This window comes from Dactylosporangium sp. NPDC000521, assembly GCF_042898305.1.
GTDB lineage: Bacteria > Actinomycetota > Actinomycetes > Mycobacteriales > Micromonosporaceae > Dactylosporangium.
The window spans coordinates 450092-560657 of record NZ_JBIAYW010000004.1; the positions used below are offsets into that span (position 1 = coordinate 450092).

Annotated in this window: 115 protein-coding genes and 4 pseudogenes (2 of these 119 cut by a window edge); 51 read left to right on the forward strand and 68 right to left on the reverse strand. The window is 73.0% G+C overall.

The genetic code is table 11. The annotated features are described in order from the left end of the window. Positions 1-663, forward strand: partial view of a glycoside hydrolase family 38 C-terminal domain-containing protein gene (locus ACFY3L_RS16230; RefSeq protein ID WP_389323586.1) — the 3' end only. 3726 nt of this gene lie to the left of the window's left edge; 663 of the gene's 4389 nt are visible here — the last part of the coding sequence; its start codon lies off the left edge, out of view; it ends in the stop codon at positions 661-663. Further along, positions 660-1220 carry a hypothetical protein gene (locus tag ACFY3L_RS16235; protein WP_389323589.1) on the forward strand — a complete coding sequence of 187 codons (561 nt, stop codon included), beginning with the start codon at positions 660-662 and terminating at the stop codon, positions 1218-1220. The genes ACFY3L_RS16230 and ACFY3L_RS16235 overlap by 4 nt, the downstream gene beginning before the upstream one ends. 16 nt (positions 1221-1236) lie before the next feature. Here ACFY3L_RS16235 and ACFY3L_RS16240 read toward each other — a convergent pair whose 3' ends face one another. Next, a complete protein-coding gene (locus ACFY3L_RS16240; RefSeq protein WP_389323592.1) occupies positions 1237-3579 on the reverse strand; it encodes a pyruvate dehydrogenase in 2343 nt (780 codons plus the stop codon). Positions 3580-3715: 136 nt separating this feature from the next. On the opposite strand from ACFY3L_RS16240, the gene ACFY3L_RS16245 reads away from it, so the two are divergent. Beyond that, positions 3716-4438, forward strand: a complete 723-nt coding sequence (locus ACFY3L_RS16245) for a GntR family transcriptional regulator (RefSeq protein WP_389323595.1) — start codon at positions 3716-3718, stop codon at positions 4436-4438. Positions 4439-4573: 135 nt separating this feature from the next. Here the strand turns inward: ACFY3L_RS16245 and ACFY3L_RS16250 are convergent, their stop codons facing one another. From ACFY3L_RS16250 to ACFY3L_RS16265, 4 genes are all read right to left on the reverse strand, one after another. Beyond that, positions 4574-4711, reverse strand: a complete 138-nt coding sequence (locus tag ACFY3L_RS16250; RefSeq protein ID WP_389323598.1) for a hypothetical protein — start codon at positions 4709-4711, stop codon at positions 4574-4576. A gap of 184 nt (positions 4712-4895) precedes the next feature. Next, positions 4896-5327: a hypothetical protein gene (locus ACFY3L_RS16255; protein ID WP_389323601.1), complete on the reverse strand. Its 432-nt coding sequence runs from the start codon at positions 5325-5327 to the stop codon at positions 4896-4898. Continuing rightward, positions 5324-6169, reverse strand: a complete 846-nt coding sequence (locus tag ACFY3L_RS16260) for a fumarylacetoacetate hydrolase family protein (protein WP_389323604.1) — start codon at positions 6167-6169, stop codon at positions 5324-5326. The genes ACFY3L_RS16255 and ACFY3L_RS16260 overlap by 4 nt, the downstream gene beginning before the upstream one ends. Beyond that, positions 6169-6657, reverse strand: coding sequence for a nuclear transport factor 2 family protein (locus ACFY3L_RS16265; protein WP_354892142.1), 489 nt, complete (start codon positions 6655-6657; stop codon positions 6169-6171). The genes ACFY3L_RS16260 and ACFY3L_RS16265 overlap by 1 nt, the downstream gene beginning before the upstream one ends. Positions 6658-6910: 253 nt before the next feature. Between ACFY3L_RS16265 and ACFY3L_RS16270 the strand changes: the two genes are divergently transcribed. From ACFY3L_RS16270 to ACFY3L_RS16295, 6 genes are all read left to right on the forward strand, one after another. Then, complete coding sequence (locus tag ACFY3L_RS16270; protein WP_389323607.1) at positions 6911-7111, forward strand: hypothetical protein; 201 nt, start codon at positions 6911-6913, stop codon at positions 7109-7111. Further along, positions 7111-7248 (forward strand): hypothetical protein, encoded by a 138-nt coding sequence (locus ACFY3L_RS16275; RefSeq protein ID WP_389323610.1) that lies wholly within the window; start codon positions 7111-7113, stop codon positions 7246-7248. Before ACFY3L_RS16270 ends, ACFY3L_RS16275 begins: the two co-directional genes overlap by 1 nt. Positions 7249-7330: 82 nt before the next feature. Further along, positions 7331-8929, forward strand: coding sequence for an FAD-dependent monooxygenase (locus ACFY3L_RS16280; RefSeq protein WP_389323613.1), 1599 nt, complete (start codon positions 7331-7333; stop codon positions 8927-8929). Then, positions 8926-9819, forward strand: a complete 894-nt coding sequence (locus ACFY3L_RS16285; protein ID WP_389323616.1) for an alpha/beta hydrolase — start codon at positions 8926-8928, stop codon at positions 9817-9819. Before ACFY3L_RS16280 ends, ACFY3L_RS16285 begins: the two co-directional genes overlap by 4 nt. After that, on the forward strand, positions 9816-10928 hold the full coding sequence (locus ACFY3L_RS16290; protein WP_389323619.1) for an amidohydrolase family protein: 1113 nt from the start codon (positions 9816-9818) through the stop codon (positions 10926-10928). Before ACFY3L_RS16285 ends, ACFY3L_RS16290 begins: the two co-directional genes overlap by 4 nt. 167 nt (positions 10929-11095) lie before the next feature. Then, a complete protein-coding gene (locus ACFY3L_RS16295) occupies positions 11096-11584 on the forward strand; it encodes an SDR family NAD(P)-dependent oxidoreductase (RefSeq protein ID WP_389323622.1) in 489 nt (162 codons plus the stop codon). Positions 11585-11602: 18 nt separating this feature from the next. Here ACFY3L_RS16295 and ACFY3L_RS16300 read toward each other — a convergent pair whose 3' ends face one another. After that, on the reverse strand, positions 11603-11878 hold the full coding sequence (locus ACFY3L_RS16300; protein WP_389323625.1) for a hypothetical protein: 276 nt from the start codon (positions 11876-11878) through the stop codon (positions 11603-11605). A gap of 174 nt (positions 11879-12052) precedes the next feature. Between ACFY3L_RS16300 and ACFY3L_RS16305 the strand changes: the two genes are divergently transcribed. Both ACFY3L_RS16305 and ACFY3L_RS16310 read left to right on the forward strand, forming a co-directional pair. Beyond that, positions 12053-14113: a PQQ-dependent sugar dehydrogenase gene (locus ACFY3L_RS16305; RefSeq protein ID WP_389323628.1), complete on the forward strand. Its 2061-nt coding sequence runs from the start codon at positions 12053-12055 to the stop codon at positions 14111-14113. 252 nt (positions 14114-14365) lie between these two features. Beyond that, positions 14366-15217: a carbohydrate-binding protein gene (locus tag ACFY3L_RS16310; RefSeq protein ID WP_389323631.1), complete on the forward strand. Its 852-nt coding sequence runs from the start codon at positions 14366-14368 to the stop codon at positions 15215-15217. Positions 15218-15225: 8 nt separating this feature from the next. Here ACFY3L_RS16310 and ACFY3L_RS16315 read toward each other — a convergent pair whose 3' ends face one another. Continuing rightward, entirely contained in the window at positions 15226-15780 is a 555-nt protein-coding gene (locus ACFY3L_RS16315; RefSeq protein WP_389323634.1) for a class I SAM-dependent methyltransferase, read from the reverse strand. Positions 15781-15824: 44 nt separating this feature from the next. On the opposite strand from ACFY3L_RS16315, the gene ACFY3L_RS16320 reads away from it, so the two are divergent. Then, positions 15825-16670 (forward strand): helix-turn-helix domain-containing protein, encoded by an 846-nt coding sequence (locus tag ACFY3L_RS16320; protein WP_389323636.1) that lies wholly within the window; start codon positions 15825-15827, stop codon positions 16668-16670. A gap of 8 nt (positions 16671-16678) precedes the next feature. Here the strand turns inward: ACFY3L_RS16320 and ACFY3L_RS16325 are convergent, their stop codons facing one another. The 5 genes from ACFY3L_RS16325 to ACFY3L_RS16345 form a co-directional block, all read right to left on the reverse strand. Beyond that, a complete protein-coding gene (locus tag ACFY3L_RS16325) occupies positions 16679-17257 on the reverse strand; it encodes a DUF4142 domain-containing protein (RefSeq protein WP_389323639.1) in 579 nt (192 codons plus the stop codon). 84 nt (positions 17258-17341) lie between these two features. Continuing rightward, a complete protein-coding gene (locus ACFY3L_RS16330; RefSeq protein ID WP_389323642.1) occupies positions 17342-18223 on the reverse strand; it encodes a DUF6292 family protein in 882 nt (293 codons plus the stop codon). Positions 18224-18234: 11 nt separating this feature from the next. Then, a complete protein-coding gene (locus ACFY3L_RS16335) occupies positions 18235-18840 on the reverse strand; it encodes an SMI1/KNR4 family protein (protein WP_389323645.1) in 606 nt (201 codons plus the stop codon). 351 nt (positions 18841-19191) lie between these two features. Beyond that, positions 19192-19842: a response regulator gene (locus tag ACFY3L_RS16340; RefSeq protein ID WP_389323648.1), complete on the reverse strand. Its 651-nt coding sequence runs from the start codon at positions 19840-19842 to the stop codon at positions 19192-19194. Further along, positions 19839-21065: a sensor histidine kinase gene (locus ACFY3L_RS16345; protein ID WP_389323651.1), complete on the reverse strand. Its 1227-nt coding sequence runs from the start codon at positions 21063-21065 to the stop codon at positions 19839-19841. Before ACFY3L_RS16345 ends, ACFY3L_RS16340 begins: the two co-directional genes overlap by 4 nt. Positions 21066-21174: 109 nt before the next feature. Between ACFY3L_RS16345 and ACFY3L_RS16350 the strand changes: the two are divergent. The 3 genes and pseudogenes from ACFY3L_RS16350 to ACFY3L_RS16360 form a co-directional block, all read left to right on the forward strand. Continuing rightward, a pseudogene (locus ACFY3L_RS16350) lies at positions 21175-21861 on the forward strand (ABC transporter ATP-binding protein); the annotation flags it as partial. A 479-nt stretch (positions 21862-22340) separates the two neighbouring features. Next, the gene (locus tag ACFY3L_RS16355; RefSeq protein ID WP_389323653.1) at positions 22341-23312 is read left to right on the forward strand and encodes an ABC transporter permease subunit; all 972 of its coding nucleotides are present in this window, start codon (positions 22341-22343) and stop codon (positions 23310-23312) included. 20 nt (positions 23313-23332) lie between these two features. Then, positions 23333-24112, forward strand: coding sequence for an arylamine N-acetyltransferase (locus ACFY3L_RS16360; protein ID WP_389323656.1), 780 nt, complete (start codon positions 23333-23335; stop codon positions 24110-24112). Positions 24113-24504: 392 nt separating this feature from the next. Here ACFY3L_RS16360 and ACFY3L_RS16365 read toward each other — a convergent pair whose 3' ends face one another. Beyond that, the gene (locus tag ACFY3L_RS16365; protein WP_389323659.1) at positions 24505-25620 is read right to left on the reverse strand and encodes an epoxide hydrolase family protein; all 1116 of its coding nucleotides are present in this window, start codon (positions 25618-25620) and stop codon (positions 24505-24507) included. Positions 25621-25858: 238 nt separating this feature from the next. On the opposite strand from ACFY3L_RS16365, the gene ACFY3L_RS16370 reads away from it, so the two are divergent. From ACFY3L_RS16370 to ACFY3L_RS16380, 3 genes are read left to right on the forward strand one after another with little or no spacing between them, the layout of a single operon-like run. Continuing rightward, complete coding sequence (locus tag ACFY3L_RS16370) at positions 25859-26578, forward strand: ArsR/SmtB family transcription factor (protein ID WP_389323662.1); 720 nt, start codon at positions 25859-25861, stop codon at positions 26576-26578. After that, positions 26556-27863, forward strand: coding sequence for an MFS transporter (locus ACFY3L_RS16375; protein WP_389323665.1), 1308 nt, complete (start codon positions 26556-26558; stop codon positions 27861-27863). The genes ACFY3L_RS16370 and ACFY3L_RS16375 overlap by 23 nt, the downstream gene beginning before the upstream one ends. Positions 27864-27904: 41 nt before the next feature. Beyond that, positions 27905-29401, forward strand: coding sequence for an alkaline phosphatase family protein (locus ACFY3L_RS16380; protein WP_389323668.1), 1497 nt, complete (start codon positions 27905-27907; stop codon positions 29399-29401). 124 nt (positions 29402-29525) lie between these two features. Here ACFY3L_RS16380 and ACFY3L_RS16385 read toward each other — a convergent pair whose 3' ends face one another. The 4 genes from ACFY3L_RS16385 to ACFY3L_RS16400 all read right to left on the reverse strand — a co-directional run bounded on the left by ACFY3L_RS16385 (position 29526) and on the right by ACFY3L_RS16400 (position 32600). Next, entirely contained in the window at positions 29526-30254 is a 729-nt protein-coding gene (locus tag ACFY3L_RS16385; protein ID WP_389323671.1) for a hypothetical protein, read from the reverse strand. A gap of 1 nt (position 30255) precedes the next feature. Then, positions 30256-31044: a hypothetical protein gene (locus tag ACFY3L_RS16390; protein WP_389323674.1), complete on the reverse strand. Its 789-nt coding sequence runs from the start codon at positions 31042-31044 to the stop codon at positions 30256-30258. Further along, positions 31041-31877 carry a siderophore-interacting protein gene (locus ACFY3L_RS16395; RefSeq protein ID WP_389323677.1) on the reverse strand — a complete coding sequence of 279 codons (837 nt, stop codon included), beginning with the start codon at positions 31875-31877 and terminating at the stop codon, positions 31041-31043. Before ACFY3L_RS16395 ends, ACFY3L_RS16390 begins: the two co-directional genes overlap by 4 nt. A gap of 78 nt (positions 31878-31955) precedes the next feature. Further along, the gene (locus ACFY3L_RS16400; RefSeq protein WP_389323680.1) at positions 31956-32600 is read right to left on the reverse strand and encodes an aspartate/glutamate racemase family protein; all 645 of its coding nucleotides are present in this window, start codon (positions 32598-32600) and stop codon (positions 31956-31958) included. Positions 32601-32656: 56 nt separating this feature from the next. Here ACFY3L_RS16400 and ACFY3L_RS16405 point away from each other — a divergent pair, with 56 nt between their 5' ends. From ACFY3L_RS16405 to ACFY3L_RS16415, 3 genes are all read left to right on the forward strand, one after another. After that, positions 32657-32875: a hypothetical protein gene (locus tag ACFY3L_RS16405; protein WP_389323683.1), complete on the forward strand. Its 219-nt coding sequence runs from the start codon at positions 32657-32659 to the stop codon at positions 32873-32875. 135 nt (positions 32876-33010) lie between these two features. Continuing rightward, a complete protein-coding gene (locus ACFY3L_RS16410) occupies positions 33011-33988 on the forward strand; it encodes a hypothetical protein (protein WP_389323687.1) in 978 nt (325 codons plus the stop codon). Continuing rightward, positions 33985-34776, forward strand: coding sequence for an inositol monophosphatase family protein (locus ACFY3L_RS16415; protein ID WP_389323690.1), 792 nt, complete (start codon positions 33985-33987; stop codon positions 34774-34776). The genes ACFY3L_RS16410 and ACFY3L_RS16415 overlap by 4 nt, the downstream gene beginning before the upstream one ends. On the opposite strand, the gene ACFY3L_RS16420 is transcribed toward ACFY3L_RS16415, so the two are convergent. Then, the gene (locus ACFY3L_RS16420; protein WP_389323692.1) at positions 34751-36928 is read right to left on the reverse strand and encodes an MMPL family transporter; all 2178 of its coding nucleotides are present in this window, start codon (positions 36926-36928) and stop codon (positions 34751-34753) included. The two genes, ACFY3L_RS16415 and ACFY3L_RS16420, sit on opposite strands and share 26 nt — an antisense overlap. Positions 36929-37071: 143 nt before the next feature. Here ACFY3L_RS16420 and ACFY3L_RS16425 point away from each other — a divergent pair, with 143 nt between their 5' ends. Next, positions 37072-38265 (forward strand): sensor histidine kinase, encoded by a 1194-nt coding sequence (locus tag ACFY3L_RS16425; RefSeq protein ID WP_389323695.1) that lies wholly within the window; start codon positions 37072-37074, stop codon positions 38263-38265. After that, positions 38262-38954, forward strand: a complete 693-nt coding sequence (locus tag ACFY3L_RS16430; RefSeq protein WP_389323698.1) for a response regulator — start codon at positions 38262-38264, stop codon at positions 38952-38954. Before ACFY3L_RS16425 ends, ACFY3L_RS16430 begins: the two co-directional genes overlap by 4 nt. 14 nt (positions 38955-38968) lie before the next feature. On the opposite strand, the gene ACFY3L_RS16435 is transcribed toward ACFY3L_RS16430, so the two are convergent. Genes ACFY3L_RS16435 through ACFY3L_RS16445 form a run of 3 tightly spaced genes read right to left on the reverse strand, consistent with a single transcriptional unit; the run spans position 38969 to position 41132 of the window. Beyond that, positions 38969-39817, reverse strand: coding sequence for a hypothetical protein (locus tag ACFY3L_RS16435; protein WP_389323701.1), 849 nt, complete (start codon positions 39815-39817; stop codon positions 38969-38971). Further along, positions 39814-40242 (reverse strand): nucleoside deaminase, encoded by a 429-nt coding sequence (locus tag ACFY3L_RS16440; RefSeq protein ID WP_389323704.1) that lies wholly within the window; start codon positions 40240-40242, stop codon positions 39814-39816. The genes ACFY3L_RS16435 and ACFY3L_RS16440 overlap by 4 nt, the downstream gene beginning before the upstream one ends. Further along, positions 40239-41132 carry a PhzF family phenazine biosynthesis protein gene (locus ACFY3L_RS16445; RefSeq protein WP_389323707.1) on the reverse strand — a complete coding sequence of 298 codons (894 nt, stop codon included), beginning with the start codon at positions 41130-41132 and terminating at the stop codon, positions 40239-40241. The genes ACFY3L_RS16440 and ACFY3L_RS16445 overlap by 4 nt, the downstream gene beginning before the upstream one ends. A 93-nt stretch (positions 41133-41225) precedes the next feature. On the opposite strand from ACFY3L_RS16445, the gene ACFY3L_RS16450 reads away from it, so the two are divergent. Continuing rightward, positions 41226-41672 carry an Lrp/AsnC family transcriptional regulator gene (locus ACFY3L_RS16450; RefSeq protein ID WP_389323710.1) on the forward strand — a complete coding sequence of 149 codons (447 nt, stop codon included), beginning with the start codon at positions 41226-41228 and terminating at the stop codon, positions 41670-41672. A gap of 17 nt (positions 41673-41689) precedes the next feature. Here the strand turns inward: ACFY3L_RS16450 and ACFY3L_RS16455 are convergent, their stop codons facing one another. Continuing rightward, positions 41690-42052 (reverse strand): DUF2203 domain-containing protein, encoded by a 363-nt coding sequence (locus ACFY3L_RS16455; protein WP_389323713.1) that lies wholly within the window; start codon positions 42050-42052, stop codon positions 41690-41692. Between the two features lie 211 nt (positions 42053-42263). Here ACFY3L_RS16455 and ACFY3L_RS16460 point away from each other — a divergent pair, with 211 nt between their 5' ends. Together ACFY3L_RS16460 and ACFY3L_RS16465 are read left to right on the forward strand one after the other, a co-directional pair. Then, entirely contained in the window at positions 42264-42572 is a 309-nt protein-coding gene (locus ACFY3L_RS16460; protein ID WP_389323716.1) for a DUF4287 domain-containing protein, read from the forward strand. Between the two features lie 221 nt (positions 42573-42793). Next, a complete protein-coding gene (locus ACFY3L_RS16465; RefSeq protein ID WP_389323719.1) occupies positions 42794-45190 on the forward strand; it encodes a penicillin acylase family protein in 2397 nt (798 codons plus the stop codon). Here ACFY3L_RS16465 and ACFY3L_RS16470 read toward each other — a convergent pair. After that, complete coding sequence (locus ACFY3L_RS16470) at positions 45171-45812, reverse strand: hypothetical protein (protein WP_389323722.1); 642 nt, start codon at positions 45810-45812, stop codon at positions 45171-45173. The two genes, ACFY3L_RS16465 and ACFY3L_RS16470, sit on opposite strands and share 20 nt — an antisense overlap. Before the next feature lie 164 nt (positions 45813-45976). Here ACFY3L_RS16470 and ACFY3L_RS16475 point away from each other — a divergent pair, with 164 nt between their 5' ends. Next, entirely contained in the window at positions 45977-46492 is a 516-nt protein-coding gene (locus tag ACFY3L_RS16475; RefSeq protein ID WP_389323725.1) for a universal stress protein, read from the forward strand. 84 nt (positions 46493-46576) lie between these two features. Here the strand turns inward: ACFY3L_RS16475 and ACFY3L_RS16480 are convergent, their stop codons facing one another. From ACFY3L_RS16480 to mddA, 3 genes are read right to left on the reverse strand one after another with little or no spacing between them, the layout of a single operon-like run. Then, a complete protein-coding gene (locus tag ACFY3L_RS16480) occupies positions 46577-46915 on the reverse strand; it encodes an Imm51 family immunity protein (protein WP_389323728.1) in 339 nt (112 codons plus the stop codon). A 31-nt stretch (positions 46916-46946) separates the two neighbouring features. Further along, a complete protein-coding gene (locus tag ACFY3L_RS16485) occupies positions 46947-49136 on the reverse strand; it encodes an alpha/beta fold hydrolase (protein ID WP_389323731.1) in 2190 nt (729 codons plus the stop codon). A gap of 16 nt (positions 49137-49152) precedes the next feature. Next, a complete protein-coding gene (gene mddA, locus ACFY3L_RS16490; RefSeq protein ID WP_389323734.1) occupies positions 49153-49884 on the reverse strand; it encodes a methanethiol S-methyltransferase in 732 nt (243 codons plus the stop codon). A 93-nt stretch (positions 49885-49977) separates the two neighbouring features. Here mddA and ACFY3L_RS16495 point away from each other — a divergent pair, with 93 nt between their 5' ends. Then, the gene (locus ACFY3L_RS16495) at positions 49978-50556 is read left to right on the forward strand and encodes a TetR/AcrR family transcriptional regulator (protein ID WP_389323737.1); all 579 of its coding nucleotides are present in this window, start codon (positions 49978-49980) and stop codon (positions 50554-50556) included. Between the two features lie 6 nt (positions 50557-50562). On the opposite strand, the gene ACFY3L_RS16500 is transcribed toward ACFY3L_RS16495, so the two are convergent. Then, complete coding sequence (locus ACFY3L_RS16500) at positions 50563-51519, reverse strand: pentapeptide repeat-containing protein (RefSeq protein WP_389323740.1); 957 nt, start codon at positions 51517-51519, stop codon at positions 50563-50565. A 106-nt stretch (positions 51520-51625) separates the two neighbouring features. Between ACFY3L_RS16500 and ACFY3L_RS16505 the strand changes: the two genes are divergently transcribed. Then, positions 51626-52297 carry a GNAT family N-acetyltransferase gene (locus ACFY3L_RS16505; RefSeq protein WP_389323743.1) on the forward strand — a complete coding sequence of 224 codons (672 nt, stop codon included), beginning with the start codon at positions 51626-51628 and terminating at the stop codon, positions 52295-52297. Here ACFY3L_RS16505 and ACFY3L_RS16510 read toward each other — a convergent pair. Both ACFY3L_RS16510 and ACFY3L_RS16515 read right to left on the reverse strand, forming a co-directional pair. Further along, the gene (locus ACFY3L_RS16510) at positions 52292-53338 is read right to left on the reverse strand and encodes an aldo/keto reductase (protein WP_389323746.1); all 1047 of its coding nucleotides are present in this window, start codon (positions 53336-53338) and stop codon (positions 52292-52294) included. The genes ACFY3L_RS16505 and ACFY3L_RS16510 overlap by 6 nt on opposite strands. A gap of 8 nt (positions 53339-53346) precedes the next feature. Next, positions 53347-54558 carry a D-alanyl-D-alanine carboxypeptidase family protein gene (locus ACFY3L_RS16515; RefSeq protein ID WP_389323749.1) on the reverse strand — a complete coding sequence of 404 codons (1212 nt, stop codon included), beginning with the start codon at positions 54556-54558 and terminating at the stop codon, positions 53347-53349. Between the two features lie 339 nt (positions 54559-54897). Here ACFY3L_RS16515 and ACFY3L_RS16520 point away from each other — a divergent pair. Next, positions 54898-55212: pseudogene (locus tag ACFY3L_RS16520) on the forward strand (NUDIX hydrolase); the annotation flags it as partial. Positions 55213-55293: 81 nt separating this feature from the next. Here ACFY3L_RS16520 and ACFY3L_RS16525 read toward each other — a convergent pair. Beyond that, positions 55294-55767: a molybdenum cofactor biosysynthesis protein gene (locus ACFY3L_RS16525; protein WP_389323752.1), complete on the reverse strand. Its 474-nt coding sequence runs from the start codon at positions 55765-55767 to the stop codon at positions 55294-55296. A 134-nt stretch (positions 55768-55901) separates the two neighbouring features. Between ACFY3L_RS16525 and ACFY3L_RS16530 the strand changes: the two genes are divergently transcribed. Beyond that, positions 55902-56159 (forward strand): PspC domain-containing protein, encoded by a 258-nt coding sequence (locus ACFY3L_RS16530; protein WP_389323755.1) that lies wholly within the window; start codon positions 55902-55904, stop codon positions 56157-56159. A gap of 11 nt (positions 56160-56170) precedes the next feature. Further along, the gene (locus ACFY3L_RS16535; RefSeq protein WP_389323758.1) at positions 56171-56800 is read left to right on the forward strand and encodes a hypothetical protein; all 630 of its coding nucleotides are present in this window, start codon (positions 56171-56173) and stop codon (positions 56798-56800) included. Positions 56801-56832: 32 nt separating this feature from the next. Here ACFY3L_RS16535 and ACFY3L_RS16540 read toward each other — a convergent pair whose 3' ends face one another. Continuing rightward, a complete protein-coding gene (locus ACFY3L_RS16540; RefSeq protein ID WP_389323761.1) occupies positions 56833-57075 on the reverse strand; it encodes a hypothetical protein in 243 nt (80 codons plus the stop codon). A gap of 62 nt (positions 57076-57137) precedes the next feature. Here ACFY3L_RS16540 and ACFY3L_RS16545 point away from each other — a divergent pair, with 62 nt between their 5' ends. After that, the gene (locus ACFY3L_RS16545; protein ID WP_389323764.1) at positions 57138-57902 is read left to right on the forward strand and encodes a helix-turn-helix domain-containing protein; all 765 of its coding nucleotides are present in this window, start codon (positions 57138-57140) and stop codon (positions 57900-57902) included. Positions 57903-57915: 13 nt separating this feature from the next. Here ACFY3L_RS16545 and ACFY3L_RS16550 read toward each other — a convergent pair whose 3' ends face one another. From ACFY3L_RS16550 to ACFY3L_RS16560, 3 genes are all read right to left on the reverse strand, one after another. Then, positions 57916-58650, reverse strand: coding sequence for a class I SAM-dependent methyltransferase (locus ACFY3L_RS16550; protein WP_389323767.1), 735 nt, complete (start codon positions 58648-58650; stop codon positions 57916-57918). 84 nt (positions 58651-58734) lie between these two features. Continuing rightward, complete coding sequence (locus tag ACFY3L_RS16555; protein ID WP_389323771.1) at positions 58735-59349, reverse strand: dihydrofolate reductase family protein; 615 nt, start codon at positions 59347-59349, stop codon at positions 58735-58737. A 144-nt stretch (positions 59350-59493) separates the two neighbouring features. Beyond that, complete coding sequence (locus ACFY3L_RS16560) at positions 59494-59919, reverse strand: hypothetical protein (RefSeq protein WP_389323774.1); 426 nt, start codon at positions 59917-59919, stop codon at positions 59494-59496. A gap of 10 nt (positions 59920-59929) precedes the next feature. Between ACFY3L_RS16560 and ACFY3L_RS16565 the strand changes: the two genes are divergently transcribed. Beyond that, positions 59930-60091 (forward strand): hypothetical protein, encoded by a 162-nt coding sequence (locus tag ACFY3L_RS16565; protein WP_389323777.1) that lies wholly within the window; start codon positions 59930-59932, stop codon positions 60089-60091. 32 nt (positions 60092-60123) lie between these two features. Here the strand turns inward: ACFY3L_RS16565 and ACFY3L_RS16570 are convergent, their stop codons facing one another. Both ACFY3L_RS16570 and ACFY3L_RS16575 read right to left on the reverse strand, forming a co-directional pair. Next, a complete protein-coding gene (locus ACFY3L_RS16570; protein ID WP_389323781.1) occupies positions 60124-61206 on the reverse strand; it encodes an NAD-dependent epimerase/dehydratase family protein in 1083 nt (360 codons plus the stop codon). Positions 61207-61283: 77 nt separating this feature from the next. After that, positions 61284-62132: a Rieske 2Fe-2S domain-containing protein gene (locus tag ACFY3L_RS16575; RefSeq protein ID WP_389323784.1), complete on the reverse strand. Its 849-nt coding sequence runs from the start codon at positions 62130-62132 to the stop codon at positions 61284-61286. Between the two features lie 59 nt (positions 62133-62191). Between ACFY3L_RS16575 and ACFY3L_RS16580 the strand changes: the two genes are divergently transcribed. Next, positions 62192-62584 (forward strand): MFS transporter, encoded by a 393-nt coding sequence (locus tag ACFY3L_RS16580; protein ID WP_389323787.1) that lies wholly within the window; start codon positions 62192-62194, stop codon positions 62582-62584. 59 nt (positions 62585-62643) lie between these two features. Here the strand turns inward: ACFY3L_RS16580 and ACFY3L_RS16585 are convergent, their stop codons facing one another. The 9 genes and pseudogenes from ACFY3L_RS16585 to ACFY3L_RS16625 all read right to left on the reverse strand — a co-directional run bounded on the left by ACFY3L_RS16585 (position 62644) and on the right by ACFY3L_RS16625 (position 69625). Next, the gene (locus tag ACFY3L_RS16585; protein ID WP_389323790.1) at positions 62644-63144 is read right to left on the reverse strand and encodes a hemerythrin domain-containing protein; all 501 of its coding nucleotides are present in this window, start codon (positions 63142-63144) and stop codon (positions 62644-62646) included. Positions 63145-63188: 44 nt separating this feature from the next. After that, positions 63189-63461 (reverse strand): hypothetical protein, encoded by a 273-nt coding sequence (locus ACFY3L_RS16590; protein WP_389323792.1) that lies wholly within the window; start codon positions 63459-63461, stop codon positions 63189-63191. After that, complete coding sequence (locus ACFY3L_RS16595) at positions 63458-63787, reverse strand: DUF1622 domain-containing protein (protein WP_389324582.1); 330 nt, start codon at positions 63785-63787, stop codon at positions 63458-63460. Before ACFY3L_RS16595 ends, ACFY3L_RS16590 begins: the two co-directional genes overlap by 4 nt. Positions 63788-64035: 248 nt before the next feature. Then, positions 64036-64416 (reverse strand): annotated as a pseudogene (gene lexA / locus ACFY3L_RS16600) (transcriptional repressor LexA); the annotation flags it as partial. 801 nt (positions 64417-65217) lie between these two features. Continuing rightward, positions 65218-65406: pseudogene (locus tag ACFY3L_RS16605) on the reverse strand (helix-turn-helix domain-containing protein); the annotation flags it as partial. Between the two features lie 45 nt (positions 65407-65451). Further along, on the reverse strand, positions 65452-66210 hold the full coding sequence (locus ACFY3L_RS16610; RefSeq protein WP_389323794.1) for a thioesterase family protein: 759 nt from the start codon (positions 66208-66210) through the stop codon (positions 65452-65454). A gap of 69 nt (positions 66211-66279) precedes the next feature. Continuing rightward, on the reverse strand, positions 66280-68436 hold the full coding sequence (locus ACFY3L_RS16615) for an FtsX-like permease family protein (RefSeq protein ID WP_389323797.1): 2157 nt from the start codon (positions 68434-68436) through the stop codon (positions 66280-66282). Continuing rightward, entirely contained in the window at positions 68433-69104 is a 672-nt protein-coding gene (locus ACFY3L_RS16620; RefSeq protein WP_389323800.1) for an ABC transporter ATP-binding protein, read from the reverse strand. Before ACFY3L_RS16620 ends, ACFY3L_RS16615 begins: the two co-directional genes overlap by 4 nt. Further along, a complete protein-coding gene (locus tag ACFY3L_RS16625) occupies positions 69101-69625 on the reverse strand; it encodes a PadR family transcriptional regulator (RefSeq protein WP_389323803.1) in 525 nt (174 codons plus the stop codon). The genes ACFY3L_RS16620 and ACFY3L_RS16625 overlap by 4 nt, the downstream gene beginning before the upstream one ends. A gap of 150 nt (positions 69626-69775) precedes the next feature. Between ACFY3L_RS16625 and ACFY3L_RS16630 the strand changes: the two genes are divergently transcribed. After that, positions 69776-70519, forward strand: a complete 744-nt coding sequence (locus tag ACFY3L_RS16630; protein ID WP_389323807.1) for a methyltransferase domain-containing protein — start codon at positions 69776-69778, stop codon at positions 70517-70519. 43 nt (positions 70520-70562) lie between these two features. Continuing rightward, positions 70563-72764 (forward strand): ATP-dependent RecD-like DNA helicase, encoded by a 2202-nt coding sequence (locus ACFY3L_RS16635; RefSeq protein ID WP_389323810.1) that lies wholly within the window; start codon positions 70563-70565, stop codon positions 72762-72764. On the opposite strand, the gene ACFY3L_RS16640 is transcribed toward ACFY3L_RS16635, so the two are convergent. From ACFY3L_RS16640 to ACFY3L_RS16655, 4 genes are all read right to left on the reverse strand, one after another. Continuing rightward, positions 72754-73551: a DUF4184 family protein gene (locus ACFY3L_RS16640; RefSeq protein ID WP_389323813.1), complete on the reverse strand. Its 798-nt coding sequence runs from the start codon at positions 73549-73551 to the stop codon at positions 72754-72756. The genes ACFY3L_RS16635 and ACFY3L_RS16640 overlap by 11 nt on opposite strands. A 30-nt stretch (positions 73552-73581) precedes the next feature. Further along, complete coding sequence (locus ACFY3L_RS16645) at positions 73582-74817, reverse strand: glycoside hydrolase family 3 N-terminal domain-containing protein (RefSeq protein WP_389323816.1); 1236 nt, start codon at positions 74815-74817, stop codon at positions 73582-73584. A gap of 268 nt (positions 74818-75085) precedes the next feature. Continuing rightward, the gene (locus ACFY3L_RS16650; protein WP_389323819.1) at positions 75086-75610 is read right to left on the reverse strand and encodes a hypothetical protein; all 525 of its coding nucleotides are present in this window, start codon (positions 75608-75610) and stop codon (positions 75086-75088) included. A gap of 49 nt (positions 75611-75659) precedes the next feature. Further along, complete coding sequence (locus ACFY3L_RS16655; RefSeq protein ID WP_389323822.1) at positions 75660-76049, reverse strand: BlaI/MecI/CopY family transcriptional regulator; 390 nt, start codon at positions 76047-76049, stop codon at positions 75660-75662. Positions 76050-76138: 89 nt separating this feature from the next. Between ACFY3L_RS16655 and ACFY3L_RS16660 the strand changes: the two genes are divergently transcribed. The 8 genes from ACFY3L_RS16660 (at position 76139) to ACFY3L_RS16695 (ending at position 83035) form a co-directional block, all read left to right on the forward strand. Next, positions 76139-77053, forward strand: a complete 915-nt coding sequence (locus tag ACFY3L_RS16660; protein WP_389323825.1) for a M56 family metallopeptidase — start codon at positions 76139-76141, stop codon at positions 77051-77053. A gap of 22 nt (positions 77054-77075) precedes the next feature. Next, positions 77076-77303 carry a hypothetical protein gene (locus ACFY3L_RS16665; protein WP_389323828.1) on the forward strand — a complete coding sequence of 76 codons (228 nt, stop codon included), beginning with the start codon at positions 77076-77078 and terminating at the stop codon, positions 77301-77303. 40 nt (positions 77304-77343) lie between these two features. Further along, on the forward strand, positions 77344-77835 hold the full coding sequence (locus tag ACFY3L_RS16670) for a sigma-70 family RNA polymerase sigma factor (protein ID WP_389323831.1): 492 nt from the start codon (positions 77344-77346) through the stop codon (positions 77833-77835). After that, on the forward strand, positions 77832-78548 hold the full coding sequence (locus ACFY3L_RS16675; protein ID WP_389323834.1) for a hypothetical protein: 717 nt from the start codon (positions 77832-77834) through the stop codon (positions 78546-78548). The genes ACFY3L_RS16670 and ACFY3L_RS16675 overlap by 4 nt, the downstream gene beginning before the upstream one ends. A gap of 118 nt (positions 78549-78666) precedes the next feature. Next, a complete protein-coding gene (locus tag ACFY3L_RS16680) occupies positions 78667-79362 on the forward strand; it encodes a FadR/GntR family transcriptional regulator (RefSeq protein WP_389323837.1) in 696 nt (231 codons plus the stop codon). Beyond that, entirely contained in the window at positions 79359-80546 is a 1188-nt protein-coding gene (locus tag ACFY3L_RS16685) for an MFS transporter (protein ID WP_389323840.1), read from the forward strand. The genes ACFY3L_RS16680 and ACFY3L_RS16685 overlap by 4 nt, the downstream gene beginning before the upstream one ends. Positions 80547-80669: 123 nt before the next feature. Next, positions 80670-81428, forward strand: a complete 759-nt coding sequence (locus ACFY3L_RS16690; RefSeq protein WP_389323843.1) for a DUF4253 domain-containing protein — start codon at positions 80670-80672, stop codon at positions 81426-81428. Between the two features lie 113 nt (positions 81429-81541). Beyond that, a complete protein-coding gene (locus tag ACFY3L_RS16695; RefSeq protein ID WP_389323846.1) occupies positions 81542-83035 on the forward strand; it encodes an alkaline phosphatase PhoX in 1494 nt (497 codons plus the stop codon). Positions 83036-83133: 98 nt separating this feature from the next. On the opposite strand, the gene pip is transcribed toward ACFY3L_RS16695, so the two are convergent. After that, positions 83134-84093: a prolyl aminopeptidase gene (gene pip, locus ACFY3L_RS16700; RefSeq protein ID WP_389323849.1), complete on the reverse strand. Its 960-nt coding sequence runs from the start codon at positions 84091-84093 to the stop codon at positions 83134-83136. Positions 84094-84130: 37 nt separating this feature from the next. On the opposite strand from pip, the gene ACFY3L_RS16705 reads away from it, so the two are divergent. Next, complete coding sequence (locus ACFY3L_RS16705) at positions 84131-84595, forward strand: MarR family winged helix-turn-helix transcriptional regulator (RefSeq protein WP_389323852.1); 465 nt, start codon at positions 84131-84133, stop codon at positions 84593-84595. Positions 84596-84655: 60 nt separating this feature from the next. Here the strand turns inward: ACFY3L_RS16705 and ACFY3L_RS16710 are convergent, their stop codons facing one another. From ACFY3L_RS16710 to ACFY3L_RS16720, 3 genes are all read right to left on the reverse strand, one after another. Continuing rightward, positions 84656-85120: a hypothetical protein gene (locus ACFY3L_RS16710; protein WP_389323855.1), complete on the reverse strand. Its 465-nt coding sequence runs from the start codon at positions 85118-85120 to the stop codon at positions 84656-84658. 17 nt (positions 85121-85137) lie between these two features. After that, positions 85138-87441 (reverse strand): MMPL family transporter, encoded by a 2304-nt coding sequence (locus ACFY3L_RS16715; protein ID WP_389323858.1) that lies wholly within the window; start codon positions 87439-87441, stop codon positions 85138-85140. Between the two features lie 169 nt (positions 87442-87610). After that, a complete protein-coding gene (locus ACFY3L_RS16720) occupies positions 87611-87964 on the reverse strand; it encodes a DUF3618 domain-containing protein (protein WP_389323861.1) in 354 nt (117 codons plus the stop codon). A gap of 135 nt (positions 87965-88099) precedes the next feature. On the opposite strand from ACFY3L_RS16720, the gene ACFY3L_RS16725 reads away from it, so the two are divergent. Next, positions 88100-89134 (forward strand): YihY/virulence factor BrkB family protein, encoded by a 1035-nt coding sequence (locus ACFY3L_RS16725; RefSeq protein ID WP_389323864.1) that lies wholly within the window; start codon positions 88100-88102, stop codon positions 89132-89134. Between the two features lie 48 nt (positions 89135-89182). Here the strand turns inward: ACFY3L_RS16725 and ACFY3L_RS16730 are convergent, their stop codons facing one another. Together ACFY3L_RS16730 and ACFY3L_RS16735 are read right to left on the reverse strand one after the other, a co-directional pair. Then, positions 89183-89509, reverse strand: a complete 327-nt coding sequence (locus tag ACFY3L_RS16730) for a hypothetical protein (RefSeq protein WP_389323867.1) — start codon at positions 89507-89509, stop codon at positions 89183-89185. Beyond that, a complete protein-coding gene (locus ACFY3L_RS16735) occupies positions 89494-90294 on the reverse strand; it encodes an endonuclease/exonuclease/phosphatase family protein (RefSeq protein ID WP_389323870.1) in 801 nt (266 codons plus the stop codon). The genes ACFY3L_RS16730 and ACFY3L_RS16735 overlap by 16 nt, the downstream gene beginning before the upstream one ends. 117 nt (positions 90295-90411) lie before the next feature. Here ACFY3L_RS16735 and ACFY3L_RS16740 point away from each other — a divergent pair, with 117 nt between their 5' ends. The 4 genes from ACFY3L_RS16740 (at position 90412) to ACFY3L_RS16755 (ending at position 95140) form a co-directional block, all read left to right on the forward strand. Continuing rightward, on the forward strand, positions 90412-91518 hold the full coding sequence (locus ACFY3L_RS16740) for an endonuclease/exonuclease/phosphatase family protein (protein WP_389323872.1): 1107 nt from the start codon (positions 90412-90414) through the stop codon (positions 91516-91518). A 165-nt stretch (positions 91519-91683) separates the two neighbouring features. After that, on the forward strand, positions 91684-92640 hold the full coding sequence (locus ACFY3L_RS16745) for a hypothetical protein (protein ID WP_389323874.1): 957 nt from the start codon (positions 91684-91686) through the stop codon (positions 92638-92640). Continuing rightward, complete coding sequence (locus ACFY3L_RS16750; RefSeq protein WP_389323876.1) at positions 92637-93131, forward strand: hypothetical protein; 495 nt, start codon at positions 92637-92639, stop codon at positions 93129-93131. The genes ACFY3L_RS16745 and ACFY3L_RS16750 overlap by 4 nt, the downstream gene beginning before the upstream one ends. Beyond that, the gene (locus ACFY3L_RS16755; RefSeq protein ID WP_389323879.1) at positions 93128-95140 is read left to right on the forward strand and encodes a DNA recombination protein RecN; all 2013 of its coding nucleotides are present in this window, start codon (positions 93128-93130) and stop codon (positions 95138-95140) included. Before ACFY3L_RS16750 ends, ACFY3L_RS16755 begins: the two co-directional genes overlap by 4 nt. Here the strand turns inward: ACFY3L_RS16755 and helR are convergent. The 13 genes from helR to ACFY3L_RS16820 all read right to left on the reverse strand — a co-directional run. Continuing rightward, the gene (gene helR, locus ACFY3L_RS16760) at positions 95110-97251 is read right to left on the reverse strand and encodes an RNA polymerase recycling motor ATPase HelR (RefSeq protein ID WP_389323882.1); all 2142 of its coding nucleotides are present in this window, start codon (positions 97249-97251) and stop codon (positions 95110-95112) included. The two genes, ACFY3L_RS16755 and helR, sit on opposite strands and share 31 nt — an antisense overlap. Before the next feature lie 208 nt (positions 97252-97459). Then, on the reverse strand, positions 97460-98353 hold the full coding sequence (locus ACFY3L_RS16765; RefSeq protein ID WP_389323885.1) for an IclR family transcriptional regulator: 894 nt from the start codon (positions 98351-98353) through the stop codon (positions 97460-97462). Between the two features lie 42 nt (positions 98354-98395). Beyond that, entirely contained in the window at positions 98396-99361 is a 966-nt protein-coding gene (locus ACFY3L_RS16770) for a Gfo/Idh/MocA family protein (RefSeq protein ID WP_389323888.1), read from the reverse strand. Further along, entirely contained in the window at positions 99358-100266 is a 909-nt protein-coding gene (locus ACFY3L_RS16775) for an NAD(P)-dependent oxidoreductase (protein ID WP_389323891.1), read from the reverse strand. Before ACFY3L_RS16775 ends, ACFY3L_RS16770 begins: the two co-directional genes overlap by 4 nt. 2 nt (positions 100267-100268) lie before the next feature. Then, entirely contained in the window at positions 100269-101708 is a 1440-nt protein-coding gene (locus tag ACFY3L_RS16780; protein ID WP_389323893.1) for an amidohydrolase family protein, read from the reverse strand. Between the two features lie 75 nt (positions 101709-101783). Beyond that, positions 101784-103874, reverse strand: coding sequence for a dipeptide ABC transporter ATP-binding protein (locus tag ACFY3L_RS16785; protein WP_389323896.1), 2091 nt, complete (start codon positions 103872-103874; stop codon positions 101784-101786). Beyond that, on the reverse strand, positions 103871-104839 hold the full coding sequence (locus ACFY3L_RS16790) for an ABC transporter permease (RefSeq protein ID WP_389323904.1): 969 nt from the start codon (positions 104837-104839) through the stop codon (positions 103871-103873). The genes ACFY3L_RS16785 and ACFY3L_RS16790 overlap by 4 nt, the downstream gene beginning before the upstream one ends. A gap of 2 nt (positions 104840-104841) precedes the next feature. Beyond that, on the reverse strand, positions 104842-105876 hold the full coding sequence (locus ACFY3L_RS16795; protein WP_389323907.1) for an ABC transporter permease: 1035 nt from the start codon (positions 105874-105876) through the stop codon (positions 104842-104844). 19 nt (positions 105877-105895) lie between these two features. Then, complete coding sequence (locus ACFY3L_RS16800) at positions 105896-106639, reverse strand: alpha/beta fold hydrolase (protein ID WP_389323910.1); 744 nt, start codon at positions 106637-106639, stop codon at positions 105896-105898. 59 nt (positions 106640-106698) lie between these two features. Continuing rightward, positions 106699-107400 (reverse strand): alpha/beta fold hydrolase, encoded by a 702-nt coding sequence (locus tag ACFY3L_RS16805; protein WP_389323912.1) that lies wholly within the window; start codon positions 107398-107400, stop codon positions 106699-106701. 17 nt (positions 107401-107417) lie between these two features. Further along, on the reverse strand, positions 107418-107987 hold the full coding sequence (locus ACFY3L_RS16810; RefSeq protein ID WP_389323915.1) for a carboxymuconolactone decarboxylase family protein: 570 nt from the start codon (positions 107985-107987) through the stop codon (positions 107418-107420). Next, positions 107984-109663 (reverse strand): ABC transporter substrate-binding protein, encoded by a 1680-nt coding sequence (locus ACFY3L_RS16815; RefSeq protein WP_389323918.1) that lies wholly within the window; start codon positions 109661-109663, stop codon positions 107984-107986. The genes ACFY3L_RS16810 and ACFY3L_RS16815 overlap by 4 nt, the downstream gene beginning before the upstream one ends. Positions 109664-109928: 265 nt before the next feature. Next, positions 109929-110566 carry the 3' portion of an aspartate/glutamate racemase family protein gene (locus ACFY3L_RS16820; RefSeq protein WP_389323921.1) on the reverse strand. It continues 43 nt past the right edge of the window, so the window shows 638 of its 681 coding nt (coding positions 44-681); the start codon falls outside the window, past its right edge; it ends in the stop codon at positions 109929-109931.

A 110566-nucleotide genomic window follows, 5' to 3' on the forward strand; every position in this document is an offset into this window, starting at 1 on the left:
TACTGGCTGCACAACACCGGCCCGGCCCCGACCGGAAACCTGCCGGTGACGGTCCACCTCGACCCGCCCGTCGCCACCGTCGACGGCCCGGTGACCGTGACGGTGACCGTGGCGTCGGACCTGACCCGCGACCACGCCACCGGCGCCGTCACGCTCGACGTGTCTGAGGGCTTCGTGGCGGAGCCGGCCGGGTTCGCGTTCGACCTGCCGCCGGGCGACTTCGTCCGGCATCAGGTCGAAATCCATCCTCCGTCGGATATTCAGCGCGGGGTGTACTGGCTGTGCGCCCGCACCGGCACAGGCGTCGAGGACTACGCGCGACTGCTCGCCGGCGGCGACGGCCCGGAAACCGTGACGGCCACCTGGAGCGACCCCGGCCCGTTGCTTCTCCGCCCCGGCCAGTCCCGCCGGCTGGAGCTCTCGCTCGAGACGGACGCCGCCGGACCGATCGTCGTCGACGTGCAGCTCATCAGCCCGTGGCACACCTGGGACGTGTTCCCGGCACCCTCGCACCGGGTGCGCCTGAGCGGCCGGACGACGCTGCGGATCCCGGTCACGGTCCCCTATGGGCACGGGCCCGGCCGGTGGTGGGCGCTGTGCAGGGTCGCGCACGCGGGCGAACTGCACTACACGGCGCCGGTCACCGTCGAGGTGCTGCCGTGACCGCCGTCGCCTGGGTGGCCGGCACACCGCTCGACGTCGCCGTGGTGGACGCGCGGCTCGCGGCCATGCGCCGGGGGCCGTACGCGGCGCGGCTCCCCGACCCCGCTTCCGCCGAGGGCCGCAATCTCCGCCGCTGGCTGGTGCAGGTGCTCGTGGTGGAGGCGGTCGTCGCGCACGAGGCTCACGCGCTCGGACTGTCGGGTGCTGAAGGCGACCCGCCCCGGCAGGTGACGCTCGCGGAGGCGCTGCGGTCCGGCGGGGTGACCGCGGCGGTCGTCGCGGCCCATCCCCTCGCGCGGTCGCTCCGGGCGGTCGTGGCGCCGCCGGTGCCCGCCACCGAGGCGGACACGGCGGCGTACTACGACCGCAACCGGGACCTCTTTCCGTTGGATTTCGCGGTGGTGCGTGACGCGCTCGCCGCCCGGCTCGGTGCGGAGGACGCCGAGCGGCGCTTCGCGCGGTGGCTCGACGAGCGTTGCGCCGCGCTGGTGCGGCTGGCGCCCGGTTACGAACACCCCGGCGACCCCCGCCACCCGGATGCCGTGCACCGCCACTGACCGCTCAGGCGGCTTCTTACCCGGCCAGGTCCAGCGCGGCCCGGACGACGGAGTCGGTGTCGATGCCGTGGTAGCGGTAGACGTCCTCAAGGCCGCCGGCCTGGCCGAACCGGGACACCCCCAGCGACAGCGTCCGCACCCGGTTGATGGTGGCCAGGAACGCGAGCGTGTGCGGGTGCCCGTCGAGGAGCGTCACCATCGGCGCGGCCCGGTGCGCGGGGAACACCTGGTCGAGGATCCACGACGGCGCGTCGCCCTGCCCGCGGCGCGCCTGCACCGCCTCGAACAGGCGGCCGGGGCTGGTCACGCAGATCACCTCGGCGTCGACCCCGAGGTCCGCGAGCCGGTCCGCGGCCGCCAGGGTCTCGGTGATCATCGCGCCCATGCCGGCGAGCGTGACCGCCGGGGTCTCCCCCGTCGCGGCGCGCAGGGTGTACGCCCCAGCCAGGACCTGCCGGCGACGCCGCTCCCGGGCGGCCGGGTCGGCGGGGACCGCGGCCAGGGCCTGGTTGACCGGGCGGGTCGACAGCCGCAGGTAGGAGGAGCTGCCGTCGGGCCGGCCGAGGCGGGAGATCGCGTCGAACAGCGTCCACTCGACCTCGATCGCGAACGCCGGCTCGAAGCTGACGCAGCCGGGCTGCTCCAGGCCGATCGACGGCGTCTTGATCGACTGATGGGCGCCGCCCTCCGCCGCGAGGCTCACCCCGGACGGGGTGCCGACGAGGATCGACTGGCCACCGGCGTAGATGCCGTAGGACCAGGGTTCGAGGGCCCGCTCGACGAACGGGTCGTACAGCACCCCGATCGGGAACAGGGGCTGACCCCAGCGGCTCCAGGTGGCGCCGAGCTCGCCGATGAGCCCGACGAGGTTGACCTCGGCGATGCCCAGCTCCATGTGCTGGCCGGTGGGGCGCTCCCGCCAGTGCATCGTGGTCTCGCTGTCGTCGGCGAACCAGTTGTGCCGCTCCGTCGGCGACCACACGCCGACCTTGTTGAGCCAGCCGGCGAGGTTGGTGCTGGAGCTGACGTCGGGGCTGACGGTGACCACCCGGCGGGCCGCCTCGGGCGCCTCGCGGGTCAGGTCGAGCAGCGCCCGGCCGAGCGCGGCCTGGGTGGTGGACGTGCCGGACGGCGTCCTGCCGATGTCGGTGGGGATGGCCGGCGGTGCCACGGCGGCCGGGGTCTCGCGCCGCAGCCGGTCCGCCGTGGCGCGGCACAGCCTGCCCGCGGCGGAGTCGGCGGCGAACCGCGCCCACGGCCGGCCGGCGTCCATGCCCAGGCCGGCGGCGAGCTGCTCGTACTGCTCGACGGTCAGCAGCGACGAGTGGTTCTGCGGGTGGCCCTGGGTGGGCAGGCCGTAGCCCTTGATGGTGTAGGCGATGACGACCGACGGCCGGGCGTCGTCGATCTGCGCGAAGGCGGCGCGCAGCGCGTCGAGGTCGTGGCCGCCGAGGTTGCGGATCGCCTTCGTCAGGGTGTCGTCGTCGAGGCCCTCAATGAGCGCGGCGATCGCGCCGCCGCCGGCGTCCGTGCCGGGGAGGCGGACCCGCAGCTCGTCGGCGCCGCAGCGCAGCAGCCGCTGGTACTCCGGGTTGGGCATGTCGATGATCCGGCGCTTGAGCTCCGCGCCGCCCTGCCGGGCGAACAGCTCCTCGAGCAGCCGGCCGAACTTCACCGTGATGACCTGCCAGCCGGCGGCGGCGAACATCTGCTCCAGCCGGCCGGCGGCGATGTGCGGCACGACCCGGTCCAGGGACTGCCGGTTGAGGTCGACGATCCAGACGACCTCGCCGAGCTCGGCGACGGACGCGTCGAGCATCGCCTCCCACACGGCGCCCTCGTCGAGCTCGGCGTCGCCGACGAGTGAGTACTGCCGGCCGCCGCCGGTCCCCGCGGCGGTCCGCTCGTTGACGAACCTCCTGGCGATCGCGCCCCAGATCGGTGCGGTCGCGCCGATGCCGACCGAGCCGGTCGAGTAGTCGACGGGGTCGGGGTCCTTCGCGCGGCTCGGGTAGGACTGCAGCCCGCCGAACTCCCGCAGCCGTGGCAGGTAGGACTCGTCCAGCTCGCCGAGCAGGTAGTTGACGGCGTGCAGGACCGGCGACGCGTGCGGCTTGACCGACACCCGGTCCCCCGGCCGCAGCTGCTCGAACCACAGCGACGTCATGATCGACACCATCGACGCGCACGACGCCTGGTGCCCGCCGACCTTGAGCCCACTCGGATTGGGCCGGACCCGGTTGGCATGGTGGATCATGGCCGTGGACAACCACAGCACCCGGTCCTGGACCTGCTGCAGGGCATCGGGCTCGGCCTGATCCGTCACGGGCACCACCGGCGTGTCGAGGATGCTGGTCATGATGCCACAGTAGGAGGGAATATATGATAGACGCAAGAGCACGCCGTGGCCTGCCGCCACCGGCGTCCAGCTTCCCTGCGTGGCAGGGCGATGCAGGCGACACACCGAAATCCCGAGGATGCGCTACCGTATATTCGTGGTGTCTGAGGCGTCGCTCGAGAAGTCAGCCGTCGGCCGGGTCGGACTGCGGTCCGTCGCCGGGCCAAACTCCGCCGTGGACCGGGTGACCGCCGAGATCAGGCGCGGCGTCCTCAACGGCACGCTGAAAGCCGGCTCGAGCTTCTCGATCGCCGACCTGAGCGCGCAGCTCGGGGTGAGCCACATCCCCGTCCGCGAGGCCCTCCGGCGCCTGGAGACCCAGGGGCTCATCACCCTGCGCCCCGGCCGCAGCGCGATCGTCAACCCGCTCGACCGCGACGAGCTCCGCTCGATCTACCGGCTGCGCAAGCTCATCGAGTGCGACCTGGCCGCCCGCGCCTGCATCGGCCTGACCCCCGCCGACCTGGACGAGGCCGAGCGCCTGCTCAAGGCCTTCACCCACTACGAGCTCGACGCCGACGAGTCCTGGGAGATCCACAAGCAGTTCCACCTGGCCCTGCTCCGCCCCGCCCTCACCGAGTGGGATCTCCGCCTGCTGGAGCAGCTGTGGCACGCCTGCGACCGCTACACCCGCGTCGTCTACGAGACGTATCAGATCGACCGCGAGGAGCGCCGCCGCCGCGAGATCGCCCACCGCCTCCTGATCGACGCCGCCCGCACCGGCTCCCCGGCCGAGCTGAAGCTGGCCGTCAACGAGCACCTCGCCGAGCACGAGCTCGCCTGCCTCGAGTGGATGGCCGCCCTGCCCCCGTCGCCCTGACGCCCCACCGGTCAGCGCACCACCTGCGGCCGGCCGGGGTCGGTGAGGTCCGTGCCCTCGGCCCGGAGCATCCGCTCCAGCGCCTCCCACCCGCCCCGCCCGGCAGCCCGAGATGCCGCCGCGACAGGCCCGCGGTCACCAGCGTCGTGACCCAACCGGACGGCGCATCGGAAAGAACGCCACCAGCACACCCTCCGGCGTCGTCGCATCGCCCAGGTGCCCACCGGACATGACTCCGAGAAACGACTCCAGGTGCTCGATGAGATCAGCCACCCGACGATCGTCTCCGCCGCCGGCGATGGCGCGGCGACCGGGATGGAGGCCGGCCGGGCGTCGCTGCGGCGCGCGGGGCCGGCGGACCGGGGTGCGCCATGCCGCCGCGGTACTGCCGTGCGTGGAGGCCGGCCGGGGCGTCGCTGCGGCGCGCGTGGCGTCCCGGCCGGCGGTCTTCGAGGTGCTAGCGGGCCGCGTGGCGGGCGTAGGCCTGGGCCACGGCGGGGACGAGGGACAGGGCGGCCGGACGGTCCAGCTTGTCGGTGCGCTGCTGCATGATGGCTCCCAGGCGGCGCTCCGGGGGGACGTCGTCGCCGCGGGCGGCGACGAGCGTGTGGAAGTGCGGGTTCGCCTCGCCGAAGGTGAGCAGGTAGGTGGCCGGCGCGCCGGTCACCTCGCTGACGGCGTCGGAGAGGTCGCGGGCGCGGCGGCCGTACGTGGACAGCTCCGCGGCGCTCAGGCCGCCGATCCGCAGGGCGTGCCGGCGGACGCGCAGCACGAACCAGCCGGGGACGTCGAAGCCGGCGAGCACCTCGCACGCCCAGAGGTCGTCGCGGAAGACTACCGCGGCGTCCTCGAGGGCCTCCATCTCGCAGGGCGTGCAGCCGGTGGTCATGCGCCGCTTCCGGTGACCCGGGTGACGAGCGAGCCGAGGCCCTCGATGGTGCTGACGAGCTCGTCGCCGGGGCGCAGGTAGACGGCCGGGTCACGGCCGAAGCCGACGCCGCCCGGGGTGCCGGTGAAGATGAGGTCGCCGGGGCGCAGCGGCAGGTGCGACGACAGGAACGCCACCAGCGCGGGCACGGTGAAGATGAGGTGCCTGGTGCGCGAGTGCTGGACCTCGTCGCCGTTGAGGCGGCAGCCGATCTCCAGGTCGTCGGGGTCGCCGAGCTCGCCGGGGGTCACCAGCCACGGGCCGATGGGCCCGAAGCCGGGCAGCGACTTGCCCAGGCCGAACTGCGGCGGCGTGCCGCCGGCGAACTGCAGCGTCCGGTCGCTGAGGTCCTGCCCGATGGTCAGCCCGGCGATGTACGACCAGGCGTCCGCCTCGGTGACGTGCCGGGCGTGCCGGCCGATCACCACGACCAGCTCCACCTCCCAGTCGACGGTGTCCGACGGCAGGTCGACGTCGCCGGGGCCGGTGACGCAGGAGCTGAACTTGGGGAAGACCATCGGCTGCGAGGGCAGCACCATGCCGGACTCGCCGGCGTGGTCGGCGTAGTTGAGCCCGACGCCGAACACCTGCGACGGCCGCGGCACCGGCGGGCCCGCGTCCGGCGGGGGCGGCACCGGGGTGCCGGCCGGTGGGCGGGTGTCGGCCCAGGCCAGGAACTCGCCCCAGTGCTCGAGGACGTCGTGCGGGTCGGGGCCGAACCGGCCGCCGCTGGCGGACGCGACGTCGACGAGGTCGGCGCCCTCCTGGCTGACGAGGCGGCCGGCGACGCTGGCGAGCCGCATCAGTCGAACACCGTGACGACGGCGTCGGCGTGGATGTCGTCGTTGACGCGGTCGGTGTCGTCCGCGCGGCGCCAGATCTCGTAGCCGTTCTCGCGGCAGATCTTGCCGTCGCGCATCTGGAACGCGTGGATCAGGCGCATGCTGCAGCGGGTCCCGGGCGGGAACGGGCAGTTGCGGAAGCCCTCCTGCGTGATCGTCAGCTCGAAGATGCTGTCGTCGAAGACCCACTCCTCCGTCGCGAAACGGTGCAGGTTGGTGATCTTGTGGACGTGCATCGCCGCGAAGATCTGCAGGTACTCGGCCTTGACCGTCTCCTTGTCCCGGTGGACGAGGCCGCGGGCGGGGACCTCCCAGACGATGTCGTCGGTGTAGACCGCGATCGCCTGGTCGATGCTCTCCGGGTTCTCGTTGTGGAAGTGCTCGTCAACGGTCGCGTTGTTCAACGCGATGATCGCTTCCCGCTTCTCGGCCTCGGTCTGGGCAGACATGGGTGACTCCGTTTCTTGCCTGGGGTGTCGTGCGAGCGCCCCATCAACGGCGGGCGCTAGAATATATTTTCTAGCCTGACATGCTGCCGGAGCGAGCACAAGACCCTCCGGAGCGCGCCCGAACGGCGGAAGCTGCAGCACTGGCCACGCAATGCAAGGAACTCCGCCTAGGCTGGTTGTGCGAGAACGGATCGTGTGCGAACGTCTGGGGTCAAACGTATATCCTAGCGCCGCCACAGGATGGAGTTGCCCCATGTCTGTAGAGATGGACGCCGGGTCCCCGGAGCACACGCCCGAGATGATTCGTGAGGCGATCATCGCCAGGAACAACGCGACGGTGGACCAGCACTTCCACAACGAGAACCCCGAGGGCATCGACCTCGCCATCGCGGTCTACCCCGACCGGGTCAACGACGACATCCACGCCGACGCCGTCGTCACGGTGTTCGACTGATGGCCGTCCTGCTCATCGGCGCGACCGGCAACGTCGGTCCGCACGTCGTCAGGGCGCTCGGCCGCGCGCCCCGCACCGTGGAGGACCACCTCCACTACCTCCAGGAACTGGCCGTGTCGACCGCGACCGCCGCATGAGCGGGCAGCGGAGCGGCTCGGCCCGCTCATCGGCAGCACAGATCGGCTCAGGCCGGCGCCGGAGCGCAGCGGAGGTGACGGCATGAGCGCGGACCTGAGGACCAGCGTGCTGGTCGTCGGCGGCGGGCCGGTCGGGCTGGCCACGGCGATGGAGCTGGACCACCACGGCGTCTCGTCGGTCGTCGTCGAGCCGCGGGAGCACGTCTCCTACCTGCGCCCCCGCGCGAAGACGACGTCGGCCCGCACGATGGAGCTGTTCCGCCGGTGGGGCCTCGCCGACACCGTCCGGCAGCGCGCCCCGCTGCACATCGACTGGTCGAAGGACATCGTCTTCTGCATGTCGGTCACCGGCCGCGAGGTGACCCGGCTGACCGGCACGCTCGGGCTGGCCCTCGCCGGCACCGACGTCGCCGCCGAGCCGGGCCAGCAGGTTGCCCAGCCGATCGTCGAGCAGGCGATGCGCGACGCCCTCGGCCGCCCGGAGAGCCACGCGACGCTCCTGCTGGGCCGGCGGGCCGTCGCGTTCGACGAGCGCGGCAGCACGGTGGTGGTGACGCTCGAGGACGCGGACGGCGCCACGTCGACCGTCGAGGCGGACTACGTCGTCGGTGCCGACGGGCCGCGCAGCGCCGTCCGCACCGCGATGGGCGCGGTGTACGAGGGGTCCAGCCTCCCCCGTTCGAACATCAGCATCACGTTCGAGTGCGCCGAGCTCGGCGACCTGATCCCGCACGGCGACGCCGTCCAGTACTGGGTCGTCGACCCCTCCTGCCCGGGCCTCGTCGGCCGCCTCGACCTCAACGGCACGTGGTGGGCGATCAGCACGTACCGTGCCGACGAGGAGGACGACGAGGACGAGGTCGACGCCACCGCGCGCGTGCACCGGATGCTCGGCCGGGAGCTGCCGATCAAGGTGATCGCGACCGACCCGTGGTGGGCGCGGACGCTGATCGCCGACCGGTTCCGCCGCGGGCGGCTGTTCATCGCCGGCGACGCCGCCCACCAGAACCCGCCGTGGGGCGGCCACGGGTACAACACCGGTATCGGCGACGCGGTCAACCTCGGCTGGAAGCTCGCCGCCGTCGTCAACGGGTGGGCGCCGGAGTCCCTCCTGGACAGCTACGAGGCCGAGCGCCGCCCGGTCGCGCAGCGGTTCGTCGCGGCCGCCGCGGAGAACGGCAAGAGCGGACCGGCGGTCCTCGCCGCCGCGGCCGGCCTCACCGGCGATGGCGCCACCGAGGAGGCCGCCGCGGTCATCCAGGCGGCGAAGCGCACCGAGTTCCACAGCGACGGCCTGGTGTTCGGCATCGGCTACACCGGGTACGCCGACGTGCAGACCACCAACGGATCCGACTACATGCCGGTGGCCGCCCCCGGCAACCGGCTCCCCCACACCTGGCTGCCCAACGGGCAGTCCCTGTTCGACCGGCTCGGGCCCGAGCTCACCATCATCGGCCCGGCCTGGCACGCCGCCGCGTTCATTCGCCACGCCGAGCGGCACGGCATCCCCCTGGCCGTGCTCGACGACCCCTCGCTCGGACTGGACGCGTTCTTCAGCGGACGCCTCGTGCTGGTGCGCCCCGACCAGCACATCGCATGGATCGGCCGTCCGGTCCCGGACGCCGAGGCCGAGCGGATCGTCGACGAGGCGATCCGCGGAGAATGGAGACAGCAGCCATGACACCCACCGCCGTTCCCGTCACCCACACCAGCGCCGACGGCCTGACGATCACGGGCCGCCGCAACACCCCGCAGACGCCAGCCGCGGCCGCGCGGGTGCCGCTCGTCATCGCGATCCACGGCGGCACGTACACCTCCGAGTACTTCGACATCCCCGGCTACTCGCTGCTGGAGCGGGCCGCCGCGCTCGGCGTCCCGGTCATCGCCCTCGACCGCCCGGGCTACCTCGGCAGCACCCACGTGGAGCCCGGCGAGTCGATCATCCTCGCCAACGCGAAGGCCCTCGACCGGGTCATCGGCGAGCTGTGGCAGCAGCACGGCGAGGGCCACGCCGGCGTGTTCGTCATCGGCCACTCCATCGGCGGCGCCGTCACCACCGCCATCGCCGCCGGGCAGCCGAGCTGGCCGCTGCTCGGCATCGCGGTCTCCGGCTGCCTGCTGCAGGTGCCCGACGGCCCGCGGATGGCGTTCGACGCGCTGCCCGACATCCTGATGATCGACCTGCCCGGCCCGATGAAGGACAGCGTCATGTTCGGCCCGGCCTGGACGCACGACACGACGATGCCCGAGCTGAGCCACAGCTCCGACACGTCCGTGCCGCGGGCCGAGCTGATCGACATCAACAACGGCTGGATCTCCCGGGTGCGCGAGGTCAACGCCCAGGTCACCGTGCCCGTGCACGCCCGGCAGGGCGAGTTCGACGCGCTGTGGATCACCGACGCCGCCCAGGCCGCCGACTACGCCGCGTCGTTCACGTCGGCGCCGGTCGTCGACGGACGCCTCGTGCTCAACGCCGGGCACTGCGTCGACTTCCACCACGCCGGCGCAGCCCTGCAGCTGAGCCAGCTCGCGTTCGCCCTGGAGGTCAGCGTGGCGAAGGATCCCAGTTGAGCACTGCGTTGCTGAACGCCCGGGTGTTCGACGGGTCGCGCCTGCGGGACCCCACCACGGTCGTGATCGAGGACGGTCTCATCGCACCATCGGAAACGGCGGCCACGGAGACGATCGACGCCCGGGGAGCCGCGCTGCTGCCCGGGCTCATCGACACGCACGTCCACGTCACCGAGGTCGCGCATCTGGAGGCGGCGGCCCGGTGGGGCGTCACCACAATGCTCGACATGGGGTGCTGGGACGCGGACGTCCCCGGCAAGCTCAAGGGCCTGCCGGGGCTGCCCGACGTCCGCATCGCCGGCAACCTGGCCAACGCGCCCGGCTCGCACTTCGTCAAGCACATGGGGTTCGGGCCGTCCAGCACCGTGGCCGGGCCGCAGGACGCGACCCGGTTCGTCGCGGACCGGGTCGCCGAGGGCGCCGACTACATCAAGATCGCCGTCGAGGACCCGAAGATTCCCGGCACGAAGGCGCTGAGCCCCGAGACCGTCGCTGCGGTCGTCGGGGCCGCCCACAGCGCCGGCCTGCTGACCATCGCGCACGTGGTCAGCGCCGACACGCTCACCGTCGCCGTCCAGGCCGGCGCCGACATCGTCACCCACACGGCGCTGACCAGCGAGCTGGACGCCGCGTTCGAGGCGCTGCTCCACCAGCGCCCGGTCGTCATCGTGCCGACGCTGACCATGATGGACGGCGTCGTGCGCACCATCGGCGGCAAGCTGATCATGCGGGTGCTGGGCACCCTGATGCCGGGGATGCGGATGCGGTACGAGCACGCCACCGCGACCGTGTCGACGTTCCGCAAGGCGGGTATGACGGTGCTCGCCGGCACCGACAGCAACGACAACGTCAAGACGCCCTGCCAGGTGCCCTACGGCGAGTCGATCCACGAGGAGCTGCGGCGGCTCGTGGGCGCCGGGCTCACCCCGGCCGAGGCGCTGCGCGGCGCCACGTCGGCCGCCGCGGACACCTTCGGCCTGGCCGACCGTGGCGTGATCGCCCCTGGCCGGCGCGCCGACCTGCTCCTCGTCGGCGGCGACCCCACCGCCGACATCACCGCGACCAGCGACATCCGCGGCGTCTGGATCGGCGGCACGCGGGTCCGCTGACCTCTCCCTCCGGAAGGGCAACGACATGCTCGTGGACGCCGCCGCCAACCCGGGCCTGCGGTGGGTGCGGCTCGACGTGTCGGACCCGGCGTCGATCGCCGTCGTCGGGCCGCAGCTGATCGCCACGTATCCGGGCCTCAACGTGGTGGTCAAGCAACGCCGGCATCATGTTCGGCGACGACCCGGCCGAGCCGATCGACGACGCCGCGCTGACCGCGATCGTCGCCACGAACCTGCTCGGCCCGATCCGGCTCAACTCGGCGTTCATCACCCACCTGCGGTCGCTGCCGTCGGCGACGATCGTCAACGTCAGCTCGATGCTCGGCTACGCGCCGCTGGCGTCCTCGACGCTGTACTCGGCGACGAAGGCGGCCCTGCACTCCTGCACGCTGTCGCTGCGGTACCGCCTGCGGGACACCTCGGTGCCGGTGCTGGAGATCGCGCCGCCCTACCCGCAGACCGACCTCATACAGGTGAACCTGACCGACCCCCGGGCGGTGCCGCTGCGGGACTACTTGGACGAGACCATGGCGGTCCTCGCCACCGACGAGGTCGAGATCCTCGTGCGGCGGGCCGCGGAGCGCCGCGACGCGCAGCGCCCCGACGAGGTCGGGTACACCCAGCGGTTCAACGACATGATGCGCGGCGCCCGGTAGACCGGTGCCCGGTTTCGATCAGAACGGGGCGGGGCCGGTGCCGGTCAGCGACATCAGCACCTGGGTCGCCAGGAGGCGCCGCACGCCGGTGACGGCGACCGTGCCGACCTGATCGTACGGCAGTTCGATCTGCCCACCGGTCGCCTCGCGCACCTCCGCGCTCGTCTCGTTGGGGCGGAACGTGCCGCTCCAGCTGCCGGGCGCGCCGCGGTTGTTGGTGTTCAGCGACGCCATGCCGGTGACCCGTGCCCCGGTGGTGAGGATCAGCGTCGCGGGTCCCGAGTAGGTGGTCATGAGGTCGACGGTATCGGCCGGCGGCCTTCCGGGTCTATGGAAGGCCCACTTGAGGGGTGCCTGAAATACGCCTTAATTGCGGCTCCGAGCCATCCTGACAACGTTGCCACATGCATATTTTTGGTCTTCGATCGGAGTTGTGGCACTTTGCACTGATCAATGCATGGAGGCATGATGCGCATCCCGAAACGGCTACTGGCGGCGGGGTTCGCCGCCGCAGGCGTGGTCACCGTCGTCACCGTCGCGGTCCGGGCACCGGCCGAGGCCGCGACCGGCTCGACCGTCGTCAGCGCCGCCTCCGGCCGCTGCCTCGACGTCGTCGGCCAGTCACAGGCGGACAAGGCCCTCGTCAACATCTACGACTGCAACGGCCAGGCGAACCAGGCGTGGACCTTCACCGCCGCCGGGGAGCTCCGGGTGTACGACTCCCCCAAGTGCCTGGACGTCGCCGGGCACGACACCACCGCCCCGGCGACCGCGCAGATCTACACCTGCAACGGCGGTGCCAACCAGAAGTGGCGGATCAACACCAACGGCACCATCACCGGCGTCGAGTCGGGCCTGTGCCTCGACGTGACCGGCGCCGCCACCGCCAACAGCACCCCGGTCGCCCTGTGGACCTGCAACGGGCAGAGCAACCAGCGGTGGACGACCACGGCCGGCGACACTCAGCCGCCGACGGTGCCCGGCAACCCCCGGGTCAGCAACCTCGTCTGCGACGCCGTCACCTTCTCCTGGAACGCTTCCACCGACAACGTGGGCGTCGCGTTCTACGACGTCTTCCACGACGGCCAGCTGATGAAGTCCGTGACCACGCTGTCCACCGACCTCACCGTCGTCCCCGGGGTCACCTGGGGGCTGTACGTCAACGCCCGCGACGCCGCCGGCAACGTCTCGCAGGCCAGCACGACGGTGCCGATCACGCCACCGCAGTGCCAGGCCGACACCACGCCGCCGACCGCACCGACCGGGCTCACCGGATCCGCCTCCGGCACGACCGTGACCCTGCGGTGGACCGCCGCCACCGACAACATCCAGGTCCGCGCGTACGACATCTACCGCGACAATGCGAAGGTCGGCACGATCACGGGGACCGGCACCACCACCCCCGCGACCACGTTCGTCGACAGCGCCCTGGCCGCCGACCGGGCCTACGCCTACCAGGTCGTCGCCCGCGACGCGCAGGGCAACGTGTCGCCGCGCAGCAACACCGCCACCGTCACCACCGGCGCCGCGTGCGGCAGCTCGGTCTGCGCCGTCACGCAGATCGGCACCGACACCGACATCCCGTGGGGCCTGGCCACCCTCCCGGACGGCACGATCCTCTACACCCGGCGCGACGCGCACGACATCGTCCGCCTCAACCCCGCCACCGGCGCGAAGAGCAGCATCGGCACGGTGCCGAACGTGCAGAACACCGACGGCGAGGGCGGCCTGCTCGGCCTGGCCGTCTCGGCGAACTACGCGACCGACCACTGGCTGTACATCATGCACACCTCGCCGTCGGACAACCGGATCGTGCGGATCAGGTACGAGAACGGCGCGCTGAACACCGGCAGCGAGCAGATCCTGCTCAGCGGCATCCTGCGCAACAAGTTCCACGACGGCGGCCGGCTGCGGTTCGGCCCCGACGGCAAGCTCTACGCCAGCACCGGCGACGCGCAGAACGGCGACAACGCGCAGAACCTCAACAGTCTCAACGGCAAGGTGCTGCGGCTCAACCCGGACGGCACCGTGCCGTCGGACAACCCGTTCGGCAACTACGTCTGGAGCTACGGGCACCGCAACCCCCAGGGGCTCGCGTTCGACTCGCAGGGCCGGCTGTGGGAGCAGGAGTTCGGCAACGCGATCATGGACGAGACCAACCTCATCCAGAAGGGCGGCAACTACGGCTGGCCGGCGTGCGAGGGCACCTCCGGCACGTGCGGCACCGCCGGATACATCGCGCCGAAGCGCACGTACCCGACGGCGGACGGCTCCTGCTCAGGCATCGCGATCGTCCGTGACGTGCTGTACATCGCCTGCGAGCGCGGCACCCGCATGTACCGGGCGGTCATCAGCGGCACCTCGCTGACGAACGTGCAGGCGTACTTCAACGGCACGTACGGCCGGCTCCGCACCGTCGAACCGGCGCCGGACGGCGGGCTGTGGCTGACCACCAGCACCACCGGCGACAAGGACAGCATCCCGAACAACAGCAACGAGAAGCTCTTCCACGTCACGCTCGGCGCCTGAGCCTTCGAACGGAACGGCCCGCCCTCTTCGGGCGGGCCGTTTCCCTTGGTATGTCAGCGGGCTGACCACATCTGCGCGGCCGTGCCGTTGTACTCCCACAGCCGCTGTTCGGCAAAATCTGTACAGAACCTGCGCCGCTGCAAATGCACCATGACCGCGGCGTTACGTCCATCGACCGATGCCGATTGCCTTGCCTAGTGTCGCGGTCGGGCCCGTTACGAGCGGGTCGACCAGCGAACCGAGGAGCCGGCAATGACAGGCCAGCACGACGACCCCGCCCTGGACGAGAACCGTCCGGGCGGACCCGCCATGACCCGCAAGCAGTTGCTGCGCGCCGCGCTCGTCGCCGCGCCGGTGCCGATCCTGCTCGCGGGGGTGCCGGCGCTCGCCCGGGACACCGACCCGGCGAGCCTGGCGCCGACGCCGATGTGCGACGACGGCGACGACGAGACGCCACCGCAGATGGAAGGCCCCTACTTCAAGCCCAACTCACCGCAGCGCACCGCGATCGCGACCGGCCTGCCCGGCACCCGGCTCACGGTGTCCGGCTACGTCTTCGGTACGTCGTGCAACCCCGTCGCCAACGCGCTGCTGGATTTCTGGCAGGCCGACAACGCCGGGGCGTACGACAACGCGGGGTACCGGCTGCGCGGGCACCAGTACACCAACGGGCAGGGGGCGTTCAGCCTCACCACGATCGTGCCGGGGCTCTACCCGGGGCGGACGCGGCACCTCCACGTGAAGGTGCAGGCGCCCGGCCAGCCGATCCTCACCACGCAGCTGTACTTCCCCGGCGAGCCGCGCAACTCGACCGACACCCTCTACGACCCGCGGCTGCTGATGACCGTCCGCTCCGTCAGCGGCGGACGGGAGGCGACGTTCGACTTCGTGCTCGACGTGCCGGGCGTGCCGCCGACCTCCCCTCCGACCACACCTCCGTCGACCCCGCCGTCGACCCCCGGTGGCACGTGGGCCGCCGGTCAGGCGTACGCCGCCGGTGCCCAGGTCACCTACGCCGGAGTGGCGTACCGCTGCCTGCAGGCGCACACCGCGCAGCCCGGCTGGGAGCCGCCGAACGTGCCCGCCCTGTGGCAACGCCTCTGACTGTTGGATTACCGGGGCTTCGCGGCACGGAACCGTAGGGAGGGGCCGCCGGTGCTGACCGCCGGGTCGGGGAATCCGGCCCGGCGCAGCCTTTCCGGGAGGTCCGCGGGGTCGACGGGCACCATGACGTCGCCGACGTGCAGCAGCCGGAAGCGGCGGCTCACGAGGCTGTCGCTGCCCGCGAACACGCCGCCGGCAGCCAGCACCCGGCACGCCTCGGCGAACAGCTGGTCCTGCAGTTCGCGCGACGGCACGTGGTGCAGCATCGTGAAGCACACCACGGCGTCGAAGCTGCCGTCCGGGAACGGCAGGTCCGTCCCGTCGCCCTGCACGACGTTCTCGAACGTCGCCCTCAGCCGCGCCACGTGCTCCGGGTCGATCTCCACCGCGGTCAGGTCGGCGCAGGCACGCGCCAGGACACGGGTCGTCGCGCCGAACCCGGGCCCGATCTCCAGCACCCGGCCGTGCAGCGGGACACCGTTGAGCGCCCACGGCAGCAGCCGGCGCTCGACGGTCCTGCCCCAGCGGGCGGAGCGGCACAGAACATTGTGGATGCCGTTCATGGTTGCGACGGTACGGTGACCGTCCGCCGCTACACTGCCAACCAATGTCGAGTTCCAGCCATCCGGTGATCGTCGCGCGGGACTTCCAGCTCGCGGCGCGCACCCGGTTCCCCAAGCATCGCCACGCCACGCACCAGCTGGTCTGGGCGGCGAAGGGCGTCGTCAGCATCACCGCGCCCGGCGGGGTCTGGGTGCTGCCGGCGACGCGGGCGCTGTGGATCCCGGCGGGGACTCCGCACGCCCTGGAGGGTGGGCCGGCGGTGGCACGGGCCGTCTATGTCGACCGGGCCCCGCGCGGCTTCCGCACCCCGACCGTCGTCGTGGTCACCCCGCTGCTGCGCGAGCTGGCCGCCCACCTCGCGGCGTTCCCGGCTCACCCTGGCTCCTCCGAGGCCGCGCACACCTCTGACGCGCGGCCCTCTGAAGCCGCGCTGTCCTCTGAAGCCGCACGGTCCTCTGAGGTCGCACGGTCCTCTGAGGTCGCGTGTTTCTCTGACGCCGCCCGGCGGCGGGCCGAGGCCGTGCTGCTGGATCTCCTGCAACCGGCCGGTGTCGCGACGATCGACGTGCCGATGCCCGCCGACCCGCGGGCGCTGCTGGTCGCCGAGGCGGTCGTCGCCCGCCCTTCCGACGGGCGCGACCTCGACGGCTGGGCCCGGCACGCGGGCGCGAGCGCCCGGACCCTGGCGCGACTGTTCACCGACGGCACGGGGATGAGCTTCGGCCGCTGGCGCACCAACGTCCGGCTCCGCGCGGCGCTGTCCCTCCTCGCCACCGGCACGCCGGTCGCGGTGGTGGCCCGCCGGGTCGGTTACCGCTCGCCGAGCGCGTTCATCGCCGCGTTCCGGCAGGCGTTCGGCGTCTCCCCGGGCGCGTACTTCAGCCCTTGATCCTGGCCTCAGTCACCGGGGACCGGGACGGGCGTCGGCAGCGGCACGGGCGCCGTGCACCGGACGTCGGCGAGCGTGTCGCCGATCATCGCCTGATGCTCGCGCAGCAGCGGCAGCGCCTTCCGCGCGAACGTCCTCAGCTTCGCGTTGCGCCCGTGGTCCGCCTCCTTCTCGAACACCCCGATCGCCGCCACATGGTCGAAGAACTCGACCGGCGCGTACGAGCAGTCGAACACCGGCCCGGTCGTGGTCCCGAACAGCGTCAGGATCGCGTCCTGCTCCTCGCTCGGCGCGTCCGGCACGTCCAGGCCCAGATCCTTCCCCAGCGCGCTCAGCTCCGCGCCGGCCTTCGTATGGTCCACGACCATCCGGTTGCCGAAGTCGCGCACCCCCTTGTCGTGCGCCTGCTGCGCGGCCATCCGCCCGGCGGCGACCTCGAACGCGCCCCCGTGCCCGGCCGCCGCGACGAACGCCCGGTCCTGCGCGGAAACCCCTCCACCGGCGGCGAGCGCCGGGTCCGCGGCCCCGGTGGCGGCGAGAGCGACGGCAGCGGGCAGGGCACAGAGCCGGATGAGTGCGGCACGCATGGCATTGACCTCCAATGTTGGCGTCGTTGTCTCATGTACCGTTTCCCGCCACCGACACCAGTAACGCCTAGTACGGTTGCAACTTCATTCCGTGACCGCCACGTGTCGCCAGACGGCGTCCCAGCTGATCGGGTAGTCGTACCCCGCGAGCCGCACCCAGTACAGGTCCTCGTCGCCGGCCCGCTGCGGCAGCACCGCCACCACGGTCCGCCGCTCGCCCGGCAGGTCCGGGAGGTGAATCTCGTCGCCGACGTGTGGGAGGGGCGGCGGCTCGTACCAGAGCAACCGCCGCCCGAAGTGCTCCTGCCGCCACCCCGGATCGGTGCGGCACACCGTCGGCGCCCCGTCGGCGTCTGCCGATACCGGATACGCGCCGAGCCCTTCGAGTAGCTGCCATCCGTGGTACCGCCACGCCTTCCGCCCCGGCACCGCCAGGTCCCCGTCGAGGTGCCGGACGATCCGGTCGGCCACGCCGTCCGGCTCGGGCAGCACCCCGTCGTACCAGTGCCAGCACCGCTGCGCCGCTTGCCGACCCTCCGGGGTTTCCTCCGAAAGCCGGTCGATCACCGTCGACCAGCCGCGCCCACTGCTCCACTCGACGGCGAACCCGCGCGCCGCCGGGTGCGCTCCGACCGCCCTGGCCAGATCGATCACCAGCCGCCCGCACAGGTCGAGCGGCGGCCGGTCCAGCTCCCGGCACAGCACCCCCACGCCTCGCTCCGCCAGCGCCCGCTCGACGGCGAGGAGGTACCCGAGCTGCGGATACCGCCCCGCGAGCAGGACCGGATCGGTGCCGTCCGCACCCTCCCGCAGCGCCATGATGCCGGCGGTCGCCTCCAGCAATTGGCGGACGTCCCCACCCCAGCCCGCCGCGAGCGTACGGGCGGCGAGCTCCAGCTCGAACCCCGCGACCTCCCGCACGCCGGACAGCACGATGAGCACCTCGGCCCGCCGCACCGTCGACACGGCAGCAGATCCTACCGACGCCTCAGTCGCCGTAGCCGGCCGAGCAGTCCCGGCCCCGCCGACCGCCTCGCGGCGGCTTTCCTTCTGCCAGACGACAGATTCACGCGCGGTCCGACCCAGTCCTGGAACATGACCGGCGCGCCGACCACATCGCATGAGCATGGATGGCTGGACATGTTGCACGACGGCAGCCACGTGTACTCGTTCTGGCGTCCTTGGCGCGACCAGTCGTTTTTCCACACGGTCCCGACATGCTCGCCGGTGACCACCATGATGGTGCAGAACGTGCAGCCGTGCTCAGCGATGATCAACGCACCGTCGACCAGGCACTCATCTTCGTCCTCATGCTGGTCGTACATGCTTGCGCAGATCCCGTCGACCATCGTGAACGGTCGACGCACGTGCTCGAACGAAGCCGTCGTGTCCGGCCGGTTGACGCCCGGCAGGCGCGACGGCCGTAGCAAGCCACCCCATCCCGACTCGAGCTCCGCACCGAAGGCGAGCATGAACGCGCGGTATTCGCCCGGGAGCGCCACCCCCAGCCTCGCCTCCACCGCATCGAGGTCCTCGACGGTGACCGGACCTGACTCCGAGCCGCATCCAGCGTCGAAATCCATGTCGGCCAGTATGGCCCGCAGCGCCACCCACTTCCGACGCCCGACTGACCGCCCGCCCGGGACCACCCGCCCGGAACTGCCCGCCGCTCGGGACTGCCCGCCGCCCGCGACCACCCGCCCGGAACTGCCCGCCGCTCGGGACTGCCCGCCGCCCGCGACTGCCCGACGCCCGCGACTGCCCGCCGCTCGGGACTGCCCACCGCCCGCGACTGCCCGACGCCCGCGACTGCCCGCCGCTCGGGACTGCCCACCGCCCGCGACTGCCCACCGCCCGCGACTGCCCGACGCCCGCGACTGCCCGACGCCCGCCACTACCCGCCCGGGGCCACCGCGCCCGTCAACCACTGTGTCTCACTCGGGACCGGCGACGACACCGTGCTCCCATGCCCAAGCAGCGATCTCGACCCGGTTGCGCAGCCCGAGCTTGGTCTGGATGCCTGCGACGTGGCTCTTGACGGTGCTCAGCGAGATGAACAGCTCACTGGCGACCTCCAGGTTCGTGCGCCCCCGAGCGATCGAGCGCGCCACATCTGTCTCCCGCTCCGTCAACGGCTTCGCAGTGCTCTTCGCCACCGGCACCGTCATCCGCCGCAGCAGCCGCACCGTCACCGACGGCGAGATGAGCGCATCCCCGGCATGCGCGGCCCGAACCGCCTCAACCAGCAGCACCGGCCCTGCGTCCTTCAGCAGAAACCCGGCAGCGCCACCTCGCAACGCCCCGTAGACGTACTCGTCGATGTCAAACGTCGTCACCACGATGACCCGCAGCGGATCCGCGACACCCGGCCCAGCAAGCGCCCTCGTCACCTCAACCCCATCGGCCCCGGGCATCCGAACGTCCACAAGACACACGTCAGGCCGCAACCGCCGAGCGGTCTCAATGGCGGTGAGCCCGTCGGCGACCTCCGCAATGACGGCCATGTCCGGCTGGTCCTCAAGGATCATCCGCAGGCCGCTACGGATCAACGCCTGGTCGTCGGCGATCATCACTCGAATCGTCATCGTGAACCTGGCAACGACCCGGACGACGGCGACTCCAGCTGCGGAGCGGACGACACATTGCTCGTGTCGATCGACGTGGCCGCCTTCGTGCTGTGCTGCGGTGCCGTGGCATGCCCGGGCAACGGTAGGCTGCCCTGCACCTGCCACCCTCCGCCCGGAGCAGGACCCGCGGAGAGTGTGCCACCGAGGGCCTCGACCCGCTCACGCATGCCCACGATGCCGTATCCACTGTGGACCGGCGGCGGAGCGCTCTCGCCGTCGTCGGCGACGCGGACCATCACCGTCCCGTCCGACTCGGACAGCGCGACGGTGACCGAGCGCGCGTGGGCGGCATGACGGGCCACGTTGGTCAGCGACTCCTGCACGACCCTGTGGACCGCACCGGCCACCTCCACCGGCCACCGGTCCTCGTCCGCCGGGAGCTCCAGGTGAACCGGTGGACCGGTCCGCTCGAACCTCCAGACGAGGTCCGCGATCCGCTCCTGCCCCGCCGACACGTCCCAGCCGCTCGCACCGTCGCCCGCGTCGTCGCGGAGCACCCCGACCACCCGGCGGACGGCGGCGAGCGCCTCCGCGCCGGCGGCCTCGATGTCGGCGAACGTCTTTCCCGCCTTCACCGGGTCCCGCCGGGCCACCAACTGTGCCGCCTGCGCCTGGACGACGATGCCCGTGACGTAGTGGGCGACGACGTCGTGCAGCTCCCGGGCGATGCTGAGCCGTTCGTCGCGACGGACCTCCTCCACGGCCGCGAGCCTGCGCGCGTCGAGCAGACGCAGCCCGACCCCGGCGACCAGGCCGGCTGCCCACGCGAGCGCGCCGAACATGGTCACTGCGAACGCGCCGGACTCACCCGGATGCGTGAACGCGCCAACGGTGATGACGGCGAGACTCGACGCGGCGATCCAGGCGGCCACCCGCAACGGCTCGACACGCGCCACGGAGCCCAGCAGCACCGCGAGCGCGAGGGACACAGCGGGCCCTGGCTCAGCGGGCAGACCCGCGATCGGCGCGGCGCACACGGCCACGACTGCCACCGTCAAGCCGGCCACCGCGGCCCGCAACCTGCCACGGTGCCGCAGCAGCGCAGCGACCCCAACCAGCGTGCCGGCAAGCGCGCCTGGCAGGAAGTATGCGCCGCCCCAACTGGCCGCGATGGCGACCGCCGTGCCGGCCACCACAGTGGCGAGCGCGGCGGCGAGACCGATGTTCCCCGCGAACTTCACGGCACCAGCCTAGGAGTGTCACGGGCGGGCCGTACCGGTCAAAAGTAGGGTTCTGCAGACCCGTCCTTGGACTGATGTGCCTCGGCTGCGGCGTGACGACGATTGGCGCATGTTCACTTCAGCACCACCGCCGGCCCTGGAGGCCGAGGGCCTCACGAGACGCTACGGGCGACGGACCGCCCTCGCCGACTGCACGCTGCGGGTGCCGCCCGGGCGGATCGTCGGGCTCGTCGGGCCCAACGGCGCCGGCAAGTCGACGCTGCTGCAGCTCGCCTGCGGGCTGATCGCGCCCACGTCGGGGACCGTCCAGGTGCTCGGAGCTCGGCCTGGGACGCGGCTGGACCGGGTCGGGTTCGTCGCCCAGGACACACCTGTCTATGCGACCTTGACCGTCGCCGAGCACCTGCGGCTCGGGGCGCGCCTCAACCCGGGATGGGACGCGGCGTTCGCGCAGCGGCGGGTGGCGGCGCTCGGCCTCGACCCGAAGCAGCGCGCCGGTCGGCTCTCCGGCGGGCAGCGGGCCCAGTTGGCGTTGACCGTCGCGGCCGCGAAGCGACCTGATCTGCTCATCCTCGACGAGCCCGTCGCGGCGCTCGACCCGCTTGCGAGGGAGGGGTTCCTGCGCACGCTGATCGAGTCGGTGACGGAGCTCGGTGCGACCGCGATGTTGTCGTCACACCTGCTGTCGGACGTCGAGCGGGTCTGCGACCACCTGATCATCCTCGCGGGCGGCCGGGTGCGGCTCGCGGGCGACGTCACCGCGCTCCTGGACGCTCACCACCGGGTGCCGTTCCCGCCGCCGGGCGCTGACGTGGTGCATGGCGCGGTCGTGCGTGGACCGCTGCCGGCAGGCGACGGCTTCCACGGCGCGCGAGCAGGAAGAGCGGCGGGAGCGGAAGGCACGGCGAGAGCTGCGGGCGCGGAAGGAGCGGAAGGCACGGCGGGAGCCGCTGGAGCAGCGGGAGCGGAAGGACCTGCGGGAGCGGAACGAGCCGCGGGAGCGGAGCGGGCGGCGGGAACAGCGGGAGCGGAAGGAGCTGCACTCGCGGACCGAGCGGCGAGAGCGGACCGAGCGACGGGAGCGGAACGGGCGGCGGGAGCGGAACGGGCGGCGGGAGCGGAACGGGCGGCGGGAGCGGAACGGGCGGCGGGAGCGGAACGGGCGGTGGGTGCGGAACGGGCGGCGGGAGCGGAGCGGGCGACGCGGGCCGGTTCGGATGCGGGACCCGTGCGGCTGGAGGAGCTCGTTCTCGCCTATCTGCAGGGCGGTGCGCGATGACGTGGCTCGCGTGGCGGCAGCTTCGTGCGCAGCTGCTGGTGACCGGCGGCGCGGTCGCGGTGCTCGCCGTGTACCTGATCATGCTCGGAGTGCAGATCCGCGACGGGCACCACGACGCCGTCGCGGCGTGCGGGGATATGTGTGGGTCGGCGCTGCGGGAGTTTCAGTCGCGGTTCGAGGGGCGGTTGCAACTTCTGGACGCGTTGCTGGTCGTGACGCCTGCGCTGCTCGGCATGTTCTGGGGTGCCCCGCTCGTCGCCCGGGAGTTGGAGTCGGGCACACACCGGCTCGTCTGGAATCAGAGTGTGACCCGCCGCCGTTGGCTGCTCGTGCGCCTGGCCGTGGTGTGTGCCGCCGCGGCGGCAGTGACCGGGGTGTTCAGCCTCCTGTTGACGTGGGCAGCGAGCCCCTACGACGCGGTCGCCGCCGATCGGTTCGACGCCGTCCTGTTCGGCACTCGCAACCTGGTGCCGGTCGCGTACACCTGCTGCGGCGTCGTGCTGGGTGCGCTGTGCGGGCTGTTACTGCGGCGCACGGTGCCCGCGATGGCGTTGACGGCGCTGCTGTTCGCGGCGGTGCAGATCGCGATGCCGATCGTGGCACGGCCACACCTCGCGGCGCCGGTGCACGGGTCGCAGGTCATGTCCGCGGAGGTCATCCGGAACCTGAGCTTCCTCGGCCAGGACGCGGACGTCGAAGGGCTCAGCGCGCCGAACACCTGGATCGTCTCGAACAGCCGGCTGCTGACCGCGGACGGCAAGGTGGTCGGGCTCGATCGGTACAACGGCTGCTTGTCGGGGCAGTTCGACGTCATGGCGCAGTGCCTCGCCGCGCTGGACCTGCACGTCGAGGTCGCCTATCACCCTGGTGAACGCTACTGGCGCTTCCAGTGGCTGGAGTCGCTGCTGTACGTGACGGCGGCCCTCCTGCTCGCTGCGCTCGCGCTGTGGCGGATCAGGGTCGCGTGAGAGAGACGTAGGCTGGCGCGATGGACTCGTACCTCGAGAGGATCGGCGTGACACGGCCCGCCGTCGCCGACCTGGCCGCGCTGCGGGTGCTGCAACGGGCGCACCTGATGGCGGTGCCGTTCGAGAACCTGAGCGTCCACCTCGGAGAGGAGATCGTGCTGGACTCCGCGGCGCTCGTCGCGAAGGTCGTCGACCGGCGGCGCGGCGGGTTCTGCTACGAGCTCAACGGTGCGTTCGCGGCGTTGCTGGCTTGGCTCGGGTACGAGGTGACGTTGCATTCGTGCCGGGTGTGGACGGGTGAGCGGTTCGGGGTGCCGTTGGATCACATGGCGCTGCGGGTCCAGCTGGACGCGCCGTATCTGGTGGATGTGGGGTTCGGCAGGTTCGCCCAGCACCCGTTGCGGATGGACGTCATCGATCCGCAGCTCGACCCGGCGGGTGTCTTCGAGGTGCTGCCCGAAGGGGCCGACCTGGCGGTCCGCGGTGACGGAGGATGGGAGTACCTGCTGGATCAGCGGCCGTTCGAGCTGGGCGATTTCACGCCCCTGAGCTGGTGGCACCGGACGTCGCCGGCATCCCACTTCACGCAGAAGCTGACCTGCTCGATCGTGACGGACACCGGCCGGGTCACGCTCAGTGGGCGCACCCTGATCACCACGGCCGACCCTGCTGGCGGGAGCGGTGGCAGTGGTGGGCGGACGGAGCGCGTGCTGGAGGACGACGCCGAGGTGCTGGCTGTGTACCGCGACATGTTCGGCATCACGCTGGACACCGTGCCGGTGGTCAACGTGCGCGGCTGAGGTGGCCGAGCAGGCTCAGCACCGCGCCCGTCGCGAGCGTGCGTGGCCGCCGAACCGGTGCATCCGGCGCAGCCGCGGCAGACACACGCAATGACGTCCCCGGGGGTTCACCTGGATCCACCTCGGCAAGCAGGCGCCGGCCAGGCTCCACTGTGTCGTCCCCCGCGAATGGGCGTGCATTGGCAGGTGTCTACGCTGCCCCGGTCCCGCGATAAGACGCCTGAATTGGCTACCCGCTGCGGTGGCGGCAATTCGACGGCGGGACTGGGGCAGCAGGACCGGGGCGCACGGCAGCCGAGGTAGCGGCGGCGGCCGGCTCAGCAGCGACCCGAGCAGCAGCGACCCGAGCAGCAGCGACCCGAGGAGCAATCACCCGAGCAGCAGCGACCGGGTCAGCGCACGGTGCGGAAGAAGGTGCGGACCTCGTCGACGAACAGGTCGGGGACCTCGAGGGCGGCGAAGTGGCCGCCGCGGTCGTACTCGGCCCAGTGGGTGACGTTGTTCAGCTGCGACGCGAACCGGCGGATCGCGATGTCCTCGGCGAAGTTCGCCACGCCGGTCGGCACCGTGGAGGGGGTCGGCCAAGTGTGGGTGTGCATCGACTCGTAGTACATCTGCGCAGACGACGCACCGGTGTTGGTGAGCCAGTAGAGGGTCGCGTGGGTCAGCACGTGGTCAGGGTCGATGGAGCCGGCCGGGTGGGCCCAGTCGTGGAACTTCTCGCCGATCCAGGCGAGCTGCCCGACGGGCGAGTCGGCGAGGCCGAAGCCGAGCGTGTGCGGCTTGCTGGCCTGGATCTGGAAGTAGCCGCTTCCGGAGTCGTGGAAGCGCTGCATCCGGTCGAAGCGCGCCTGCTCGGCGTCGGTGAGCACGGTGCCCTCGGGCAGGCCGCCGAACGGGATGAAGCCGGCCGTCGCAGCGTTGACGTGCACGCCGACGACGTGCTCGGGGGCGACGCGGCCCAGGTCGGGGGCGATGAACGCGCCGAAGTCGCCGCCCTGGGCGCCGTAGCGGTCGTAGCCGAGCCGGGCCATCAGCTGCGCGTACGCGGTGGCGATCCGCCGGGCGTCCCAGCCCGCGCCGGCCGGCCCGGTGAAGCCGAAGTTGGGGTGCGACGGGATCACCAGGTGGAACGCGTCGGCCGGATCGGCGGGCTTGGTCAGCGGCTCGATGACCTGCAGAAACTCGGCGAAGGAGCCGGGCCAGCCGTGTGCGAGCAGCACCGGCAGCGCGCCGTCGTGCGGGGACCTGACGTGCAGGAAGTGGATGTCCTGGCCGTCGATGCGGGTGGTGTACTGCGGGTGCCGGTTGATCTGCTCTTCGACCGCGCGCCAGTCGAACTTCGTCCACCGGTCCACGAGCTCCCGCAGGTGCTCGACCGGCGCACCCCGCTCCCAGCCCACCCCCGGCACCTGTGCCGGCCAGCGGACCCCGGTGAGCCGGCGGCGCAGGTCGTCCAGGTCGGCCTGGTCGACGTGAACCCGGAACGGGGTGATCTCGTTGCCCATCGCACGCACTCCTCGGTCGTCAGCTTCGGGCGTCCCTGGCCCGCCGCAGCCCAGTCTGCTCGGGGATGCGGACAGCCCCCGTCCTGATCTACCGGCGAAGGGCGAAGTCCGTCATTGAGCGAAGGCGACGGCTACCCATCGGGCGGCCGAGATCGACTGGATCTGAGGTCTGAAAGAATCTTTCACATCGCATCGATCTGTGGCACTCTGAAAGCTACTTTCAGAGTTGGAGGACGCGGTGGGTAGAGAAGCGCGGCGGACGCTCAGCGAGCCGGAGGAGCTGCGGACCCTGGCCCACCCGGTCCGCTACGAGCTGCTGAACCATCTCATCGCCGCCGGCCCGGCGACGGCGTCGCAGTGCGCGCGGGCAGTCGGCGACACGCCGTCCAACTGCAGCTACCACCTGCGCGCCCTCGCCAAGGCCGGGCTCGTCGCGCCGGACGACACGAGCGAGCGGGACGGGCGTGAGCGGCCCTGGCGCGCCCTCGTCACCGGCTTCTCCGTGCCGCCCGACCCCGACCCCGACTCCCCGGAAGGCCGGCAGGCGGCCACGATCGCCGCCCTCGCCGTCCAGCGCGACCAGCGCCTCGTCCGCGCCTGGATGGCCCGCCGCGACAACGCCCCGCAACGGTGGCGCGACGCCGACCACTACGGGCTCTACACGCTGCGGCTCACCGCGGACGAGCTGCGGACCCTCGGCGACCAGATCGACGCGCTGATCCGCCCGTACATCGCCGCGACCCGCGACGACGCCCCGGACGGCGCACAGCTGGCCCACCTCGGCTTCCACGGCTTCCCGCTCACACGCGAAGACCTCACACGCGAAGACCTCACGAGCGAAGACCTCACGAGCGAAGACCCCACGCGCGACAACCCCACGAGCGACAACCCCACGAGCGAGGACCTCACACGCGACGACGACGAGGAGGCGCCCGATGCGCCCGCTGCGACACCGTGACTTCCGGCGGCTCTGGCTCGCCGGCCTCATCTCCGAATCCGGCGACTGGCTGCTGCTGGTCGCGCTGCCGATCCTGGTGTATCAGCTGACCGGGTCACCGTTGCAGACGTCGTACGCGTTCCTGATCGAGCTGGCGCCTGCCGTGCTGCTCGGCCCGCTCGCCGGGCACCTCGCCGACCGGTGGGACCGCCGACGGTTGCTGGTCACGGTCGTGGCGGTCCAGGCGGCCGCGCTGCTGCCGCTGCTGCTCGTGCGGGACCGGGGCGACCTGCCGATCCTCTACGCGGTCATCGCGGTGGAGGCGGCGGCGCTCGCGGTGTTCGGCCCGGCCCGCAACGCCCTGCTGCCGACCCTGATCCCCGCCGAGGAACTGGTGCCGGCCAACGCGCTGCTCGGCTTCGGCCAGAACGCGGGCCGGCTCGTGGGCGGACCGGTCGGCGGGCTGCTCCTGGCGGCCAGCGGGCTGCCGGTCATCGTGGCGGTCGACCTGGTGACGTTCCTGGCGGCTGGTGTACTGATCGCCGGCGTGATGGCGGGGCCGCGCGCGGTCACCGATCCGGAGGCGCCGGCCGGCGGCGGGCTCGGCGGGCGCAGGGTCCGGATCGCGCTGGGCATCGCCGCGCTGGGCGGCGCCGCGCAGGGCATCTTCGTCGTGCTGTTCGTGGTGTGGGTCGCCCGCGCGCTCGGCGGCGGCGCGGCCGAGACCGGGCTGCTGCGCGGGGTCCAGGCGATCGGCGCGGTCGCCCTGGGCCTGCTGCTGGCCACGGCCCGGCGCACCCCGCCGCCCGGCACCCTGGTCGCCGCCGGCGCCGGCGCGTTCGGGCTGCTGTCCCTGCTCGTGTGGAACGGGCCTGACGTCACGACGGCGCTGCCGGTGTACGTCGTGCTGTTCATCCTGATCGGCGCGCCCGGCGTGGTGATGGTCACCGGGCTGGTGAGCCTGCTGCAGCAGGAGACCGCCGACGGCGCCCGCGGCAGGGTGTTCGGGGTGTTCGGCGCGGTCTTCGAGGGCAGCAGCGGCGCCGGCATGCTCGCCGCGGGGCTGCTCGCCGACCGTCTCGGCGTCGTGGCGCTGCTGAACGTCCAGGCCCTGCTCTACCTCGGTGCCGCAGCGGCGGCCGGCGTGATGCTGCGGCGCGTGGGGCCGGTGCCGCGCAGAGCACCGGCGGCCCCGACCGCGGCCGCCGGCATGGCGGCCGCTCGTACATCAGAGGAAAACGCGACATGGTCCGGACCTGTTGTCCGGGATCCCGCCTGGCGTGGGGACACCGTTCATTCTGATTGACTTCGATGCGTTGCGACGCGACCCCGACTCGGAGGTTTTCGATGCCACGATCGATCCTGGCCGGCGCCCTCGCCACCGGCCTGGCGCTCACCGGCGCCGCGCTCGTCACCACCGCAGCGCCCGCGCAGGCCGCCGCGCCCGTCAAGAAGCTGCTGGTGGTCGGCATGGACGGGCTCAACTGGGCGGCCGTGGTGGCCGCGAACGCACCCAACCTCGACGCCCTCGCCGCCGGCGGCACCCTCGGCGAGAGCCTGGTGTACTGCCCGGGCGTCGCGGCCTCCTCCAGCGGGCCCGGCTGGTCGACGATCGCGACCGGCGTGTTCCCCGACAAGCACGGCGTGAAGGACAACACGTTCGCCGGCAAGCAGTACGGGACCTACCCCGACTTCCTCACCCGCCTGGAGAGCGCCGACCCGGCCTACCGCACCTACTCGGCGGTCGACTGGGCCGTGCTGCACACGCAGGGCACGTTCGGTGCCGCGATCGACACCCGCGTCACGTTCGACGGCGACGCCGAGGGCTACGTCAGTGCCGACGCGAAGATCACCGCCGACGCGGTCAACCGGCTGCGCAACGACAACCCCGACGCGTCCTTCGTCTACCTGGGCAACACCGACGTCGTCGCGCACGCCAGCGGCACCGGCACGGCGTACCGGACCGCGATCGAGAAGCAGGACCAGCAGCTCGGCCAGCTGCTCGCGGCGATCGCGGCGCGCCCCACGTACAGCGGCGAGGACTGGCTGGTCGTCGTCACCACCGACCACGGCCACGCGAACCCCGGCGGCGGCCACGGCGGCTGCGGCATCGACGAGCGCCGCACGTTCGTCCTCGCCAAGGGCACCGGCGTCGCGGCCGGCGCCCGGCCGGTCGACACCCGCCTCGCCGACGTCGCGGCCACCGCGCTCGGCCACTTCGGCGTGAGCGCCGCCCTGGACGGCAAGCCCGTCTCCGTCCGCTCCAGCGACGCGTTCGACACCCTCGCGCCGTCGCTGCGGACGCGGGTCGACGAGACCGGCATCCCGGCGACGCTCAAGGGCTGGACGCCCACCGCGCCCGCCGGCTGGTCCGTCGACCGCAGCCGCATGCCGTCCGGCGGGGTCACCGAGTGGCACGGCTGGAGCTTCACCACCGACGAGTTCTGGAGCCGGGCGCAGAGCGGCCAGGAGCGGGAGAACGCGCTGCGCACCCGCGGCGTCTTCGCCGTCGCCGACTCCGACGAGTTCGACGACAAGGCCGGCGGCACCAGCTTCGACTCGACGCTGCTGTCCCCGTCCTACACCGTGACCGCCGGCAGCACGGTCCGGCTCAACTACGTGACGCACTACCGGCAGGAGGGCGCGCAGAAGGCCGACGTCCTCGTGTCGTTCAACGGCGGCGCCGACGTGCTCGTCAAGCGCTACAGCGCCGACGCGCGGGCGAAGGTCGAGTCGCTGCCCGTGACGGTCCCGGCCGGCGCGACCCGGATGGTCGTCAAGTTCCGCTACTACGACGCCAGCAACAACTGGTACTGGGCGATCGACGACCTGCGGATCGCTTGACCCCTGCCCGCGGGGCCCTCGTGAGCACCGTGAGGGCCCCGCTCGCAGCGGGCAGGCTCACCGGTTGACGATCGGCGCTGCGTCAGACGATCGCGGAGCTGATCCTGGAGGGCGTTCAGGGCCTTCAGGGCGGCGCCTGCGGCTGCAGGCAGTGTGATCCCGGCGCAACGTGTCCGGAGCACAGGTAGCACCAGGTGGCGGGGACCGTCTCGTGGCCCATCGCCGCGTAGACGATGGGGTCGGCGTGGTGCGCCACGTGCAGCGTCCGGTGGAAGTGCCGGACCGTCCACGAGTCCCGCCCGTCGCCCCAGGCCAACAGCGTCGCCTCGACGGCGGTGTCGTCGTCGCGCCACCACAGGTCGGCCGGGCCGCTCGCCTCGGGCACCGCGGGCGGCAGCGGGCGCTCGTCCGCGACCGGTGCGACGAGTGGCGGCGTGCGGCAGATGTACGTGCGGTGCGGCCATTCCCGGACCTCGACCAGCAGCGCGTGCTTCTCGATGCGCTGCTCGACGGAGCGGTCGATGACGCGGATCGGCCACTCGCCCAGGTCCAGCGCGGTGCGGCCGTCGAGGAGCACGTCGACGCCCCACGTCCAGTCGCCGTCCACGATGCCGGTGAACGCGGGACCCAGCGGCGTGTCGTGGACGGCGACACCGCCGCCCAGGCCGTGATCCATCGGGTTGCCGACGATGACCGGGTACTGCAGGCCGCCGTACGTGGCCTCGAACCGCACGAGCGCCTCGACGGCGTCCCCGGGCAGGTCCCCGGCGGCGGCCCGGATCGCCGCTTCCGGCATCGGCGGGTGACGGGTGGCGTGCTCGGCCAGGAACCGCTGGGCGCGGGCGGACAGCATGTCAGCCCGGCGCCAGGGCGGGCTCGGCGCGGCGGGACAGCGCCCAGCGCCAGGCGAACTGCACCGCCGGCGTCGCGGCGAGCGCGACGGCGAACGTCACCGGGGTGCCGAGGTGCTCGACCAGGACGGCGACGAGCAGGCAGAAGACGGCGAAGCCGAGCAGCCCGCGCGGCACACCGCGCAGGGTCTGCACCGCGCCGTCGGTGCCCTGGTGGGCGAGGACGAAGGCGGCGACCACGCTCGTCGCGATCGGGAACGGGGCGAGGACGCCGGTGAACGACGGGCCGACCGTGTCGGCGGCGGTGGTGACGGTGACGACCAGGGCCGCGGTCGCGAGGGCCCGCCCCGGCAGGTCCCACCAGGGCCAGGCGGTCTCGCGCTGCCGGGATCGCGCCGGTACCACCGGGAAGACGCGGAGGGCGAGCCACGCTGCCGCCAGCACGATGGCGAACCCCGCGAACGGGGGGACGCTCAGCCGGGCGAGGGCCAGGTCCAGGGCGAGCGTCGCGAGCCACGCGACGGCGAGGGAGCCGACCCAGCCGGTCCGCCGCGAGCACCAGGCGAACACGACCGTGAAAGCGGCCAGGGACACCAGGCCGAGCAGCGCCGACGACGCGGCCCTGGCGCCGAACCGCGGGCCCTGCTCGAGGCAGGTGACGAGCAGGATCGGGCCGGCGACGACCGGCAGCGCGACGAGGGTGCCGGCGACGGCGGCGCCCCAGCGGCGGCCGGCGAGCGACGAGGCGAGGACGAGGAGCGGGGCGAGCAGCAGCTTCAGCAGCAGGGTCACTGCCGCCGGTCGCCTTCCTGCTCCGTCTCGACCTGCGTGTTCCAGTCGCGTTTGGACGCCTGCCAGCCGTCCTCGTCGTGGCCGAGGCGCCAGTACCCGGAGATCGACAGCCGCTCCATGGGCACCCGGCGATCCAGGCGCAGGTAGCGCCGGATCTCCTTGACGAAGCCGGCCTCGCCGTGGACGAACGCGTGGACGTCGTCGCCGCGCCACTCGACGCCGGTGACGGCCGCGACGAGTGCCGCACCGACGGGGCGGTCGCCGCGGCGCAGCCAGGTGACGCCGGGGATCTTCTGCTCCTCGCGGGCGTCGGCGACCTCGACGAACGCCTCCACGACGGCGCCCTCGGGAAGGCGCTCGACCGCCACGGCGATGGCCGGCAGGGCGCTCTCGTCACCGGCGAGGAGGTGCCAGCCGGCGGCTGGGTCGGGCGCGTACTTGCCGCCGGGGCCGCCGAAGGACAGCTCGTCGCCGGGGCGGGCGGCGATCGCCCACTGGGCGGCGAGACCGGTGTCGCCGTGGATGACGAAGTCCAGGGTCAGCTCGCGCGTCACCGGGTCCCAGTCACGCACCGTGTACGTGCGGGTGACGGGCCACTGCTCGCGGGGCAGCCGCTCGCGGATCGCGGCGAGGTCGAACGGGCTCGGGTAGACGACGCCCTCGGGCGGGAACATCAGCTTCACGTAGTGGTCGGTGTACTGTCCGGCGTCGAAGTTGCCGAGACCTTCGCCACCGAGCACCACGCGGTGCATGTTCGGGGTGAGCCGCTCGGTGCGGACCACTCGCCCCGTGTGTGCCTGAGGTGCCCGCCGGGCGGGTTGCTCTGCCGTCACCCGTCCACCGTATACGCCGGGCGGACCACCCCGCGGACCCCTGGCGGACCCCAGGCGGGCCTCTGGCGGCCCCGGGATTCAGCCGACGGGGCCGCGCTTGCCGACGGATCGCAGGGCTGCGGTGACGGCGGCGCGCGGGCTGCTGAGCACGGGCAGGTCCGGCAGGAGGTCTGCGGCCGGGGCCATGCTCGCCTGGGCGAGGACGACCACGTCGGCGGTCGCGGCGACGGCCCGGACGTGCTCGGCGACCCGCCGGACGTACGCGTCGAGTTCCCCCGACTCGAACAGCGCCCACGCGTCCAGGCACGGCGCCTCGACGATCTCGACGGTCGCGCCGGCCAGCGCCGCGCACTCGCGCAGCAGGCCGGCCGTGGGCGCGAGGGTCGAGGCGAGCGCGGCGACGACCGCGACCCGGCCTCCCCCGGCGACCGCCGCCTCGGCCATCGGCCGGTCGACCCGCAGCACCGGCACACCGGCGTCGACGGTCTCGGCGAGCCCGCTGAGCGTCGAGCAGGTGCAGACGACGACGTCCGCGCCGTCCGCGGCGAGGGCCCGCAGGCGCGCCGCGAGCCGCTCCTTCACGTCGGCGCCGGCCCGCGCGTCCTCCAGCAACGCCGCGTCCACGGCGTGCAGGTCCCCGGCATCTGGTGCGGCGTCGGCGAGGAGCGCGCGGAACGTCGCGACGTGGACGTCGGCGGTGTGCAGGAACCCGATGATCGGCACGCCCCCCAGCATTCCATGGTTGCTGTCAAGCTGTGTGCGGCGGAGTCGCCGGGGTCATGCCCGTCCCCGGCGGCTCCGCGCCCGGCGTTCCCCGCGGCCGGCGCACCGGGCGCGGCGGCCGCGACGACCCGCTCTACCCCGGCGTCCGTGCGCTGCACCGGCAGCTGCCGGAGGCGCCGGTCGCCGGCTCGTACACCGGCGGCAGGCACAACTTCGGGTACTGGAGCACGGTCGTCCCGGCCGCGTTCGCGTTCGTCGCGGGCACGCCCACCTGACGCCCGAGGTAGGGACAGCCCCACCACGGCGGCTGAGGGAGACGGTAAGCGGAAGAAGGGGGGCGGCGGGCATGTGCCGGGCCCGCCCGGATTGGGACCGTGGACGCATCATCAGCCCTCATCGTGGAGTCCACCATGACCGCTCCGCAGCCCGTCCGATGGCACCGCCCGCTGCTGTGGTTCGCGGCGGCGATGGGTGTCCTCACCCTCGCGTCCCTCGTCGGGATCTTCGTCGACGACCGGCTCGTCGTCGGCAGCCCCACCTGGCTCAAGCCGTTCAAGTTCGCCGTTTCCATGGGGGTGTACGCGGTGACCCTGGCGTGGCTGCTGCGGGCCACCCGGCGCGGCCGGCGCACCGGCTGGTGGGCGGGGACGGTCGTCGCCGTCGCCGCCACCGCCGAGATGGTCCTGATCGTGCTGCAAGGGGTCCGGGGCCGGCCCAGCCACTTCAACAACTCCACCCCGTTCGACGAGACCGTGTGGTCGCTCATGGGCAACCTGGTCATGGTGCTGTGGACGGCCAGCCTCGTCGTCGCGATCGTGGTCGCCTTCCAGCGCGGCGGCGACCCGGTGCTGAAGTCCGCGGCCCGGCTCGGCTTCGCGTTGTCGCTCGCCGGGATGCTGGTCGCGTTCCTCATGACCCAGCCGACCGCCGAGCAGGACGCGGCCCTGGACCGGGGCGAGACGGTCGGCATGATCGGCGCGCACAGCGTCGGCGTCGCCGACGGCGGCCCGGCGATGCCCGTCACCGGCTGGTCGACGACCGGCGGCGACCTGCGCGTCGCGCACTTCGTCGGCATCCACGCCCTGCAGGCCCTGCCGCTGCTGGCACTCCTGCTCGCCGCGGCCGCCCGGCGCCGGCCGTCCTCGGTGCTCGGCGAGCAGCGGGTCGCGCGGGGTCTCGTGCGGGCGGCGGCGCTCGGGTACGGCGGCCTCATCGCCCTGCTCACCTGGCAGGCCCTGCGCGGCCAGCCGCTGCTCGACCCGGACGGCAGGACGCTGCTCGCCGCCGGCGTCCTCGCGGTGACCGTCCTGTGCGCCGCCGGGATCGCCCTGCGCGGTCGCGGCAGGACGCCGATCATGGAGAAGGCCCCGGCTATCGTCGGAGCGTGACGACAGACGATCTCGAACTGGCCATCGCCGCCGCCGAAGCGGGCGCGGCGGTGGTCCGTTCGCGCTTCGGGACCCGCCTGGACCGGTTCGCGAAGGGCGGCGGCGACTTCGCCACCGAGGCCGACATCGAGGCGGAGCGGGCGATCCTGGCGGTGCTGCGGGCCGCCCGGCCCGGCGACGCCGTGCACGGCGAGGAGTCCGGCCACATCGGCGGCGGCGACCGCACGTGGCTCGTCGACCCGCTGTGCGGCACGCTCAACTACGCGGCCGGCGCGATGCTCGTGGCGGTCAACGTGGCGCTGCGCACGCCCGCGGGCACCGCCGTGGCCGTGTCCGTGGACCCGTTCGCCCGGGAGACCTTCTCGGCCTCCGCCGGTGTGGCCCGCGTGCGCGGCAACGGGGTGGAGGCGAAGCTCGTGCCGACGCCGCGGTCCGCGCTCGTGGACGTGAACCTCGACCCGCCGTTCCCGCACGGTCCCGCCTTCCACCCGGCGCGGCTCCTCGCGGACCCGGGGTTCGGCGAGCGGTTCCGGCCGCGGGTCGTGTCGAGCACCCTCGCGGTCGCGTGGGTCGCCGCGGGCCGGCGGGCGGCGTACGTGACCGACGGCGACCTGCGCGACAGCGTCCACTTCGCGGCCGGGATCGCGCTGTGCGAGGCCGCCGGCTGCGTGGTGACCGGGCTGCGGGGGCAGCCGCTGCACACCGGGGCCGGCGGCCTCGTCGCCGCCGCGGATCAGCCGACCCACGCGGCGCTGCTCGACCTCATCGAGCGGCAGTTCCAGCGCTGACGAGCTCCGGCTGGACCGCCGGGGGCTCCTCGCCCCGCAGCCGTGAGCCCTCGACGTCCACGTCCGGCAGCAGGCGGTCGAGCCAGCGCGGCAGCGCCCAGGCGCGGCGGCCGAGCAGCGTCATGACCGCCGGGACGATGGTCATCCGCACCACGAACGCGTCGAAGAGGATGGCCGCGGCGAGCGCGAACCCGATCGACTTGATCATGGCCTCGGGCGACAGGATGAAGCCCGAGAACACGCTGACCATGATGATCGCGGCGGCGGTGACGACCCGGGCGCCGTGGCTGAACCCGTTGACGACGGCGTCCTTGGGCGCGGCGCCGTGCACGTGCTCCTCCCGCATGCGGCTGACGAGGAACACCTCGTAGTCCATGGCGAGGCCGAACACGATGCCGATGAGGATGACGGGCAGCAGGCTGACGATCGGGCCGGTCTGCTCGACGCCGACGAGGTCGGCGAGCCAGCCCCACTGGAACACGGCGACGACCGCGCCGAACGTGGCGGCGACGCTCAGCAGGAACCCGCCGATCGCCTTCAGCGGCACGAGCACCGAGCGGAACAGCAGCAACAGCAGCAGGAACGCGAGCACCACGATCACCGCCAGGTAGGGCCCGAGCGCCGACCCCATCTTCGCCGAGATGTCGATGTTGACGGCGGTGGTGCCGGTGACGGCGAGCGCGGCACCACCGGACGGCGGCAGCGCCCGGATGGCGTGCACGAGGTCGGTGGTCTGCGCCGCGTCGGGCGCGGTCGCGGGGATCACCTGCAGGATCGCGGTGTCACCGGCCGGGTTGAGCGCCGGCGGGCTGACGGTGACGACGCCGGGCAGCTCCGCGATGCGCGCGGCGGCGGCCGTCGCGGCGGCCTGGGGGTCCGGGCTGGCGGCGGCGTCGACGACGACCAGCAGCGGGCCGTTGAAGCCGGGCCCGAAGCCCTCGGTGAGCAGGTCGTAGGCCTTGCGCTGGGTGGTGGCGGGGCCGGCCATGTTGTCGCCGGGCAGGCCGAGGCGCATGTCGAGGACCGGCACGGCGACGATCCCGAGGCCGAGGACCGCGGCGACGAGCGTCAGGACCGGCCTGCGGGTGACGAGCGCCGCCCAGCGGCGGCCCATGGTGCCCTTGCTGTGCCTGCTGGCGGCGACCCGGCCCTTGGCCACCCGGTCACCAGCGAAGCCGAGCAGCGCCGGCAGCAGGGTGAGGGCGATCAGGACCGCGACGATGACCGCACCGGACGCGGCGAGCCCCATCTGGGTCAGGACCGGGATGTTCACGACGGCGAGGGCGGCCAGGGCGATGACGACCGTCAGCCCGGCGAAGGTGACCGCGGACCCGGCGGTGCCCACGGCGCGCCCCGCCGCCTCGGCGGGCGACCGGCCGAGCGCGACCTCGTGGCGAAACCGCGAGACGATGAACAGCGCGTAGTCGATGGCGACCGCGATGCCGAGCATCAGCGCGAGGGTCGGTGTGGTGCTGCTGAGGTCCACGAAGCCGGTCACGATCTGGATGCCGGCCATCGCGGCGCCCACGCCGAGCAGCGCCGTCAGCAGCGGCAGGCCCGCCGCGACGAGCGACCCGAGGGTGACCAGCAGGACGAGCGCGGCGATGAGCAGGCCGATCACCTCGCCGATGCCCTGCTCCGCGGGCGCCTGCAGGGCGTCGCCGCCGATCTCGACGGTCAGGCCCGCGTCGCGTCCGGCGCGGGCCGCGTCCACCAGCGCCGCGCGGTCGGCGTCCGTCAGGCCGATCGGCTGCACGGTGTAGGTCACCTGCGCGTACGCGACGGTCCCGGCCTGGTTGACGGTCCCCCGCAGCGGGTCGGTGACGCCGGCGACCCGCCCGCCGGCCTTCAGCGCGGTGACGGTCCGCTCGACGGCGGCGGCGTTGCCGGGGTCGGTGAGCTTCTGGCCGGCCGGCGCGGCGAACACCACCCGCGCCTGCGCGCCGCCCGCGCCGGCCTGCGGGAAGCGCTGCGCGAGCAGGTCCTGCGCCTCCTGCGCCTGCGTGCCCGGGATCTCGAAGGTGCCGGCCGTCGGGCCCGACAGCGTCGCCGCGCCGGCGCCGAGGGCCGCGATCAGCGCCAGCCAGAGCACGAGGACGAGCTTCCGGCGGCGGAAGCTCAGCTTTCCGAGCCGGTACAGGTAGGTTGCCATGCCGTCCACGGTCCCGGCCGGCGGCCCGGAAGGCGTCGTCCGAGCGCAGACACCGCACTACTGCAGCCGTGGTACCCGCGCCGGTGGGGGCTACTGCGGCCGGACGACGCCGCGGCCGCGGAAGGCCGCGTACGGTGCAGGGCATGGACGGCAGCGACACCGCGCTCACCAGGGTGTGGAGATACGCGGCGGGCAGGCCCCTGCTGCTGGACATCCTGCTCGCCCTCGTGCTGGCGTTCGCGGTGCTGCGCGCGGCCGCCGCGGACCGGGCCGCCACGGGCGACGTGATCGTCGCGGGCGTGGCGTTCGTCGCGGTCCTCGTCCGCCGGCTGCGCCCCCTGGCGGCGCTCGGCATCGCCACGTCCGCCACCGTCGGCGCGATCCTGCAGGGCGTCAGCAACCCGGGGCTGATCGTGGCGCTCGGCGTCATCACGTACTCGATCGCGGCGCATACCGACCGGCGCAAGGGCTGGGTGTGCGCGCTCGCCGCGTCCGGGATCGTGTACCTGACGGGCCTCATCGTCGCCGCCGGCGACTGGTGGCGGGGCGAGACGCTCGGCATCTTCGCGTGGATCTTCATGGCGGCCGCGGTCGGCGACGCGGCGCGCACCCACCGCGCGTACGTCGCCGAGGTCGAGGAGCGCGCCCGCTGGGCGGAGCAGACCCGCGAGGACGAGGCCCGCCGCCGCGTCATGGACGAGCGGTTGCGGATCGCCAGGGAGCTGCACGACGTCGTCGCGCACCAGATCGCGGTCATCAGCGTGCAGGCGGGCGCCGCCGCGCACATCCTGGAGCGCCGGCCGGACCAGGTGGGCCCGGTCCTGAACCACATCCGTGAGGCGTCCGACACGGTCCTGAAGGAGATCCAGTCGGTGGTCGGGGTGCTGCGCGCCGACGAGCGCGAGGCCACCGAGCCGGCCCCGGAGCCGGCCCCCGGCCTCGCGCGCCTGCCGGAGCTGCTCGCCACGCTGGAGACGACCGGGTTCCCGGTGCGGCACCGGCAGGTCGGGCAGCCGCGGGAGCTGCCCGCGATGGTGGATCTCGCGGCGTACCGCATCGTGCAGGAGGCCCTGACCAACGCCCACCGCTACGGCGACGGCTCGGCGCGGCTGCTCGTGGAGTACACGCCCGGCGACGTGGTCCTCGAGGTCAGCAACCGGATGCGGACGGCCGCCCAGAAGGGCGCCGGCTACGGGCTGCTCGGCATGCGCGAGCGCGCCGCGGCCGCCGGCGGGAGCGTGACCGCGTGCCCGGTCGGCCCGGGCGGCGCGCAGGAGTTCCGCGTGCACGCGGTCCTGCCGGCGGAGCCTTCGGCGCACCCGGCGGAGCGGGCATGACCATCCGGGTGCTGCTCGCCGACGACCAGGCGCTGATCCGCGCCGGCTTCAAGATGATCATCGACTCGGAGCCCGGCTTCGAGGTCGTCGGGGAGGCGGCCGATGGGCGGGAGGCCGTGGACCTGGCCCGCACCGCCCGCGCCGACGTCGTCCTCATGGACATCCGCATGCCGCGCATGGACGGGCTCGAGGCGACCCGCCGCATCGGCGCCGACGACAACCTCGCCGGCGTGCGGATCCTGGTGCTCACCACGTTCGAGACCGACGACAACGTGGTGCTCGCGCTGCAGGCGGGCGCCAGCGGGTTCCTCGGCAAGGGCGTCGCCCCCGCCGACCTGCTGCACGCGATCCGGGTCGTGGCGGGCGGCGAGCAGCTGCTGTCGCCGCGGGCGACCCGCGGCCTGGTGAGCCGCTTCCTGACCAGCCTGCGGCCGGACGCCGACGGGGCGCCGCCGGCGTTGGATCTGCTCACCGACCGGGAACGCGAGGTCCTGGTCCTCGTCGCGCACGGCCTGTCCAACGACGACATCGCCGAGCGCCTCTTCGTGTCGCCGCTGACCGCCAAGACGCACGTCAACCGGGCGATGACGAAGCTGAACGTGCGGGACCGGGCGCAGCTGGTGGTCCTCGCGTACCAGAGCGGCCTGGTCCGGCAGGGCGACCCGCTGCCCGACCCCCTCAACCGCTGACGGCCGGGTCGGTGTCACCAGCCGATGCGGGCGAGGGCGAGGGCGACGAAGCCGCGCAGCGCCCGGTCGTCCCAGCCGGGCACGTCGGGCGGGAGCGGCCTGTCGGGGTCGGCGGCGACGGCGAGCATCGTCAGGGCGGGCTCCGGGGTGGCCTCGCGGTGCCGGTACGCGAGGGCGATCGCCGCCGTCAGTGCCACCTGCTCGTCCGGGTGGCCGAGCCGCTCCGTGAGGTGCCGGTCGACGGCCGGGTCGCCGACCGGCAGGTGGGCGAGGGTCAGGTTGGCCGCGGCGCTCGCTGTCGCCAGCAGTGCCGCCACCGCCGCCGGGGTGGGTGGGAACCACGCCAGGAGCGCGGCCGCCAGATCCGCGACCTCCGGGTCCGCGTCGCCTACCCAGCCGATGACGGTCCCGGCGTGGGCGGCGAGGGCGTCGTAGGCGTCCCGGGCCCAGCGGTCGGGTCCGGCGTCGTCGGGCTCGGGCTCGCCCGCCTCGTCGTCGCCGGCCAGCCACCGGTTCAGCGTCAGCAGCCGCTCGTCGGTGATCGCGTCCGCCGCCGGGTAGGCGGCGCGTGCGTCGAACGGCAGGGCGTCGTCGCGGTGGTCACCGATCGCCACCTTCCTGAGCATCCACAGCAGGTCGGGCCGGTCCGGGGTCGCCGGGTCGCCGGCGAGCGCGACCAGGAACGGCACGACGACGGCGCTGGCGTGCCATCGGGTCCCCTGGTGGTAGAGGTGCCCGGACAGCTCGGCGCGGGCGCGGGCCCGGGTCCGCGGGTCTGCGTCCGGCAACGCCTCCAGCAGGGCGGGGACGTGCTCGGAGGTGCCGTCGCAGCCGTACACCCGGTCCCACGCCACCCCCGTCATGCGGTGTAGTAGCCCTCGACGGCCGCCCGCGCCGCGTCGAGCAGGGCCGGCCCCTCCTGCGGGACCCGCGGGAGGCCACCGGTGGGCTTCAGCGCGTCGAGCTGCCCGGCGGACAGGGCGTAGACGACGCGGCCGAGGCCGGAGCGGTCGATGGCGCCGGTGCACATGCCACAGGGCTGGCAGCTGGTGTACATCGTGGTGGCGGCGGCCTCCGCGGGGGTCAGGTGGCGGGCGGCCCAGCGGGCCAGCTTCAGCTCCGGGTGCGCGCTGATGTCGTCGTCGGACAGGACCGTGTTGTGCTCCTCGGCGAGGACCCGGCCACCGGTGGCGACGAGCAGCGACCCGAACGGCGCCTCGCCCGCCGCGCGGGCCTCGACGGCGATCGCGATCGCCCGGCGCAGGAACCGCTCGTCGTCCGGTGTCACGACGCCTCCGGCAGGGTCATGGTGCCGCGGGCGACGACCAGGCCGGAGCCGCTGACCCGCACCCGCGGGCCGGCGACGGTCACGGTGATCCGGCTGGGCCGGCCCATCGAGTGCCCCTGCTCGACGACGACGGCGGCCTCGCCCGGCTCGCCGCGTTCACCCGCGGCCAGCAGGGCGGCGAGGGGGCCGGCGGCGGTGCCGGTCGCCGGATCCTCCGCGATGCCCATCGCCGGGTTGAAGAACCTCGCGTAGGCCGTGGCGTCCTTGTCGACGGTGTCGCCGGTGTACAGGTAGCAGCCCTCACCCCCGACCTGCCGCAGCGCGGCGGTGAGCCGGGCGGCGTCGGGCGCGGCGCGGTCCACGGCGGCGCGGTCACGGATCGGCACGAGCAGGTGCCCGGCGCCGGTGGAGACCACCTGGGCCGGCCGGTCGGCGACGAGGTCCTCCTCGCGCAGCCCGAGCGCGGCGGCCAATTCGGCCCGGTCGCTGACGACGGCGCCGAACACGGGCGGCGACTGCTCCATGGTCACCACCACCCGCCCGTCGTCGTTGCGCACGTGGACGGGCAGCACGTCCGCGCCGATCTCCTGCGTGAAGTCGCCACCGCCGTCCAGACCGCCCGACGCGGCGAGCCACAGCCATGCGCCGAGGGCGTTGTGGCCGGCGCCGTACACCTCCTCCCCCGTCGGCGTGAAGGACCGCAGCCGCCGCGTCGCCCCCGGCCGGGTGGGCCGCTGGACGAACGTGGTCTCCGACTGGTTGAACTCGCGGGCGATCGCCCGCATCTGCCGCTCGGTGAGGCCGTCGGCGTCGGTCACGAGGGTGAGCGGCGCGCCGGTGAGCGGGGCCGAGGCGAACACGTCGACGTAGACGAACGAGGTTTCAGGCACGACCTCGACGCTACGGCCCGCCCCGCCGCGGGTGGAGGCCGTTTGTGCGGCATCGCGGGCGGTTCGCCGCAGGATCTGCGGTAGCCTGCCGCGATGACCGCACCCGGGCTCGACGAGGTGGACCGGCAGCTGCTCGCGGCGGTGCAGCGGGACGCCCGCGCGTCGCTGACGGCTCTCGCCGCCGAGATCCACCTGGGCGTGTCCGCGACGAGGGCCCGCCTGCGCGGCCTGGAGGAGCGCGGCGTCATCACCGGCTACACGGCCAGGGTCGACCCGGGCGCGTGCGGCCTGCCGCTGCGCGCGGTCGTGCGCATGAAGGTCCACGGCGCCCTGTACGACAAGGTCGCCGCCGTCCTGGACCGCGAGCCGCAGATCGTGCGCTGCGTCCGCGTGACCGGCGAGGCGTGCTACGTCGCCGAGATCGTCGCCGCCGACATGCCGGACCTCGCCCGCATCACCTCGGAGCTCGCCCGCGTCGGCTCCATCACCACCGACCTGGTCTACGAGATCGTCGCCGACCGCGAGATCCCCGCCCGGTAGGGCCGTCGGGGGCGTCCTCAGGCGAGGGGGCGGCGGCCGGCGAACCCGAGGTCGGCGCGGTGATACCAGGCCAGCTCCCGGTCGCCCTCCAGCCAGCACAGCAGCACCGGCACGCCGTCGAGCTCGGCCGGGAAGTCGAGCAGCAGCGGCGCCACGCCCTTCAGGTGCACCCCGCTCTGCTGCACCTCGGTCACCAGCTCGTCGAACCTCGCGGACCTGGCCTTCCACTCCGGCAACCCGCCCAGCTCCGTCCCGAGCCCACCGGGCGCGAGCGCCGCCGCCAGCTCCGCCGCGTCCGCCCGCACGGCGACGAGCTCGTCGAGCAGCGGCCGGAGCCGGTCGAGCGCCGCCCGCGCCTCCGTCACTGTGTACAGACCCATGCGTCCAAGTCTGGCACCCCCATCCACCCGCTGGGGTGACCCAGGCTGCGTGGCGCTCACGTGGGGTCTGCGGCGGGCGACGGCCTTCTTCGCAAGGGAGCCCCGGTGAACCCGTTCATCGAGGCGGAGCAGGCCGGAAAAAGTTTGCGGGCGGATGTCGAAAGCACGAAGGGCCGTTCGACGCGTTGGTGGCGGCACGGTGAGCGTGCCGATGACGGAGGAGACCGGCATGTCGTTCCAGGCGTACCTCGACAACATCGAGACCAAGACCGGCAAGACCCCGCGGGAGCTGCTCGCACTGGCGGCCGAGCGGGGGCTCGACGCGCCCGGGGTCAAGGCCGGCGCGATCGTCGACTGGTTGAAGGAGGACTTCGACCTCGGGCGCGGGCACGCGATGGCGCTCGTCCACGTGATCAAGAACGGCCCGAAGATCCCCGGCAAGCACGTCGGCACGACCGGCACCCACCGCGACGACAGCGACACCCTGTGGCTGGACGGCACGGCCACCCGCCCAGCGTGAAGCGGCGGATCGGCGAATTCGATCAATTTCCGGGTTGATCATTGAATCTCGATTGATCCCGCATTGACGGTAGTACAAAGGTCACTGATTGCAATATGGTGACCTGACGCGTCACGCACCTCGTGACCGGGGAAAACGTCGCATTCGTCATTGAAACGCGTCTTCTTGCACATGGTGAAAAGCGCAGATTCGAACCGCCGTTGCGTCACATCGGAGGAGCCGTGCATCGCGCCCGTCGGATCGTCACGTTGTTATCGGCAGCAGGCCTGCTCGCGCCGGCGTTCGTCGGCGTGCCCGCCGGCGCGGCCGCCGCGGAGATCGTCACCTCCGGGGTCTACACCGCGGTGATCAGGCGCACGGGTTACGGCGTGCCGCACGTGCTGGCCACCAGCGTCGGCGGCGCCGCGTTCGGGCAGGGCTGGGCCTACGCCGAGGACCGGTTCTGCGACCTGGCCGACCAGGTCGTCAAGGTCCGCAGCGAGCGGTCGCGGTGGTTCGGCCCCGGACCCGACGGCGCCAACCTGGCGACCGACTTCGCGTACCAGTCGCTGGGCCTCGTCGACCGCGCCCGGGAGCAGCTCACCAGGCTGCAGCCCGAGGAGCGCGACGTGCTCAACGGTTACGTGCGCGGCTTCAACGCGTTCCTGGCCGCCACCGGCCCCGGCAGAGTGCCCGGCTGGTGCGCCGGCCAACCGTGGATCGCGCCGATCTCCGCGGTCGACGTCCTCGCGTACCAGCGCGACATCGCGCTCCTGGCCAGCGGCGGCGCGCTGCTCGCACCGATCGCCTCGGCCACCCCGCCGGGGAGCGTGGGCGCCGCGCTCGCGATCGCGCCGGAGGTCACCACCGACGGACTGGCCGCGCTGCGGCAGCAGAAGGCGCTGTCCAGCAACGGCTGGGCACTGGGCGCGGACAAGACCCAGACCGGGCGGGGCATGCTGGTCGGCAACCCGCACTTCCCGTGGGAAGGCGAGCTCAAGTTCTGGGAGTCGCAGCTCACCGTCCCCGGCAGCCTCAACGTGTACGGCGCGAGCCTCGGCGGCATCCCCGGGGTGCAGATCGGCTTCACCGACAAGGTCGCGTGGACGCACACGGTCGCGGACGGCTCGCGCTTCACCTTCTACTCCGTCGATCTCGTCCCCGGCTCGCCGACCACGTACCTCGTCGACGGGCGGCCCGAGGCGATGACGTCGAAGCAGGTGACGATCCGGGTCAACCAGGGCGGCGCGCTGCAGACCGTCACCCGCACCATGTGGTTCACCCGGTACGGGCCGGTGCTGGACCTGTCGGCGATCGACCCGGCGTTCGGGTGGACGGCGACGACGGCCTACACGTACCGCGACGCCAACATCGACAACGACCGGCTGCTGCGGGTGTGGATGAACATGGCCCGCGCCACCGACGTCGCGGGCCTGCGCGCGTCGATCGGCCGCGACCAGGGCATCCCGTGGGTGAACACGATCGCGACCGACTCGGCCGGCAACGCCTGGTACACCGACTCGTCGCCGACGCCGAACCTGTCCGCGGCGTCGCTGGGGGAGATGGCGAACCACCCGCTCGGCGCGCTGAACGGCAGCGACAGCGCCAACGCGTGGGTCGTGCAGCCGGGGGCGCGCTCGCCGGGGCTGATCCCCTTCGCCCAGCAGCCGCAGCTGCAGCGGCGCGACTACGTCTTCAACTCCAACGACAGCCACTGGGTGCCGAACCAGAACGCCTTCCTGACAGGCTTCTCGCCGCTGCAGGGCGCGGAGGGCACGCCGCTGTCGGCGCGGTCGCGGCAGAACCTGCGGCTCATCACCGGCACGGCCCGCTTCGACCTCGCCGGCCTCGGCACCGCCATCCTCTCCGGCGACTCGCTGACGGCCGCGGAGCTCGCCGGCTACACGGTGGCGGCCTGCCGCGCGCAGGGCACCCGGCCGGTGAACGTGGACGGCACCCCGGTCGACATCAGCGCCGGCTGCGCCGCGCTCGCCGCCTGGGACCGGCTGTTCGAGCTGCCGAGCCGCGGCGCGGTGCTGTGGCGGGAGACGATCGGCGCGGTCCTCGCCGAGCACCCCGACGCGCTCACGACCGCCGGTCCGCTGTTCGGCGTGGCGTTCAACCCCGCCGACCCCGGCCGCACCCCGCGCGGCGCACCGGCCGACCCGGCGCCGCTGCTGACCGGGCTCGCCCGCGCGATGCTGCGGATGCGCGCCCTCGGTCTGCCGCTGAACGTGCAGCTGCAGTCCGTCCAGTACACCGTGAAGGCGGGCCAGCGGATCCCGGTGCCCGGCTCGACGGAGAACGTCGGCATCGCGAACATGGCGCAGTACGAACCGTTCCCGGGCTCGTCCCGTGAGCCGTTCATGAACCCCGGCACGTTCGCCGACGGCAGTGACCTCACCGACCGCGGGTACGTCGTGAACTACGGCACCAGCTTCCTGCTGACGCTCGCGTACACGTCCTCGGGCCCGTCGGCGCGCTGCGTCCTCACCTACAGCGAGTCCACCGACCCGAACTCGCCGAACTACGCCGACCAGACGCAGCTGTTCCGCAACAAGCAGCTGCGCGACTGCCGCTACTCGGAGGCGTCGATCGCCGCCGACCCGAAGCTCTCCGTCAAGACAGTGCGGGGGTGAGCGCGGCGGCCCGGGCCGCCGCCGAGCGGCGCAGCCACGCGACCGCATCGGCGGCGGCCGGGTTCGCGCCGAACGCCGCGGCGAGGGCGACGTACTGCTCCGGCGGCAGCGGCACCCCGTCGCGGCTGGTGAGCGGGGCGGCGACGGTGTGCGTGCCGCCGCCGGGGCCGGGCCCGGTGACGGTCATCGCCGGCACCGGGTCACCCGCGCGCCACTCGCGGCCGCCGGCGAGCGCGTCGACGAGCGCCCGGTCGGCGGCCTCCAGCCGCACCGTCTGGGCGGCGGCCAGGTGCACCCGGCGGGTCCGCCGCCCCTCGCGCAGCGACAGCAGGTCGCCGCGCAGCGTCGCGGGCGGGGTGAGGATGCGGAACACGCCGATGCCGGTCGCCACCAGGCTGCTCGCCAGGCCCGCGGCCAGCAGCAGCAGGAAGGTCCGGTCCGCGCTGGCCTCGTCCTCGATCGTCGGGTAGAACACGGGGATCGCCGCGTACCCGGCGGCCGCCCCCACCAGCAGGCCGAGCAGCAGCTGCAGCCCGCCGACCGCGAGCCGCGCGCCGACCCGCCGGCCGAGGTGCCGCCGGAAGCCCGCCGACAACGGGATCCGTCGATGCTCCGAGTTCATCCGGCCATTTTGCCAGCCCGATCGGCGCCGGTGGTCCCACGTGATCGGGCGGGCCGCGCGGAGCGCCGTGGTGGCCGTGCGGCCTTCCGCGGACACCACCCCGGCCTCACCCTGCCGGCGGCGGATCCGTCGGTACGGTGGGAACGGTGACCACAGGAGCACCCGTGATCATCGGTTTCGACGGCTCTGAGGCCGCCCGGCGGGCGGTGCGTGACGCGGCGGCCCTGCTCGGCCCGCAGCCGGCGCTCGTCGTGACCGTCTGGGAGGCCGGGCGACGCTTCGAGCCGGCCACGCTGCCCGTGCCCGGCTTCGAGTTCCCACCGGCCGCCCTGGACCTGCGCAGCGCCGCCGAGCTGGACGAGGCCGCGTACGAGACGGCGAAACAGACCGCCCGGCACGGCGCGCACCTCGCCCGGGAGGCCGGCTTCACGGCCGTCACCGCGCTCGCCGTCGCCGACGACCTGACCGCCGCCGACACCCTGATGCGCGTGGCCCGGGAGCACGACAGCCCCGGCATCGTGGTCGGCGCGCACGGGCACCGCAAGCTCAGCGAGCTGCTGCTCGGCAGCACCTCCGACACCCTGGTCCACAAGTCGGACCGCCCGGTCATCGTGGTCCGCGCGGGCCGGGACCGGTCCGACACACCGGCGGCGGCCGGCGCGGATCCAGCGGCCCGGTGAATGTCGACGTCCCCTGCGAGCGACGGTTCTCAGCTCCGCTGTCCCCGGGACTTCGGCCATCACGAAGTCTGCTCGGACACGCGCTCAGTCGTCGAGGTCGACCCCCTTCGCCACGGCCAGGGCGACCGCCTTCCGGGCCTGGTCGGCGTCCGTGACGACGGGGGTCAGCAGCTTCGACAGGGCCTCGAGCGCGCCCCGGTCGGTCCCGTACGCGCAGAACATGCCGGCCTCCGGGTCGAACGAGAATCGCCCGCCCAGGTCCGGCGCCTCGACACCGACCAGCAGCCGGGCGACCGCCGCCCAGAAGTAGCCGTGGGGTTCGTGCCCCAGGGACTGGACGGCGGTGTCGACCGGGGTGCTCCCGGCGTTCAGCAGCAGCGAGTACTTGCCGGGCGACGTCTCGATCAAGCGCAGCGGATTCATCCGCACATCCTGGCAGGCCCCGCACGCCGGGTCAGAAGAGCTCGGCGAGCAGGGCCGCGGCACGGGCGGCGCCGTCGGCCGGCACGGGGCGGTAGGTGACCGGGCGGTCGATCTCCTCCGCGATCGCCGCCGCGAGCGAGTCCGGGGTGAGGGTGTCGTAGTCCATCCGCCGCCCGGCGTCGTGCCGGCGGAGCCGGTGCGTGACGTGGAACTGCTGCTCGAAGTGGTTGCGCAGCGGCACGTAGATGAACGGCCGCCCCGCCGCCGTCAGCTCCATACACGTCGTGAGCCCACCCTGCACCACCGCCAGGTCGCACGCGGCGAGGTGCCGGTCCAGCCCCGGCACGTACGGCAGGACCTCCAGGCCCGCCGGGGCCGCCACCGAGGCCGGGTCGATGCGAGGGCCCGCCACCAGGATCATCCGCAGGCCCGGCACCCGCCTGGCCGCCTCCGGGAACGCCGCGGCGACGAGCCGGAGCAGGTGCCCGCCGACCCCGGACCCGCCGACGGTGACCACGCAGACCCGCTCGCCGGGCCGGTATCCGAGCGACGCTCGCAACGCGTCCCGCGCCTCGCCGGTCACGGTGCTGGGCTCCGCGCCGGTGACAGGGCCGGTGACAGGGCCGGTGACAGGGCCGGTGATGTAGCCGGCGTAGTCATAGTGCTCGTCGGTCCAGTCGCGGATGCGGGGCAGCCCCGGTCCGAACGGCTCGTCGATGACGTCGTCGGGGTCGCCGACGAAGACGGACCGGTCGCGCAGGCGCGGGTAGCGGTCGATGTGACCGATCATCTCGGCGTTGTAGTCGGCCGCGACCAGCGCCTCGCGCTCGCCGCCGGACGGCATCGGCAGGAAGCCGACGAAGTCGGTGAGCCACGCGTACGCCGAACGCTTCAGCTCAGGGTTCTCGTGCAGGAAGTGGTCGACGTCCCACGCCTCGTCGCCGACGACGAGGTCGTAGCGCTCCGACTCCAGCAGGTCGTGGAACACCATGAAGTTGGCGACGAGAATCTCGTCCATCCTGCGCAGCGCCTGGAAGCAGTGCAGGTCGTGCTCGCCGGACTCGCTCTCCACGTGCGCGGACTCGTTGGCCAGGAACCGGCTCGCGGGGTGGACGCGCTCACCCGCGTCGGCGAGCATGCGGGTCACGGGGTCCTGGGTGAGCCAGTCGATCTGGACGCCGGGCCGCAGCTCGCGCAGCTTCGCGGCGATGGCGAGGTCGCGCCGGGCGTGGCCGAGCCCGATCGGCGAGGACAGGTACAGCACCCGGCGCGGCCGCGACTGCCAGCGGCTCCACCCGCGACGGGCCGGCTCCGGCGGGCGGAACCGCTCGGCGAACCCGCGCAGCAGCAGGTTGACCTGGACGGGGTCGCGGACGAGCGGAATGTGCCCGCCGCCCTCGATGACCACGAGCTCGCCGCCGGTGAGCTCGGCGAGCGCCTCGCCGCGGGCCGGCGGGGCGACGCGGTCGTCGCTGCCGTGCAGCACCAGCACCGGGCCGGTCAACCGGCCGCACCAGTCCTCGATCTCCTCGCGCCCGGGCCGGTCCGCCTGGCTCTCGACGTCGAGCACGGCCCCGGTGGTCTCCAGCGCCCAGGCGACGCCGTCCTCGACCGGCTTCGTGGAGTGCGGCTCGCTGAAGCACTGCCCCATGAAGAACCAGGCGAAGTCGTCGTGGTGCGACTGCCAGTACCGCCGGTTGTACTTGCGCCAGTGGCCCGCCGGGTCGGCGCCGAGCCGCGGCACCGCCGACGGCGGCAGGTCGGGCGCGGGCCGGTCGTCCAGCCCGCCGGAGGCCGCCCGCGCCTGCGCCGGCGGCGTGAGCGCGATCGAGGCGCCGATCGCGACCGTGCCGTGCACGCGCCCGGGATGCTCGGCGGCGAGCTCCAGCGCCCAGTTGACCGCGCGGGACAGGCCGACGACGACGGCCTTGCCGGTGCCGGTCGCGTCGAGCACGGCGAGCGCGTAGGCGACCTGCGCCGCCTGCCCGTACGCCTGCGGGGTCAGCGGCCGGTCGGACCGCCCGTTGCCCGGCCCGTCGTACGTGACGACGCGGAAGTGCCGGGCCAGATACGGCACCTGCAGCTTCCAGATCCGCTTGTGCACCAGCGTCCACGTCGGCAGCAGCAGGATCGTCGGGCCGCTGTCACCGTGCACCTCGAAGTGAACCTTGACGCCGTCGTGCTCGACGAACCCCTCGGCGTCAGCCTGTCGCGCGCGCATCGCCCGTGCCCTTCCCTCAGCGCGCCGGGCGGGGCACGAAGCGCGGCACCCGGCGCAGGTAGTCCTCGTAGGGTTCGCCGAGCTGGGCGCGCAGATCGTGCTCCTCCAGGCGGACACCCACCATGATGTAGCCGGTCGTCGCCAGGGCGAAGACCAGGCGCCCGACGCTCAGGTCCGGCGCCGCCCAGAACGCGATCAGGAAGCCGACCATGAGCGGGTGCCGGACGAGCCGGTAGATGAGGGGCTCGCGGAGGCCGGGCTCGGCGTAGTGGCGGTCGCGGGCGCGGGCCAGCACCTGGCGCAGGCCGAAGAGGTCGAAGTGGCCGACGGCGAACGTGCTGAACACCAGGATCGCCCAGCCGAGCGCGTAGACCGTCCACAGCATGCCGCGGGCCCAGGCCGGGCCGACGGACCAGACGGTGGCCGGCAGCGGCTGCCACTGCCAGAGCAGCAGGACCAGTGCCGCGGTCGAGGCGAGGACGAAGGTGCTGCGCTCGATCGCGGCCGGGACGAAGCGGGTCCACCAGCGCTTGAACCACGGGCGGGCCATGACGCTGTGCTGGACGGCGAACAGCGTCAGCAGGCCCGAGTCGACGAGCAGCGCCCGCCAGGCCGGGCCGGCGGTGCCGTCGTCGATGCCCTTGGGCACGCCGATGCCGGCGAGGAACCCGATCGTGTAGAGCAGGGCGGCGAGGAAGGCCAGGTAGGCCACCCCGCCGTAGGCGAGGACCGAAGTTTTGCGGATCATGATGCCACCTCTCTTGTTCGGTCGACCGACCGATACTGGGCAAGGTAGCATTCGGTCGACCGACCGAACAAGCACGCATCCATTGGAGACGGTTTGAACACGCAGGGCCGCATCATCGAAGCGGCGAGGACGTGCCTGCTCGCGGACGGATACGCCGCGCTGTCCACCCGCCGGGTCGCCGAGCAGGCCGGGGTGCCGCTGAGCCAGATCCACTACCACTTCGGCGGCAAACAGGGCGTCATCCTCGCCCTGCTCGACCACGAGAACCAGCAGCTCGTGCAGCGTCAGGTCCGCATGTACGGCGCTGAGACCCCCCTCTGGAAGCGCTACGAGCAGGCGTGCGACTTCCTCGACGACGACCTCGCCTCCGGCTACGTCCGGGTGCTGCAGGAGATGATGGCGGCCGGCTGGTCCGACCCCCAGGTGGCGGCCCGGGTGACGGCGATGCTCGAGGGCTGGTTCTCCGTGCTGGTGCGGGTGGCGACCGAGGCCGAGCAGCGGTTCGGGTCACTCGGGCCGATGCGCCCCGGCGACGTCGCGGGGCTCATCGGCCTGTCGTTCCTCGGCGGCGAGGCCGTCATCCTGCTGGGCAGCGAGGACTGGAGCGGGCGCGTCCGCGGCTGGCTCCGCAGCGTCGGCGACCTGATCCGCCACTTCGAGGAGCCGTTGTGAGGGGCGTCAGCGGGCCGTGCCGAAGTTGATGCTGAAGTTCGACGGGTCCGGGTCGGGGTTGAACCGGCCGAACCGAGCGGGACGGTAGCCGCGCACGGCGCCCGAGAGGTAGACGAGCAGGGCACCGACGAGCCACGGGTACAGGACGGAGACGAACATCAACGGCAGCACCATCCCGGCGGGAAGCCAGATCATCAGGCTGACCACCGTGTAGACGGCCAGTCGCGCCAGCCCCCGCTTCAGCGGCCGGTCGCCCGGCGTCAGCCCCCTGAGCACGTTGATCAGCGACTTCACCAGCAGCACCAGGCCGATCAGGATCGCCAGCAGGGCGACCTGCAAGGTGCGCGGGTCGAGGATGTCCACCTTCGCGTCCTCCGCGTCGGCCTGGATCGCCCCGGCGAAGAGCGTGCGGGCACCCCGCAGGTCCGCGCCGCTGAGGTCGGCCTGGGTGAGCGACGCACCCGTGAAGTCGGCGCCGCGCAGATCCGCGTCCGGCAGGTCGGCCTGGCTGAGTGACGCGCCGGTGAAGTCGGCGCCGCGCAGGTCCGCCTTCGGCAGGTCGGCCTGGCCGAGGTCGGCGTCGGCGAACGACGCGTCGCGGGCGTCGACGATGTCCAGGTGCGCCTGGGTGAGGTCGGCGTTGTCGAAGCGGGCGCCGCGCAGGTTGGCCCCGGTCAGCGTGGCCTGCACGAGGTCCGTGCCGCGGAACGAGGCGCCGTGGGCGTCGATGCGGGACAGGTCCTCCTGGCCGAGGTCGAGGCCGTCGAGGATGGCGCCGTGCAGGTCGGCGCAGGTGAGGTCGGGCAGGCCCTCGGTGGACGTGATGTGCTGCCCGGCGAGCTGCGCCCGGGTCTCGGGGCAGTCGGGGCCGCGGGTCGGCTCCGCGGCGGCGGGGGCGGCACCGACGAGCACAGCGATGATCAGCAGGGCGCCGGCGGCGCCGGCGAAGCGGATGGTCGGCACGCGCACAGCATCGAGCGTCATGCCTCCCGCCGCCCACGCTCCGTCCGGATCGCGACACGGTCATGCGCATCACGGCGCGGACGAACCCTGCGGGACACTGGTCCACATGGACGCGTTCGGACGGTATCTCGCCTCGCTGGTGGCCTCGTGGGAGGCGATGGCGGTCCCGCACGCCGACGCCGCGGTGGTGCGCGGCGACGGCTTCGTCGCGGCGCGCTTCCCGAGCCATCCCGTGCTGTGCAACGCGGTCCTGCTGGATCCGGCTGCGCTGCCGGCGGTCCGGGCCGTGTTCGACGGCGTGCCCCGTCCCGCGATCTGGTCCGCCGACGACCGCACGGCCGCCGCGCTCGCCGGGGCGGGCATGCGGCGCGACGAGACGACCGTGCCGATGCGATGTGACCTGAGCCGGCCCGTACCGCCGCCGGAATCCGGCACCGTGCTCGCCGACGCCTCGGTCGTCGCGGGGATCACCGGCACCGACGTGTCGCTGCTGCGTGGCGTGCCGGGGCTGCGGGCGTTCGCGTCGTCGGGCCACGAGTCGTGCCTGGTGGTCATCGCCGCCGGCACCGATGCGAACGTGTCGTTCGTGGCGACGCTGCCGCGGGCGCGGCGGCGGGGGCTCGCGAGGGCCGTGCTGCGCCGGGCCCTGCGGGACGCGCGCGACCGGGGTTTCGCCACGGCGAGCCTGCAGGCGACCCCCATGGCGGAGCCGCTGTACGCGGCGGAAGGGTTCGTGCCGGTCGGCGCCTGGCAGGAGTGGCTTCCGCCGGCGTCATGACCAGCGCAGCGACGCGCGGTGCGCCCAGTACACATCGGGTGGCTCGGCGGCCGGCAACGGTCCCAGGCCGGCGAGGTCCCGCCCGCGCGGCTCCGGGTCGGCGGCGTCTCCCCCACGCGGCTCCGGGTCGGCGGCGTCTCCCCCACGCGGTTCCGCGTCGGCGGCCGGCGGTGCGCCCGCATCGGCGGCGTCCCCGGTGTGCGGCTCCGGCTCGGCGGCCGGCGACCGGCGAGGGCCGGCCAGGTCGAGGGCGCGCAGGTTGGCGGCGAGCTGCGCGGTCGTGGCCGCGCCGGACAGGACCACGTCCACCCACGGCCGGCGCAGCGCGGCGGCGATGGCTGCCGCGTCGCAGGCGGCGAGCCGCCCGTTCGCCAGGGCCTCCTTGACGATCACGGCCCGGCCGTCGGCGTGCGCCTCGGCGAGGGCCGGCCCGGCGGAGGGCTCGAGCGGGTTCCACGTCGCCTGCACGGTGCGGAACAGCGGCTCGCCGCCCACCTCGACGCGCAGCGCGGCCCGGATCGCGTCGGCCTGGCGCGGCCCGCTGGTGGACAGCCCGACGGTGACGCCGGTGGCGGCGAGGTCCGCGAGCCGCCGGTGCAGCGCCGCGTCGGTGAGCGCGGTGCTCTCCGGTGTCACGGAGTGGATCTGGTACAGGTCGAGCCGGTCCCCGAACAGCTCCAGGCTCTCGGCCACCTGCCGGTCGAACGTGGCGACGGAGTGGTCCTTCGCCTCGTGCACGGGCGCGTCGACCCGCCACCCGGCCGTGTACGTGTAGCCCCACTTCGACCCGACGACGACACCCGCCTTCCCGGGCAGCCAGCCGGCGAGGAACTCCTCCGCCAGCCCGTACGAACGGGCGACGTCGAAATAGCGGACCCCGGCGGCATACGCGGCGTCGAGCAGGTCGTGGCTGCGTGCCCGCAGCGCCTCGACCGACCGGTCGGCGGGCAGGTCCCGCTCCCGGCCGAGGTTGATGTACCCGGGCCGCCCCACGGCGGCGAGCCCGAGCCCGATCCTGTTCTCCGGTGGCGCGAACGGCATGACCGATCTTATGCCGCGCGCCGGCGCCGGATGCGCATGACGACGCCCACCGCGGCGGCGGTCAGCGCCACCGCCCCGACGGCGAGGATCGTGGGCCAGACCGAGTACCCGCTGTTTCCGGCCGCGGGCCGGGCGGCGGCCGGCGCCGCGGACGGGGCGGTCGACGGCGGCGGGGCGGCGTGCAGCTTGGCCGCCTCCTCCGGGGTGACGAGGTGGCCGACGGACGTCCCCGCCGGCAGGGCGAACCCCCAGTCGAGCAGCATCGTGCCCTGCTTCCACGCGCGGGCGGGCACGATCTCCGCGCCCATGACGGTGACGACGAGGCGGCGGCCGTTGCGCTCGGCGGCGCCGACGTACGTGTGGCGGGCCTCGTCGGTGAAGCCGGTCTTGCCGCCGATCGCGCCCTGGTAGCTGGTGAGGAGCTTGTTCTCGTTCTGGATCTGGAAGCCCTTCGGGTCCTTCGGCGGCTGCGCGGGCCACTGGAAGGTGAGGGTGGTGTCGTAGGTGATGAAGTCCGGCCGGGCGAAGTCGGCGCGGGCGATGAGGGCCAGGTCGTAGGCGCTGGTGAACTGGTCGGGGGCGTCGAGCCCGGACGGGGTGACGGCGTGGGTGTCGTCGGCGCCGAGCCGGTGCGCCTCGGCGTTCATCGCGGCGATCGTGGCGGCCACCCCGCCCTCGCCGCCGGCGACGCGGGCCAGGGCGTTGGCGGTGTCGTTGCCGGACTGCAGCAGCAGCCCGAGCCACAGCGTCGACACCGGGTACTTCCCGCCGACGATCATGCCGACGGCGGAGCTGTCCGCGGGCAGGTCAAGGTCCTCAGCGGTCGCCTCGACGACCTGCGCGGGGTCCAGCTTCGGCAGGGCGGTCGCGGCGAGCAGCAGCTTCTGCACGCTCGCCGGCCGGCGGCGCAGGTGCGGCGCGCACGCGCCCAGGACCTCGCCGCTGTCCAGGTCGGCCACGACCCACGACATGGCCGACAGCGTCGGCGGTGCCGCGGTCCCGGCCGCCACCGCCAGACCGGTCGTGCTGAGCCGCTGACCACCGATCGCGGGCGCGGCGGGGTCCAGGACGGGCGACGGCGGCGTCGGCGGGACGGTGGGGATCGAGGCGTACGGGCACGGCACGACCGCGTCCGGCACCTCCGTCGGGGCCAGGACGGGTGCGGGCCACGCCAGCAACCCCGCGCTCACCAAGGCCGCCACCAGTCCCTGCGCTCCCATGGCCGGGAGCGTAGCCGCCGGCCGCTCCGCACGCTCACCGAACGCCCCGGGCCTGCGCCCGGTACAGGATCCGTCACCGAGTGCTCAGTGCGGCGGCGTGCGCGGCAAGGACCTCGACGGCGGTGGCGACAGCCGGGCGGGCCGTCGAGCTCGGCGTCACGCTCGTCGACACCGCCGACTCCTACGACCTGGGCGCCAAACGAGGAGCTCGTCGCCGAGGCGCCGCACCCGTACCGGGACGGCGTCGTCATCGCCACCAAGGGCGGTCAGGTCAACCTCGGCCGGGAGTGGATCCCGCTGGGCCGGCCCGAGCTCGGGTAGGCTCCTGCCGTGGTCAGGGTGGGGATCGCGGTCTTCGTGTTCCGCGACGGCAGGTTCCTCATGGGGCGCCGCCGCGGCGCGCACGGCGCAGGCACGTGGTCGGTGCCGGGTGGGCACCTCGAGTTCGGCGAGTCGTTCGAGGACACCGCGGCCCGCGAGGTCCTCGAGGAGACCGGCGTCCAGATCACCAACGTCCGGTTCGGCGCCGTCACCAACGACGTCTTCACCGACGAGGACCGGCACTACGTCACCGTCTGGATGCTCGCCGACCACCTCGCGGGCGAGCCGGCGATCCTCGAGCCCGACAAGTGCGTCAGCCTCGGCTGGTATGGCTTCGACGACCTTCCGAGCCGCTCTTCCTGCCCTGGCGGCAGCTGCGGGAGTCGCCGCTGTTCGACACGGTCCGGCGGGAGCTCAACGCGACACGCTGAAGTCCACCGGGCCGACCCGCAGGACCCCGTCGTCGAGCGGTTCGCAGCGCACACCGCCCTTGCCCCGCAACGCCTTCCACGCGCCCGGCCCGATGGTCACGTCCATCCAGGCGCACGGGTGCGCGGCCCGCCGCACCCGCAGCCGGACCGGTCCGTCGCCGCTGTCGAGGGTCAGCACCGCGCCGACGAGCTCGTCCACGGCGATCCCGGCGACCATGATGTTGCGCCGGACCTGCGTCAGCCCCGCCCCGCCGGGCAGCGACTCCCGCGCGATGACGGTGACGCTCGCCTCCCGGTGCGCCGGCCTGCCGAAGTACCGGTCGCCGGCGACTCCCAGCCCGGCCCGGATCCGGATCTCGCTGACGAGGTCACCGGCGGAGCCCGGCAGCGGACCGTCGGCGGGGCGCCCCACGTACCGGTGCGACGGCGACGACAGCAGCTCCACGATCTCCGCCATGACAGCAGTCTGCCACCGCCCGCGTCCCGTGGCCGGGTCTCAGGGGACGACCGGGGCCGATCCCTGATGCCGTCAAGGGTCCCGCCGGCGCACGCTTGAGGAACAACGCGATCACGCGACGAAGGAGCGAGACGATGGAAAGCGTGCACCAGTCGATGCGACAACAGGGCCTGGTCCGGCCGGCGCAGGGCCGGGTGCTCGGCGGCGTGTGCGCCGGGCTCGGGCGGCGCTTCGGCATCGACCCCTGGCCGGCCCGGCTGCTGTTCATCCTGATCCTGCTGCTGATCCCGGGCAGCCAGATCCTGGTCTACCCGATCCTGTGGATCATCATGCCGGCCGAGCCGGTGACCGCGACGCCGCCCGTCGACGCATGGGCGAGGACCACCGACTAAGATCAACTGGCATGTCCGACGAATGGCGTGCCAGGCTCACCCCCGCATTCGAGGCGCTGCTCGGAGCGCCGCTGTCCGACCACCCGGAGGACGCGACCTACGCCGTCTACGCGTGGGGCAACTTCCTGCGTGAGGCCGGGCTCGACCGGCTGCCCGCGTGGCTCGACCCCGCGGCCCTGCGCGGCGACACCGTCCTGGTGCACCCGCACCTGGCGATGCACGACGAAGGGCCGCTGCGGATCGACGCGGCGGGCTCCCTGTTCGACGCGCCCCCGGCGCGCGAGCACGTCGAGGGCCGCGACCTCCAGCTGCCCCCTGCGGAGGACTGGCGCGTCGCCTACGTGCGGCTCGCCTCCGACGGCACGCTCTTCGACGCGATGCGCGCCGCCACCCAGGTCGGCGACGGGCCCGGGGACCTGTTCGAGTTCGAGTCCGACGCCGACGAGGAGTGGGAGGCCGCCCTCGGCGAGGCCGGCGTCGACGACGAGCTGCTCGCCCACCTGCGCTGGTGCTGCGCGGACGGCACGGCCGGCCTGGTGTTCAACGGCACCGGCCCGTTCAAGGTGCCGCGCGGCACCGTCGTCGCGTCGTGGTCCGACGAGGCCGGCTTCCAGTGGGACATGGCCGTCGTCAGGCTCTAGTCGTCAGGCAGGCTCTCGGGGTCGTTGCCGGCTCAGCTGCCGCCCTCGCCGCGCTCGGTCGCGGTCTGCCGGGTGTGGACCGGGTCGCTGGAGTCGGGCTTGTGGTCGAACGGCAGCCCCGGCGCGTCCGCCTGCCCGCCCAGCCCCAGCGTCGTGTGCGCGCCCGCGGCCGACGCGTTCGGGCGGTCCGGGTCGTCGATCGCGTCGGCGCCCGCGGTGCCGGGCGTGCCGGTGGTGCCCATGGTGGCGTTCTCGTCCGTCTTCTCGTCGCTCATACCTCCCGCATACCCACTCGGCGGGCCGGCGTCCCATCTCCCCGCAGGGCAGGATCGGTGCCGTGGACTCCAGCGCGCGGTTCAAGGTCGGCGAGGGCTACGCGGTGTACCGGGGGCCGGCGGCGGACAGCGCCGTGCACAGCCACGCCGCGTTTCAGGTGGCGATCGCCGCGCATGGCGAGGTGCGGATGGTGGACGCGGCCGGAGCCAGGCACCGGGGCACGGTGCTGGTCGTGGCGCCGATGGTGCGGCACAGGATGCTCGCGACGGCGCACCTGGTCACGTTCTTCGTCGAGCCGCAGTGCGTCTTCGCCGGTCGGTTGCGGCGGCGGTACGGTGGCGGCATCGCGAACGCGACCGAGCTGCACGCCATGAGCGAGGGCGACCTCGGCCCGGCGAGCATGCGCCCGGCCGGCGGGCTCGACCCGCGACTGCTGCGGGCCATGGACACGCTGCGCGGCGACGCGCCGCCGATGGCCGGCCTGGCCGCCGCGGTCGGACTGTCCCCGCAGCGGCTGCGCGCCCTCGCTCAGGCGCAGCTGGGCATGCCGCTGGCCCGCTGGCGCGTGTGGGCTCGGCTGCGCCGGGCGGCGGAGGCGCTGCAGCGGGGCCGGTCACCGGCCGACGCGGCCGCCGAAGCGGGCTTCACCGACCAGGCCCACCTGACCCGCCGGATGCGCGAGATGATCGGCCTGACCCCGGCCGCCGTCGTCGCCGCCCTCGGCACCCACCCGCCGGCCGCCGCCCAACCGCCGCAGCCCGCCGCCCATTCGCCGCAGACCGTCGCTCACCCGCCGCCGGTCGTCGTTCGACGCCGGGGCGGGTGAGGCGTGGACTCGGTCAGGGGCGGTGCGCGACGTAGAGCGAGATCGATCCGGTGACCGTGGGCACGACCTCCGCCTCGCGGACGTCGCCGAACCCGGCCCCGGCGATCAGCCCGGGCAGGACACCGTCGGCGTTGGGCTGGGTGTCGGCCCTGCCGTCGGCGAGCTGCACGGTCCGGAACGCCAGGCGCATCAGCCTCGTCCGCTGCAGCCCGTAGTCTGCGACCACCAGCCGGCCACCGGGGCGCAGCACCGCGTGCATCGACGCGAGGATCGCCTGCTTGACCGGGACCGGGCACTGGTGCAGCACGAGACTGGACACCGCCGTGTCCACGGATCCCGCGCCCAGCAACGACACCAGCGCGTCACCCATCCCCGCCAGCCACCGCACCGCCCCGCCGGCACCGTTGCCCCCGGCGGCGGCCTCGCCCTTGACGGCGGCCTTGCGCTCGGCGGCGGCCTTGCGCTCGGCGGCGGCCTTGCGTTCGGCGGCGGCCTTGCGTTCGGCGGCGGCCAGCACCGAAGGGTCGGGGTCGACGCCGACGATCGTGGCGCGGGGCTCGGCGCGGGCCAGGAGCAGCGCGAGGGAGCCGGTCCCGCAGCCGACGTCGACGACGGTCTCGCCCGGCCGGGGCGACACGTACATGACGACCGAAGACCGCCAGCGTCGCTCACGGGTCAGTGCGACCACCGGATCGTAGAACCTGGTCGGCGCCAGACGTCCAAGCGCGGGGGTGAAGTCATCGCTCATGCCGCGCAGTCTCCGCGACCCGGCGGCGGCCAGGCTTGTATCGGACGCTCGCCACAAGCAGGAGGGCACCGGCGGCCCCGGGGTCTACTGGCCGGCGGGCACCTGGTCCTTGACGTCGTCGTAGCCGGCCTTCGACGGCGGCTCGCCGGGCGCGTAGATCACCCGGATCACGCCGGTCGGGAACACCTCCGTCGCCGTCACCTTCAGGTGGTACGGGGCGTCACCCTCGTCGAACAGCCGCCGGCCCTTGCGCGCCGCCACCGGGTGCACCAGCAGGCGCACCTCGTCGACCAGACCGGCGGCGAGCAGCTGCTGCACCACCGAGATCGAGCCGGGGATGAGGATGCCCTTGACGCCCGGGTCGGCCTTGAGCGCCGTGACGGCCTCGACGAGGTCGCCGTCGACCAGCTCGGAGTTGCGCCACGTGAACTCCAGCGGCTGCCGCGACACGACCACCTTGCGCACGTCGCCCAGCTGCTTGGCGAACCCCGCGTCCTCGCCGCCCGCGGCCTCCCGCCCGGGCCACGCCCCGGCGAAGCTGTCGTAGGTCTCACGGCCGATGAGCAGCACGTCGGCGGTGTCGTAGTCCTCGCCGACACAGCGGCCCATGTTGTCGTCGAAGTACGGGAAGTGCCAGTCGGGATCGATCTCGGCCACGCCGTCGGCCGAGATGAACAACGAGGAGATGACCTTCGCCATCGCGGTGGTCCCTTCGAGTCGGTGGACCGGGCCAGCCTAGTCCGAACCGGACGTTACCGTCGGGTATGTCCGCGGTGTCGGAGTGTGCGCGGGTTCCGGGGACGTCCGCCCACGACCCGGCCCGGACCCCGCCCGTCAGGCTGCTCAGGCGATCGACATCGACCCGGTCGTGCCGGTGACCTGCCAGCCGTCGCCGCTCTGGTACTGCACGACGTAGGTCAGCCAGGTCGCACCGAGGCAGGCGACGAAACCGTTGATGCCGACCGTGACCCGGCGCCCGTCACCAGCGGCGGTGCCGAGCGTGATCAGGATGCCGCCCTCCTTGACCCGCGCGCAGCCCTCCTTGGTCTCGATCACGGTCGCGCGGTCGGCGACGAACACGATCTTCGCCTGCGACGCCAGCTCGGCGGCGATCCGCTGCTGCGTCCCGGCCGGGATCGGCACGCCGGCGTCGTCCTTCCCGCTCGGATCGGCGGCGTCGGCGAACGTGTGGTCCATGACGTACACCGTGGGGAACGCCCGCTCGGGGAACGAGTTCTCCTCAGGTGTGCCGAGATACCGCCGAAGCACCTGAACGGCGATGTCGCCACCCGGCGATGCGGCGGAGCCCGGCGCCGAGGCGGCCGGTCCGGCGACCGAGTCGGGCGGCACCGGCCTGGCACAGCCCGCCATCGCCGTCGCCGTCATCAAGAGTCCGAGCATCGCACCCATGACCTGCCTGCTGCTCACCATGCCCTTCTGACGGCGAAACGCCGATGCTGGTTCCCCGCCGGTTCAGTACGGGTTGCCGGTCCCCGGCAGCCGGCCGCGGAGCAGGCCGCCGGGGCGGCCCGGGAGCAGGCGACCGGCGGACATCGGCGGGCTCTTCGTGTGCGCCCTGGCCGCCATGCCGTCGACCAGCTCGCGCATCGCCGCGACCGCGTCGACCGACGGGTGCCAGCCGAGCTCGGCGGCGGCCCGCGCGCTCGACATCAGCGGCGCGCTCAACGCCAGCTGGACCCAGCCCGCGTCGACGGGCTGCAGGCGCAGCCACCAGGAGAGTGCGGCACCGCTGCGCAGCAGCAGGCCCGGCACCGGCACCGTCCGGCCGCGGAAGTGCTCGGCGGCCACCTGCGGGGTGAGGACCGGGTCCGTCGCGATGTTGAACGCGCCGCGGACGTCCGAGGTGAGCACCCGCGCGTACGCGTCGGCGACGTCGTCGGCGTGGACCGCCTGCAGCCGCAGCCGCGGGTTGTCCGGCACGATCGGCAGCCGGCCGAAGCGCAGCAGGCGGGTCGGTGCGAGCGGGCCGAGGAAGTACCGGGCGATCTCGGTGCCGGCGTCCCGCTGGAAGATCAGGCCGGGCCGCACCCGCACGATCCGCAGCCGCGGGTCGGCGCGCTCGACGGTGTCGAGCATGCCTTCGACGACGACCTTGTCCCGGCTGTACGACGAGGCCGCCACCCCGGTCTTCGGCCAGTCCTCGCCGACGAGGCGGTCCTTCGGCCCGGGCGCGTAGACGCCGACGGACGAGGCGACGACGAGCGCCGGCACGCCGGCCCGGACGGCGGCGGTGATGACGGCCCGGCTGCCGTCGACGTTGGTGCGGCGCAGCACCCGGCGGTCGTGGCTCGGCTGGATCTGCCAGGCGAGGTGCACGACCGCGTCCGCCCCGGCGAACACCGGCTCCAGCTGCTGTCTGGCACCCGTCGCGCCGATGTCGCACTGATACCAGTCGACGCCGGTGTACGGTGCGCCGGCCGCCGCTCCCGGCAGCCGCCGGACCACGCCGGCGAGGTCGTGCGTGCCGTCCTGGTGCAGGCGGCGCAGCAGGGCGGTCCCGGCGTTGCCGGTGGCGCCGACGATGACGATGCGCATGCTGTGCTCCTCCTGATCGAAGTGCCGCCTCCGTCCGGACGCCCGTCACAGCCGGGCTGGCTCCGTCCCGAGAACCGTCACGGCCGGGCCGCCTCCAGCAGGCCGTCGCGGACGCGGGTGCGCAGCAGCACCTGGTCGGAGCCCGCCGGGCCGTGCACGGCGTGCCCGTCGGCGAGCGCGAACACGCTGCCGTGCCACGGGCACTGGACGCACGTCTGCCCGTCGACGTCGATGGTGCGCCCGTCGGCCAGCGGGCCACCCCGGTGCGCGCACTCGGCCACCATCACGCTGAACCGGCCGTTCTCCCGGTACACGAGCACGGTCGTGTCGCCGAACGCCCTCGTGCCGACCTTCCCGTCCGTGAAGCTGTCGACGGAGTCCACGGCGCTCCACTCCAGCGGTACACGAGGCAGCGCCGCAGCGGCGTGGTTGACCCCGGCCGCCTGTGCGAACGCCAGGTGCCCACCGAGATACGCGCCGGCCCCGGCGACGCCCACCCCCGCGAACGACAGCGCCCGCCCGCGCCGGTGGTCGCCGCGCAGCCGCGCCACGATCGACGCGGTGAACAGGCCGACCGCGGCGGTGTTCGCGGCCGCGTGCACCAGCGCGACCCGGCGCTGCTCCCGCGAGAGGGTGCCGAAGTCGGCGGCGCCGGTCACGACCGCGGGCAGCGTCCCGGCGGTGCCCGCGACGAGCAGCGCGGTCGCGGCGTGTTCGGTGCCGGGCAGCAGGTCGAGCATGGCCGCGCTCATCCACGCGCCGACCGGGAACTGCACGATCGCCGGGTGCGCCGGGTGCCCGATCGGCTGCCCGTGCAGCGTCTCACCGACCCGCCCCTTGCCCACGGTGGCGAGCACGGCCCGCCGGACGGCGTCACCGATCCGGTCGAGCCAGCGGGCATTCTCCAACTTGGCCAGCACACGCATACGAGCCCCATGCCCGGCACGGGTCCGCCGAAACACCGGGCCTGCGCAAGGATCGACGGGTGCCGAAGGCGCCCGGGATGCTCGAGGCGCTGCGGGTGCGCGACTTCAGGCTGCTCTGGACGGGCCGGTTCGTCAGCCTGCTCGGCAGCCGGCTGCTGACCGTCGCCGTCCCCGCGCACGTCCTGCAGATCACCGGCTCGCTCATGGCCACCGGTCTCACCCTCGCCGCGGAGTACCTGCCGGTGCTGCTGCCCGGCCCGCTCGCCGGGGTGCTCAGCGACCGCTGGGACCGCCGCCGGGTCATGCTCACCACCGACGTGGTCCGCACGGCCGCGGTCGCCACGATGCTCCTCGCCGACTCCCCCGGCACCGTGTGGGTCATCCACGCCGCCCTCGCCGCCGACGCTGCCCCCGTTGGTGCCGGCACCGTGAAGCCGGCGCCGGTCTCGTAGACGGCGCGCGCCCCGCGACCGGCCGGAGCCGGTGGCGGGGCGCGGAGCTGTGCGTGCCGTCAGGCGGTCATGGCGTCGAGCGCCTTCTTCAGCGCCTTCGGCTGGCTCGGCTTCTTCGGCGCGCTGGGCCGCAGCTCCTCCATGCGAGCGCCGATCTCCTGCAGCTGGTTACGACCGAGGCCCTCCCGGACCTTCGGGAACCACTCCTGCTCCTCCTCGTCGATGTGGTGCGTCACGTTCTCGATGAGCACCGACACCTTCGCGTCGAAGTGCTCGTCGTCCGGGCTCATCGTGGCGAGCTCGAAGCACAGCACGTCCGCGACGTGATGCTCCTCGTACGACTCCAGCACGTCGTCCTCGATGTCCGGCAGCAGCTTGCGGACCTCCGGGTACATGACCTCGTTCTCGAGGTACGTGTGGACGGTCAGCTCCTCCAGAATCTTGCCGACGATCTCGGCCTTGCGCCGCTTCGCCGCGTCCCCCGCCGACTGGAACTCCTTGAAGAGCCGCTTGACGGTCTTGTGGTCCTCTTTGAGCACAACGATCGCGTCGGTCGACACGAGGTCCTCCAAACGTGGAAATACCTGGGTGAACACCGTTATGGCTACCCCTCATTGCGTTCGCGCAAACGATCCCTCCGGGCCTGGTTCACCGACACCACGAGCAGCTTCCGGACCACGAGAATCACCGCCGCGACCGCGAGCGTCCGCCAGTCCGTCCTGACGGCGAGCCGCAGCATCCCGCCCGCGAGCCAGAAGTCCAGCGCGACCTGCAACGCGCCCCGCACATCCCTTCCGAGCGCGAACGTCAACCACCCCGCGACCAGCCCCGCCGCGACGCAGCCCAGCGCCGCGTACTCCAACAGCGCCCGCATCACGGCACAGCCGCGTCCTTCCGCCGGTCGAGCTCCTCCCGCTCCTCCTTGATCTCGCGCCCGAGGAAGTAGTTGAGCCCCGTGCGAATCGCGGCGACCGCGGCGAGTTCCCCGATCTCCCGCAGCGTCGGAGCGACCGCCGTCCGCAGGATGTCACCGGCGAGCTGAAACTCCAGCCCCAGTGCCAGGAACCGTCCCAGCCCCAGCCTGACCTGCGTGAACCCCTCAACCTGCCGGGTCCGCACCGCCACGATCACGAACCGCACGAACGCCACCGCCGCCCCGACGAAGATGACGATCGCACCGGCCGCCTCAACCACCCGCACCATCAGGTCGACCGCACCCGACAGCCCCACCTTGCCGAACTCCAGCTCCACCCACGCCTTCTTCCCACCCCACCGCCGCACAACCCCGCCCGCCGCCGCCCCCGACCCGCGTCCCCGGCACCACAGCCCGAGACAGCGCCCCCAGCGGACACGGCCAGGCACACCAACCGGCGACCCGAACCGGGAACACAAGCCGGCGACCCGAACCGGACGACCCGAGCCGGACGACGGCCCGCCGGTGGCGGACGGAGTCAGAGGCGGCGCAGGACGCTGACGACGCGGCCGAGAATGGTGGCCTCGTCGCCCGGAATGATGTCGTACGCAGGGTTGCGGGGCATGAGGTCGACGTGCCCGTCGTCGCGGCGGCGGTAGACCTTGACGGTGGCCTCGCCGTCGATCATCGCGGCGACGATGTCGCCGTTGTCGGCGACCGGCTGGCGGCGGACCACGACGAAGTCGCCGTCGCAGATGGCGGCCTCGATCATAGAGTCGCCCTTGACGCGCAGCGCGAACAGGCTGCCGTGGCCGACGATCGAGGACGGCAGGGTCAGCTCGTCGTCTGCCTGCTCTTCGGCGAGGATCGGCTGACCGGCGGCGATCGCACCGAGCACCGGCACGCTGACCCCGGCGTCTCGGTGGATGGTGCCCGACGCGCCATGGGCACCGGCCCGCCCGCCGGATCTGGCCCGGGTCCGGCCCCCGGTCCGGGCATCGGTCCCGTCGTCGCCGCGGCGGCCCTCGGCACGATCGTCGCTCCGGGCACCGGCCTGGAGGTCCCCAGCGACCCCGGCCCAAGGACCGAGCCGAACCTCGCCCCCGACAGCCCCGCGAAACCCAGCACCATCAGCCCCGCGAACCCCGGCACCGTCAGCCCAGCGAACCCCGGCACCGTCAGCGCCCCGAACACCGGCACCCTCAGCACCGCGAACCCCGGCACCGTCAGCACCGCAAACCCCAGCACCGTCAGCACCGCAAACCCCAGCACCGTCAGCGCCCCGAACACCGGCACCGTCGTCGCAGCGGACCCCGGCAGCGTCAGCGCCCCGGGCACCGGGCCGCATATCCCCCGCGACCCCGGCCCACGGACCGAGCCGAACGTCAGCCCCGACAGCACCGCGAGCTCCCGCACCGTCATCACCGCGAACCACCGCACCGTCGGCGCCGCGAACCACCGCACGGTCAGCCCCGCAAACCCCAGCACTGTCAGCGCCCCGAGCACCGGACCGCACGTCGCCGGCGACCCCGGCCCACGGGCCGAGCCGGACGTCAGCGCCACCCGCACCGCGGCCGGCCCCCACACGACCGTCGCCGTCGACGCCCGATCCCACCCCGCCCGCAACGCCGGAGCCGTTGCCAGAGCGGGCATCAGGACCCGACTGGGCGCCGCTCGCATCCGCGCGCACGCCCTCCCGCGCGTCCATCGCCCGGGGCCAGCGGCCATCGCGGCGCAGGTAGCCGAGGCGCTCCAGCGACTTGAGATGGTGCGACACCGACGACGTGGAGACCAGGCCGACAGCCGCGCCGATCTCGCGCACCGTGGGTGGATAGCCGTGCTCCTCGACCCAGCCGCGGATCACGGTCAGAACGCGCTGCTGCCGATCACTGAGTCCACTGTCCGCCATGCGATCACCATACGCCAATATTCGATCACCTGTACGAGAATCACCCTACCGGCGGGGTGCGACAAAAAGGCTCTGGACCGAGCGGCCGATGGGGCCGTGCTGGTCGTGCAGCGCGGTGTCGGCGAGGCCGATGCCGGCGGGGTCGATGGAGGTGACCGAGCGCAGGCACACCCATTCCCCGATGGGGTGCCGCAGCAGGTGCACGGTCAGGTCCGCGTTCACGAAGAGGAAGTTGCTCAGCTCCAGCTCGTTGCTGATCCCGTTGCCCGAGTCGGCGGCGACCAGGACGCGGACCAGCGGGCTCGGCTCCTCACCGTCCACAAGGGACTCGTTCATGCGCAGCCAGGCGGTCGCCGGGCCGCGCTCCAGGAACGAGCCTTCGGAGAAGCGGAAGTCCATCGCGGTGTGGTAGCCGACGTCGTGCGTCGTCGGGTAGAGCGGCTTGACCGTGGCGCCGTCGAGGTAGACGGTCGGGGCCGGGGTCGCGGCGGGCACCACGTCCGCACCGGCGCGGATCAGCAGCGCGGTGCAGCGCATGTACGGCTCGATCGCCGCCTCCACGAGCACGACACTGCGCCCCTGCCGGACGATCCGCGCATCCACGGACAGTTCGGCGATCGGGACCGGCTTGGCGATCTCGAAGGTCATCCGGGCGACCCGCATGCCGGGCGGCGCCACCTGCTCCACCGCCCGGCCGAGCAGCGCCGCCGGCGGTCCGGCGTGCTGCGACCCCGCGTCCCAGGGCCCACGCGTGTGTTCCGTCGAAGCGAACCGGCCGGAGCCCAGCGGAAGGTAGAACGCCATCGGGACATCGTAGGTCGGCACCGGCCGGTAGCGCCGGAGCCGAAGCCCCGGCGCCAGAAACGAAGGCGGTCACTCGCTCCGGGCGGTCTCCGGACCGGTGATGCGCCGCAGCAGCGGAAACGTCGCGGCGATGATGGCCAGGGACATCAGCAGCGCACCGGCGACGATCGCGGCGTAGCTCAGTGACGGCAGGTGCAGCGTGTAGTCCATCTGCGCCTTCAGGAACAGTTGCGCGCCCAGCAGCCCGGCCCCGATCGCCAGGGCGGCGGCGGCCAGCAACGGCACCGCGCTCTCCAGAGCGACGACCCGCCGCAGCACTGCGAGCGGTACACCCGTGAGCCGCAGCAGGCTGAAGGGCCGTTTGCGGTCGGTGAGACCGGCGATGACGGCGACCGCGAGGCTGCACCCGGCGATCGGCAGGCTCGCGAAGATGATGACGGCGGCGAGCTGCTCGAAGCCGGCCAGCTGCGAGTTCCGGTCCTCGGCGCGGTCCCGCTCGGTGACCGGCTGGACCCGCAGGTCGGGAAATGCCCGCTCCAGCGCGGTGCGGGTGCGTTCCAGGGTGGCGGTGGCGCCGTCGGTGCCGGTGACGACCGTCATCACCGGCAGCGCGGCCAGCTGCGCCTCGGTCAGCGGCGCCGCCGGCCAGACGATGCCGGCGCCGTGCGTGACACGCCACCCCAGCAGGTCCTCGTGGACCCAGGCGACCGTCGCCCCGTCGGCGCAGCGGCCGTACTCGGGCGCCCTGGCGAGGTCGGCACACAGGGCGAGGCCGCCGTAGTCGCCGTCGCGATCGGGGTTGCCCCGCACGACCGTCACGTTGCGGACCCCGGGCAGGGCCGTCAGGGAGGCGATGACCGGCGCGGGGATGCTGTCCGGGTCACGTTCGAACATCGTGACCAGCGTGGCGGCGGAGAGCGCGTCGACGTGCCGGCCGCGCTCCTCGGACAGGGTGTGGATGATGCCGACGGACGTGGTGGTGACGAAGAGGCCGATGACGACGCCGCTGATCGCCCGGAAGGCGGCCGACGGGTTGTCGCTCATGCGTCGGGCCGCGATGAGGGTCGCGGGCCGCTGCGCCCGGCGGGCGAGCAGCCGGGCGCCGACCATCGTCAGCCACGGCCCGGCGATCACCAGGCCGGCCATGATGAGCAGCAGCCCAGGCAGGAAGACCGCGACCTGCTGGTTGGAGCTGTCCGGCACGCGGCCGATGAAGAACGTGAGCTCGCCGATGCCGAGCAGCAGCGGGAGCAGGCGGAACCAGCGGGGTGGCTTCGGCGTGACCCGGCGCACGACCCCGAGCGGGGAGATGCGGACCCGGCGCAGCGCCACCCGGGCGGCGATCGCGGCGCCGGCGGGCACGCCGAGCGCGACCGCGACGGTCATCAGCGGCCCGAGGGTCACGTCGTCGGGCTGGAACGGCAGGCCGGTGAACGGGATCCCGGCGACCTGCTCACGGAGCGCGAGGTAGAGCCCGAACCCGGCGGCGGTGCCGAGCAGCGCGGCGACGGTCGACTCGACGGCGGCGACGACGGAGATCTGCCGGGGCGTGCCGCCGATGAGGCGCATCGCGGCGAAGCGCTGCTCCCGCCGGGCGGCGCTGAGCCGGGTCGCGGTGCCGATGAAGATCAGCACCGGGAAGAGCAGCCCGCCGGCGACGACGGACAGGATCAGGTCGAGCGCGGCGACGGGCAGTCCGAACCCGTCGGCGGGGAACCCGCTGACGCGGCGGGCGCCGTACAGCTGCGAAACGAACTCCGGGGTGCCGCCGACGACGACGGCGAGGGTGCCGGGCGAGGGCAGCGCGGCGTCGCCGATGAGCCCCGCCCGCCGGCCGGGGAAACGGTCGCCGAGCTGGTCGGCGGGGGTCGAGTCGATCAGGTCGGCGAGGGCCGGCGAGACGTAGTACTCCCCCTGCCCGGGCAGTCGCGGCAGACCGTTGGGGACGGGCGCGCCGGCGGCGAGCACGGCGACGTCGACCCTGGTGATCGACTGGCCGCCGAAGTACTCCGCGTTGCGCTCGGCCCACCACAGCGGACCGTCGTCGGCGGGTGTCTGCGCGCTGAGCGCGGCCATCCTGGCGACCTGCCCGTCGACGGCGTTGACACCGGCGAGGGTGCTCACCAGCAGCCACACGCCGAGCGCGACCGCGCCGGCCATGACGACGAGCCTGATCACCGCCTCCCGGCCGCTCGCGAGCGTGAGGCGCAGCCCGAACCGGATCACGACGCGCTCCTGGCGAGGGCGTGGACACGGCCGTCCCGGACGATGACCTGGCGGTCGGCGTACGCCGCGACACGGGCCTCGTGGGTGACGAGGACGACGGTCGTGCCCTGCGCCCGCGCGGAGTCGACCATGAGGTCCATGACCTGCTCGCCGGTGAGCGAGTCGAGGGAGCCGGTCGGCTCGTCGGCGAACAGGACACGGGGCTTGGCGACCAGCGCGCGGGCGAGGGCGATGCGCTGCGCCTGGCCGCCGGACAGCTCGCCGGAGCGGCGCTGCTCGAGCCCTTCGAGGCCGAGCCGGGCGAACCAGGGCCGGGCCTGCGCGACGGCGTCCGCTCGGCGGGCACCGCCCAGCAGCAGCGGCAGGGCGATGTTGTCCTCGGCGGTCAGCTCCGGCACGAGCTGGCCGAACTGGAACACGAACCCGAACCGGTCGCGGCGCAGGGTGCTGCGGCCGGTCTCGTCGAGCCGGTCGATGCGGGCGCCGTCGAAGTGGATCTCGCCCTCGTCGGGGACGAGGATGCCGGCGAGGCAGTGCAGCAGCGTCGACTTGCCGGAGCCGCTGGGGCCCATCACGGCGACGATCTCGCCCTCGTCGACGGCGAGGGTGGCACCGCGCAGCGCGGGCGTCTGCCCGAACGACAACCGGACGTCTCTGGCCTCAATCATCGACGGACCTCTTTCGTGAGTGCGTCGAGACGCGCGACCGTCGTCTCGATCCAGTGCAGGTCGGCCTCGAGGTGGAACAGGCCGTGGTCGGCGAGCATCGCGTCGACGAGGTTGCCGGCGCGCTTGATCTCGGTCAGCTGCTGCATGCGTCGCAGGTGGGCGCTGCGCTGCAGGTCCAGGTAGTCCTCGGCGGAGCGGCCCAGCATCAGCGACAGCACGACCTTGGCGAACAGCACCGTCTGCAGGTGCGGCTCGGGCTCGACGGGCTCGGCGAGCCAGGTGTCGACCTCGGTGGCGCCGGCATCGGTGATGACATACCGCTTGCGATCGGGGCCCTCCCCCGGCTCGACGTCACTGATGACGACCTTGCCGTCGCGGGCGAGGCGGCCGAGGGTCGCGTAGACCTGGCCGAACGACAGCGGCTTGCCGCGGCCGAAGAAGGTGTCGTAGTCGCGCTTGAGGTCATAGCCGTGGCTGGGCTCGCGCTCCAGGAGCCCGAGCAGCGTGAGGGGAACGCTCATGCCGACCACCATACGCTGAGAGTATACGCCGCGTATATACCCTCAGCGTAGGTCTCGAAAGATCTCGGAACGTCACTAGCCGTATCCGATCGGTCACGGCACGGTTGGCCTGGGTAGGCGGCACCACCGAACGGGGAATCAGCTTTGGATATGAACTACGCACGGGTGTTCCAGCACACCGGCGCGGTCGACAAGTATGAGCACGTCACCTACGCACCCGGCAGCTACGCGTCGCGGATCAACGAGCGGCAGCGGGCCTACCTGCGGGCCCTGGTCCGGCGGTCGTTCCCGGACCGGCGGCCGGTCCAGCACGACTTCGCCTGCGGCACCGGGCGGGCGATCCGCAGCCTGCACGGGCTCGTCCGGGAGGCCCACGGCTACGACACGTCCGCCGACATGCTCGCCAAGGCCGCCGAGGTCGGCACCCGGGCGCAGCTGCACGCGATCCCGGCCGACGGCCCCGTGCCGCAGCCCGCACCGGCGGACGGGCCGGCGCTCGTCACCATGTTCCGGCTGCTGCTCAACGTCGACGACGCCGTCCGCGACCGGGCCCTCGCGTTCGCGGCGAAGGCCCTGCCCGACCCCGGCGCCGGGCTGCTCGTCATCGAGAACCACGGCAACACCAACTCGCTGCGGCACCTGCGGGCGCACCGGCTGCGGGGGCAGCGGTGGTTCGCCGAGCTGTCGCACGACGAGATCGACCGGCTGCTGGCCAGGCACGGGTTCGAGACCGTGGAGCGCCGCGGCTTCTCGATGCTGACGCAGGGTTGGTACGAGCGGCGCGGCCTCGACCGGATCGCGCGAGGTGTCGACTCGGCGGCGAGCGTGCTGCCCGGCACCGACCGGTACGCGGTCAACGTCGTCTACGTCGCCCGCCGCGTCCGGCCGAGCTGAGCCGGATTGCCAGGAAGGTGGCGGCGAGGGCACCATGGTGCGCGTGCCGCCACCTGCCGCTTCCCGCCCCCCGCCGCAGGTGCTGGAAGCGGTCCTCGAGCGGCTCACGTACGCGAACGAGGAGACCGGCTACACGGTCGCCCGGGTCGCCACCGGGCGCGGCACCGACCTGCTGACCGTCGTCGGGGCTCTGCTCGGGGCGCAGCCCGGCGAGAGCCTGCGGATGCGGGGCTGGTGGTCGTCGCACCCGCAGTACGGGCGGCAATTCGAGGTCGCCTCCTACACGACGGTGCTGCCCGCCACGATCCAGGGCATCCGCCGCTACCTCGGCTCCGGGCTCATCAAGGGGATCGGCCCGGTGTTCGCCGAGCGCATCGTCGACCACTTCGGCCTCGACACGCTCACCGTCATCGAGGAGCACCCCGAGCGCCTTGTCGAGGTGCCGGGGCTGGGGCCGAAGCGCACCGCGAAGATCACCGCGGCGTGGCAGGAGCAGAAGGTCATCAAGGAGGTGATGGTCTTCCTCCAGGGCGTCGGCGTGTCGACGTCGATCGCGGTGCGCGTCTACAAGCAGTACGGCGACAAGTCCATCGACGTGGTGAAGACCGAGCCGTACCGGCTGGCCACCGACGTGTGGGGCATCGGGTTCAAGACCGCCGACGCGATCGCCCAGGCCGTCGGCATCCCGCACGACAGCCCGGAGCGGGTGAAGGCGGGCCTGCAGTACACCCTCTCCGAGGCCACCGACGGCGGGCACTGTTTCCTGCCCGCCGGGCGCCTGGTCGCCGACGCCACCAAGATCCTCGACGTGCCGGCCGCGCTCGCCGCGAGCTGCCTCGACGAGCTCGTCGCCGAGGAGGGCGTGGTGCGCGAGACGGTCCCGGGCGAGGACGGGCCGGCCGTGTACCTGGTGCCGTTCCACCGCGCCGAGCAGTCCCTGGCCAACGCGGTGCTGACCCTGCTGCGCCACCGGGCCGACCGGATGCCGCACTTCCACGGCGTCGACTGGACCCGCGCCCTCGCCTGGCTGAAGACGCGCACCGGTGCCGACCTGGCGCCCGAGCAGGAGCAGGCGGTCCGGCTGGCGCTCACCTCGAAGGTCGCGGTGCTCACCGGCGGCCCGGGCTGCGGCAAGAGCTTCACCGTCCGGTCGATCGTCGAGCTCGCCGCCGCGAAGAAGGCGAAGATCCTGCTGGTCGCCCCGACCGGCCGCGCCGCCAAACGCCTGTCCGAGCTGACCGGGCAGCCCGCCGCGACGGTACACCGGCTGCTGAAGTTGCAGCCCGGCGGCGACGCCAGCTACGACCGGGACAACCCCCTCGACGTCGACCTTCTCGTCGTGGACGAGGCGTCCATGCTCGACCTCATCCTCGCCAACAAGCTGGTCAAGGCGGTGCCGCCCGGCGCGCACCTGCTCCTCGTCGGCGACGTCGACCAGCTGCCGTCCGTCGGCGCCGGCGCCGTGCTGCGCGACGTCCTGGATGCGGCGGTCGTGCCGCGGGTACAGCTCACGCAGGTCTTCCGGCAGGCCGCCGACTCCGGCGTCGTCACCAACGCGCACCGGATCAACGCCGGCCTGCCGCCGGTCGTGCGGGACCTGCGCGACTTCTTCCTCTTCCCGTGCGACGACACGGAGGCCGCGGCGCAGCTCACCGTCGACGTGGTGCACCACCGGATCCCGGCGAAGTTCGGCCTCGACCCGCGCCGCGACGTGCAGGTCCTCGCCCCGATGCACCGCGGCCCGGCGGGCGCCGGCGCGCTCAACGCCCTGCTGCAGGAACGCCTCACCCCGGCCCGCGACGGCCTGCCGGAGCGCCGCGCCGGCGGCCGCGTGTTCCGCGTCGGCGACAAGGTCACGCAGATCCGCAACAACTACGAGAAGGGCCAGGCCGGCGTCTTCAACGGCACCCTCGGCGTCGTCACCGCCCTCGACCCCGACGAGCAGACCCTCACCGTCCGCACCGACGAGGACGAGTCCATCGACTACGACTTCGACGAGCTCGACGAGCTGCAGCACGCCTACGCGATGACCATCCACCGCTCCCAGGGCTCCGAGTACCCCGCCGTGGTGATCCCGCTGACCACGAGCGCCTGGATGATGCTGCAACGCAACCTGCTCTACACCGCCGTCACCCGCGCCAAGCGGCTCGTCGTCCTGGTGGGCTCACGCCGCGCCCTCGCCGCCGCGGTCCGCACCGTCGGCAGCGGCCGCCACACCGCTCTCACCCACCGCCTCAGCGGTTGACGCCGCCGATCCCTGGTCGCCTTGTGGTGAGGGCGCGGTGCACGGCCGCGGCGGCCATGAGGGCGGCGGCGGTCACGCCGAGGATGCGGGCGGAGACCACCGCCGGTTGTGGCACCGCCGGCAGGAAGCGCACGTACCGGCGGCGGGGCTGCGGCGCGAGCGCGGCCGCCGCGGTGCCGGCCGCGCCGACCGCGGCCGCGGTGCCCCAGAACGATCCGGGCCGTCGCTGGACGCGTGGCGCCGGGCCGTGCCACGCGGTGAGCCGGCGGGTGCGGCCCAGCCTCGCCGACATGGCGAGCCACGCCGCCGCGCCCACGGCACTGGAGGCCAGGTGCAGCGGCATCCACGCCGGTACACCCGGCAGCACCTCCCGTGCGAGGCGCGGCATCCCGACCTTGGTGCCGGTCACCGTGTCGTGCGTCAGGTGGTCCCAGGCGACGTGACTGGCGGCGCCGATGAGCGCCGAACTGGCCGTGACCCACCACGGGTGCCGGGCCTGGCCGAGGGCACCGTAGTCGCGGACGGCGAACGGGCCGAGGTCCGGCAGGTGCGCGGCGACCTCCGGAGCCGCCCGGCGCACCAGCATCGTCGCCGCGGTCGTGGCGGGCACCGACGCGAGCACGCCCCACCACGTGTGCCCCTTGGTGAACGGCGGGTGGCAGTGCAGCGCGTACGGCAGATCCGGCGCGGCCGACCCGATGACCAGGGCGACGCCGTCGAACCAGGAGGGTCGCCACAGCTTCAGCGGCAGGACGGCGGCGGCGTGCGAGGGGAAGGTGGCGGGCATGATCGCGACTGTAACCGGAGCCGCCGCGCTTCATGTGCCGCAGCGGACCAGCCCGGCGCGGACCTTGGCGCGGACCACCCGGGTCGCGGACTCGGTCACCCGGGCGGCGAACGCGGGGTCATCCTTCGCGGCGGCCACCAGCGCCTCGGTCCACGGGCCGGCGTCGGACAGCTTCACCGACAGGGCCACGTCGCCGCCGGCCTTGATGAAGCGGACGGCGCGCTGGCCGAGCGGGACCGAGGCGACCGCGGTGGCGGCGCCCAGGTCGTCGGAGAGCACGAGGCCGTCGAAGCCGAGCTTCTGGCGCAGCAGGCCGGTGACGATCGGCGTGGAGAACGCGGCGATGTTCGCCGGGTCGAGCTTCGGGTACGCCGCCGAGGAGATCATGACCGCCGCCGAGCCGGCCGCGATGCCGCTGGTGAACGGCTGCAGGGCCGGGTCGTCGGCGGTGGTGAGGTCGTCGCGGGCGCCGGTGGAGGTGTCGGTGTTGACGCGGACGCGGCCGAGGCCCGGGAAGTGCTTGAGCGTGGCGAGCACGCCGGCGCCCTGCATCGCGGTCACGACGGTGGCGACGTCGGCGGCGACGGGCTCGGGGGTCGGGCCGTACTGGCGGTCGAAGCCGCCGATCGGCGGGTTGGCCTTGCCGACCGACGCCGGGACGACGTCCGCGACCGGGGCCAGGTCGATGGTGACGCCGATGGCCTTGAGCCGGCCGACCCACTCGGCGGTGTGGGCCTTCAGCGTCGCGTCGTCCTGCTTGCCCTGGTTGACCGCGGACGGGATGGGCGGGAAGTCGTCGCCCTTCAGCGTCTGGACCTGGCCGCCCTCCTGGTCGACGCCGATCTGCAGGCCGAGCCCCGACGACTTGGCCGCGGCCGCTTGCAGCTGCCCGATCGACTGGCGCAGCGACGCCGCTGACGCCGTGCTCCGGCCGGCCAGGAAGATGCCGCCGAGTTGGTACCGCTGAATCGGCTGGACGGCGTTGAGCGGCGTCCCGATCGGCGTGCCGATCATGAGGAGCTGGCCGACCTGCTGCTCCAGGGTGAGCTTCGCGACCAGGGCGGCGACGCAGTCACCGCTCGGCGAGGCGGACGGCGACGCCGGGGTGCTCGTGCTGGCACCCGCCGGCGTGCGGGCGTCGGATGCCGGTGTACCGCGACCGGCCGCGACGAACCACAGCCCCGCCCCGGCCACGACGAGCAGCGCGGCGACGACGGCGAGGGTCCACCTGGGGAACGGGCCGATCCGGCCACGATGGCTAGCCATGGGCCGCTCCGTCCGTGGGGTTCGCAGGGTGCCCGACCGGGTGGACGTTACCCGGCCCTCACCAGCCGGTCCTCGCCAGCCCGCACCGGACCACCGGCAGGCCGGCGGCTCGGCGGCCGCCCGCCCACCGGCCCACGACGGAGCGGGATGACCGCCGGCGGAGCGAGGCGGCCGATGGCCTGCCGGCCGATGCCGCGGAGGGCGACGCGGGGGCGGAGCGAGGGCGGCACGGGCGGACAGAATGCGGACGGTCTGCCGCCGGGGCCGGTCAGCCCGCGGCGGAGCGGGGCAGGCGGTGGTCGGGCAGCTGGTGCAGCCACAGGGCCAGGGCGCGGACGGTCTCCCGCTCGAAGGCGGCCTTCGCGCGGGTCACGGCGGCCGCGCCGGCCACGTCGTCGGCGAGCGCGTGCATGCGGGCACGGGTGACGGCGAGTCCGCTGCGGATGAACATGTCGAACGTCGCCTCGTCGGCGGACTCCACGGCGAGCATGCCGCGCACGTAGACGTCCTCGATGCTGACGTCCGGGGGCAGGGCGCACAGCCAGGTCCGCTGGCGCTGCCGGCCGGCGGCGGTGAGCGAGCAGGTGCGCCGGTTGCTGCTGGCCATGCGGGCCGGGACGGCGGCGTCGACCCGCAGGAAGCCACCCCGCTCCAGCCGCGTCACCGACGCCATCACGCGGACGATGTCCATCCGCTGGGCGCTGCCGAAGATCTCGTCGTGGCGCCGCATGAGCTCCCACGCGCTGCTGTCACGGCCGCCCAGCAGGGCGAGCAGCACGTCGTCGAGCACCAATGCCAGGCACCTCCCGCCGAACTTCTACACGACGTAGAAGTTAGCAGAGTCAGTCCTCGGGGTGCTCCCGCAACAGCGCGCGGAGGGTCTGCTCGTCGCGGTCGTCGAGAGTGCCGACGAACCGGCGCAGCACCGTCGCCCGGTCGGGCTCCTCGGCGAGCAGGCGGCTCATCCGCTCCGCGACCAGCCCGGCCGCGTCGCGCAGCGCCCCGTAGCGGAACGCCCGGCCGTCGCGGTGCCTGGTGACGGAGCCCTTCTCGTGCAGGCGGGTCAGGGTGGTCACCACGGCGCTGTACGACAGCGCACCGGCGGGATCGAGCAGGTCGCGGACCTCGCCCGGGGTGAGCGGCCCGGCGGCGGCGCCCAGGACCGTGATCACCTGCGCCTCGAGCTGTCCGGGCCGGCGCCGGCGGTCGCCCGGTGGCGGTGGGGTACTCATCGCGACGACTCTATCGAGCCGTGGACGGCCGCCGCTGACCCGACCTGGCTAGAGTGCGAGGGGCACGGACGCGGCGCGAGGGGAGGCACATGTTCGATCATTTCGTGTGGTCGGTGGTCGTGGTGCCGCCGCTGGTCCTGCTCGTCGTGCGCCTGCTCGCCGACCGGCTCCCGCCCGCCGGCGCGGCCCGTGTCATCGCCTGGTCCGCGGCCGTCGTCGCCGCCGCCAGCACCGTCAACCTGCTGCTGTTCGCGCTGAAGGCGGTCGCCCAGGTGCCGGTCGTCGCCGGCGTGTTCGGCTGGTCGGCGACGGTCGTCACGGCCGACACCGCCGCCGAGCCGTGGGCGCCGTGGCTCAGCGTCGCGCTGCTGGCCGCCGTCCTCGTCTCGGTCACCCGCCACTGGCGCCACCACCGCGACGTCCTCGCGCTCGGCCGGTCCGCCGGCGACGGCACCGCGCTCGTCGTGCTGCCCGACGCGGAGGCGAAGGCGTTCGCGGTGCCCGGCCGGCCCGGCTACGTCGTGGTCACCACCGGCATGCGGTCGCTGCTGACCGACCGGCAGTTCGACGCGCTGCTCGCGCACGAGCAGGCACACCTCGCCGGCCGGCACCACCGGCTGGCCCGCCTGGCGGGCACGGCGGCCGCCGCCCACCCGGCGCTGTGGTGGGTCGCGAAGCACGTCGACTACCTCCTCGAGCGGGCCGCCGACGAGCAGGCCGCCGTCGAGGTCGGCAGCCGCCGCACGGTCGCGCACGCCATCGGTGCCGCCGCGCTGGCGACCTCCGATGCGGCCACGGCCGGATCGGGCTGGTCGGTGCTGCACGTCGCGATCCCCCACGGCATCGTGCCGCGCCGGGTGTCGCTGCTGCTGACCCCGCGCAGCCGGCCCGCCGCGGGGCTGCTGACCCTGCTGCCGGCCGGGCTCGCCGCGTTCAGCGTCGCCTGGTCGGTCGAGGCCGCCGTCGACCTGGTCGAGCTCATCATGACGGCCCGCGGACGCTGACCCCGGCGCTCCGTCACCGGGCATGACCGGCGAACGGGTCCACATCTTCCTGGCCCGCGACCTGACCCAGGGCGACGCCGAGCCCGAGCCGGACGAGGATCTGCGGCCGGCGTGGGTACCGCTGGACGAGGCCGTCGAGCGCGTCCGCGCCGGCGCCATCACCAACGGCCTCGCCGTCGCCGGCCTCATGGCGGTGGTCACGAACTCGGCGGCGAGCACGAAACTGGCGGCGAACACTAGAACCGGGTAAGCGATTCCGTGCCCCGGAGCGTTCATGAGGCGTGGGGCACATGGAGTTCACCGAGTTCTACCGGTCGGAGCGCGACCGGTGCCTGCGGGCCGTGCTCGCCGGCGTCGCGGACCGCCAGGTCGCCGAGGACCTGGTGGCCGAGGCGTTCACCCGGGCGTGGATGTCCTGGCACAAGGTGCGGCGGCATCCGGCGCCGCGGGCCTGGATCGTCCGCACCGCGCTCAACCTGCGGGTGTCGTGGTGGCGCCGGCACCGCCGTGAGGTCGGCCTCGGTGACGGGGACGCGGACACCGCCACGGCGAGCGGCGAACCGGACGGCGGCGGCCTCGACCCGGCGCTGCTGCGGCTGCTGCGCGCCCTGCCACCCCGGCAGCGGGAGGTCATCGCGTTCCGCGTCTTCCTCGACCTCGACACCGCGGCCACCGCCAAGGCCCTGGGCATGGCCCCGGGCACCGTCACCGCGCACCTGTCCCGGGCGATCGCGACACTGCGCGGCCATCTCGTCGTCAACCACAGTCAGGAGCAGTCATGAACGACCACGACACCGACGTCCTCGACACCCTGCGGGGCTCGCTCGACGCGGTCACGATGGGCACGCCCGTCGAGGACATCGTGACCGCCGGCCAGGCCCGCCGCAGCCGCCGCCGGCTGGCGGCCGTCGCCGCCGGCACCGTGGCGGTCGCCGGCGTCGCGCTCGGCGTGGCGAGCCTCGCCAACCCGCCGGCGGCGCCCCCGGCCCCGATCGCGGCCCCCGGCACGAACACCGCGACCGAGGTCCACGTCCGGACGGTCGCCTACACCGTCGACTCCCGGGCCGACGGCACGGTCCAGGTGACCTGGACGAAGCGTCAATGGTTCGAGGACCCCGCCGGCCTGGAGGCGGCCCTGCGGCAGGCCGGCTTCCCGGTGGTCGTCAAGGTCGGCGAGTTCTGCGCCGGGCCGGGCGACGACCTGACGCTGGTCCACGGCACCGGTCCCGGCGTCACCGACGTCGTGCGGCCCGTGCCGGGCGCCGACGCTACGTTCGTCTTCGACGCCTCGGCCCTGCCGCCCGGCAAGCAGCTGTTCATCGGCTACCTGAGCCCGGCCCAGCTGGAGGTCACGGGCGGCTCCCCCGGCTCGGTGGAGCGCCTGGTGTCGATCGACACGCCGCTGACCTGCACCACCGTGGCCCCGCCGCGCGAGGGCCGCCCGGCCGGCGGCGAGGCGGACCCGTCGGCCAAGCCGGCCAAGCCGGCCAAGTAGACCCGTTCAGCAGCTGCCTCGGCGCCCGTCGGTGCCGGGGCAGTCGCATGTCCCGACCGCGGTCAAAAGCAGGCTCGCGTCAGCGCTCCAACTGTCCTACCATCCAAATGTCCTACATTTGGAGGTCGATGTGCTGTCGAGCCCGCAACGGGCCGTGCCCCTCGCCACACAGGTCGCCGGTCAGTTCAAGCAACTGATCGCGGCCGGTGACTGGCCGGTCGGCTCCCGGATCCCGCCCGAGCACCGGCTCACCGAGCAGCTCGGCGTCAGCCGCAACACCGTCCGGGAGGCGTTGAGCGCGCTCGTACACCTCGGACTCCTCGAAGCACGTCCCGGCGACGGCACCTACGTGCGCGCCGACAGCGAGCTGCAGGTCTCCCTCGGCAGGCGGGTCGCGGAGGCCGACCCCGACGACGCCTTCGAGGTGCGGGCACTGCTGGAGCACCGCGGGTCGCGCCGGGCCGCCCTGCACGCCACCGCCGAGGACGTCGCCCACCTGCGCGAGCTCCTCGACCGGCGGGACGCCGCCCGCACCGGCGACCTGGCGGGCTTCGTCGAGGCCGACTTCGCGTTCCACCGCGCCGTCGTCATCGCCGGCGGCAACCCGCTGCTCGCGGAGCTGTACCAGCACCTCAGCCCCGTCATCACGCAGACGATCAGCGACAGCGCCGCGCTGGACCACGACAGCACCGTGCACGACCTGCACCACCACCTGGTCGCCGCGATCGAGGCCGGTGACCCCGACGCCGCCGAGGCGTGCAGCGTCGCGCTGGTCGCCGAGGGCCGCGACATCCTGCGCGGGAGCGCGTCGTGACCGCCACCCTCGCACCCGTCCGGGCCCGCACCGGGCTGCTCGTCGTCGGCATCCTGCTCATCGCCACCAACCTGCGGGCCGCGCTGACGTCCGTCGGGCCGGTGCTCGACGACGTGCGCGCCGACCTCGGCCTGAGCGCGACCGCCGCAGGTGTACTGACCGCGCTGCCGCTGCTCGCGTTCGCGGGCTTCTCGCCGGTCGCGCCGCTGGTCGCCCGCCGGCTCGGGCTGGAGCGCACCCTCGGCCTGGGCCTCGCGGTGCTCGCCGCCGGCATCGTGCTGCGGTCGGTGCCGGTCGCCGGCGGGATCTGGGCCGGGACGGTCGCCATCGGCGCGTCGATCGCGTTCTTCAACGTGCTGCTGCCCAGCCTCGTCAAGCGCGACTTCCCGGACCGGGTCGCGCAGCTGTCCGGCGGCTACTCCGCCACCCAGAGCATCGTCGCGGCGGTCGCGTCCGGCCTCGCCGTGCCCATCGCCGGCCAGTCCACCGCCGGCTGGCGGATCGCGCTCGGCTGCTGGGTCGGGCTCACGGTCGTCGCCGCCGCCGTCTGGCTGCCGCGGCTGCGCGCCCGCCCGGCCGGCCCCGACGGCGGCACCGGCGCGACGGCCGCCCGCCGCTCGCCGTGGCGCAGCCCGATCGGCTGGCAGGTGACGCTGTTCATGGGCCTGCAGTCGCTGGTCTTCTACGTGATGGTCGCCTGGCTGCCGAGCATCGAGCAGGACCACGGGGTCAGCGCCACGACGGCCGGCTGGCACCTGTTCGTCTACCTGATCGCCTCGGTCGTGGCGAACCTCGCCGCCCCGCACCTCATGCGCCACCTGCCCGACCACCGGCTCGTCGCCCTGCTGTGCGCCACGGTGATCCTGCTCGGCGTGGGCGGCCTGCTGCTCGCGCCCGGGATCGCGGTCGTGTGGCTGGTGTGCGCCGGCCTCGGGGCGGGCCTGTCGCTCGTGCTGTGCCTGTCGCTGTTCAGCCTGCGCGCCGTCGACCACCGCCAGGCAGCGGCGCTGTCGGGGATGGCGCAGTCGGTCGGCTACCTCCTGGCCGCGTGCGGCCCCGTCCTCATCGGCGCGCTGCGCGACGCGAGCGGATCGTGGACGCTGCCCTTGGCGACGATGTGTGCGCTGATCGCGGTGATGGGCTGCTTCGCCGTCCTCGCCGGCCGGGACAGGGTGATCGGCTGACCCGCCGGAAGGTCACCGACGGCCAGGCATCGCGACAGCCGGATCCGCCGGGCGACGGAGCCGCGGCGCCGACTCGCGCCCGGCGGCTGCGCGACCCGGCGCCGATCGGCTACGGTCGTGCGGGTGTCCGCGAAGCGTCTGACGCTGCCCGCCCGGGTCAAGGCCCTCACCGTGCCGCTGCCCCCGGGCGGGACCATCCGGCCCGACCTCGACGACGACGAGCCGGCGGTGCTCTGGCTGAGCAAGACCTCCCCGCCGCCGGGCCTGTGGGAGGAGCTGCGCGCCGCGCACTCCGCCACCGGCCTGTGGCCGCTGCTGCTGACGCACCTCGACGGTGACCCGTGCCGCCCGTGGATCGAGGGTGAGCTCGTCCCCGGCGACATGTCCGACCCCGCGGACCACGACCCGGCGGCGCTGCTGCCGAAGTGGTGGGCGGAGGCCGACGGTGGGCACGGCCCGTGGCCCGGGCTGGCACCCGGAGCGGGCGTCGACCCCGCCGACGCCGACGCGACCGCCGACCGGGAGGCGGCCGCGCTCGTCGGGTCCCGCCGGCCGTGGCGGCTCGGCCTGGTCGCCGCCGGTCGCGGCGCCGACGCGCTCACCGTCGTCGGCTGGGACGGGCCCGCCAACCACACCGGCGACACCGCCCACATCAGCGCGGTCCTGCGCAGCTGGGAGCAGCGCTTCGGGGTCAGGGTCGTCGGGGTCGGCTTCGCCGAGCTGTTCCTGAGCGTCGCCGCGCCGCCGTCCACAGTGGATGAGGCAGCGGCGGTCGCCGCTGAGCACTTCGCGTTCTGCCCCGACACCGTGCGGGGCGACGACCTGTCCGGCTACGCCGCGGGCCTCATCGGCACGCCCGCCTGGCACTTCTGGTGGGACTGACCGCACGCTGTGCGGGTCGGCGACGTGCATCGTTCGCCTTGTATTTCCCCGCGGTTCACCGACGTCTCAGAGGCTGCGAAGGAATCAAGCAGACTTCTTTGGAGCGTGCCAGCGTGACTGTTTCTCGCCGTCAAGTTCTCAGTGGTACGGCCGCGGCGGGCGTCGGCCTGACCGTCGCCGGCGCCCTGCCGACCCTGGCCGAACCCGCCCTCGCACACGAGGAGCACCGGCCGTCCTCCGGCGGGCGCCCGTTCCCGCCGCTGAAGGACGACCCGAACGGCATCCTCGCGCTGCCCGAGGGCTTCTCGTACACGATCGTCACCCGCGAGGGCAGCACGGAGATGTCCGGCAACCAGGGCAAGACGCCGGGCTACCACGACGGCACCGGCGTCGTCGCCGCCGGCCACAACAAGCTCACGATCATCCAGAACCACGAGCTCAACCCGCACACCATCGTGTACGGCGTGCCGCACATCGAGGGCACCGTGTACGACCCGGGCGCCCCGAACGCGGGCGGCTGCACGGTCATCACCACCGACGGGCAGGGCCGGCGCACCGGCGAGTGGGTCGGCATCTCCGGCACGCTGCGCAACTGCGCGGGCGGCGTGACCCCGTGGGGTACCTGGCTGACCTGCGAGGAGACCACCGCCAACGCCGGCGCCACCTGGACCGCCGGCGGCCAGACCGGCACCTACCAGAAGGCCCACGGCTACGTCTTCGAGGTCTTCCCGGCCGAGTCCAAGAAGCAGCTGCCCAAGGCGATCAAGGCGTTCGGCCGGTACGACCACGAGGCCCTCGCCGTCGACCCGGACCTCAAGCACGTCTACCTGTCCGAGGACGCCAGCAGCCCCAACGGCCTGTTCTACCGGTGGCGCTCGACCGACGGCAAGCGCCTCGGCGCGGGCATCGCCAACTCGCTGGCCGACGACGCCGGCAAGCTCGAGGCGATGCAGATCCGCCTCGACGACGGCAGCATCCTGCCCGACGTCGCGTACCTCACCTCCGCCCAGATCGGCCGCCCGTTCAAGGTGACCTGGCTCGAGGTGCCGGACCGCGACGCGACCACCAAGCCGGTCCGCACCCAGTTCGCCGACGGCACGGTCACCCGCGGCAAGAAGTTCGAGGGCGTGTGGAGCACCCGCAAGGGCTGCTACATCGTCAACAGCTTCGCCTTCGGCGCCAACGACCTGCCCGCCGACGCGACGAAGCACGACGGCATGGTGTGGTTCTACGACTACTCCGACCAGACCATCACGCTGGTCTCGTACTTCCCGCACAACGCCGCCGCCGAGGGCGAGGGCCCGGCGCCGAAGTACGCCGACCTCACCTTCGACGGCCCGGACAACGTCACCGTCACCCCGTGGGGCACGCTCGTGCTCGCCGAGGACGGCGTGCGCGCCTCGCACGTGCTCAGCACGGTTCCGGGCGGCCCGACCTACGCGATCGCCCGCAACATGCTCAGCAACGGCACCTCCAACGGCGCGCCGACCTACTCCGAGTTCACCGGCCCGACGTTCTCCCCGGACGGCAAGGTCCTGTTCGTCAACATCCAGGTCCCCGGCATCACCCTGGCCATCACCGGCCCGTGGGGCCGTTACCTGGGCTGACCAGCGCTCCGGGACCCCGGCGGACGTCCGGGGTCCCGGAGTGAACTTCCACCGTCGGGTGGCGGGCGGTGCCGGCGGTCGCGCAAGCTGAGGGCCGGTCAGACGAACGAGTCGAGGGCCTCGCGGATCAGGGTGCGCATCGTGTCGCTGCCGGTGTGGCCGGAGTCCTCGACGACCGTGAGCGTGGCGTCCGGCCAGCGCTCGGCGAGCAGCCACGCCGTCTCCAGCGGGCTGCTGATGTCGAACCGGCCGTGCAGCAGCACACCGCGGATCCCGGCGAGCCGGTCGGCGCCGCGGATCAGGGCGCCCTCCTCCAGCCACGCGGAGTTGGCGAAGTAGTGGGTGCAGATGCGCACCATGGCGAGCTTCGCGTCGTCGGGGCGGCCGCTGTACGCGTCGGGCACGCCGTTCGGTTCGAGCGAGACGACGGTGTCCTCCCACGCGCACCACGCCTCCGCCGCCGCGGCGCGCACGGCCGGATCGGGCGAGCTCATCAGCCGCGCGTAGGCCGCGATCAGGTCGCTCGCGCTCACCGGCGTAAGGTCGCCCGCCGGTGCCACGTGATCGCGGAACGCCGCCCACTGCGCGGGGAAGAAGCGGCCGACACCCTCGTACAGCCAGTCGCGCTCGCGGCGGCGGGTGGAGGTCACGCCGTCGATGACGATGCCGGCGACGCGGTGCGGGTGGCGTTCGGCGTACGCGAGGATCAGCGTCGACCCCCACGACCCGCCGAACAGCAGCCACCGGTCGATCCCCAGGTGCTCGCGCAGCCGCTCCATGTCGGCGACGAGGTGGTCCGTCGTGTTGTGCCGCAGGTCGGCGTCCAATGTGGACGCGTGCGGCGTGCTGCGGCCGCAGTTGCGCTGGTCGAACTGCACGATCCGGTAGCGCTCCGGGTCGAAGTAGCGCCGGGTCCGCGGGCTGCTGCCGGAGCCCGGCCCGCCGTGGACGACGGCGGCGGGCAGCCCGGCGGGGTTGCCGCTGACGGACCAGTGCATGAGGTTGCCGTCGCCGACGTCGAGCATGCCCTCGTCGTGCGGCTCGATGGGTGGGTACATGCCGGGGAGAATACAACAGTGCTGTTATATTAGTGCTGTGACATTCCTGGGCAGCCGGCTGCGACACCTCCTCGAACTGCTCGACGGCGACGTCGCGGGCGTCTACGCCGACCTCGGCCTGCCCGACATCCGGCCCAGGTTCGCCCCGGTCGTGCGCACCCTGGCCCGGCAGGGGCCGAGCACGATCCGCGACCTGGCCGCCGCGATCGGCGTCACCCACTCGGCGGCGAGCCAGACCGTCGCGGAGATGGCCCGGCAGGACCTGGTGCGCCTGGAGCCCGGCGCCGACGCCAGGCAGCGCATCGTCCACCTCACCGACCGGGCCGCCCGCCTCATGCCGACGATCGAGGCGGAGATGGCGGCGACCGACGCGGCCACCGAGGCGTTCGACGCGCAGCTGCCGTACCCGCTGAGCCGCCTCGTCGAGGAGGCCATCGCCCTGCTCGAGCAGCGCCCGATGCGCGACCGGATCGGCGAGGTGGCGGTCGAAGGGGAGGCGTGACCGCCACGTCGTGACCGCCACGTCGCGAACAGCACACCGAGCGCGAGGACGCGCGGCCGCTCAGCCCGACGCCGACGCCGCGGCGGCCGACTGGGCCTGCCACATGGTGACGACGACGCCGAGGACGAAGACCTGCACCGGCAGCGGGACACCCGGCAGGTCGACCTCGACGTCGCTGCCCCAGAAGCTGGTCTTGCGGATCGAGCCGACCTTGCGGCCGCCCGCGTGCAGGTCCTGGGCCTGGCTCCACACCGAGGCGCGCTGGAACTGGTACGTGAGGCCCCCCGCGGTGACCGTCCACTGCTTGCGGCCGACCCGGTCGGCGGTGGCGATGGTCTCGCCGGCCTTGTCCTGCATCGCGAAGCGGTTGCCCCACGCGTTGCCACGGACCAGGTAGGACTGGCCGGCGACGGTCAGCTGGCCGCCGCTGCGCCAGACCCCGCCCTCCCACGCGGCGACCGTGTGGCCCTGTTGCGTGACGGTGTAGCGTGCCCGCCAGACGCTGGTCCGCTTCGCGATCAGCATGCTCCGAGCGTAGCCACTCACCCGTCGGACGAGCCCGCCGTGCGAAGGTCTTGAGCGTCTCTTGAACCGTGCCGCTGTTCGATGATCATCGGTTCGGCGACCCGCCGCTCCTCGACCGGCGGTGCTTCGACGGTCGGGGCCACCGTCGAGCCCAGGACGCTCAGCAGCGCCGGGGCCAGCAGTGACCGGACGATGAACGCGTCGATGAACACGCCGACCGCGAGGGCGAAGGCGAGCTCCCGGAAGGGGCGCAGCGGCACGATCAGCAGCAGGCCGAAGCTCACCGCGAGCGTGAAGGCGGCCGTACGGATGGCCCGCGCCGAATGCGGCAGGGTGATCGCGAGCGCCTCGCGCAGCGGCCGGGTCCGGGCCTCGCGCCAGGCCGGCCCGATGCCGAAGATGTTGTAGTCGGAGCCGAGCGCGACGAGCAGCACGGCCGCCGCGAACGGGACGTAGAACGTGAGGCCGTCGCCGCCGAGGCGGTCCTGGAAGACGTACGTGGTCAGGCCGAGGGTGGCGCCGATGGCGAGGACGCTGCAGGCCAGCAGGCCGACCGGGGCGATCAGGGCCCGCAGGAACAGCACCAGGAAGAGCAGGTTGGCCAGCAGCGCCGCGATCGCGATGCGGCCCAGGTCGTGCACCGTCTGGTCGACGATGACGTGGGCGACGGCGGTGTCGCCGCCGAGGCTCGCCGTCGCGCCGTCGAGGCCCGCGTCGCGCAGCAGGCCGGGCAGGTCGCGGCCGAGCCGGCCGGCGGTGTCGACGGCCCGGGCGCCGAGCGGCTCGTCGGACAGGACCAGCAGGAAGCGCGCGGCGGCGCCGTCACGGGCCTGGAAGACGCTGAGCCCCTCCGGCAGGCCCTGGGTGCCGGGGCCGAGGACGGCGGCGACACCCGGCTCGCGGGACAGCGCCTGCTGCAGCTTCGCGAGCTCCGCCTGGCGGCCCGAGACGCCGGCGCCCTCGACGAGCACCTCGGTCGGCGACAGGATGCCGTCGGCGAAGCCGGTCTCCGCGGCGTCGGCCGCGACCCGGGTCGGGTGCCCAGGCGGCAGCGCCTCGACGAACGACACCCCGAGCCGGATGTGCTGCAGCGGCAGCGCGGCCACGACGAGCCCGCCGACGCACAGCAGCAGCACCGGCAGCGCGACCCAGCGCCGGGTCAGCAGCCTGGCCCACCAGCGCCCGCCGACCGGGGCGGGCTCGGCGCCGCGGGTGCCGAGCGGGCGGCGCAGCGGCGACCAGAAGATGAACCGGCCGAAGATCGCCAGCAGCGCCGGCACCAGGGTCACCGACACCAGCACGCCGATGAGGATGGCGAGCGCCATCCCGGGGCCGAACGCCCGGAAGGTCGGTGCGTCGGCGACGATGAGCGCGCCAGTGCCGGCGGCGGCGGTCGCTCCGGCGACCGCGATGATCGGGGTGTAGCGGGCGGTCGCGTGCCGCGCGGCGTCCAGCCGGGACTCCCCGGCGGCGAGCTGCCGGCGCGCCGCCGACAGGTAGAACACGACGTAGTCGGTGACGACGCCGAGCAGCAGCGCGACCAGCAGCGGCTGGGTCTCCTGCGGCACCGGCACCCCGAGCCGCTCCGCGAGCGCGCCGCCGACGTGCACGGTCAGCAGCGTGGCCACGCCGGCGACGCCGAGCGCGAGCAGCGACGCGATCAGCGACCGGAACGCGAACGCCACGATGAGGAACACCGCGCCGACGGTGATCAGCTCCAGGGTCGGCACCTTCGACTGCAGGATCCGGGTCTGCTCGACCCGCGCCGGCACCGAGCCGGTGATCCCGACGACGGCGTCGTCCGCGCTGTAGTGCGCTTTCACGAACTTCTCCGCGGCGACGACCTGGTCGGCGAAGGTGACGTCCGGGTCGGTGAAGAGCAGCGTCACGATCGTGGTGCTGTCCTCGGCGGAGCCCGGGAAGAGGCCGAGGGTGTTCATGACCGGGACCGCCGCGCGGATCGGTGCGGCGTCGGTGTACGTGCCGTCGCTGACCGCCCGCGCCCGGGCGACCGCCTCCTTCTGGGTCGCCTCCGGCAGCCCGTCGGCCTTGCGCTGCACCACGGCGACGCGGCTCAGCAGCGGGAAGCCGAACTTCTCGAACGAGCGCACCTCGCTGGCGACGGCCGGGTTGTCGGCGGACACCAGCTGCTCCAGGTCGCTGCCGCCCTGGCTGGTGGCCGGCAGGTACAGCACGGAGGCGGCGACCGCGGCGGCCCACCCGCCGACGATCAGCCAGCGCAGCCACACCACGAGCGCCGCGTATCCACGCATCAGCACGTTGGGCCGCCACCGGCTGCGAGGCTCCACGACGTCGGTCACGGTCCGGCACCCACTTTCCGGGAAGTTGGTTGTGTGGCCCGGTCAGTACCCCCGCGCCGGGACAGGAAAACAGTGCGCACCGATCGGTCGACGTCGTGGCGGGATCAGCCGGGCCGGCGGCCGGTGGCCTTGCGACCGTCGACCGCACCCGCCCGATCGACGGTCACCTTCACCACGGCGAAGAGCGCGCCCTGCGGCGGACGGCGAGGACGACGAGCACCGCGACGAGGGCGGCGCCGATCGCGGCGAGGGGCAGCGGTCGCCGCCGCACGACGACCGTCTTGTCCGAGACGGTCCCGGCGAGGCTCCTGGCGGCACCGGCGGCCGCGCCCTTGGCCCGCCCGGCCGCGTCGGCGGCGGCGCCCTTGGCCCGCTCGGCGGCCTGCGCCGCGGCGTCCTTGGCGCGCGCCTTCACGTCGGCCTTCGCGGCGAGGGCCTCGACCGTGTTGCCGAGCTCGGCACGGGTCCGCGCGATCTGCTCCCGCAGCAGCTGCTGTTCGTCGCCGGATCGGGGGATGGCCATGCTGCACCTCCGTTCATGTGCACGCGTGATTCCCTTGCCGTCCGGCAACCAAACACCCCGCAGGAGCGCCTCGGATGGTTCAGCGGGCCGCGGCAGGGAATCCGGATCCGCGAGGTACACCGTCTGGAGGTCGGCATGGCAGAGAACACGGACAGGCGCCCCGGTGAGGAGACCGGCCGCACCGCTGCGGACAGGCCGGACCGGCTGCCCCGCCCGCCGACGGCCGAGCAGGGCCCGGACGAGCTCAGCGCGCTGCCGAAGCAGTCCTACCCGAAGGTGCTCAAGCGCGTGTTCAAGGAGTTCAGCGACGACAACGTGACCGTGTGGGCGGCGGCGCTGACCTACTACGGCGTGCTGTCGATCTTCCCGGGCCTGCTGCTGCTCGTGACCGGGCTGCGGCTCTTCGGCAAGGACACGGTCCAGCGGGTCATCGACAACGTCGGCGGGCTCGCCCCGGGCTCCGTGTCGACCATCCTCGGCGACGCCGCCAGGAACCTGCAGGAGGGCCAGCAGGGCACCGCCGGCATCCTCGCGGTCGTGAGCTTCGCAGCGGCGCTGTGGTCGGCGTCCGGCTACGTCGGCGTCTTCATGCAGGCGTCCAACGCGATCTACGACGTCCCCGAGGGCCGGCCGGTGTGGAAGACGCTGCCGATCCGGCTCGGCGTCACGGTGGTGACCGGGATCCTGCTGACGATCGCGGCGCTGCTGGTGGTGTTCACCGGCCCGCTCGCCGAGCACGCCGGCCGGGCCATCGGTGCCGGTGGGGCCGCCGTGACGACGTGGAACATCGCGAAGTGGCCGGTGCTGGTCCTGATCGTCGTGCTGCTCTTCGCCATCCTGTACTGGGCCTCCCCCAACGCCCGTCACGGCGGTTTCCGCTGGGTGAGCCCCGGCAGCGTCCTCGCCGCCCTGATGTGGCTCGTGGCGTCGGCCGGGTTCGGGTTCTACGTGGCGAACTTCGGCTCCTACAACAAGACCTACGGCAGCCTCGCCACCGTCATCGTGTTCCTGATCTGGCTGTGGATCAGCAACATCGCGATCCTGGTCGGCGCCGAACTCGACGCCGAGCTGCAGCGCAGCCGCGCCATCCAGGCCGGCCATTCGGAGACGGAGGAGCCGTACGTCGAGCTGCGCGACACCCGCAAGCTGGACAAGGCCGCGTCCTCGTAGCGGCGCCGCCGGCGGCCGAGCCCTGCCGGTCCGGTTCGCGGGCCGCGTTCACTCCAGCAGCGGCCAGACCTCGACGACCCCGTGCGCGACGGCGCACGGGGTCCGCGACACCATCTCGACGGCCTCGTCGATGGTCTCGGCCTCGATGATCCCGAACCCCGCGACCGGCAGCCCCGCGGACATGAACTGCCCCTCCCGCACGACCACTCCGGCGCCGTCGTGGTTGCGCACCTGCACGGGCGGCCCGGCCCGCCCCGCGCTCGCCCCGGCGGCGAGCAGTCGCGCGTCGTGCGCGTGCGCCTCGTCGCGGACCGCGGGGTCGGTCCGCTCGTAGCCCGCCTGGTCGCCGTACCCGATCGTCACGAATCGCGCCATACCTCCATGGTAGGCCCGGCAAGGGACAGATCGGCCTCGAGACCGTAGTGGTCGGACAGGAACAGCTCGCGGCCGTCGGGGACGCGGACCGCGTCCCGCAGCACGGTCCGGGCACTCGCCACCACGGGCCGGTCCGCGCCGTCACGGACGAGGACCTGGTCCAGGGCGGGCGGTGCCGGCCAGCGCGGCGTCGGGCGATACGTGGTCGTCGTGTCGCCGGCGAGGACGTCGCGCAGCCCGGCCGCCGCGGCGAACCCGGTGAACACCGCCGAGTCGCGGGGGACGTTGAAGTCGCCGACGACCACCGCCGGCAGGTCCGGCTCGAACCCGCGCACCAGCCGCGCCAGGTGGTCGAGCTCCTGACGGATGACGGTGGTGAACCGGTTGCCGTCCGACCAGTCGTCGTCGCGGTTCGCGGACAGGTGGGTGTTGACGACGGCGAGCGGACCGGCCGGCGTCTCGACGACCGCGAGCTGCGCCCCCTTGCGCATCAGCAGCTCGGTGCGCACGGGCCCGCTCATCCGGTACCGCGCGAACCGGTACCGCAGGATCGGCCACCGCGACATGAGCATCAGCCCGCCCGCCGGCAGCGCCGCCCGCGTGACCGCCACGTGCCGGTGGCCGGTGACCCGCCGCAGCAGGCGCACGCTGCCGCCGTGCAGCACCTCCTGCAGGCACACGACGTCGTACGCGGCCCGCTCCAGCACCGGGCCGAGCGCCCGCAGCCGGGCCGGGACGTCGTCGCGCATGAGCGTGTTGAACGTCAGCAGCCGCACGTCGATCATCGACCGATTCCACCACCCGCGCCGGGAGGGCGCCACGGGGTATCCGGGACGTGAAAGTAAAGCTTCCGTCGGTTCGATGCCCTCCAGCCGCTGCCGCGGGCATGTAACTTACGGCCCATGCGGCTCGCCAGCTACAACGTGGAGAACCTGTTCAACCGGGCCAAGGCCCTGGACCAGCGCACGTGGGCGGCCGGGCGCCCGATCCTCGAGGCGTTCCAGCGGGCGTGCGAGCTGCTGGAGGAGCCCGTCTACACCGACGAGGTCAAGCACGACATCCTGCGCGAGCTGGGCCGGCTCGGGCTGCGCAACGGCGACACGGCGAAGTTCGCCCGCCTGCGGCAGAACCGCGGGCGGCTGCTGGTGCGGCGGCGCACCGGCGTGGTCGAGGTCGTCGCCGGCGGCCGGGCCGACTGGATCGGCTGGGTGGAGCTGACCACCGACCGGGTGGACGAGCTGGCGCTGCTCAACACGGCGCGGGTCATCCTCGACGTCGGTGCCGACATCCTCGGTGTGATCGAGGCGGAGAGCCGCCTGGCGCTGAAGCGGTTCGCCGATGGTGGCCTCAACGGCAGGTACGAGCACTTCATGGTCGTCGACGGCAACGACGAGCGGGGCATCGACGTCGGCGTCATGTCCACCTCGGAGTACCCGCCGGTCGGCCAGCGCACCCACGTCGACGACACCGACGAGCACGGCCGCGTCTTCAGCCGCGACTGCGCCGAGTACCACTTCCGGCTGCCGGGCGGCCGGCACCTCGCGGTCCTCGTCAACCACCTCAAGAGCAAGGGCTACGGCGGGAAGGTCGCCTCCGACGCCCGCCGCCGCCGGCAGGCGGCCCGGGTCGCGGAGATCTACCGCTCGCTGGACACCCCGTTCGCGGCCGTCGTGGGCGACCTCAACGACACCCCGGCCAGCGACCCCCTCGCGCCGCTGCTGCGCGACACCGACCTGCGGGACGTCAGCACCCACCCAGGGTTCGACGACGGCGGCCGCCCCGGCACGTACGGCTACTGCACCGCCCCGAACAAGCTCGACTACGTCCTGCTGTCCCCGGCCCTGTTCGCCGCGACGACCGGCGGCGGCATCCTGCGCAAGGGTGTGTGGGGCGGCCGCCGCGGCGCCCTGTGGCCGATCTACGACACGATGACCCAGCCGGTCCACGCCGGCTCCGACCACGCCGCCATCTACGCCGACATCGACCTGTCCCTCCTGCCGCAGGCATGACGACGCTTCCACGAAGGGAGCTTCACCTGTTCGGGCGACCAACCGGCGATGAAAATCCCGCCGAACTCTACGCTGAGGGTAGCGGATCCATTGCTTTGCGTGACAGTCTGGTAGTCGCGAAGATCGATGGGGGTCGGCACTGCGGCGCGAGAGGGAGGAGCGGAGATGACCGCGACTGCGGCCGCGACGAGCCTCGCCTCCGGCGAGCCCCCGATCAACTTCGCCGCGCACCAGCTGCGGGCCGGCAACCTCGCGGGCGCCCGCGACGACTTCGAGCAGATGCTGGCGATGCTGCTCGCCGCGATCTACCCCGGCGCCCGGGCGATCACCGCCAACCCCGGCGACTGGGGCATCGACATCCTCCTCGGCGAGCTGTCCGGGCTCGTCATCATCTGGCAGTCGAAGTACTTCTGGCCCGTCGTCGGCCGGTCGCAGCAAGGGCAGATCCGCGAGTCGTTCGACTCGGCGATCGCCGCGGCCGCCCGCAACGGGTACCGGCTGAGCCAGTGGGTCCTGTGCGTGCCGGCGAGCATGGACGCGCCGACCGCGCAGTGGTGGGACAACTGGCGGGCGAGGCGGCAGCGGGAGTCCGGCGTCTCGATCGAGCTGTGGCACGAGAACGTGCTGCGCAACCATCTCGTGCGGCCGGACTGCGCCCACGTGCGGCGGCACTTCTACGACCCGTACGTGCCGGCGCAGACGCCGCGGACCCCCGTGCGGGACCTCGGCGAGGACGACGACACGGCCCTGGACCGGGCGCTGTTCGTGCGGCAGCTGCGGGCGGCCGGGCACGTCGAGGTCGGCGCCGCGAAGCGCGAGTACTTCAACGCCGAGCTGCTGGCCCGCGAGGTCCTCGACAAGCGGGTGCCGGCGGAGGTCGCGGCGTTGAGCGAGGCCGACGGGGTCGTGCACGGCATCTGGGAGGCACGGTTCAACGCCAAGGCCTTCGCCGGCGATCCGCGGCTGCCCGGGCTGCACGCCGAGGTCATGCACGACATCCGCGAGTCGGGCGCGTTCCCGGCCCAGCTGCGGGCCGGGCCGGTGCACCGGTGCGGGCTCATGCACCGGGTCGTCGAGGACCGCCGCGCCGGCTGGGTCACACACTGGCGGGACATCACATGACTCCTGAGGACGTCTCCGTGTTCCGTCAGGCGCGGCTGCTGCTGGTGCTGGCGTGCGCGGGCGAAGGGCTGGACGCCGAACGCCTCGGCGTCTACGACTTCCTGGCCGCCCACCCGCTGCTCCTCGCGCGGGCGGACGACGACGCCGACCGGACCACGCTGCGGCTCGCCGGGTTCGACGACCGGGCGCTCGCCTACGCCAGCCCCGGCCAGCGGTTCGTCACCGCTCAGCTGCACCTGGCCCACGACCTCGCCGCCCTCGTCGGACGGGGGCTCGTCGAGGTCACGGCCACCGGACGGGTGACCTACCGGCTCACCCAGGAGGGCGCGAGCATGGCCGATCGACTCACTGCGATGTACGCTCAGGTGTACCGCACAGCGGCGCGCATCGTCATCCGCCGCCTCCGTCGCCTGAGCACACGGAGGCTGCGCGAAGGCCTGCGGCAGTGGCTCCTTCCGGTCCCTTCGTCCGCGCTGAAGGACCTGACATGATCGGTTTGCGAGCACACGGCATCCGGCTCAGGCGCCTGCGCCTGCACAGCGGCGACCGCACCTACGACGTCGACTTCCGGGCGCCCGACGACTCGCCCCGGCCGCTGTCCGTGCTCGCCGGCGCCTTCAGCACCGGCAAGACCACGATCCTGGAGTTCGTCGACTACTGCCTGGGCGCGTCCGACCATCCGCGCCACCCGGAGATCATGCCGAAGGTGCGTGCGGCGACGCTGGAGGTCGAGCTCTCCGGCTCGCCGTACCTCATCGAGCGGGCCGTCGGCGAGCCGTCGATGTTCGCGTACGTGCGAGCGGGCCGCCTCGACGAGCCTGGCGCCGCTCCCCCGGTACGCCGGCCGCTGCGCCCGGCGAGCCACCCGGAGAGCCTGTCGACGCTGCTGCTGTCGCACTGCAAGCTCGAAGGCGTCCGGCTGCGCGACAGCGGCGTCGACACCGACCCGCTGAGCTTCCGCGACCTCATGTGGCTGTGCTTCCTGCCCAACGAGCGCCTCGACGGCAAGGACCTGCTCTTCCGCAGCGTGCCGATGAAGCACCTGAAGCTGCGGCAGGTCGTCGACGTGGTCTTCGACGTGCACGACGACCACAGTGTGGAGATCGGCCGGCGGATCCGCGCGGTCGAGGCGGAGCTGTCCGCGGCCAGGGCGGCGTACCGGGCCGCGGAGCAGATCGTCGACGAGCAGCACGTCGGCGGCCGCGAGGACCTGGAGGCCCTGCACCGCACCGCGAAGGACGAGCTGGCCGCGTGCGCGCAGGCCCTCGCGGCGCTGGACGCACAGGCCCGCGCCGACACCATGTTCGCCGAGGAGCTGCGCGAGCGGCACCGCGCCGCGGCCGTCGAGGCGCACCGCACGGCGGCAGAGCTGCGCGACCGGGAGACCCAGCTGCAGCGGATGCAGACCCTGCACGGCAGCTACGCCGACGACGTCGCGAAGTGGACGATGCTCGCCGAGGCAGACCACCTCTTCGAGCCGATGCGCGTCTCGGCGTGCCCGTCGTGCCTGGAGCCGCTCAGCGGCGGCGGTGCAATAACTGCCGCCACTGGCGGCAGTGTAACGGCTGCCGCTACCGGCGGCAGTGTGACGGCTGCCGCTACCGGCGGCGAGGACCGCTGCCCCGCCTGTCTGCTGCCGATCACCGACGGCGGCTCGGTCGACGTGACCGCCGAGCTGCGCTCCGCGAAGACCCGCCTCGCCGAGCTGAACCGCTACATCGAGGAGCTGCAGGAGCAACTGCCGCGGCTGCGGGACGCCGCGGAGCGCGCCCAGCGCGACGAGGCCCGCGCCGCCGCGGAGGTCGACGAGGCGACGGCGCACACGATCACGCCGTTCCTCGCGCAGCGCGACGCCCTCGCCCGGCGCCGCGAGGAGGCCGCCGCGACGCTGCAGCGGGCGCTGAGCGGGCTGCGGCTCATCCAGAGCCTGGAGCGGCGCGCCGCCGGCATCCTGCACCAGATCGACCAGGTCGACGCGTACCGCGAGGAGCTCGCCGCCGCCGGCCCGCAGGCGCGGCGCGCGGACCGGACCGCGGTCATCCGGCGCGTCAGCGAACGCTACCGGGAGATCCTGCAGGAGTGGCACTACCCGAAGATCGCCGACGCCTACCTCGCCGAGGACCTGACCCCCTACATGCGCGGCGAGCCCTACACGGCCGCGTCGTCGGGCGGGCGGACGCTGATCGCGCTCGCCTGGCAGCTCGCCCTGTTCGAGATCGCGTGGGAGAGCCGGTCGTCGCACCCCGGGTTCCTCATGCTGGACAGCCCGCAGAAGAACCTCGGCGTCGCCGGCGACATCGACCGGGACACGGCCGACACCGTCACGGTCGAGCGCTTCTACCGGCACCTGGAGCAGTGGCTGTCCGGCCGCGGCGTCGGGGCGCAGATCGTCGTCGCCGACAACGCCCCGCCCCCCGCCGCCGCCGACGACGTCATCGTCCGCTTCACCCGCCGGCCGGACCAGCCGCCCTACGGCCTCATCGACGACGAGACGGGCTGACCCTCACCGCGCAGGATGACCAGCTGCCGCGTCGCTCTGGTCATCGCCACGTACCGGTCGACCGCCCCCTCGAACGCGTCCGGGTCCACGAGCACGACCAGGTCGAACTCGAGGCCCTTGGACAGCTCGGGCGTCAGCGACCGCACGCGCTCCGTCGCCACGAACTCCGGGTCGCCGATGACGCACGCCGTGCCCTCCTCGTGAGCGGCGAGCCACGCGTCGACGACGCCTTCGAGCTCCGTTTTCGTCGCGTGTACGACCGGGAGGCCGCTCGTGCGGATCGAGACCGGCACGTTGGCGTCCGGCAGCGCTTCGCGGATCACCGGCGCCGCCTCGGCCATGACCTCCTCCGGCGTGCGGTAGTTGATGCTCAGCGACGCCATGGTGACCCGGTCGAGCCCGACCCTGGCAAGGCGCTCCTGCCACGACTCGGCGAACCCGTGCCGCGCCTGCGCCCGGTCCCCGACGATCGTGAAGCTCCGTGAAGGGCAGCGCAGCAGCAGCATCTGCCACTCCGCGTCGGTCAGCTCCTGCGCCTCGTCCACGACGATGTGCGCGAACGGCCCCGCCAGCAGGTCCGGGTCGCTCTGCGCCAGGCCGGCCTCGTCGACCAGCGCCTCCTGGAAGTCCTCGCCGCGCAGCATCGTCACCAGCCCCGTGCCGTACTCGTCGTCGGCGGCCTCGATCAGGTCGCCCACGACCCGGTCCATGTGCTCCCGGCGTGCTGTGACCTCCGCCGCGCGCCGCCGCCGCTGCCGCGCTCGAGCCGGGTCGCCGAGCCGCTGCCGCGCCGCGTCCAGCAGCGGCAGGTCGCTGACCGTCCACGCCTGCGCGTCCGCCCGCTGCAGCCGCCGCACCTCCTCCACCGACAGCCACGGCGCGCACTTGCGCAGGTACGCCGGCACCGACCACAGGTCACCGACGAGGTCCGCCGCCTCGATCAGCGGCCACGCCCGGTTGAACGCCGTCACCAGGTCCCGGTTCGCCCGCAGCTGCGCCTCGGGGACGTCCTCCTTCTCCCTCAGGATCCGCACCAGCTCCTGCCACACCAGGTCCCGGGCGTCGTTGTGCGGGATCCCGGCCTCGGCCGCCTCGAACGCCTCCGCCCAGTCCTCGGCGCTGAGCCAGAGATCCTGCCAGTGGGTCTCGACGGTCATCCCCCGCACCGGCGGTCGCTCGTAGAACCGGACGGCCTCCTCGATCGCCCGTACCATCCGCGCTGACGCCTTCAGCCGGGCCACCTCCGGATCGGTCTCGGCCGTCGCCGCCGCCCCCTCCGCGACGAGGTCCCGCAGCGTGCACGTCTGCACGCCCTCCTCGCCGAGGCTCGGCAGCACGTCCGCGACGTACGCCAGGTACGGCTGGTGCGGCCCGACGAACAGCGCACCGCCTCTCCTGTGGCCGAGCCGGGGATCGGCGTAGAGCAGGTATGCCGTCCGGTGCAACGCGACAACGGTCTTCCCCGTCCCGGGACCCCCGTCGACCACCAGCGCACCGCTGGACCCCGCCCGGATGATCGCGTCCTGGTCCGCCTGGATGGTCCCGAGCACGTCCCGCATCCGCGACGACCGGCTGCTGCCCAGCGTGGCGATGAACGCCGACTGGTCGTCCAGCGCGGCGTGCCCCTCGAGCCCCTCCGGCGTGAACACCTCGTCCCAGTAGTCGGTGATCCTGCCGCGCGTCCACCGGTACCGGCGGCGGCTGGCCAGCCCCATCGGGTTCGCGTGCGTCGCCCCGAAGAACGGCTCCGCCGCCGGCGACCGCCAGTCGAGCAGCAACCGCCGCCCGCCGCCGTCGGTGAGCCCGAGCCGCCCCACGTACACCGGCTCGCCCGCCTCCGGCACCATCCTCCCCAGGCACAGGTCCAGGCCGAACCGCCGCAACGCCCGCAACCGCCCCGACAGCCGCCGCACCTCGTCGTCGCGGTCCATCGCCGCCTGCCCGATCCCCCCGGGCGCCCGCCGCTCCGCGTCCAGGCGCTCCCCCAGCTCCGCGATCGTCGCGTCCAGACTCTCCGCGATCGCCGCGAAGTGCCGCTCGTCCCTCTCGATCAGCCCCGGCTCCGCCTTGGCGGCAAGCCGCCCTCCGAGCTCGAACACACTGGTCCGCAACGGTTGCATGGTCAGGCACATCCTCTGCTTCCGGCTCCGGCCAGCGATTCTGCGCTCTCACCCGCCCCTTGCCGCAAGCCCCCATGTCCGCTATACCTTAGAAAGGGAACAGTGCGTCCTCTCTGCGGCGCTTCCCCTGGACCTGGGCCGGCGTACGCGATCCATGTCGCGGACAGATGGCACATCTGTCCGCGAGCATCCCGATCGGTCAGCGAGCGGTGACCTCACCACCCATGCGCCCCGGCGCCCACCCGAGACGCATGGACAGACGCGCGGTCGTCTCGAGCAACGCGTCGCGGCAGGCATCGAACTCGGCCTCGAACCGCTCCTTGGGTCCACATACGCTGATGACGGCCGCGACCTTTCCGCTGTGGTCGAAGACCGGGGCGGCGACCGATGCCGCACCGCTCCTGCGCTCCCCGATGGATCGCGCCCAGCCCTGTTCGCGGACGAGCCTGAGCTCCTTGAGCAGGGCCGCCGTGTCAGTGATCGTGCCGTCGGTCACCGCCTCGAGCGTGCTGTCGAGGTAGCGGTCGACCTCCTCCTCCGTGTAGAAGGCGAGGAACGCCTTCGACGACGCCCCGGCATGCAGCGGGTAGGGGATGCCCAGGCTCACCGACATGATGACCTCACGTCGTGGCACCACCTCATCGACATAGATGCGCCTGCGCTGATCCACCCGGACGGACAGGGTCGCCGTCTCGTTCGTCCGGTTGGACAGCCGGACGAGCTCCGGGTGCGCCATTCGACGAATGTCGATCTGATCCATGTAGGCGAGGCCGAGTTGCATGATCCCGATGCCGAGGGTGTACCTGCGGGTCGTCTCGTCGAGCTCGATCAGACCGCGCACGCGGAGCGATGCGAGCATGCGGTGCGTGGCGGCCTTCGACATTCCGAGCCCGTCGGCGATCTCACTGACACCGAGGTCACGGGTCGGGGCGTCCTTGAAGTACATCAACAGATCCACGGCCCGCACGACCGTCGCGATGGTGGCGCTCGAGACCTTCGCTCCGAGCTGGAGCTCGAGGTCATCCAACTGCGTGCCCTGCGACACCTTGTCCATCCCTTCGAAGTCGTGCCCCTCGGCCGCCGTCAGTGGCATCGAGCACGGTGCCGGTAAAGCCCGTCGTGGTGGGTCGCGAGCCTACGTATCGAGCGCGACCCATCCACCGGTCCGCGCGGAGGTATACCAGAGATCTACGAGACGCACGGCGGCGAGTCCTTCGTCCCCCCGCACGGGGAACGGGTCCCCCAGCCCGACGGCACGGTCGGCTGCACGAAAATACTCTAGATGACCTGCGCCGTAAAGGAGGTCCGCTCCGTCGGCCTCCGGTTCTGGCGGGATCATCCCCACGGGATATGAGACTACCTGAGAGCCTTCGATGACTACGTTGCCTTGATCGGCGAACAGGGTCATCCGCACCCCAGCACCGCGGGCCGCGACGGCCGCCACCGAGACCGTCGCGCTGACCTCGCCGGGCAGCGCGATCAGCGCCGACGCGACCTCGTCGGAGGGTCCGGTCACGTGGCCCACCAGCCGCTCCGGCAGCCCCAGCCACCAGACAAGCAGGTCGAGGTAGTGGACCCCGACCGTGCGGAGGAGGCCGCCTCCGGCCCGTGCCCGGTTCGACTGCCAACCGGGCACCTGCACGGGCGCCGGTAGGTTGACCTCGACGACAGCGCTGCGCACCCGTAGCGTGCCGTCGGCGATGACCTGCCTGACCCAGCGCAGCTGAGCGTAGGCGCGGTAGTTCATCAGACACCCGAGCTCGACACCGGCGGCCTTGGCGGTGGACACCATCCGATCCGCCTCTTCGGCGTCGCGGGCGAGCGGCTTCTCCACGAGGACGGCGAGCCCGTTGGCCGCTGCCACCTCAACCGTCCACTCGTGCAGATCGTGCGGCAGGGCCACCGACAGCGCGTCGGGGCGTTCCCGCTCGATCGCCGCCTCGAGATCGCCGTAGACGGCGTAGCCGGCGGCCGAAGCCTTTTCGCGGGTCTGTGGCAAGGAGTCGACGACGCCGGCGATGACGGCCGACGGGACGCGCGAGAGCGCGGCCGCGTGCACCTCGCCGGCCCGGCCATAGCCGACGATGAGCCAGCGACTCATCGCGGACCTCCGGCCTGCGTCCGGAACCACTCCGCGACGAACGCCCAGTCCTTCTCGGCCGCCGTCCCTTCGACCCCCTCGCCGAGCGCGTCGGCGATGACGTCACCGAGGGGCAGGCGTCCCCCGTGATGCCGTGCCTCCGCCCGGACGAGGTCGACATCCTTCTTGCCGAGTCGCATCGTGAACGCGACCGGCTCATACCGCTGTTCGGTGACCATCTGACCGTAGGACCGGTGGATCAGTCCGGAGAACAGTCGCTCGGTGAGGATGTCGAGCAGCTGGTCCGGCTTGAGCCCGCCACGTTCGGCGACCCCGACCACCTCGCCGAGCGAGCCGGCCGTCACCGCGATCAGGTAGTTGCCCAGGATCTTGACGAGGTTGGCCTGCGCCGGCTCAGGGAAGGTGTGGACACTGACCGCGAGGTCGGCGAGGACCGGACGGATCAGGCCCACCGGCTCGCCGTCGCCACCCGCGACGACCGTGAGCTGCCCCCCGAGCGCGGCTGCGGACCGGCCGAACGCCGGCGCCGAGACGTAGTGGGCGTCTCGGGAGCGGTAGAGCCCGTCGAGCTCGCGCGCGAGACCGGGCGAGATGGTCGCGCAGTTGACGTGGACACTGCCCGGCGTGACCGCCGCGAGGACCGTGGCCCCGGCGAGCACCTCTCGCACGACCTCGTCGTTCGGCAGCATGCTCACAACGATGTCGCGCGAGGCCGCCTCCGAGATGTCGGACGTGACGGTGACCCCGTGCGCGGCGGCCTCGGCCGCGCGTGCCGCGCCCCGGTTCCATCCGAGGACGGGCCGGCCCCGGTCGACGAGCCTCGCGGCCATGGCCACGCCCATGGCACCCAGCCCGATCCACCCGATGGCCGGCTCCGCGTGGGCTCCCGGTGCCGCGCCGCTCATGGTCACGACCACTGCCAGGTCGAGCCGCGCCGGAGGAAGCTGTCGCAGCCGGTCTCCTGGAACAGCTCGCGCTGGACCTCGTTCGCGCGACGCACGGCCTCCTTGAGATCGACCTGGACCGGCTGACCCCGGCGCATCACGGTGCGGCCGCGCACGACGACCCGGTCGATCGAGTCGGGGGCAGGCCCGCCGGACCAGACGAGGTTGGACAGCAGCGCCCCGTCGGGAGCGGCGGTCGGCTCGGTCGACAGGTCGATGACGAGCAGATCGGCCTCCTTGCCCACCTCGAGTGACCCGATCCGGTCGCCGAGGCCGAGCGCCTTGGCACCGCCGATGGTGCCGAGCTCGAGCGCGTCCTCCGCGGTGCCGAACAGCAGTTCGTCGCCGAAGTGGCCCTTGTCGCCCCGGACGAGCTTGCGTGCGCTGTCACCGATCCGCTGGCCCATGAGGTAGGAGCGCATCCCGAGCCAGAAGTTGTGGCCGTAGGAGACGACCGGGCCGTCGAGACCGAGACCGACGGTGACCCCGGCGTCCAGGTACTGGCGCGAGTCGAAGGTGACCATGCCGAGGATGAGCTCCATGTCCGGCACGAGGGAGACGCTGGCGCCGGCGCGGGCCAGCAGCTCGGCCTCGCCCGGGCGGATGTTCTGGGCGTGGATGCCGATGACATGCTTGTCGAGCATGCCCTCCGCGTGCAGCCACTCGAAGGAGCCGCCGCTCCAGCCACGCACCTCCTTGAGGTAGGCGCCGTCCATCATCGAGGGTGCGTGGATGTCGAACTGCTTGCCGTTGTCGAGGGTCCACTTGTAGAGCGCACGCAGGTCGGACTCGCTGACGTAGGTGATGCCGATGGTGCTCGCCGTCACCGACATCGTCGCCGAGTCGTACGCCGCGGCGAGCCGGTCGGTTTCGCTGAGGGCCGTCTCGATGTCCTCGCGCAACTCCTCCGGCACCGCGAGCGGGTCGTTGACGAGCAGGCGCGCGGCGCGGGCGCGAATGCCCGCGTCGGTCAGGGCGCGCAGCACGCCGTCCATCGACCGCTTGTTCGCGTGGGTGAAGTGATCGTCGGTCGTCGTGGTCACGCCCGAACGCAGCAGATCGAGCGCCGGCGTCATCGCCGACCAGTAGGACCGCTCCTCGTCGCACGCGCCGGTCATCGGGTAGTAGAACCCGAAAAGCCGCTCCTGGAACTTCGTCCCCTCGGCCATGCTGCGGATGCAGCCCTGGACGAGGTGCGTGTGCGTGTTGACGAGCCCGGGCATGACGAGGTGGTCGGGCCCGCCCCAGGTGTCGCGCGGCTGATAGGGTGCCGGCCCGGTGCCGACACCGACGATGGCGCCGTCGGTGATGGCGACCCAGCCGTCGGAGAGTACGCGCCGGTTGCCGTCCATGGTGATGATCCGGCCCCGGACCAGGACGTCACACGGTGATGGCTCGTTCATGTGGAGACCTTCCTCTCGCGCCGCGGCGGCGCCATCCGGCTGCGAATGGCACGGTCCGCGGTCACAGGACGGGAATTAGGCTTGGTCGAACTGCCCTGGGTAGTGGCACGCGACGAGCAGGCCGTTCCGCTGAGGCGTCAGCCGCAGCTCGTCGGTGCGGCACTCGGGGCGCGCGATCGGGCAACGCGGCGCGAAGCCGCAGGCGGACGCCGGGTCGACGTCGCCGGCGTCCCCGCGCAGCGGGATCTCGGGGCGGCGCGCTTCGGTTTCCAGTTGCGGGACGGCGCTGAGCAGGGCCGCCGTGTACGGGTGCAGGGGGCTGGTGAGCAGGGTGCTCGCCGGCCCGGCTTCGACGACGCGGCCGAGATACATCACCGCGACGCGGTCGCACAGGTGCCGGATGACGCTGATGTCATGGGAGACGAGCACGGCCGTCAGCCCCAGATCCTTCTTCAGGTCCTGCAGCAGGTTGATGATCTGCGCCTGGACCGACAGGTCGAGACCGGACATCGGCTCGTCCATGACGACGACCTTGGGCTGGACGACGAGAGCCCGGCAGATGCCGACGCGCTGGCGCTGGCCGCCGGAGAGCTCGTGCGGGTAGCGGGACTCGATGCTCGGCATGAGGCCGCACTCGGCCATGTACTCGCGAATCCGCTTGGCGCGCTGGGCCTTCGAAAGATCGGTGAGTCGCTTGAGCGGCTCCTCGATGATCTGCCAGACGGTGCGCCGGGGGTTGAGCGAGCCGAAGGTGTCCTGGAAGACGTACTGGACGAAGGTGTGGTCGACGCGGCCGCGCCGGTGCGTGAGCTCCCTGCCGTCAGCGTAGCGGATGAGGCCGTCGGATGGCTGGTCGAGCCCGGCGAGGATCCGCGCCGTCGTCGACTTGCCGCAGCCGGACTCGCCGACGATGCCGAGGGTCTCGCCGAACGCGAGCTGGAGGTCGACGCCGTCGACCGCCTTGGTGACGTGCCCACCGCCGGCGAACACGCGGCGCAGCGCCTCGACGCGGATGGCTGGGGCGCCGGGTTCGGCGGGGGCGGGGGGCAGCGAGATCGACACGCCGGATGACCGGGCGGGATCGCTCGGTGCGGGCGAGGCGTAGGGGTGGATGCAGCGTACGAGGCGATCCTTGGACGCCTTCGGCACGAGGCGATCCGTGGACGCCTTCGGCACGAGGCGATCCGTGGACGCCTTCGGCACGGGGCCATCCTTCGACGCCTTCGGCGGCGGCACGAGCGCCGGGTTGGCCGCGCCACACTCCGCCGTCGCGTTCGCGCAGCGCGGCTGGAACCGGCAGCCGACGGGGAACTTGAACAGCTCCGGCGGCCCGCCGGAGATCGCGTTGAGTCTCATGCCGGGGCGGCCGTTCTCCGGTCGCGCGTCGAGCAGGGCCCGGGTGTACGGGTGGGCCGGCGCGGCGAGAACCTCTTCCGTGGGCCCGCTCTCGACGACGTTGCCCGCGTACATGACGACGACGCGGTCGCTGTAACCGGCCACGACGCCCAGATCATGGGTGATCAGCAGCACGCCCATGCCCCACGACACGGCGGCCTCGCGGACGAGGCGCAGGATCTGGGCCTGGACGGTCACGTCGAGCCCGGTCGTCGGCTCGTCCGCGATGAGCAGCTTGGGCTCGTTGGCCAGCGCCATCGCGATCATGACTCGCTGCTGGGTGCCACCGGACAGCTCGTGGGGGTACTGGTCGATCCGCTGTCTGGGGTTGACGATGCCGACGTCGCCGAGCAGGCGCAGGGTCCTCTCGCGCACGGCTTCCCTGGACAGCTTGCGGTGCACCGTCATGGCCTCACCGATCTGCTGCCCGACCGTGTGGAACGGGTTCAGCGCGGTCATCGGGTCCTGGAAGATCATCCCGATGTCGCCGCCACGCACCCGGCGCAGGTCGGCTGGCTTGAGGCCGGTGAGGTCCTGTCCCTGGAGCAGCACGCTGCCCTGGGTGAGCCGCACGGGGTCACGGATCAGCTGGAGCACCGAGAGGGCTGACAGGGACTTGCCCGACCCCGTCTCGCCGACGATGGCCACGATCTCTCCGGCGGCGACGTCGAAGTCGATGCCCGTGACGGCGTCGGTCTGGCGCTTGCCCTTGGTGATCGTCACGGTGACGTCGCGCACCGCGAGCAGGGGTGCGTTCGGGGTGGCAGTCATCGGGTCCTCGGGTTCAGCGTCGTGCGGAGCGTCCGGCCCAGCACGGTCGCGCAGAGCACCGTGACGGTGATGGCGACGGCGGGCATGAACGCGTACCACGGGTTCTGGATGAGGAAGGCGCGCCCGGAGGCGAACAGCTGACCCCAGTCGGAGGCCGGGGGCTGCACGCCGAGGCCGAGGAAGCTGAGGCCGCTCACGAGCAGGAGCACCGTCGCGACCGCGAACGTCCACAGCACGAGCACGGACGACATGACGTTGGGCAGGATGTGCTGGAAGGTGATGCTGAGGGTCGACCCGCCGCTGCCGCGCGCCGCGAGCACGAAGTCGGCCTGCCGGAGGGTGAGCACCGCGCTGCGCACGACGCGGGCGAAGTGGACCCACCCGAAGATCGACAGAACGATCAGCAAGGAGCTGATGCTGTTGCCCTGCGACGTGATGACGACGAGGGCGAGGACGATGTTGGGGAACGCGAGCTGCACGTCGCAGAGCCAGTCGACGACAGGCCCGATCCATCGGCGGTTCATGCCGCCGATGAGTCCGAGCACGGTGCCGACGACGGCGCTGATCGTGGCGGCACCGAAGGCAAGGGCGAGCGCGGTCCGGGCGCCGAAGATGAGCCGTGAGAGCAGGTCGCGGCCGAGTTCGTCGGTGCCGAGCAGATGGTCGCTGCTGCCGCCGGCCCATACCGGCTTGAGCAGTGCCTTCGCGGGATCCAGCTGCCCGGGGTCGTAGGGCGCGACCTGCTTGGCCAGCAGGGTCACGACGACGATGCCGAGCAGCACGACGAGGCTGAGCACGCCGGCCTTGGCGCGCAGGAACGAGCGCACCAGTGTCCGCGACGGTTCGCGGCGCCCGGAGACGGATGGACCGGCGGGCGTTGCCGCAGCGATCGGGACCTCGGCCGCGACCGTGTCGGTTCGGTCGGCCGGACCCGGCACGCCGGCCGGTGGCGGTGGCTGAGCCATGGTCAGCGCCCCTTTCGGATCCGCGGGTCGAGCTGGCGGTAGGCGATGTCGATGATGAGGTTGACGAGCACGACGAGGACGGCCGCGACGAAGGTCGCCGCGCCGACGATGGGGTAGTCGCGGTTGGAGACGCCGGAGATGAGCACGTGTCCGAGACCGGGCCAGACGAAGATGAACTCGACGACAACGCCTCCGGAGAGCATCCCGGCGAAGTCGACGCCGAGGACGGTGATGAGGCTGTTGAGCACCGGACGGATCGCATGGCGGGTCACCAGCCGGGCGGGCGGCACGCCCTTGGACAGCGCGGTGCGGACGAAATCCTCCTGCATGCTGTCGGCCAGGCCCGCCCGGGTCACCTCAAGGATGCGCGAGATGGGATGGATCGCGAGGACGAGGACCGGCAGGAGTATCGCCCGTGGGTCCGAGGCGAAGCCGGCCGTCGCCAATGTGGGCACCCAGCGCAGCTCGACGCCGAACAGGTAGACGAGCAGGACCGCGACGGCGAAGACCGGGATGGCCTGGCCGCCGACGACGATGACGTCCATCAGCTTGTCGTAGATCCGGCTGCGGGCGAGCGCGGCGATCATGCCGAGCGGTATGCCGATGAGCGGCGCGAGCGCGAGCGCGGCCAGGATGAGCCCGAGCGTTGCGGGCAGCCGGTGCAGCACCTCCCCCATCGCGTCGGTGTTGAGCTTGTACGAGTCGCCGAAGTCGAACAGGAACGCCCGGGTGACGAACTCCCAGTACTGCGTCATGATCGGTCGGTCGAGCCCGAGCTGGGCGCGGATCCGCAGGAGGTCGGCAGGTGTCGCGTCCTGCCCGGCGAGGGCCTTTGCCGGGTCACCGGCGATCCGGAGCAGGACGAACAGGAGCGTGAGGACGCCGATGACGACCAGGACGAGCCGCACGACACTCCGCACCGCGAAGCGGACGACGCCGTGCGAGAGGAAACGGGACCAGACAGGGGCCTGAGGCTCCCGCTCACCGCCACGGGTCGTCGCGGGGGCGGTGCCCATGGGCGCGACGTTCAGAGTCATGCGTTCAGCCTTTCCGTCGCTACGGGCACGGGCGTCGGGAGTCGTCGATGGGGTTCGCGGACAAACGGACGAGCAGGTTCGCGAGCCAGTCGGGCCGCGCGATCATCACGTCGTGAGGGCTGTCGACGACATGTCTGGACCACCCGTCGCCGCACCGGACGCGGGAGAGGTACGGACGGTCGGAGGACTCCCCTGGCCGTTCACACAGGACGTAGTCCTTGGGCAGGTCGAGCGGCCACCCACCGGGCAGGCGGACCGGGTCGGTCACGCACCGCAAGGGCTGGGGGGTGACGTTGCCGGCGATCCAGGCGTTGTCGGCCGGAGGGAGGCGGTCGTCGGGCCGGCCGGAGACGGGAATGATGTCGGTGTCCCCGTGCCGCCTCGCCCGGGCCCGGAGGGCGTCGCCCAGCGGGTGCACGTCCGCCCCGCTCTCGCCGTCCTCGACGACGGGGCCGTCGATGAGGACGACCCGCGCGACCTGCTCGGCCATGGCCCCGACGACACCCGCGACGACGACCGCGCCGTAGCTGTGGCCGACGAGACACACCGCGGCCGGAGCTCGCCGGGCGAGGACGGCGCAGACATCGTCGACGTGCGTCTGCAGGCCGACCTCGGGACCGAGCAGGTGCGCGCGATCTGCGAGTCCGGTCAGCGTCGGCGCTTCCCACTCCACCCCTGCCGCGTCGAGCAGCGGGGTCAGGCGCTGCCAGCACCAGGCACCGCGGCCGGCGCCGTGGACGAGCACAACCTTCAGGCGATTCACGGCACCTCCCATCAGGCGGAACAGCGTTCCGCACAACGTAATCCAGACCTACCGAGCGGTCAATGCTTTTCGTCGCCCTCGGTTGCGGTGATCAACCGGGCGACCGCGACCGGCCGCTCGACGTGCGGCCAGTGCCCGCAGCCCGCCAGATGGACGCACCGAACGCCACCCTCGCGCCTTCCTGCGCTGCGTACAGCCTCCCAGCCTTGGTCGCCGAAGATTCCGAGACCGTGCAGCGGCGAGTCCCGAGAGGGCACCCTGGACCACTCCAGCACCGAGGACAGCGCCTCGGCCAAGGCCGCGGGGTCGAGCTGTCCGGTCACCGCGGACAGACCCAGTTGCTCCCGCTTGTTGTTCACGCTTTCGGACCGGTGTTCCGCATCGACGATGTCGATGGGCCCCGCGGGTGCTTCGACCCAGGCCCACGACGTCTCCACGGTGACGACACGGGTGACGAGTGCCGGTTCGAGCCGTGCCGCGGCGAGCGCGACGGCGCCACCGAGGCTGTGGCCGACGAGCAGGGCCGGGCCGCGTTCCAGCGCACGCACGAGGTCGAGCACGCACCGCGCCATCGCCTCGACCCCGTAGGCCGGACCGAGTGCCGCCCCCGTGCGCGGATGGCCCGGCAGCCCAGGGACGACGACGTCGAACCGGCCCGCGAGCTCAAGGGCGAGCGGCCGCAGGTCCTCCCCGGCGCAGGCCCAGCCGTGGAGCAGCACCGCGAGCGGCCCCTCTCCGGGGTACCGGTCGTACGCGAGCACAGCGGACACGGCGTTCGTCAGTGCCTGGCCGGTTGCGCCGGCGGCAGGTCGAGGTAGACCTGCATCGACGCGTTGACACGGCAGACCATGCAGTAGAAGGAGGTGACGATGATGAGTTCGGCGGTCTCCCTGACCCCGAAGCGCGACTGGCACTCCCGCACGAGCGGCTCCGGGGCCCCACCGCCGACGACCGCCGCCGCGAGGTCGCGGACGAGGCGCTGGTCGGCGTCGAGCCCATCCGTCCCGCCGGAGGCCGCCGCGCGGAGCACCCGTGCGTCCACTCCGGCAGCGGCGGCCAGCCGCTCGTGCGAAGCGGCCACCCGCGCGTTGCCGTGCAGCCGCGCGACGGTGATGATCGCCGGCTCCGTGAGCCGCGGTTCGACCGCCAGCTCACGGCGCAGCCGGCGGAGCAGGTCGACCCAGCCCGACAGGGCCGTCGGCGCGTTCGCGAGGACGGAGAACAGCTCGGAGACGTGTCCGAACAGCTCGCGGGACTTCTCGTAGGCCTCCACCGTCTCCGGGTCCAGCGTGGACTCGGGCACCGGAGGGAACAACGCCGACGACCCGTCAGACGGCATCTTGGTCATGCCGTGAGGTAGAGCCGGTCGTAGTACTGCTCGGTCTGGACGTCGCACTGGACCAGACCCTTGAGGTTCTTCGCCGCGGCGTCCACCCACACGTCGCCGCAGGCGAACAGGAAGCAGGACTCCTCGTGGAAGAGCTCGGTCGCCTTGGCGAGGATCGCTTGACGCTTGGTCGGGTCCTGCTCACCGAGCTGCTGCTTGTAGAGCTGGTCGAACTCGGGGTTGTTCATGTGGTACGAGCCGCTGTCGGAGACGAACCGGCTGTAGGCCCGCGCGGCGTCCATGTAGGGGCGCGTGAACAGGCCGAAGTGGTAGATGTCGGGGCGCTGCTTGGTGTTGTAGAAGTACTCGAGCTGCAGCGCGGTGTCGGTCAGCGCGGTGAACTCGACCTTGATGCCGAGCTTGCTGATCGACGACTGCATCCACTCGCCGATGAGACGGCGCACCGAGCCCGTGCCCGCGAAGGCGGAGGCCATCGTGATGGTGAAGCGCGTGCCGTCGCCCTTCACGGGGTAGCCCGCCTCGTCGAGCATGGCCTTGGCCTTCTCGACGTCGTACGGGTAGTCCTTCACGGTGTCCGTGTAGCCCGGCAGGCCCTTGCCGATGAGTTGGCCGTCGTCGGCGACGGTGCGGCCCTGCAGGACGGACTTGACGAGCTCTTCCTTGTTGAGCGCGTGCTGGATCGCCTGGCGGACCCGCTTGTCACCCATCGGTCCGGTCTTGGCCTTGCCCTTGTTGTCGACCGAGTCCATGAAGGCACCGAGGTCATTGCCCTTGGTGAGCTGGATGAGCGTCGCGCCCGCGTTCTTGAGGGTCGGCAGGTTGTTGAGCGGCTGGATGTTGATGTAGTGCACGTCCCCGGCGAGGAGCGAGTTCAGCTGCGTGCCGGCGTCGGTGACCTGCAGGAAGGTGATCTTCTCGAGGGTCGGTTTGCGCCACGTCGTGTCGCCGGCCTTCTTCACGACGGCCTTGTCCGAGGCGTACGACTCGAACTTGTAGGGGCCGGTGCCGATCGGAGCCTTGGCGAAGGCGGCGTCCCGCGTCTTCTGGTCCGACCCGAGGCCTTCGTAGTACTTCTTCGGCAGGATGGCGACCTGGGCGAGGCGCTTGAGGATGAGCACGTCCGGGGTCTTGGTGACCAGTTCCACGGTCTTGTCGTCGACGATGCGCGCGCTCGCCATCGTCGAGAAGTGCGTAGCGATGCCGTAGCCCTGGGTCGCGGCCCGCTGGAAGCTGAAGACGACGTCCTCGGCCGTCATCGGCGTGCCGTCGTGGAACTTGACGCCTTGCCGCAGCGTGAAGTGCCAGGTCTTGTCGTCGACCTGCTTCCACTCCGTGGCGAGGAACGGGCGGGGCTCGCCGGTGCTGGGGTGGGTGTCGATGAGCGACTCGTAGATGTCGAAGCGCCGCGCGCCGCCGCTGACGACGACCATCGGGTCGATGGACGAGGGCAGGTTCGACACGGCGATGGTGGCGACCTGCGTGGCGGCCAGCTTCACGCCGGCCGGGGGCGTGTCGCCCGGCGCACCGTTGGGCGAGAGCGCGTCGGTGGTGTCACCGGCGGCCGAGGAGGTGTCGTCGGCGGCGCCGCACGCGGCAAGACCGAGGGCTGCCGCGCCGGACAGCCCCAGGAGCAGCGCGCTCCTTCGGCTGAGCCGGGCCGAGGGGAAGTCGTTCATGATGTCCTCCGATGAGGAGAGGCCCGGTCCAGCAGCCGGGAAGGAAGGTGGGGGTAAGGACTGCGAAAGCCGGTCGCGGTAGCGCCGTCCCGGGTCGTCGGACGGGGAATCGACCGCAATGTTTCATCTATCGGAACTGCGTTCCTCTGGATGAGATTATGAAGCCGCTGAAGCGATGTCAACGGCCGTATAGACCATGGTTGGAGCGCGTCGGCCACCGCCTCAGGAGGCGCGTCGGCACCTCCCGAGGCGGCCCGTTCCGGCCTCAGCCCGCCGGCCGCACACCGTTGTGCAGGCGGGCTCGAATGAGGTCGAACGCGTATGTTGTGGGATCAACCACCCAGCTGCCGGACCAGGGCGAAGGGCCCGTCGCGACAGCGCTGCACCCGTTGAGCACGATGCCGACGCCGGCCTGGGCGCGCTCGCGCACGACCCGACCCAAGGCGTCCGTCCATTCCCCTTGGTGGACCACCTTTTCAACCTCGAGGTTGAGAACGTCGGTCCCTCTGAAGTTCTCGTCGAGCCGGTAGGCGCGCAGCCGCGCCTCGAGCTCGACCGCGATCGTCTCGTTGCGGGTCACCGCCGAGAACGGTCTGCCGAGCCCGTACAGGCCCGCCGCGATGAGGCGCAGCAGACCGAGGACAGGGATTTCGCTGCCGGCGCCGACCTCCACGCCGGGGTCGAGGACGCAGTCCGGCACGACGACGTCGTAGCGTGCCGGGTCCAGGCTCGCCGCCACGGCGGTGATGTGCGCCGTCGCGGCCTCGATGTCCTCCGGCCGGTCGAGAGCGCGTGGCGCCCCGGACGGCAGGCCGACGAGATCCACGTCCAGGTCCGGCCCGCCGAGCTTGCGCAACCGCTCCGCCCGGGCCGCGGTGACCGGCTCGGGGAGGTGAATCGGCG

Excerpts from the sequence above, each read along its gene's own strand:
- ACFY3L_RS16240 (WP_389323592.1), bottom strand. The coding sequence starts at position 3,579 with ATGACCAGCATCCTCGACACGCCGGTGGTGCCCGTGACGGATCAGGCC.
- ACFY3L_RS16255 (WP_389323601.1), bottom strand. The coding sequence starts at position 5,327 with ATGACCACCGGCTGCACGCCCTGCGAGATGGAGGCCCTCGAGGACGCC.
- ACFY3L_RS16260 (WP_389323604.1), bottom strand. The coding sequence starts at position 6,169 with ATGCGGCTCGCCAGCGTCGCCGGCCGCCTCGTCAGCCAGGAGGGCGCC.
- ACFY3L_RS16265 (WP_354892142.1), bottom strand. The coding sequence starts at position 6,657 with ATGTCTGCCCAGACCGAGGCCGAGAAGCGGGAAGCGATCATCGCGTTG.
- ACFY3L_RS16270 (WP_389323607.1), top strand. The coding sequence starts at position 6,911 with ATGTCTGTAGAGATGGACGCCGGGTCCCCGGAGCACACGCCCGAGATG.
- ACFY3L_RS16275 (WP_389323610.1), top strand. The coding sequence starts at position 7,111 with ATGGCCGTCCTGCTCATCGGCGCGACCGGCAACGTCGGTCCGCACGTC.
- ACFY3L_RS16280 (WP_389323613.1), top strand. The coding sequence starts at position 7,331 with ATGAGCGCGGACCTGAGGACCAGCGTGCTGGTCGTCGGCGGCGGGCCG.
- ACFY3L_RS16285 (WP_389323616.1), top strand. The coding sequence starts at position 8,926 with ATGACACCCACCGCCGTTCCCGTCACCCACACCAGCGCCGACGGCCTG.
- ACFY3L_RS16295 (WP_389323622.1), top strand. The coding sequence starts at position 11,096 with ATGTTCGGCGACGACCCGGCCGAGCCGATCGACGACGCCGCGCTGACC.
- ACFY3L_RS16300 (WP_389323625.1), bottom strand. The coding sequence starts at position 11,878 with ATGACCACCTACTCGGGACCCGCGACGCTGATCCTCACCACCGGGGCA.
- ACFY3L_RS16305 (WP_389323628.1), top strand. The coding sequence starts at position 12,053 with ATGCGCATCCCGAAACGGCTACTGGCGGCGGGGTTCGCCGCCGCAGGC.
- ACFY3L_RS16310 (WP_389323631.1), top strand. The coding sequence starts at position 14,366 with ATGACAGGCCAGCACGACGACCCCGCCCTGGACGAGAACCGTCCGGGC.
- ACFY3L_RS16315 (WP_389323634.1), bottom strand. The coding sequence starts at position 15,780 with ATGAACGGCATCCACAATGTTCTGTGCCGCTCCGCCCGCTGGGGCAGG.
- ACFY3L_RS16320 (WP_389323636.1), top strand. The coding sequence starts at position 15,825 with ATGTCGAGTTCCAGCCATCCGGTGATCGTCGCGCGGGACTTCCAGCTC.
- ACFY3L_RS16325 (WP_389323639.1), bottom strand. The coding sequence starts at position 17,257 with ATGCGTGCCGCACTCATCCGGCTCTGTGCCCTGCCCGCTGCCGTCGCT.
- ACFY3L_RS16335 (WP_389323645.1), bottom strand. The coding sequence starts at position 18,840 with ATGGATTTCGACGCTGGATGCGGCTCGGAGTCAGGTCCGGTCACCGTC.
- ACFY3L_RS16340 (WP_389323648.1), bottom strand. The coding sequence starts at position 19,842 with ATGACGATTCGAGTGATGATCGCCGACGACCAGGCGTTGATCCGTAGC.
- ACFY3L_RS16355 (WP_389323653.1), top strand. The coding sequence starts at position 22,341 with ATGACGTGGCTCGCGTGGCGGCAGCTTCGTGCGCAGCTGCTGGTGACC.
- ACFY3L_RS16360 (WP_389323656.1), top strand. The coding sequence starts at position 23,333 with ATGGACTCGTACCTCGAGAGGATCGGCGTGACACGGCCCGCCGTCGCC.
- ACFY3L_RS16365 (WP_389323659.1), bottom strand. The coding sequence starts at position 25,620 with ATGGGCAACGAGATCACCCCGTTCCGGGTTCACGTCGACCAGGCCGAC.
- ACFY3L_RS16375 (WP_389323665.1), top strand. The coding sequence starts at position 26,556 with ATGCGCCCGCTGCGACACCGTGACTTCCGGCGGCTCTGGCTCGCCGGC.
- ACFY3L_RS16380 (WP_389323668.1), top strand. The coding sequence starts at position 27,905 with ATGCCACGATCGATCCTGGCCGGCGCCCTCGCCACCGGCCTGGCGCTC.
- ACFY3L_RS16385 (WP_389323671.1), bottom strand. The coding sequence starts at position 30,254 with ATGCTGTCCGCCCGCGCCCAGCGGTTCCTGGCCGAGCACGCCACCCGT.
- ACFY3L_RS16405 (WP_389323683.1), top strand. The coding sequence starts at position 32,657 with ATGCCCGTCCCCGGCGGCTCCGCGCCCGGCGTTCCCCGCGGCCGGCGC.
- ACFY3L_RS16410 (WP_389323687.1), top strand. The coding sequence starts at position 33,011 with ATGACCGCTCCGCAGCCCGTCCGATGGCACCGCCCGCTGCTGTGGTTC.
- ACFY3L_RS16420 (WP_389323692.1), bottom strand. The coding sequence starts at position 36,928 with ATGGCAACCTACCTGTACCGGCTCGGAAAGCTGAGCTTCCGCCGCCGG.
- ACFY3L_RS16425 (WP_389323695.1), top strand. The coding sequence starts at position 37,072 with ATGGACGGCAGCGACACCGCGCTCACCAGGGTGTGGAGATACGCGGCG.
- ACFY3L_RS16430 (WP_389323698.1), top strand. The coding sequence starts at position 38,262 with ATGACCATCCGGGTGCTGCTCGCCGACGACCAGGCGCTGATCCGCGCC.
- ACFY3L_RS16435 (WP_389323701.1), bottom strand. The coding sequence starts at position 39,817 with ATGACGGGGGTGGCGTGGGACCGGGTGTACGGCTGCGACGGCACCTCC.
- ACFY3L_RS16450 (WP_389323710.1), top strand. The coding sequence starts at position 41,226 with ATGACCGCACCCGGGCTCGACGAGGTGGACCGGCAGCTGCTCGCGGCG.
- ACFY3L_RS16455 (WP_389323713.1), bottom strand. The coding sequence starts at position 42,052 with ATGGGTCTGTACACAGTGACGGAGGCGCGGGCGGCGCTCGACCGGCTC.
- ACFY3L_RS16460 (WP_389323716.1), top strand. The coding sequence starts at position 42,264 with ATGACGGAGGAGACCGGCATGTCGTTCCAGGCGTACCTCGACAACATC.
- ACFY3L_RS16470 (WP_389323722.1), bottom strand. The coding sequence starts at position 45,812 with ATGAACTCGGAGCATCGACGGATCCCGTTGTCGGCGGGCTTCCGGCGG.
- ACFY3L_RS16480 (WP_389323728.1), bottom strand. The coding sequence starts at position 46,915 with ATGAATCCGCTGCGCTTGATCGAGACGTCGCCCGGCAAGTACTCGCTG.
- ACFY3L_RS16485 (WP_389323731.1), bottom strand. The coding sequence starts at position 49,136 with ATGCGCGCGCGACAGGCTGACGCCGAGGGGTTCGTCGAGCACGACGGC.
- mddA (WP_389323734.1), bottom strand. The coding sequence starts at position 49,884 with ATGATCCGCAAAACTTCGGTCCTCGCCTACGGCGGGGTGGCCTACCTG.
- ACFY3L_RS16505 (WP_389323743.1), top strand. The coding sequence starts at position 51,626 with ATGGACGCGTTCGGACGGTATCTCGCCTCGCTGGTGGCCTCGTGGGAG.
- ACFY3L_RS16510 (WP_389323746.1), bottom strand. The coding sequence starts at position 53,338 with ATGCCGTTCGCGCCACCGGAGAACAGGATCGGGCTCGGGCTCGCCGCC.
- ACFY3L_RS16515 (WP_389323749.1), bottom strand. The coding sequence starts at position 54,558 with ATGGGAGCGCAGGGACTGGTGGCGGCCTTGGTGAGCGCGGGGTTGCTG.
- ACFY3L_RS16525 (WP_389323752.1), bottom strand. The coding sequence starts at position 55,767 with ATGGCGGAGATCGTGGAGCTGCTGTCGTCGCCGTCGCACCGGTACGTG.
- ACFY3L_RS16530 (WP_389323755.1), top strand. The coding sequence starts at position 55,902 with ATGGAAAGCGTGCACCAGTCGATGCGACAACAGGGCCTGGTCCGGCCG.
- ACFY3L_RS16535 (WP_389323758.1), top strand. The coding sequence starts at position 56,171 with ATGTCCGACGAATGGCGTGCCAGGCTCACCCCCGCATTCGAGGCGCTG.
- ACFY3L_RS16540 (WP_389323761.1), bottom strand. The coding sequence starts at position 57,075 with ATGAGCGACGAGAAGACGGACGAGAACGCCACCATGGGCACCACCGGC.
- ACFY3L_RS16550 (WP_389323767.1), bottom strand. The coding sequence starts at position 58,650 with ATGAGCGATGACTTCACCCCCGCGCTTGGACGTCTGGCGCCGACCAGG.
- ACFY3L_RS16555 (WP_389323771.1), bottom strand. The coding sequence starts at position 59,349 with ATGGCGAAGGTCATCTCCTCGTTGTTCATCTCGGCCGACGGCGTGGCC.
- ACFY3L_RS16565 (WP_389323777.1), top strand. The coding sequence starts at position 59,930 with ATGTCGCCACCCGGCGATGCGGCGGAGCCCGGCGCCGAGGCGGCCGGT.
- ACFY3L_RS16570 (WP_389323781.1), bottom strand. The coding sequence starts at position 61,206 with ATGCGCATCGTCATCGTCGGCGCCACCGGCAACGCCGGGACCGCCCTG.
- ACFY3L_RS16575 (WP_389323784.1), bottom strand. The coding sequence starts at position 62,132 with ATGCGTGTGCTGGCCAAGTTGGAGAATGCCCGCTGGCTCGACCGGATC.
- ACFY3L_RS16595 (WP_389324582.1), bottom strand. The coding sequence starts at position 63,787 with ATGGTGCGGGTGGTTGAGGCGGCCGGTGCGATCGTCATCTTCGTCGGG.
- ACFY3L_RS16610 (WP_389323794.1), bottom strand. The coding sequence starts at position 66,210 with ATGGCGTTCTACCTTCCGCTGGGCTCCGGCCGGTTCGCTTCGACGGAA.
- ACFY3L_RS16620 (WP_389323800.1), bottom strand. The coding sequence starts at position 69,104 with ATGATTGAGGCCAGAGACGTCCGGTTGTCGTTCGGGCAGACGCCCGCG.
- ACFY3L_RS16625 (WP_389323803.1), bottom strand. The coding sequence starts at position 69,625 with ATGAGCGTTCCCCTCACGCTGCTCGGGCTCCTGGAGCGCGAGCCCAGC.
- ACFY3L_RS16630 (WP_389323807.1), top strand. The coding sequence starts at position 69,776 with ATGAACTACGCACGGGTGTTCCAGCACACCGGCGCGGTCGACAAGTAT.
- ACFY3L_RS16640 (WP_389323813.1), bottom strand. The coding sequence starts at position 73,551 with ATGCCCGCCACCTTCCCCTCGCACGCCGCCGCCGTCCTGCCGCTGAAG.
- ACFY3L_RS16645 (WP_389323816.1), bottom strand. The coding sequence starts at position 74,817 with ATGGCTAGCCATCGTGGCCGGATCGGCCCGTTCCCCAGGTGGACCCTC.
- ACFY3L_RS16655 (WP_389323822.1), bottom strand. The coding sequence starts at position 76,049 with ATGAGTACCCCACCGCCACCGGGCGACCGCCGGCGCCGGCCCGGACAG.
- ACFY3L_RS16660 (WP_389323825.1), top strand. The coding sequence starts at position 76,139 with ATGTTCGATCATTTCGTGTGGTCGGTGGTCGTGGTGCCGCCGCTGGTC.
- ACFY3L_RS16665 (WP_389323828.1), top strand. The coding sequence starts at position 77,076 with ATGACCGGCGAACGGGTCCACATCTTCCTGGCCCGCGACCTGACCCAG.
- ACFY3L_RS16670 (WP_389323831.1), top strand. The coding sequence starts at position 77,344 with ATGGAGTTCACCGAGTTCTACCGGTCGGAGCGCGACCGGTGCCTGCGG.
- ACFY3L_RS16675 (WP_389323834.1), top strand. The coding sequence starts at position 77,832 with ATGAACGACCACGACACCGACGTCCTCGACACCCTGCGGGGCTCGCTC.
- pip (WP_389323849.1), bottom strand. The coding sequence starts at position 84,093 with ATGTACCCACCCATCGAGCCGCACGACGAGGGCATGCTCGACGTCGGC.
- ACFY3L_RS16710 (WP_389323855.1), bottom strand. The coding sequence starts at position 85,120 with ATGCTGATCGCGAAGCGGACCAGCGTCTGGCGGGCACGCTACACCGTC.
- ACFY3L_RS16720 (WP_389323861.1), bottom strand. The coding sequence starts at position 87,964 with ATGGCCATCCCCCGATCCGGCGACGAACAGCAGCTGCTGCGGGAGCAG.
- ACFY3L_RS16725 (WP_389323864.1), top strand. The coding sequence starts at position 88,100 with ATGGCAGAGAACACGGACAGGCGCCCCGGTGAGGAGACCGGCCGCACC.
- ACFY3L_RS16730 (WP_389323867.1), bottom strand. The coding sequence starts at position 89,509 with ATGGCGCGATTCGTGACGATCGGGTACGGCGACCAGGCGGGCTACGAG.
- ACFY3L_RS16735 (WP_389323870.1), bottom strand. The coding sequence starts at position 90,294 with ATGATCGACGTGCGGCTGCTGACGTTCAACACGCTCATGCGCGACGAC.
- ACFY3L_RS16740 (WP_389323872.1), top strand. The coding sequence starts at position 90,412 with ATGCGGCTCGCCAGCTACAACGTGGAGAACCTGTTCAACCGGGCCAAG.
- ACFY3L_RS16745 (WP_389323874.1), top strand. The coding sequence starts at position 91,684 with ATGACCGCGACTGCGGCCGCGACGAGCCTCGCCTCCGGCGAGCCCCCG.
- ACFY3L_RS16750 (WP_389323876.1), top strand. The coding sequence starts at position 92,637 with ATGACTCCTGAGGACGTCTCCGTGTTCCGTCAGGCGCGGCTGCTGCTG.
- ACFY3L_RS16755 (WP_389323879.1), top strand. The coding sequence starts at position 93,128 with ATGATCGGTTTGCGAGCACACGGCATCCGGCTCAGGCGCCTGCGCCTG.
- ACFY3L_RS16765 (WP_389323885.1), bottom strand. The coding sequence starts at position 98,353 with ATGCCACTGACGGCGGCCGAGGGGCACGACTTCGAAGGGATGGACAAG.
- ACFY3L_RS16770 (WP_389323888.1), bottom strand. The coding sequence starts at position 99,361 with ATGAGTCGCTGGCTCATCGTCGGCTATGGCCGGGCCGGCGAGGTGCAC.
- ACFY3L_RS16775 (WP_389323891.1), bottom strand. The coding sequence starts at position 100,266 with ATGAGCGGCGCGGCACCGGGAGCCCACGCGGAGCCGGCCATCGGGTGG.
- ACFY3L_RS16780 (WP_389323893.1), bottom strand. The coding sequence starts at position 101,708 with ATGAACGAGCCATCACCGTGTGACGTCCTGGTCCGGGGCCGGATCATC.
- ACFY3L_RS16785 (WP_389323896.1), bottom strand. The coding sequence starts at position 103,874 with ATGACTGCCACCCCGAACGCACCCCTGCTCGCGGTGCGCGACGTCACC.
- ACFY3L_RS16790 (WP_389323904.1), bottom strand. The coding sequence starts at position 104,839 with ATGGCTCAGCCACCGCCACCGGCCGGCGTGCCGGGTCCGGCCGACCGA.
- ACFY3L_RS16795 (WP_389323907.1), bottom strand. The coding sequence starts at position 105,876 with ATGACTCTGAACGTCGCGCCCATGGGCACCGCCCCCGCGACGACCCGT.
- ACFY3L_RS16810 (WP_389323915.1), bottom strand. The coding sequence starts at position 107,987 with ATGACCAAGATGCCGTCTGACGGGTCGTCGGCGTTGTTCCCTCCGGTG.
- ACFY3L_RS16815 (WP_389323918.1), bottom strand. The coding sequence starts at position 109,663 with ATGAACGACTTCCCCTCGGCCCGGCTCAGCCGAAGGAGCGCGCTGCTC.